Origin of the sequence: Metabacillus herbersteinensis, from assembly GCF_042433335.1 — a bacterium.
GTDB lineage: Bacteria > Bacillota > Bacilli > Bacillales > Bacillaceae > Metabacillus > Metabacillus herbersteinensis.
On the sequence record NZ_JBHLVO010000010.1, the window covers coordinates 1 to 115,343 of the forward strand.

Consider the following 115,343-nt stretch of genomic DNA (forward strand, 5'->3'; position numbering starts at 1 on the left):
TAAGATTTTGAGTTTAGAGTGGTTTCTATATTCAATCTTACTGAGGAGCTCTTTTTTTATCAAAGTCAATAATTAACTCTCTACAGGAATGCTAACGGCGCAGAATACTTGAATAAGAGGAATTTAAAGGAAGATGCTGAATTTAAAAAGAATGTTTTATTTTTGAGGGGGGGAATTATGATTTATAGTCAAACGGACAAAACAATAGAAACGAATAGATTACTTCTACGTTTATTTAAAGAAACTGATGCACCAGAGGTTACAAGGCTTTGTAACAATTACAATCTATATAAAAACACTTTATATTTACCGTATCCATATTCGCAAGTGGATGCATTATCTTGGATAAATAATCATCTTGATAACTTTAATGATAATAAGTATTTTGAATTTGCTATTACCGATAAGGTTATGGGAAAGATATACGGTGCAATAGCATTATCTAACCATCAAAAATTTAATAACGGTGAACTTGCTTATTGGGTTGGAGAAGATCATTGGGGAAATGGCTATGCTACGGAGGCGGCTAAAGCTATACTCGAATTTGCTTTTATTGAAAAGCAATACCATAAAGTATTTGCTCGTTATTTTCACTCAAATCCAGCTTCAGGAAGAGTTATAGAAAAAATAGGAATGAAAAAAGAAGGTGTTTTAAGAGGTCACGTTATGAAGGAAAACGAATATATAGACCTTGTTTATTATGGAATTCTAAAAGATGAAGCTAATTTATTCAACTAACGGGTGCGTTTCTTTAAGAAGGAATGTGATATTTATAATATATTATGGAGGAGATCAGTAAGATTACTTTCTAAATTGATTGTGAATTATTGCACTTAAACTAACGTGGCAGGTTAGTGGAAGAAGGAATGATATAATTTGGTATTAATATGTATAAATTGAGTATCAGTTCAAGGGGGCTACAAAATGATTCAAATAAATAAAAAGTCTGGTACTGTTATCATTGTTATACACGAAATTTATGGAATTAACCAACATATGAAGAGTTTTTGTGAATTACTATCAAAACAGAGTTTTGATGTCATTTGTCCAAATTTTTTAGAATCAGAGACACCTTTTGATTATTCTCAAGAGGAAGATGCTTACAATAATTTTATGGAGAACATAGGATTCACTCACGTTATACATAAAATAAAAGATATATTATTAGATGTTAAAGATGAATACCAAAAAATATTTATCATTGGGTTCAGTGTAGGGGCAACTGTTGCTTGGTTATGTAGTGAGGAAGAATGTGTCGATGGAATAGTTGGATACTATGGTTCACGTATTCGGGATTATGTAGAATTAATACCACAATGTCCTACAATGCTATTCTTTCCGAAAGAAGAACAATCATTTAATGTGGACGAGTTAATTTTAACTTTAGATAAAAAGAATATCGAATTACATAAATTTAACGGAACGCACGGATTCAGTGACCCCTACTCTCCAAAATATAATGTAAAATCTGCACAAAAAGCATTTAGCGAATTGGTGAATTTTATTGTGAAACATTAATTAAATTAACTAAGGTGTTATTAAGCTACCGGGTGCTTTACTTTAATAAAGAGTAAAACATTTTTTCTTATTCAAGTATTCAACTTTAAAGACGCAGTTTAGTTCAATAAGATATCCTTAAAACCATTCGCCCTGGGACACCTTTTGAAGATGCGGAGTTCTTTTATTTTATCTTTCAAATTCTTGAGAATCGGAGATTTCGTAATAATACTCGATAGCAGCTCGGGTCTCATCTTCATTTTTGTATGGGCCAACACTCCAAACTTCTGCCGGTAACCATCACTGTTATTTCTGTAGTGATATGCACCAGGAGAATATTTCGAAACTTGTGTGCTTGATTTTATACTGTTAAGTAGTTTGAATTTGTAGTCTTTATCCAAAGTATACACGAGATAAATTTTCCTCACAATTCATACCCCCTTACAAAATAGAAAAAAAAGACCCCGCAGACCAAGCACTCCAAACAAAAGGATGGTTCTTCTCGCTAATTAAACTAGCCCTATTATTTAACCATATATAGACAAAATAAACATCAGGATTTTCCAATGGTTGGTTCATATGCCAGCTTCTTATTGAACTAAAGAAGCAGAATACTTGAAAAAGGAAATTCTAGCTTCTTAATAGAAGAATGTTTATTGTAAGCCGTATAAATAGTGATATTGAATATATCCCCTCAAGATATTGAGATTACAATTTTTGAAACACCAAAACATACTGGGGAATAAGGGGATTACCTGGGGATGAGTCACTGAATTATAAAGGTAATGTATAAAAGTACGAGGTGGTCAATTAGTGACGGCCTTTAAGCTTCTTCAGAAGCAGAATTGATTTATCAACGTTATATGAAATCCTGCATAAACGATAAAAAACACAAAAAGCGATTCCCTTGATATAGAAGGGTTTCGCTTTTTTCATACTTCTTAAAATTATTATCTTATAAACTAAAATCAGTGGAGTGTACCAAATGAATTTTTCCATTATGAAGTATTTAGTCCAGTATCCTTTCTAGAGGAAGCAGAATAGAAATGTTATCAAAGTAAGCCTGTATCCAATTCGGATTTTTCAGAATTAAAAACGCTCTGAGAAAAATAAAGAATGTTTGAGAGTAAAAGAGACGACATTTTTATGAGGGGCATTTGGGGGAAGGTACAAGATTTTTAAATTATCTCGTTTTATTGATATTTTAGCATCGTGGTTATTTGATACCTTTAGTATCAGATGATGTATGGATGAAAATTATATACTTCAAACGAAACTTTAAACAATGAATCGATAATGATCCAAGTTTAGTAGAGCGTTGGCATAATTCCCGGATGTATTAACCATTCCCAAAACAGAAACTAATATCATTCTAAGACCACTGCTAATAAATTTGATACCGCTTTCATAAATCCACTAGAAACTGTGTTAAAGTAGAATAAATGGAAGTAATGTTTTCCAACATTCCAGGGTAGAGGAATTGGCGAGAAATCTAAAAATAGTGAGAAAATACGTGTTACTATATGATTTAGTTTATTAAATAATGATTTTCCTTGCTTCTAAGAAGAAAAATCTAGGAGTAGTTTCTATGTTGGATCTAATCTATCAAATGATTTGGCGAATGTGCATGATTGTTACGATTGCTTTCTTGATTACACGACTCAATGTTTTTCGCCAAATGATTAACCAGCGATTAAGCTGGAGTGGTAAATTGATTATGGTTTTTGTTTTCGGTATATTCGGAATAATCGGAAATTACACGGGTGTTGTTATCCATCCTGATGTTTCTAAAATACCATTAGGTTATTCTGAACATAGTATTGAATCATTTACAGCCATTGCTGATACCCGCAATATTGGTGTTATAATAGGCGGTATCCTTGGCGGCCCAGCAGTAGGTATTGGGGCTGGAATGATCGCAGGCGGACATCGTTTTCTTTTAGGCGGGTTTATTAGTACGGCAACTCTCATTCTAACAGTATTAGGGGGATTCATTGCTGGTTGGATCAATTGGAAAATTACTTATAAGGAAAGAATTCAGCCAACCCTTATTCTCATGATAGGTGTCCTCATCTTATTAATCCAAATTATTTTAGTTCCTGTATTTACTGAATCCCATAAAGTTGCTTTCCAATTAATCAAGTTTTCAGGATTACCAATCATCATTGTAAATGGAATTGGAATTTGGATCTGTGCGTTAATCTTTTATAGTGTTATACGTGAGGAAGAAAAAACAAAAGCGATACAGACTCAGAAGGCTTTATTTATTGCAAATAAAACATTGCCATTTTTTCGTCAAGGCTTAAATGAATACTCTTGCGAAAAGGTTGCGCGAATATTATGTACATACACAAATGCAGATTATGTAGCTATTACTGATATTACTGACGTTTTGGCTCATATAGGAAATAGGAAGATCTATGACCACCTCCTGCAGGTAAATGACCAAGATGCAACGAAACAAGTACTTCAAACAGGAGAAATACTTACTTTAAAGTCCATGAGTGAGTTGAGTATTAATAATTCCCAGTGTCCAATAAAAGCAATCATTATTGTCCCATTGCTTGTTCAGGAGAAGCCTGTGGGCACCTTGAAGTTGTATTATACAAGTCCTTATAAACTTAATGATGCAGAACAAGAGCTAGCGGAAGGGTTAAAGGTGTTATTTTCCACACAGTTAGCAATAGGGGAGATTGAAAGTCATAAGGCTTTACTGCAGAATGCAAAAATAAAAGCATTACAAGCGCAAATCCACCCTCATTTTCTTTTTAATTCTATTAATGTCATTGTCGCTCTTTGTAAAAGAGATCCTCTCTTTGCTAGGAAACTTCTCATTCAATTAAGTACCTTTCTTCGTAATAATACGAGTGCGACAACACAGACCTTAATACCTATTGAGAAAGAAATGGAAAGTGTAATGGCGTATTTCTCCTTAGAACAAGCCCGTTTTCCCGAGCGATATACCCTTAAAACGACTATACATCCTAGTATGGAAACGGCAATGATTCCCCCCTTTACCATACAACCTCTTGTTGAAAACGCAATCGTTCATGGATTTTCAGAACGATCTAAAAATGAAACAATTGAAATTACTATATTAAACGAAGGAGATTTCCTCAAAATTTCAATTGAAGATAATGGGATAGGAATTCCAAGAGAAAGGCTGCGGCTCTTAGGTAGCAAGGCAATTGGATCAAATAAAGGGACTGGGATCGCGATACAAAATATAAGGGAGAGGCTATCATTAGTGTTTGGCACTGAGGCTATTTTCTCTATAAAAAGTCAGGTGAATAAAGGAACAATCATATCAATTATGGCTCCGCTTCAATATGAAAGGATGGAGGAGTATCGTGATAAAAGCTTACTTGGTTGAAGATGAGTTATTTGCTAGAGAGTACCTTAAAGACTCACTTCTTGAAAGCAAAAAAGTAGAGATAGCAGGGGAAGCGGATGATATAGAAAAAGCTATTTGGGAAATTCAACAATTACAGCCCGAAGTTGTTTTTTTAGACATTCATTTGGCAAAAGGAAATGGGATTGAATTAGCTAAACAACTTCATTCATTAAAAAAACCGCCTTTCGTTGTTTTTGTAACCGCTTTTGATGAGTATGCTTTAACAGCTTTCGAACTCGATGCAGTAGATTATATTTTAAAACCATTTGATGAAAAAAGAATTGAACACACATTAGAAAAAATAATAAAGTGGAAGCAATTAAAGACAAATGATGACCGACCACAGCCTGTAAAAGAAATAAAGCCGGACAAAAGTGTTAATAAGCTAGCAGTAGTCAAAGATGAACGAATCATTTTTTTAGATATCCATAACATTATTTATATTGGAACAGAAAATCGGCAAGTATTTGTGAAAACAGTAAATGATAAGTACGTAATTGATACTCTTCTATATGAAATAGAACAAAAATTGGATAGTTATTCCTTTTTAAGAGTGCATCGTGGGTACATCATCAACCTTGAATATGTTAATGAAATAGAACAATGGTTTAATGGTACCTATAATTTAATTTTTTCTGATGGTTCTAAAGCACCGGTTAGCCGATCCTATATAAAAACAGTTCGCCAATGCTTAGGTTTTTAATCCATTATTTCGTTTTTTGCTGTGAAAATTGAAGAGGCTTATCTATAAAAAACTGACGTAAACTTACGTCAGTTTTTTTGCGTCTGTACACATTTTAGATTCTACCAATAAAACATGAAATACAAAGCAAGAAGAATTTCTGGATATAAGTGATGCTTTTCGTTCCTATATGAAAGCATTTTACTACTAAATAAATACAATTCGTTTTTAATTTAACAAAATGTACAAGGGATTATATATCATTTAACTTACGGAATAGTAGAAATAGTCTGAAAATGGTAAAGAAGGGGCTGATAGGGTCAGAATTATTTATTATCCCTAATATGAAAGCGCTTTATTTATAGGTGCAAATTATGTGAAAAACACGAGGAGGTATTTAAATGAATGATCAATTGCAAGAACAGCCAAAGAAAAAATGGAAGGTTCGTTATTCAGTTTTATTAGTATTATGGTTATGCTGGTTATTTTCATTCCTGGATCGAATGGTTATCACTATTGCCTTACCTTTTATCGGGGAAGATCTTAACTTAAATACAACAGCTCAAGGATTATTATTAAGTATGTTCTTTGCTGGTTACGCCTTGTTTCAGATTCCGGGCGGGATGTTATCAGATAAATTTGGTTTCCGTCGTGTAGTGAGTGTTGCTATTATTTGGTGGTCTATTTTTACATCTTTAACGGGGTTTATTTTCTCTTATCCTCTTTTGTTATTGCTTCGTTTTGTCTTCGGTTTAGGTGAAGCTTGCTTACCGGGTGGATCATACAAAGCAATTGCTACCTACTTCCCTAGTAAGCAACGGGGAACAGCTACTGGAATTCAGTCAACAGTTAATACGTTAGGACCGGCTCTTGCGGCTATTACTGCAGCAGCAATTATTGGAGTTTTTGGATGGCGTGTTGTCTTTATTGTAATGGGGATTCCAGGACTAGCAATCGGAATTTATATTTGGTTAAAGTTTAAAGATAATCCAAAGGATCACCCTAAAATGACCAAAGAGGAACTTGCAGAGTTAGATGAAGATGTAGAGGAAAAGGCTTCTAAAAAGAAGAAATCTGATGTATCTTTCAAAGAACTCTTAAAAAAACCAATTTTATGGCAAATGGCGCTTATTTGGTTCTTCTTTGATATTACGTTTTGGGGCTTCACGTCTTGGCTTCCTTCTTATCTGATCAACGAAAAAGGTCTTTCTCTTATGGACACAGGTATCTTTAGTGCATTACCATATTTAGTGGGTACAGTTGCAATCGTTCTTGGAGGGTATATATCAGATAAAGTAAAAGTAAATAGAAAATGGGTGTTTATACCTAACGCACTAGCTGGTGGTGTCGCATTATATTTCATGTTACAAGCTTCCTCATTAACAATGGTTATCGTTTGCCAATGTCTTGCAGCATTCTTTATGTTCATGGCCCAAGGAGGATTCTGGGCGCTTGTTGTTGATTCTCTTCCAGCAAAAATTATGGCATCCGGTTCAGCGACGGTTAACTGTTTTGGATCTATTGCAGGTTTCATTTCTCCTTTCTTAATGGGATACATGATCCAAACTAGTGGATCATACAATTCATCTTTTATCATGATGATTTTGGCACTTGTTGTAGCAGCTTTAATTGCATTGTCTATTAGTGGAAAGTCAAAAGAAGAAACAGTAACTTTATCGTCAGAACTTGGAGCTGAAGCTCAATAATGTAAGAACACAATACCTTATCAAAAATCTGATGCATTTTAAAACGGGTCTTATTATTAATAAGTATTAGATCCATTGCTTCTTTCTCAATGAACCATTAGAAAGTAGGAGGATAATATGATAAAGACATGTCAGCTTGACCTTGAAAAAGAACTTGTAAGACTGTTAGATTGGTTGGGGGGATTTGGCAAGGATTCTGAAGGAGGAACTACTCGATTTCTTTATTCGCCTGAATGGACAGAGGCACAACAAGGGCTTGAAAACTTAATGAAAGAAGAAGGTTTTCGGGTACAGTATGATGAAGTGGGAAATCTATTTGGACGATTAGAAGGAACTACATATCAGAATGAAACCGTATTGACAGGCTCTCATGTTGATACAGTTAAAAATGGTGGATCCTATGATGGTCAATTAGGGATTGTAGCCGGTTTTCTTGCTCTGAAATATTTGAAAGAGACTTACGGACAACCATTACGTAATCTAGAAGTAGTTTCAATGGCTGAAGAAGAAGGTAGCCGTTTTCCTTATACATTCTGGGGATCTAAAAATATTACAGGAACAGCTAAACGCTCAGAAGTTGAAAACATAACAGATATTAATGGTATTTCTTTTGTTGAAGCAATGAAAGAGGCAGGTTTTGGTTTCCGAGATGAGTCTAGAGAAATTCGTAAAGATGTGAGAGCCTTTATCGAGCTACATGCAGAGCAGGGAGGAGTATTAGAAATCGAACAAACTCCTATCGGCATTGTTCAGTATATCGTTGGGCAACGTCGTTTTACAATTGAAGTTAGTGGTGAAGCCAACCATGCAGGCACAACGCCGATGGGTTATCGTAAAGATGCAATGATTGCAGCGAGTCGAATGATTACTGCCATTAATGATATTGCAGTGAAATATGGTGATCCCCTAGTTGCTACAGTTGGTAAAGTAGAAGTAAAACCAAACATTGTTAATGTTGTTCCAGGAAAAGTGATTTTTACAATCGACTGTCGTCATACTCATAATAACGAATTGGTAAAGGCTACTGAGGAAATACAAGAGACTATAAAAAAAATTGCGGAACAAACTGGAGTGAATCTTGATATCGATCTTTGGATGGATGCTGTTCCTGTTCCAATGGATGAACGACTAGTTAAAATGTTTCAAGGACAATGTGAGAAAAACGACTTAAGCTATAAATTGATGCATAGTGGCGCAGGGCATGATGCGCAAATTATGGCTGAGCTTGCTCCAACCGCGATGTTATTTGTTCCGAGTCACAAGGGGATCAGTCACTCTCCTATAGAATTTACTGAACCAAAAGACTTAGCAGAAGGTGTGAAAGCTTTAATCGGCGTATTATTCGAATTAGGATATAAGGAAGAACTATAATATACCCTTTCAATTAAATACCAACTGAGGGCTTAAACGAAGAAAACTGCAGACGTACTTGTCTGCAGTTTTCCTATTTTAGCAATAAAATTTCAAGGCTTCTCCAGCATTGCCATAAAGTTTGAGATAGGTTGTTATTTGATTTTCCTTCCTAATTTTACTAATTCAAGGTGTCAGTCGTCAGAGCTCCGACGGTAATTTCAAAGGATAATATGTAGTTGGCTTCAGGGATACTGTATAGGACATTCTTAGGCAAGACGGTAACAGCAATGTTTAATAGAATCCGTAGCCCACTCAAGCATATTGCAGTCATCGATTACGATTGGAAGGATAACCTTCATGCAATTTGTAACTATTGCGACAAAGCAATACTAAAGATACCATTTATAACAGGATTGGGAAAATAACCTATTCCTTTACCAACAGAAGTTTTAACTGTTTTTCACCTAGATCCTTTCCTGTAACGGAAGAAATCTCAAACCAAGTTCCGGTTGTTGTAATTAAAATAATAAAATAAAAGAAAGCCATCGTAAAGAAAGAGCGTGTTTTGAAAATTGATCAAAATACGCTTTTAATATATTTAATTGAAGCATTCTTTTATAAAAAAGTTTGATTATTTTTGTGACCATTATTCCATTAAAGCCCGATTGTGGAACAACCCATCAATTTAAACGACTTTATTGTTACATCTATAAGGTGTTATTCAGCAATTGCACCAAAAATTAAACAACTTTATTGTCATTACACAGTAATTTGTCTAAAGGACTTTTTATGGTAAAAATAACATAGTGATATTCCGGAAAAAGGCCATTTTCTTGAATAAGAGAAGGGTTTCGTGTATTTGGCCAGATTGTGGCACAACACCTTTAATGAAAATTGGATATCTATGTTACAGTTTAGAAGAGATTGTGAAGGATTGTACTTAAACTAATGTGGTAGAAGAGTTGAATAAGGAAGTGGATATAATGGGACAATATTGGAAAAGTAAAGGACAAATTTCACTTAAAGTTTCTACAAATTATTCACTTAATAAAATATTTTAAATAATTTTTAGGAGGATAATATGGAACTATCTTTATTATTAGAGTATGGCTGGGTTTTAATTATGTTGATTCTTTTAGAGGGTTTATTATCTGCTGATAATGCTTTAGTTTTAGCTATAATAGCAAAGCATTTACCAGAAGAACAGCAAAAAAAAGCTATTAATATTGGTTTGCTATTAGCTTTTATATTTAGAATTGGTGCAATTTTTATTATTTCGTTCCTTTTCCACGTTTGGCAAGTTCAAGCTATTGGGGCTGCTTATTTAATTTTCATCGCTTTAAAACATTTACTAAAAAGGCACGACGAAGAAAAAGAGAAAATAGGGAAAAGCTATCGTATGACTGTTGCTCAAATTGCATTAGCAGATATCGCATTCGCTGTTGATTCTATTTTAGCAGCAGTAGCTCTTGTCATTGACTTGCCTGATACGCCTATGGGTGATATTGGTGGTATGGATGGGGCTAAATTTATTGTTATTATAATAGGTGCAATTGCAGGTTTAATTGTTATTCGATATGCAGCAGGATTCTTCGTTAAGTTATTGACAAAACGCCCTAGTCTTGAAAAAGCCGCAATGTTATTAGTTGGTTGGGTTGGGGTTAAGTTATTAATGCATACTCTTGCTCATCCTTCAGTGCACATTGTTTCTCATGATTTTGTCGAAGGAGTAATTTGGAAGTCAATCTTTTGGTCAGTTATGCTTCTTATTGCTTTAGGTGGTTGGTTTTTATCTAAAGAGAAACCAGAAGAAACTAATGAAGAAAAATAATTATAAAAAATCCCTACGATATTTTTAGTCCTAATAATTAATTGGAGATTTATTCAAAGGTTGACCTTATAATACGAAAGGGCGCTTATCCAGAACAAGGATAGCGTCTTTATTAATGTAATAGAGTATTGTGTTAATCGCTTGATTTTGAAACAATTTGAATTAAGCAATTGAGCAGGTTAGTTGAACAAACAGGATTTTTTTTACGGTTTATAGAAAGTCATTTTAGGGAGGGATATTTAGATGTCAAACCATAAAAACGAAGAAATGTTAACAGGAGGGAATGTCTCTAACGTTTATCGTTCGGGAGATACTGTGCGACGAGAATTAAAACCAGATAGTCCCAAAATTCATAAGCTATTAAAGCATTTGGAGAACAAAGGTTTCAGTTATGCACCAGAGTTTTTAGGTATTGATGAAAAAGGAAGAGAGATATTATCATTTATTGAAGGAGAATCTGGTATTTATCCTTTAAAAGAATACATGTGGTCTGATGATGTCTTAATAGAAATAGCGAAAATGCTCCGTCTTTATCATGATTCTGTGAGTGATTTTTTAGTTGATGATAGCTGGCAATCGATAGATAACACCCCTCAACAATTTGAGGTACTATGCCATAATGATTTTGCAATATACAACATTATTTTTAATCATGAAAGACCAATAGGAATTATTGATTTTGATGTTGCTGGACCTGGTCCAAGACTTTGGGACATAGCTTATACTCTTTATACTTGCGTCCCCTTAAGTAGATTTTATCTTTCGGAATCAGGTGAGAAAGTTTATTATAATTCATTACAGCATGCTAACCTTATAAAGCAAAGAGTTAGATTGTTTTTTGAATCTTACGGTGAGGGAATAGAAGAAGACTATTTGGGAATGGTATTGCTACGATTAGAAGGGTTATGTAAAACAATTACAAGAAAAGCCAGTGAAGGTGACATTGCTTTTCAAAAGATGATAGATGAAGGGCATCTTGAACATTATCAAAATGATATTAAATTCATTCGTGAACATGGAAAAGAGTGGATTTAAGGGTAGGTTCTTGTTGAACTAACGGAACCTTCATTACTAACAATAAGTATACGTAAATTAATGAAAGGTAATTACCTGATAATATTAATTAGGATGTGATATTTAATGTTGAGATGTGCCTGGTGTATGAAAAAATTTAATGATGATAAACCAGTATTTGGATTAAGTGTTAAGTTTGCTGAATGCGTAGGTTTCTCGAATATTGAAGGTACGATCACTCAAATAAAGCTACAGACTCGTAATACTAGTGTTCCTATGAATGTAACAGCTAGTGACTCAGAAGCAAAGAAGCAAGGAACTGATGGTATATTTGCTATATGTAGTGAGAGATGTGGAGAGAAAATGAAAGATACCGTTACAAAGGAATTAACAATGTTCAAAGAGTTTAAAGATATTTCTCTAAATTAAAAGAAACTAAAAATGAGAATAACTCAACAATGGAGCCAAGAAGATAGTGCTTTTTTGACTGTCCGAACTCCCTAAGGTTATAAATGTTTTTAATAACTTCTTCCCGTACCCTGGCCCCTTAAGAGATTCATCTACCCATAAGAAATCAATATTTAATTTATACCAAAAAATTGTTCCTGTTATGCCACCTAAAACCTTCTCACCTTCATCTCTAAGTATAAAACATATATTTTAAGTATAAGCAAGCGCGAACCACTGATTTATTTCATACAGACTGTCATGTGTGTTTAAGTAAGTGGAAACAGAAATCAGGATTAAAATGATGTGGTGTTTTAACAATGTGATTAAATGTTTCTCACCACACTTTTTCACTCCCTGTTTCTATATGATAAATATTCTAAAAATCTCTTGGACGCAAGGGGAAGTGATTTTTGCTCTCTCGTAGCAATACCAATATTTCTAAAAGCAGGAACTTCAAGCTCTTTCGCTATAATTTTGTGAGGAATACGCTGTAAAATCAATTCTGGTAATATACTGATTCCTAGCCCGTTTTCCACCATAGACATAATTGCATAGTCATCCCATGTTGTAAAATGAACTTGCGGTGAAATATGGTGCATCTCAAAAATTTCAGAGACTTCTGCTTTTGCTCCCTTTTCCAATAGCATAAACGGACTGTTCAATAAGTCGTTGATTGGAAACTTTTCGCAATTAGCAAGCGGATGATTTTGCGGAATCACTACCAGCAAACGGTCTTGCTCCATAAAGATAGTTTCAAATTCTGCTTTTGACGGTAGCCGCACAAATCCGAAGTCAACACGTCCATTTGAAATCCAGCTTTCAATTTCTGTATAATCACCAAGCAGAAGTTCAAAATCTATCTTTGGGTAATCCTTCTTAAAAATTCTAATAATGTTAGGGAGCCAATGGGTTGCTACGCTGGAAAATGTCCCAATACGAATCATCCCAGACTGCATATCGTGTAAGTCTTCGATATAAGTCATTAAAATTTCATGCTCATTACAGATTCGCTTTAATTGGGGCAGTAACTTTAAGCCATCCGAGGTTAAACTAATACCGGCACGTCCTCTTTCAAAAAGGGAAACCCCCCATTCTGTTTCTAAATCGTTAATCATACGGCTGATCCCAGACTGTGTATAGTCCAAGCTTTGAGCAGCTTTTGTAAAGCTACCCAATTCTACTACTTTGACAAACGCCATATATTTTTGGATATTCATACTCTTTTCCTTTCCCATCTGTTTTCGTCATACTTATCATGAGAAACATTCGTTTTTGTAATACATGTGAACATGATATGTTATTACTATCAAAAATTCAAGTTAGGAAAGGAAAAGGTATATAAAGATGTTTTTTGTGAGTGATATTATGGAAAAATCACCAGATAGCTATAAGTCTCCGCTACAAGAAATGGTCTACGAATCATTGACAAAGTTACAGATTTCATTTGAACGAGTAAATACAGATGAAGCAATTTCAATGGAGGACTGTATCGAGATCAATCAAAAATTGGATATGAAAATGGTAAAAACGCTGTTCCTCTGCAATAGTAAAAAGACAGAGTTTTATTTATTTATAACTACCGCAGATAAGCCATTCAAATCAAGGGATTTCAGCAATGCACTCGGCATTTCACGCGTATCCTTTGCTCCTGCGGAACTGATGGAAAGTATTCTGGGCGTAAAAATCGGTGCTGCTACTGTATTTGGCGTTTTAATGGACAAAGACAATCTTGTGCAAGTTGTTTTTGATAAGGACGTACTTTTGGAAGAATGGTATGGATGTAGCGATGGGACTACAACCGGATATATGAAGGTCAAAACAAAGGAGATCGTCAATAACTTCCTAACCTATACAAAGCACATTCCAACTGTGATTGAATTGTAAAATTCAGAAAAAGAATGGTGATTAAAGTGAAAAGTGCATATTTCAAATATATAGCCGCATTGCTCCTGTTTGGCTCCAACGGAATTGTTGCAAGTTATATTTTATTGAACAGCTATGAAATCGTTTTTTTGCGTACTTTGATAGGTATCATTTTTCTGATTTTAGTATTTGCACTATCTAAGCAGAAATTACAGTTTTGGAAAAACAAATCACACTTTTTGTATTTAGTAATTTCCGGCGTGGCAATGGGTACAAGCTGGATGTTTTTATTTGAAGCTTACTCACAAATAGGTGTAAGCATTGCCAGCCTTGCTTATTATTGCGGTCCTGTTATCGTCATGGTCCTTTCTCCCGTTATATTCAGGGAAAAGATGACAAGTGCCAAACTACTTGGATTTCTTGCTGTAATAATTGGAATGCTTTGCGTAAACGGGCAAGCTTTGTCACAGGATGGAAATTCTTGGGGATTGATATGTGGAATATTATCTGCAATCACATATGCCATTATGGTGGTTTTCAATAAAAAGGCAAAAAGCATAACAGGACTTGAAAATGCCATGTGCCAGTTATTTACTAGCTTTATAACGGTTACAATTTTTATCGGTTTAAAGCAAGGATTTTCAGTCAACATTATGCAAGGAAATCTGATACCCATACTGCTATTAGGCGTTGTATGTACTGGAATCGGTTGCTATCTTTATTTTTCTTCCATTGGTGGTTTGCCCGTTCAGACAGTGTCAATCCTCGGATATTTGGAGCCGCTGTCTGCATTGATTTTTTCAGCTGCCATTTTAGGAGAAAAGTTAAGTCTTGTGCAAATAGCCGGGGCTTTGTTGATTTTAGGAGGTGCAGCATTTGGAGAATTGTTTCGGTCTAAGAAAAACGAGCTAAGGGAAGAAAAAGGCAAAGTGGTATTGTGATGAGCAGCATGGGGAATGTTTCAAATGGTCATAGACGTTTGATGTCATTTGTCGGTTCCTGTCAATAAGCGGTAATAAGTAAGTAGTAATAGAAGCCCCTCTAAGTGAGGGGCTACTTCTTTATTTTAATACGATATGCTATATATCCATTCCCTTTGGCCGAAAAAACATTATTTAGATGTTGAAGAATTAGTTATTGAAACTGCAAATGCTATTATACGGCATAAATGATCATATCAAAGGCTATAAAAAAATTATTCAACCCTGATGGTATCACTATTTGCAAAGCGGTGGTGAATTCAATAACTTTAGGCATTATCCGCCAGATTGTTGAGGAACGTTTTCAGGAAATATGATATGCATAATTAAATAAAGAAAAAAATATTATGAGAGATCAAATATGTGATTATTAATCAAATAAAAGGTCAAGATATTTTAATATGGTATTTCCATACAAGTGAAATATGTGGTACCGTTACGAATGTATGTTCTGTGTATTGGATACATATGTTAAAAAATTGCAAAGAATAGGGTGTGTATTATGATATTAGGGGTTCAACCTTATTTAAGAATGAATGGTAATGGGAAAGAAGCTGTAAAGTTTTATGAAAATGCATTGGAGGCAGAAGTTCTGGGAGTTCAAACTTATGGAGAAATGCCTGAACACCCAGAATTCACTCTTCCTGTTGAAGCAAAAGACCGTGTAATGCATGCGAATTTAAGAGTTGGTAATACGTTTCTTATGCTATCTGATACATTCCCAGGTCAGCCATATCAACTTGGAACACAAGTTGATGTAGCTATCACCCTAAATGATGTGGAAAAATCAAACGAAGTATTTGAAAAACTACAGGAAGGTGGAGAAGCAGTCATGCCACTTCAAGAAACTTCCTGGAGTCCATCATATGGACAAGTAAAAGATAAATTCGGCATAACTTGGCAGATTTCAACCCTAGTAGAAGAAGACAATAGTTAATTACTTGAAAGCACCATTTTACTTAAGGCTAAATGGTGCTTTTTTATGATCAATTAGGGTCCTTTCCTCTTTAAATTGTTTTTTCTAAGACTTTGCAAGATTGCCAATATGCTTGAAAATGTGGAAAATATGATTCGCGATTCTCCAGAACGAACTAAATACGCTATGAATAATTTTATATACACAGTGGGGAATTCATATTTGCCGCTCCATGATAAGGGGGGCGAGACCCGCCCAGTAGAAGTCAAACGGGACAAGAAAAAAAGCAGCTTCCTACTCGCTACCGAAAGTATTCAAAAGGAAGTAGATAAAGGGCAGCTTGGTTTCAAACGCAAAAATGTAAGATGTTAAACCATTGCCTAGCATCGCGAACTATCTTCAATTATCGGGCGCTTTAATGGGGTAACGAAAAAAGCCCAAATTCTTAATATTAATACTAAGAAATTGGGCTTTTTAATATTGGAATTTCTTTTCCTTTGAATTTGCAACAATTATGGTCGTGTAAATACATTGATTAAAATGAGAAACTGTGGTAAATTTATATAGATACACACCGTTAATGGATATATGTATAAATTATCCCCATTTTAATTATACATCATAAAATCCTTTTCAGTCAACCCCTATTTTTATTTTTTTAAAGGAGTGTTTGATATGAACATGGAACTTCGCCAGGAGCAAGAACGAGTGGACAGCGTAATGGAAACAATTACAGAACAAAGGTTAATCAGATGAACAATTTTTGTCATATGATTCGTCTTGGTATTGAGCGATAAATGGGAGGGAAAGAAATGAAACCATATGTACTAGAGTTTCGGGAGATCGATAAAACGAGACAAATGGTGGTCGGTGGCAAAGGGATGAATTTGGGTGAATGTTCGAGGATTGAAGGAATACTTGTACCAGAGGGATTTTGTGTTACCACTGAGGCATATAAAAGAGTCATTGGGAAAAATGAGGAGCTTCATCAATTACTGGATCAACTAGCAGTTCAAAAAGTGGACGAACGAGAAAGAATTAGTGAAATTAGCAGGAAGATTCGTGAGCTGATTGAGGGGATCGAGATCGAGAAGGGGATCGAAGAAGATATCGATCGATGTCTCTTAAGTTTTGGTTTCGAGCATGCATATGCTGTTCGTTCAAGTGCTACAGCCGAGGATCTTCCATTTGCCTCCTTTGCTGGTCAACAGGATACCTATCTAAACATCAAAGGAAAAGATGCAATTTTACAACATATTAGTAAGTGCTGGGCTTCACTATTTACTGATCGTGCTGTGATTTATCGAATACAAAACGGATTTGACCATCGTAAGGTTTATCTGTCTGTTGTTATTCAAAGGATGATTTTTCCACAAGCTTCCGGAATACTATTTACAGCTGACCCAGTTACTTCAAACCGCAAGGTGTTGTCGATCGATGCTAGCTTTGGACTGGGTGAGGCACTTGTCTCTGGCATAGTGTCTGCGGACAATTATAAAGTGCAGGAAGGTAGGATTGTGGAGAAGACGATTTCTAGCAAAAAGTTGGCTATATATGCACGAAAAGAAGGCGGGACGGAGAAAAAGGAAATTGAGCTGCGTCAGCAGAATCTATCGACCTTGTCAGATAAGCAAGTGTTAGAGCTAGAACAGATCGGTAGAAAGCTTGAAGCGTATTTTGGATGTCCGCAAGATATTGAATGGTGTCTTGTTGACAATAAAATTTACATCGTTCAAAGCCGTCCCATCACTACTTTATACCCGATCCCTGAAGCGAATGATCAAGAAAATCACGTTTACGTATCTGTAGGTCATCAACAAATGATGACCGATCCCATGAAACCACTGGGATTGTCTTTTTTCCTGTTAACGACTCTTGCACCTATGCGTAAAGCTGGTGGAAGGTTGTTTGTTGATATCACACATAATCTGGCTTCACCTGTTAGCAGAGAAATTTTATTAGATACCCTGGGACAGTCCGATCCGCTCATAAAAGACGCACTTATGACCATAATAAAGCGAGGAGATTTTATAAAATCGTTACCAAATGATAAAAAAGAACTGAGTCCCAGTAAAAGCAATAAAGGTATGTCGTCTGTTGGTTTTCAAGCACAAATCGAAAACGATCCGACAATCGTTTCTGATTTGATTAAGAGTTGTCAAACATCGATAGAAGAGTTAAAACAAAACATCCAAACGAAATCAGGATCAGATTTATTTGATTTTATTCTAGAAGATATCCAGCAATTAAAGAAGATTTTATTTGACCCACAAAGTTTGGGTGTGATTATGGCTGCTATGGATGCTTCATCATGGATCAATGAAAAAATGAACAAGTGGTTAGGTGAAAAAAACGTAGCAGATACGCTTTCTCAATCTGTACCAAACAATATTACTTCGGAAATGGGTCTGGCGCTATTGGATGTCGCAGATGTGATTCGTCCTTATCCAGAAGTAATTGATTATTTACAACATGTAAAAGATAATAATTTTTTGGATGAACTGGTTAAGTTTGATGGTGGACAGGAAACCCAAGACGCTATCTATGATTATCTCAGCAAATACGGAATGCGATGTACCGGAGAAATCGATATTACTAAAACTCGTTGGAGCGAAAAACCAACTACACTTGTCCCTGTGATTCTTAGTAATATCAAAAACTTTGAGCCTAATGCTAGCAATCGGAAATTTGAGCAAGGGCGACAGGGAGCTTTGAAAAAAGAACAAGAGTTATTAGATCGAATGAAGCAATTACCGGATGGTGAACAAAAAGCCAAAGAAACAAAACGAATGATCGACCTAATCCGGAATTTCAGCGGGTTTAGGGAATATCCAAAATACGGCATGGTTAATCGCTACTTCGTTTATAAGCAGGCTTTACTGAAAGAAGCCGAACAACTCGTACAAGCCAACGTTATTCATGAAAAAGAAGATATATACTATCTCACTTTTGAAGAACTTCACGAAGTCGTACGCAAAAATAAACTAGATTACCAGATCATCAGCAAACGAAAAGACGAGTACAAATTATATGAAAAACTAACTCCACCACGTGTTATCACGTCTGATGGTGAAATCATTGTAGGTGAGTACAAACGAGAAAATCTCCCAGCCGAAGCTATTGTAGGTCTACCTGTTTCTTCCGGAGTTATAGAGGGACGAGCACGTGTCATCTTAAACATGGAAGATGCTGATCTAGAAGATGGAGATATATTAGTCACCTCCTTTACTGACCCTAGCTGGACACCATTGTTTGTATCCATAAAAGGCCTAGTCACCGAAGTTGGTGGACTGATGACCCATGGAGCAGTTATCGCACGTGAATATGGCTTACCAGCAGTTGTTGGGGTGGAAAATGCTACCAAACTGATAAGAGACGGGCAACGAATTCGCGTGCATGGAACAGAAGGGTATATCGAAATACTATAATTCAACACGATGAAAATTGAGTGAATGCCCCAATTTTCATCGTGTTTTTTGTTTTAAATAAAGTAGTTTCTAACGCTACTCAAAGCGATTGCAATTTCTTTGATACCGGCCTCAATTTTATGCTCTTCTACATTCGAAACATTTAACTTTAAAATTCTTTCACGATAAAATCCATCTAAATAATTTCGGTCAATTGTATCTAGTAAAATATGCTGCTGTGCTAAATGATGAATAAGTGAGTTCATATCGACCTGTTTTGGCAAAACGATATGGCTGTGCATGCTAATTGCTGAAGGTGTTTCATACATTGGCAAATGTGTTTTAAGGGATTGCTGCAGGATTTTTGCACGAGTAGTATAAGCCTCACTTACTTGCACTCGATAGCGTTCAAACATGCCACTTTTCAAATAAAGCTCTAAGGCAGCTTGTGAAATCATCGAGCTATCAATATCCGTGGTATTTTTATATTGTTGAAAATTGTTTTTTAACGCATTAGGCAATATTGCGAGTCCAATTCGTAAGCCAGGAAACATAATTTTAGAAAAACTTTTTAAATAAATAACACGTTCGTGTACATCATTTGCAAATAGCGGATCCAGTTTCGTATTTTGTTCAAAGTCCGCTAAATAATCATCTTCTACGATATACACAGCATATTCATTGGCTAGTTGGAGAATGGATTCCTTTTCTTTTTTACTATAAGAAGTACCTAAAGGGTTATGGAATCGTGGCATTGAATAAAAAAACTTAATATCACCTTGACGAAAAATTTGTTCTAATTCATCTAAATCAATGCCATCAGTTGTACGTTTAATGCCAACAGCTTGTAGTTGATACGTTTTTAAAAAGTCCATGTATAAGTGATAGCCTGGTTGTTCTACAAGAATGGTTTTGCGATTATTTGGAAACGGCATAATGCTCAATAAAGATAATGCTTGCTGGACACCTGGAGTAACGAAAATATTATCTGCATGCGTAAATACTTGATACGTTTCTAACAACTTTTGAGCCTCTGTAATTAATGATGGCAAACCGCTTGGCGTACCATATCGAAATAAGTCTTCTTGATATGTATCGATTGCTTTATTGATGCAATGTAGAAAGTCTTTGTAAGGAAAAGCGTGCCACGTTGGTGATGAAGTCGAAAAGTCTATGAAATCAGTAGGTGATGGTTTATGTGGCATTTGATGGTCCACGACATAATAGCCACTTTTAGGAATTGCATAAATCAGGTGTTGATCTTCAAGTCTTTTTAAAGCAGTTAGTATTGTACTTTTACTACACGAAAAGTGTTGTGATAAATTTCGAATAGAGGGCAGTTTTGCACCAGAGTGTAGGCCGCCTGTTTGAATTTGATTCATGAGTCCCTCGCATATAGATTCATATTTGAGCATGTTAAACCTCCTTTTAGATCTGTATCGGTACAGAAGCGTATTTTTTATATCGTGCAAAATGTTATCTTTTAATACAATAGCTTTACCGGCCGGATAGAAAATAGAAGGGGTAGATTATATGGCAGATAAGAGAAAGGCGTATATCGCGGCGATTATCTATGCATTCATTATTGGGCTTTCGTTTATGTTTGTCAAAATGACCTTAACTGTTGCGAGCCCACTGGATATACTCGCACATCGATTTACGATTGCGTTGATCGGCGCCACCATTTTAGTGCGAATTAATAAAGACAAATTAAAGTTCGATTGGAAAGATCTACTTCAGATCCTGCCATTAGCGATATTTTACCCTATGTTATTTTTTGCTTTACAAGTGTTTGGATTAGCTCATACATCCTCTTCGGAAGCAGGAATTATTCATGCAACTGTCCCTATTTTTACTTTAGTGTTTGCGAGGGAATTGTTGAAGGAGAGGGCGACAGGTGGACAGCTAGTATTCATTAGTTTATCTGTGATTGGTGTGATCTACATTCTTTTTATGAATGGTGTAGGAGCAGAAATGACTAATTTGATTGGTAATGGATTAATTTTACTATCAGCTGTAGCCGCTGCGCTTTATAACATTTTTGCAAGAAAGCTAACACAGCAATATTCATTATTGACATTAACTTATGTGATGACATTAATTGGCTTTATTGTGTTTAACGTAATTGCGATTGGAAATCATGTGATGAACGGTACAATCAAGCAATTTTCCCAACCTCTTATGCACACTGATTTTGTCATATCCATTTTATATTTAGGTATTTTATCATCACTCGTTACATCGTATCTTTCTAATTTTGTCTTATCAAAAATAGAGGCGTCTAAAATGAGTGTTTTCAGTAATTTTGCTACGCTTATTACGATTTTAGCGGGGGTAGTTTTTTTGCAGGAAGAATTTCATCTATACCATCTAGTTGGAGCAATTGTCATTATTATAGGAGTCGTTGGTACAAATTATTTTGGTGAAGGGGGCAGACACAAGAGCCGTGAAACATGATGAATAAAAGTCCCCTTTGCAAGAAAAGGCGTATATCATCGAAGACAAGGCAAATCGATAACCCTATCAGGGGTAGCCGGTGAAAAGGCTGGCAAATCCGCGCTTTTAGACGCAGCTAGTACCATGCCCTTATAGGGTAAAAGGTTACGTAACTTTTATGATTACAACTAATTTTTAGGAGGAATTGCAAATGAAAATAGGAATTATTGGAGCAAGTGGAAAAGCAGGAAACTACATTTTAAAAGAAGCTATTGAACGGGGGCATGATGTAATAGCTATTGTAAGAAATACCTCGATTTTAACGATTCAAAATGTAAAAGTTGTAGAGAAAGATATCTATGATCTTTCATCAGAGGACCTTAAGTCTTACGAAGTCGTCGTTAATGCTTTCGGTGCGCCTCTAGGTGAAGAAGAACCTCACGTTACAGCTGGACATTCGTTAATTGAAGCTTTAAAAGGGATTACTACAAGGGCCATTATCGTCGGAGGGGCAGGCAGCCTTTATGTTGATGAGGATAAATCCACTCAGCTTTTCGATACTCCTGATCTCTCGGATGTGGTTAAACGAACCGCAAAAGGACAAGGGCGAAATCTTAAAGAGTTACAAAAATCACAAGGTATAACTTGGACATATCTTAGTCCTTCGGCTACTTTCGATCCTGAAGGTCCAAGAACAGGTACCTATCAAATAGGGAAAGATAACTTGCTTGTGAATTCTAAAGGCAATAGTTATATTAGTTATGCAGATTGTGCGATAGCTGTGTTAGATGAAATTGAAAATCCGCAACATATAAACGAACGATTCACTGTTGTTTCTGAATCAAAATAATGATATAAGATTTGAGTCAATAATAAAAGACTCAACCATAATAAACGCTTGAATTGGGGTATGTGTAACAATGGTACCGAAGACCGGAAATGAAGTTTCCTTATATTAGCACTTAGTGTTCTTAATGTCTCTTTATATTTATCTGATGACCTTCCACGAAAGGGCCATCAAGGACAGTATGCGAAAGCGCGATAGGTATGATAGAGAGTTTATTTGCTGCTGAAAGAACTGCTAGACCAATTGTCCCCATAGAGGGGGATCAGGTCATGCCTATAAAACACTTATCAATGACTACATGTACTCAATGATAAAAGGTGTATTCTATCAATTTTTGGAAAGATTTTCCGGGCTTATACTGTATATAAGGGCCAGACTATGGAGTAACTCCTTGTGAAAAACATAAAGTTAGATTGATTTAACAGTTATTTAGTTATATACAAAATTCTGATTCTAGAAACACAATTTTTACTTTATCGAACACAATCATCCAAGATTTTCTTGATAGCATTTAATAAAATAATCTATCGCCTGATTGGAAAGAGTTGTTGGACTCTTATGAGTTAGTTTATATACTACATAATCTGGTGGTCTATCTACTAATTCAAAGATTTTATATTTAGAAGAAACACCTTCAGCAATAAACTTTGGAACAATGGCCCATTTCTCTTTATTTTCTAATAGTTTTAATAATATATTTGAATTATCCATATTTACTCTAGAAATAGATAGTGGATCCCACCAATAAGCATGCCAAGAAATATATTCTTCTCCCCAAGGCAAAAATACTTCATTTTGTGTATCTAAATCCTTTGGATGAATTATTGTAGAGATGCTGTCAATATTTTCAGAACTTTTTATGACAACCATTGGTGACTGAAAAAATTTATCTACTATAACATTTGAATGAGCTCTGTTTTTTAGTGAAAAACCAATATCTATATGTCTTTTCTCAACCTCAGAATATATTTCACCTGAGTGTAGAGTTTTAATTTGCAATTTGATATTTGAATTATTACTCAATTGAAAATAAGTATTTTGAAATAAAAAGCTGTTTAAGCTATCTACTGACCCAACAATTAAAGACAACAGTAATCCTTGAGTTCTAAGAAATTGGACTTCATTTTCTAAACGTAACCATTCCTCTGAAATTTTATAAAATTCTTCTCCTATAGGAGTAAGTATAACTTCTTTTCTACCTTTACCCCTCTCAAATAACTGAAGATCAACCTCTTCTTCAAGGGATTTTATCCGATGACTCACGGTTGTTTGAGCAAGATGTAATTCCAATGCAGCATCACTAAATGTTTTATTACGCGAGACAGAAAGAAATGTTTTAATTTTTTCAAAATCCAAAATCTTACTCCTCCCTTAAATAGCAAAATTGTTAATATTAATTATTATAAATCAACGTTTTACTTTCTCCTAATTAATATTTAAAGTAAAGGAGTTAAGATTAGTAAAAGACAATACAATTATTGCAAATGTATCGAGAGGAGGTATTGTTGATGAGGTAGCTTTAGCTGACGATTTAAATGTAAGCGTTCTCGTCACTGCTGTTGAACTTGGAAATCGGAACCCGTAGATTTAGATAACCCGTTATTAAAGTTAGACAGTGTTTTAGCTACTCCTCATATTGCAGGAGGGAATAGAGATGTACTAGAGAAGGTTCTTAACAAGGCTTTTATTAACATAAAAAAGTTGAAATAGTGAACCCGTCGATGGGCTTGTATCAATAATGAAAGTATAAAATATAAAAATGAGAGAAGAGGGTTATTAATGTCAAATATAGGAATGAGAATTTATTCGGAAATTAATCGTCCATCTGAAGAACTAATCCAAAGGTTTAAAAACTTTCCCTCCTCTGTTGTAGCAGATAATATGAACAGAATGTCTTGCCTCCATCCACGTATTAAACCTATCAATGGACAGGGAGTACTAGGTCCAGCATTTACAGTTAAAACACGCCCTGGTGATAACCTATTACTACATAAAGCGTTAGATATGGCTAATAAAGGTGATATCATTGTTGTAGACGGTCAGGGTGAGCTAACCAATGCTTTAATGGGGGAATTAATGGCTATGTGGGCAAAAAAACACGAAATAGGAGGATTTGTAATAGACGGAGCTATCAGGGACTTATCTTCATTGAAAAAGATAGAAATTCCTATATACGCTGCAGGAGTATCGCCACGAGGTCCTTATAAAGACGGACCAGGAGAAATAAACGTTCCAATATCTTGTGGAGGAGTAAGCATTAAACCAGGTGATATTATTTTAGGGGATGAAGACGGAGTAGTGGTTATAGATCCAAAGGATTCCGAAATATTAATAGAGAAAGCTCAGAAAAAATTAGATTCTGAGAGAAATGATATGATAGCAATTGAAAATTTGCAATGGAATCGTAGTTGGTTAAATCAAATTTTAAAAGAAAAAAATACGAATATTTATTGATTTATGAATAAATAAATAAATGCGTATATAATTTTTGTAATATTTAAAATAAATAAAAAGGGGGAATTTTAAATGAACAAGAAAACTTATTTTAAAAATATGAGTATAGGTATTCTTTTAATAATTGCACTTATTATTAGTGGTTGCTCTAATAATACTGCCTCTGGCGACAATAATGGCGAACAAAACTCAGGGTCATACCCAGATGGCCCCATTGAAGTAATTGTATCCTATTCTGCAGGCGGGAGTTCAGATATTGGGGCTCGAACGCTAATGCAATACGTTGAAAAAGAACTTGGTGTTCCTGTAGTTGTTGTAAATAAGCCAGGTGCTGGTGGATGGGTTGGATGGGAAGAGTTATTGAATTCTAAAACGGATGGGAATACTATCGCACTAATTAACACTCCTAATCTTATGACTGGATATATGGATCCAAGTGTTGATAGAAACGAAAGTTTAGATAGTTTCTCACTTATAGCAAATCATATTACAGATCCGGGCGTTATAGCTGTAAGAAAAGATGAAGAAAGATTTAACACTGTAGAAGAATTAATTGAATATGCAAAGGAGAATGTTCTAACCACAACCTCAACTGGAGTTGTTGGGGATGATCATATTGCTTCATTGAAACTAAATAAAAATTTTGGAACCAAGTTTAACGCAGTCCATAATGGTGGTGCAGGAGAGAGTGTTACAGCAGTATTAGGTGGCCACGTCGACGTATTACTAGCAAATGTAGGGGATGTTACTACACTCTATAATGATAAAGAGATTAAAGTATTAGGGATCATGGATGAAACAAGATCACCACTTCTACCTGATGTACCAACTTTAGAAGAAAAAGGTTTTGAAAATGCGGTTTCATGGTCATCTAGAGGATATGCAGCACCTAAAGGGGTAGATGAAGAAAAGTTAAAAGTATTAACAGATGCTTTTGAGAAAGCAATTAAAAATGAAGAACAAATAAAAACGATGGAAAAAGCCGGATTGCAGGTAAATTATTTAAATGAAAAAGAGTATGAAGAAGCTCTAATCAACGAGGAAAATGGAATTGAAAATATTAAAGAACTTTTGAACTGGTAATTAAAAATACTCAATCTAAAATAAAAGTTTAGATTGAGTATTTTGTATATTAATGAAAGTAGAATGTCGAGGTGTATGTAGTGAAAAATTTTGGTGCTCTTATTAGTATATTGTTTTTAATCTTTAGTGTAATTATTTTTATTCAAGCTAGCTCTTTAGAATATTCCAGTGAATACGGACCAGGACCAGGTTTTTTACCATCATGGACAAGTGGAATAATGATTATTTTATCAATTGTTTACTTTTTCATATCCTTAAAAAAAGAATTAATTTATCTAAAGGGCATTTTACCCAATAGAGAGGGATTATTTAATGTACTGATTAGTATTGGAGCATTAACCTTATATATAATCGTTACACCATATCTAGGTTTCACTATTAGTAGTGCTCTAATGTTATTTTCATTGTTTTCCCTAGGTTACAAATGGTATTGGAGTCTTGGAATGTCAGCTTGTTTATCTCTGCTAGTATTTTGGGTTTTTGGTAATTTATTGGGTATACCGTTACCACTTAACGAATATGGATGGTAGGTGATTTATTTGGAATCGTTCGAATTTTTAATGTTCGGTTTTAGTGAAGCATTAACAGTTACAAATTTAATCTTTTGTTTATTAGGGGTCACTTTTGGCATGTTTATAGGAGTTTTACCTGGTTTAGGACCTACTGCAGGTACAGCTTTACTATTACCATTAACCTTTGGGTTAGAGCCAGTAACAGCCATTATTATGCTTGCAGGTATTTATTATGGATCAATGTACGGGGGAACTATTACTTCCGTATTAATTAATACACCTGGAGAGGCAGCTTCTCTAATTACCTGTTTGGATGGACATCCCATGGCTAAACAAGGCAGGGCAGGAGCTGCTTTAGGCATAGCTGCTATCGGGTCATTTATAGGTGGTATTGTTTCAATTATTGGATTAGTTCTTATAGGACCAGCATTAGCAAAAGTCGCTTTAAAGTTTGGGCCACCAGAATTTTTTGCTTTAGTTGTCATGGGATTAATTTTATTGTTGGGGCTGATGGGAACTTCTTTGGTAAAAGGACTTCTAGCAGCTTTACTTGGCTTAACTCTAGCTTTTATAGGTCTGGACCCAAGCACAGGGGTTGTTCGTTTTACATTCGGACAAACTGATTTGGTTAGTGGTATTGATTTTATATGTGTTGCAATGGGATTGTTTGGTCTAGCAGAACTGTTTACGAATGCAGAACAGAGTTTTAAGGGGAAACCCGAGAAACCGATGAAGGTACAAGGTATGTTCCCTAAAAAACATGAATGGAAACCAGCTATGAATTCTATTGGCAGAGGAAGTATATTAGGCTTTTTTATGGGGCTTATACCTGGAACCAATTCAGTTATCCCGACTATTTTGAGTTACTCTATGGAAAAGAAGATAGCCAAAGATCCATCGCGTTTTGGAAATGGTGCAATTGAAGGTGTTGCAGGACCAGAAACAGCAAATAATTCCTATAGCGGTGGTGCTTTAATTCCTTTGTTCACATTAGGAATTCCAAGTTCGCCAACTGTAGCAGTGTTACTAGGAGCATTTATAATGCATGGCCTAACTCCTGGACCAATGTTATTTGAAAAAAATCCAGATTTAGTATGGACTATCATCGCAAGTATGTTTATAGGAAATGTTATTTTATTAATACTGAATCTACCGTTAGCTAATGTATGGGCTAAAATTACACTAGTACCATTTAAGTTACTTTTTCCAATTATAATGATGATTGTTATAGTCGGAACTTATAGTTTAAATAATAGTCTATTTGATGTTAGTTTAATGTTGATTTTCGGAATAATAGGATATCTATTGAAAAAAGTAAATTTTCCACTAGCGCCTGTTATTCTAGCATTTGTTCTGGGATCTTTGTTTGAAAAGACACTCATTCAATCATTAACAATTTTTGAAGGAGACTTTCTAGGATTTTTTGGACGTCCTATTTCTGGAACAATTCTTACAATAGCTTTAATTGCTTTAGTGATAAGTATCATATCTACAATTCGTAACAAACGTATCGTTACTGGAGATGTAGAGATGTGAAATATAAAGAATAAAAGTTTTAGGAAGAGAGATGAGTTGCATTGGATAAAAATTTGAATATTGGAATTATTGGATATGGAGAAGTAGGAAGGATTTTCATTGAAGGTCTATTAAATACAAACAATACTTTGTTTGTATATGATATTTTATTGGCTAATCAAGAAAATAAAAATCCAAAGATGAGTGAAGATCCCAATATACATTTTAAACCTACGATAGATAGTTTAGCATCAACGTGTGATCTTATATTTTCTCTTGTGAATAGTGGATCTGCTTTTAATGTTGCTGAAGCCATATCCAAATGCATAAAAAAGAATGCTATATTAATTGACCTAACCACTAGTACTCCACAGGTAAAGAAGAAGAGTGAAGAATTAATTACTATTCAAGGGGCAAGATATATAGATGCTGCAATTATGGGAACTGTAGTAACCGAAAAATTTAATGTTCCAATCATAATTGGTGGAGATGATTCTGGAGAAATTACTATCTACCTTAAAGAGCTAGGCTTTAACTGTGTAAATTTAGATTTGCCGAATGGATCTGCAGCCAGTATAAAATTACTACGTAGTGTTTTTATGAAAGGTTTAGAAGCTCTAATACTAGAAACAATGATAGTTTCAAAACATCATGATGTATTAGAAGAAGTAATGAATAGTATTTCAACAACAATGGAAAACAATAAATTTAGTACTTTTAGTAAAGCATTATTTGATACACATCATATTCATAAAGTTCGACGTTTTAAAGAAGTGACGGATAGCTGTAAGGTTATCGAAGAAGCTAAGATAACACCTTACGTAACAGAAGGTGTGAAAAAGTTTTTCTCTAACTCCATACAACTTGAATTAGAAGGAGATTTAATTAAAAGAGGATCTATTGACGAAATACTTTCTGTTTATGAAAAAAATAGTCTATTAGAAGTCTAATAGATAGATATATAAATACTATTCGTCTTTTTAAATTTCTTTAATCCAATTATTATAACTTTATTTCTAAACTTTTATGAGGTGATTCCTATCAAAACTTTTATTTTTGACCCTATAGATTCAAAAGCTCTGAAATATGCTCGAGAGAAATTAGACGTAGTGGATTGGACAAATAAAGAAATTAAAAACTACGCTAATGCAGAAGCTGTAATTATACGAACTTTTCAAATGACAAAAGAAACGATAGATAAAATGCCACATCTAAAAATAATTGCAAAGCATGGCATAGGTCTGGATAATATTGACTTGAAGTATGCAAAAAGTAAAGGCATTAAAGTGACAAACACACCTCAGGCGAATATCAATTCAGTTGCTGAATTAGTTATTTCTCTAACATTAAACTGTGCAAGGAAAGTCAATTTTTCTCACAATATTGTTAAAGCAGGAGTTGGAAAAAACTCTCCATTTGAATTAACGGGTTTTGAATTACAAAATAAAACTGTTGGATTAATTGGACTTGGACAAATAGGTACCCTAGTTGGAAAGAAACTAAAAGCAGCTTTTAATATGACAGTACTTGTATATGATCCCTACACAACCGAAACAATCTGTAAAACAGAGGGATTTATAAAGTGTGAACATTTAGATGATGTACTAAAAGAAAGTCACGTAGTTAGTGTGTCTGTGCCTTTGACAAAAGATACGGAAAACTTGATTTCCGCACGTGAGCTTTCTATTATGAATAAAAATGCGATCTTAATTAATACATCTAGAGGAAAAGTAATCAATGAAAAGGATCTTTATAATGCGTTACAGCAGAATAAGTTATTCGGTGCAGCATTAGATGTATTTGCTGAAGAGCCAATTTCAAAAGATCACTCATTATTGTCTTGTAATAATTTTATTGGAACCCCTCATAATGGAGCAAATACAAAAGAAGCGCTTATTCGTATGGGAACGGAATCTGTAGACGAAATAGTAACATTAATGAACAATAAATAAGTTTTTTTGAGGTTACACTACCATAAGAAAGGGAAATTAATAGATTGAGTTCGTCCGCGGATTATGAAATAATTGGTATTAAGCAAAAGGGTAGGATTGATTAATGAGTAAGAAGATCATAATCAAATGTAGCTAAAAAAGATACCTCTTAAAAAGAAGGCTACATTATAAAAATTGGACAAACTGAAACGTGAAAGAATCTGTTGACAGAGAAAAAGAAGCTAATCACCTACTATATATAGGTGGTTAGCTTCTTTTATTATCTATATGCCGATGAAATTTTTCACTATTTTAAAAAGCGTTATTTTTTCAGCAGCCTCCTAAAATCAGAACGGATGGTGAGATACGTTTTGCTGATCATGTATATTTTCATTCTTAGCCGAGAGCAGCTTAGATTAGTAATCAATCTCCTCATAATCCTTAGGCTGTGGTGTAGGTTGTTGCATTCCGACATGATTTTTAACAGTATCCGTCTTTCCTTTAATCGTTTTTTTCTGATTCGTAGTTTCTTTCTTATTATTCATTCTTAATCTGCTCCTTCGAAAGTGTTTTTTAGTTCTTGCCTTTGTTTAATTAATGATAGAGTTAATCTAAATCAACCATCTTCAAGGGCTTCAGTGCAGGGCCCTCAATTACATCTCCTTTAACAGAGAATCTTGAGCCATGACAAGGGCAATCCCATGTGCGATCACCACAATTCCATTCAACTTCACATCCTAAATGCGTACACGTTGTATCGACAACATGAAGTGTACCCACATCATCTCGATACGCTCCGGCACGCTTTCCATTTACAACAACAACTGCACCTTCATCCTTACTGATATCATCGATTTGTTTATCTGCTATATCTACTTTTCCTTCAATTAAATGTCCGGCTACGTCTGCGTTGGTCATAATAAACTTCTTAATACTAGGATCCGCATAGAATCTTGAAGGACTATAAAGCTCTTTGTAGGGATTATCTTTATTTAAAATTGTGTCTCTTAAGATTAGTGCAGAGGCTGTTCCGTTTGTCATTCCCCATTTTCTGAAGCCTGTTGCAACAAGGATATTTGGCTTACTATCCGTGATAGCACCAACATACGGAACTTTATCAAGGGTTATTAAATCCTGTGCAGACCAGCGATAAGGGATCGACTCAACCCCTAAGACTTCTTCGCTAAATTGTTCGAGTGCTTTGTAATGTTTACTAGTTGAGGAGCCTTGTCCAGTTTTGTGACCATCACCGCTTACTAAAATCAATTTTTCTCCATTAAAAGGTGTAAATCGTAAAGAACGAGTTGGAGTATCCGCACTATAATACATGCCACCAGGAAACGGGTTCTTTGGTTTAACAGCTAAAATATACGATCTTTTCGCATACATTCTTGTAAAATAAAAGCCATTTCCATCGTAAAAAGGAAAATGAGAGCAGGCGACAACAGTATTACATGTTACCCGTTGGCCATCCTTGGTTACTACTCTGGGCTTTGGTCCTTTGTCGATATCGACAGCAGTTGTACTTTCGAAGATTTGCCCGCCACCATTTGTAATTTCTTGAGCGAGCTTTGTTAAATATTTTAAAGGGTGATATTGCGCTTGATTCTTCATAACGGCGGCACCTTTAATTTTTATATCAAAAGGTATGGAATCAACAAATTCACTCGTAATCCCTAACTTTTGGTAGGCTTCATATTCCTTCTCGACTTTTTTAGCATATTCATCAGATACTGCATATATATAGGCATCCTCTTCACTCATATCACAATCGATGCCCAGCTTTTGACTGTGATTCTTAATAAACTCCTTCGCTTCACTGTTCGCCTCATAGTAAAGCTTTGCCTTGTCTTTTCCCATATGATTAATCAGCTCGTCGTAGATAAGGCCGTGTTGAGCGGTAATTTTTGCCGTGGTATGGCCTGTTGTTCCATTTAGAATGCGGTCAGCTTCAAGGAGAGCAACCTTAACTCCTTCTTTTACAAGTAAGTAAGCAGTTGTAAGCCCTGTGATCCCTCCGCCAACAATACAAACATCAACCTCAGTGTCGTGTGATAGCTTCGAGTAAGTTGGAAGCTCAATCTGATCTCTCCAATAAGGCTCAGGGGCATGTGGCATCTTACGCTGTTCGGTCAAAAAAATCCCTCCAGTTTCACATGTATATGTATACTTCATATATTTTTCCAAAACCACCGAAATCATGTATGGAATTTTTCGCCTAAGCCTGTTTTTTCGGTGCTATTCTGCACGGGTCTTACTGCATCTACGTCTCAAGTCTTAGTTCAAAATAAAGCTAGAGCTCGTTATGAGCTTTTTAAAATGTAGGTAAGATAGAAACATAGAAAGACGAAAGGAGGAAACAAACGATGAAAAAGTTTGGGTTATTAGTATTAGGTGGGGTGGCGCTAATTGTTCTCTTTGCAAACTTGGCACCGATGATTGCACTTGGAATTAGCCTCGTAATTATGTACTACTCGTACAAAGGCTTTGTTAAAACAGATTCAACATTTCAAAAGGTTGTCTTGGCGGTCATCGGAGTAATTGCTCTGTTTGCATCAGCATCTAACATTCCAGCAGTCTTCGGCTTTGTCGCTGCATACATCTTGTATGTTATTTATAAAAAATGGAACAACAGCAAAAAGGAAGTCATCAAAGAAGATAACGATCCATTTACAAATTTCGAAAAAGAATGGTCTGAATTAAAACGAAATTACTAAAAAAAGCGGAAGCGCCTTGAACAGCCCCGACAAGCATAAGGCGATTATAAATAGAAGGCGTTCTTTGCCTTCAATTTATAATTGACTTATGACCTCGAGGGGCTAGGCGCTGGAGCTGGATTCAGAAACGGATACTGAGTTTAAATTTATAAAAATTATGATGTTAAAATAAAGGAGAGAATAACATGGCAAACTTATTTACAAGAATTAAAAACACAGTTGCAGCTGATTTCCACGAGGTAATAGATCAAAAGGAACAAAAAAATCCAATTGCAGTTTTGAATCAATACTTAAGACAATGTGAACAAGAAACGGAAAAGGTACGTAAACTGGTTGAAAGACAATATCTGTTAAAAGAAGAGTTCAATCGTGAATATAATCAAGCAAAAACTCTTGCAGATAAGCGCAAATATCAAGCAGAAGTAGCATCAAAAGCAGGTGAATCAGAGCTCTATGAATTTGCAATGCAAGAGCAGGTCCACTATGAAGAGCGCGTCGTGAAATTATCCGAATCTCGTGAGCAAGCCATTCGTCAGTTAGAAGAATTAGAACGCAAATACGAGGAAATGAAGCATAAGTTAAAAGATATGCATATCAAGCGAATGGAATTAATGGGCCGTGAAAACATTGCCCGTGCAAACCACCGTATGAATCAGGTATTAGACAACAACACGTACTCAACAAAATCTTTCTCAAGATTTGAAGAAATGGAAACGTATCTTGATCGTCTAGAGCATCAAGTAAACTCACATTATCACCGCAACACGATCGATGCGCGCATTGCACAATTAGAAAAAGAAGCGAAAAAAGAAGATACTATTTCTTCCTAAAAACGTGGTATTCTAGAAGTGAGAACTAGGGTACGAGACTAAAAGCAATCGGCGACTAAGCCGATTGCTATTCAATAACTTCAAAAATTAATCTAAATTAACTTATAAATGAGGTTTATCCGACCACCCATATCTTTACACCCCAGAAAGGAGGCAGCCCATATGTTTAAAAAAATGAAAGCAGACTATACAAGTTGGATTCTTTTAATCGGAATTCTATTATTGCTCCTAGAAATTTCATTTTTTAACGGAGGGTTGATTTTTTCATTACTACTTTCCATAGGGTGTATCTACTTTGGTCGAAAATGGATGCCTCGCCTCCGCGGAAAAATTTTATTTTGGTTTGGTTGGATTAGTCTTCTAATTACCATCTTAAATATGATGACATTTCGCTATTTTATTCTAGCGATTCTTCTATATTTACTTCTGCAATTTTTCCAATCTAAGAAAAACCCTGAGCTAATCAAGCCAGTTATATACGAATCAGAAATCCATGTAAGTCCGGAATCAGAGCCACTCTTAAAACGTCAAAGATTATTTGGAAATCAGTGGTTTGGTACTCAGAAGACACCTGAACATGTGTATGAATGGAATGACGTGAACATCCAAGGTGGAATTGGAGATACCATCATTGATTTAAGCTATACCGTTTTGCCAAAAGGGGAATCTGTTATTTCCATTCGCCAGTTTATTGGTAACTTGCAAATTCTTGTTCCATATGAAGTCGAAGTAAGTGTAAGCCATTCAGTTATTGCTGGAGCTGCTACAATTTTTGAACAACAAGAACCAAGGGTGATTAATGAGGCTTTGTCCCTTCAAACAGCTGGATATGAAACGGCTGAACAAAAAGTGAAAATCATCACCTCGCTTATTACCGGGAATTTAGAGGTGAAGCGAGTATGAGTATTATTCAACGACAAATCCTATCTGGGGCACTTTTTGCACTTTTTCTCCTTTTATCATTTGGGGCTTTGTTTTTTATTTCCTTTCCGTTAGAAAATTGGTCTTCTTTATGGCGGGAAAATGTCATGGAGTTACCTTTTATCTATTTTGTACCTAGTTTGTGCATCTTTGTTGGTGCCCTTTTTGGGTTATTTTCTGGATTTTATTGGAGAAAGCAACTAGTCGCATTGGAGGGAACCTTACAGCAATTAGAGCAAGGCCGATCCTTTACACCACAGCAAACAACTCTCCCAGAACTTCAAGCGATATGGACACGAATTGAAAAGATACATAAACAAATAACAGAGCAAACAAAGCTATCTCAAAAACTCGCGAAAGAAAAAGCTGAGGATCAAGAAAAACGCATGCAAGAAATCGTTTCACAAGAGCGAAACCGGTTTGCGCGAGAGCTACACGACTCGGTTAGTCAACAGCTGTTTGCAGCCTCAATGATGATGTCAGCCATTACCGAAACACGACCTCTTTCAGATGACCGTGAAACGAAGCAATTAAAAATGGTAGAGGAAACCATTCATCAATCACAGCTTGAAATGAGAGCACTACTCCTTCATTTGCGACCTGTTGCACTCAAAGGGAAAACGCTACAAGAAGGAATGCAGGAGCTACTCGTCGAATTATCACAAAAAGTACCCATGGACATAAAGTGGAAAATTGAACCGATCCCGCTAGATAAAGGTGTTGAGGATCATTTATTTCGAATTCTTCAAGAATCAGTATCAAATACTTTACGTCACGCCAAAGCGATATCATTGGATGTACTATTAATTAAGCGTGATGACCTCGTCATTTTACGTGTTGTTGATGACGGAGTCGGCTTTGACGTTGAACAATCAAAAGCAGGTTCATACGGACTTCAAAATATGCACGAACGAGCAGTCGAAATTGGTGGTACGTTAAAAATGATTAGTCTTAAAAATAAAGGGACACGCCTAGAGGTAAAGGTTCCTGTGATTGGTATAGAGGGTGAAGAGGATGATTAAAGTAGTATTTATTGATGATCATGAAATGGTACGGATTGGAGTTTCATCATACTTATCAGCTCAGCCAGATATTGAAGTAATTGGTGAGGCTGATGATGGAGGGAAGGGAGTGGAGCTCGCACTCGGGCTTCGTCCTGACATTATTCTAATGGACTTAGTCATGAAGGAAATGGATGGAATTGAAGCGACAAAGCTAATTATGGAAAGCTGGCCAGAAGCAAAAATCATTATCGTGACAAGCTTTCTTGACGATGAGAAGGTATATCCTGCTCTCGAGGCCGGCGCCACAAGCTATCTGCTTAAGACATCTAAAGCGAGTGAAATCGCCAATGCAGTTCGATCAACCTTCCATGGCCAATCGATACTAGAGCCGGAAGTTACTGGGAAAATGATGATGAAAATGCGTCAAAAAGAGGTCCGTCATCCTCACGAACAGCTCACCCCAAGAGAAATGGAAATTCTCCTTCTTATGACTGAAGGAAAAACGAACCAAGAAATTGCTGATCACCTTTTTATCGCACTTAAAACTGCTAAAACACATGTGAGTAATATATTAAGTAAGCTAGAGGTACAGGATAGGACTCAAGCGGTGATATATGCGTTTAAGCATTCGTTGGTGGAGTGAAATACAAAAGGCAGTGGACTTATTATAAGCTCTACTGCTTTTTTTTATTTGCGTTAGAATTTCTATGTTGTCCTTTCTTTTGTGTAATATCATTGGGGCAGAATTGATGATAAGTTATCTGAAGCTAAAGCGGAAGTAATTGTTGCTAATAATATAAAGATTTACATAATCTAATTAGTTACTTAATAATTGGTTGATATAGTAAACGTAATCTTTCTTAATTATTGGAGGTCGAAATTATGGAGAAGAAGACTATTGTAAAAAGTAATCCGATTATTGCTGCTGTACGTGATGTCTCTTTAATTGAGAAGGCTGCACTTTCTCCTGTTGAGACGATCTTTTTGATGACTGGTGATATTTTTACGATTGAGCATTGTGTAGAAATGAGTAGAAAACATAGCAAGTCTATTTTCTTACATATTGATTTAATAAAAGGGATAGCTAATGATCGAGAAGGAATAAAATACTTGTCGAAAAAGGTAAAGCCAGATGGAATTGTTTCCACAAGAAATCAATTAATTCAAGCTGCTAAAAAAGAGGGGTTATTAGCAGTTCAGCATCTATTTATGATTGATACACATGCGTATGAAAATGGAGTTAAAAATATTTCAGATATAAAACCCGATGCAATTGAAATAATGCCAGGATTAATGCCAAGGGTCATTCGTGAGTTTTACGATAAAATTGATTGCCCTATTATCACAGCAGGATTAATTAAACATGCACATGAAGTTAGAGAGGTTGTGGAGGCTGGAGCCCATGGGGTAGCCATCGGTGAACCTGAGTTATGGAATCTAAAACTATAAGTACTATTATGAATATGACAAATAGTAGGTAGAATATACTAATTAATGAAATAATAATTAATAAATCATTAACTAATTAACAATACTTTTTTAATATAAGAGTCTTAGAATTAAGTTATAAGTTTCGGATGCAAGAAGTTAAAAATTGTATATTGCTAACTGCCAAGGGTGGAGTTAATGGAGAAAACCCAGGTATAGCTACTAGTTCTACAAAAATACATCATTGCTATTTAGGCATATGTTTTTGGGGACTGGCTATACTTGGGTTTTTTGTTGTTCTTTTCTAATCAACAAATTTAGGGGGTGGGGATAATTACCAAAAACCAACCAGAGGAAATGAAAGGGAGTTTAGTAACAAAGCTATTTTTATTGAAACTAATGTGTTCTGTTTACTTATCTCTCATCTTACTAAGCTTACTTTCTTATCCTACCTCGGCTTATATGAGTGACATTGAAACAAAAAGTGTTTTACTTACAATCGGTAAATGGGAGAAGGGATCTAATACCGCTATCCAAGGAACAGAGATTTTTGAACATGATGTATCAAAATCAAACAAGGAGCATTCCGAGATTGTTGAGGAGAAAAGGAGTGAGAGTGAGCAACATGCTTACTCTGATCGAGAACTTAATGCATTTAGGGAGGTGAAAAAATTATTAAACAATGAAATCCCTTTCTCAGATGCAATAAACGATGTTGCATTGATGTTTTCAAAAAGTGAATTGCAAGAATTAATTCGAGTAGAAGTCAAATGTGCAATTGAAGAGGAAAGAGAAGCTTTTTTCAATCTGATAGAAGCTAGGTTTGCTAGATAGCAATTTCATGCTTAGGCAGAGATTGGAAGTATGACATCTGGTCATGAGCGTTTAATATCCAACTCATCATATTTACTTTCCAAACACTATTTTAATGCAGGGGTTGGAAATAGCGATTCTTATCATGAGAACTTAATATATGATAATTTTCTGAAATTTCTAACGAGGCCCTTCTCCACTACAAATTTTAGATGAAAGGTTTGAGCAACTGTGAATAAGATGATTTCATACTTTGCACTGTTTCTATGCTGTTTTATGATGATGCTTACCCCTTTTAAGGCTAGTGCCCACACAGATAATAGTGAAGGGTATTCAAAGATTACAATAGATCTAGAAAATAAAGAGCTGCATGTAGAACTTTCTATTGATTATTTTGAAATGGGGAGGTTGATTGATTATGGAGTGGATCCAGGTGCTCCTGCTGCGCAGCTTAGTAAGGCATTAGAAGAGAAACGTGGTGCTTTATCAGATTATCTTCTTTCACATTTCGAAATTTTGTTGGATGGAGAAAGGGTAGACGGAGAGCTCATCTCTACAGAAGTAGAAAAGAGACTGGATCGAGATTACGCAAAGATTTTGTTAGCTTTTCCGATAGCTGATTTAGATTCGGCGATTCAAATTCATTACAATATCTTCTTTGAGGATAATGACCCGATGCATCGAAACATTATGACATATGAGCTTGGAGAGAAAAAAGGGCAGTTTGCTTTCCAAGCAGTTGAGAGGGATCTTCAGATTGGGGAGGAGACTCTTGTTAGTCAAATCACCCGGTTCATCGAAGTTGGTTTTCACCATATTATGATAGGTACCGATCATATTTTGTTTGTCATTGCACTTGTTTTGGGAACTCGTAAATTTTCAGATGTATTAAAAGTTATTACAGTCTTTACCATTGCACATAGTATCACAATTGGACTTACAGCTATGAGATTTCTCAATCTGCCACCAGAGATCATTGAGCCGCTCATTGCATTAAGTATTGCGTTTGTAGCGGTTGAAAGTATCCTTGGATTTTCATCAAAATTCAGGTTTGCCGTTGTGTTTATTTTCGGGCTTATCCATGGAGTTGGATTTGCTGGTGCTTTGCAGCTAAATAATGAAATAACATGGCAATCTTTATTGTCTATCCTCTCATTTAATGTAGGAGTTGAAGTGGGACAAGCTCTAATTATTGTGTTTTTGTTTCCTCTGCTTCTTTATATTCGAAAATACAAATGGTCTTTTTACATTCATGGTGCGACAACGACGTGGATATTTGGAATGGGATTATTTTGGTACTTTGAGCGCTTTTTAGGCTAACCCCTGAGCATAAAAAGAAGGTGATGCTGCCATCTAGGTAGGTCTTTAATAGTACCGTGAACTCAACAATTGGAGGAGAGACGATGAAATTTTTAGAAGGTAATGGGAAAATAACTAAGGAAAAACTTAAGGTAATTACCGCAGTTATCATGTGTGGACTAGCTGTAGCTGCTGTAACCAAGCCGGTTATTGCTGACAACACGAATGTAACCGTCGAGGGTGTCGTGTTTGTTGATAAAAATGAAAATGGAACCCGTGATAGTAACGAACAAGGGATTCCAAATGTTTCCGTATCAGATGGCAAGACTGTTACAATTTCAGACGAAGAAGGAAATTATACATTAACTACAAGTACGGATAGACGACAAACGGATATTGTTTTCGTAACGGTTCCTAGCGGATATAGCGTACCAACAGATGAGAACAAAACACCTCAGTTTTATAAACTGTTAGGCAACCTCAAAGCGGGTGAAACAAGCGAACAAAATTTCGGTTTGATACATACTCCGGAAAATAAAAATCCGAACTTTAGCTTTGTCAATGTAGCTGATGTTCACGTACAAGCTGGGACGACTAATAACCGTGAACGGTTTACAGATCAGCTTTCGCAAATCAACGACTCAACAGGAGATCCAGCTTTTATCGCTGTAAGTGGTGATTTGACAAACAGAGCGACGGATGCAGAATACCTGGATTATACTGCGAGTACAGCTACATCTACTCTTCCAGTCTATCCAGCGATGGGTAACCATGATTTTGCACCTGGCTCCGACTACAAAACAAGAGTTGATCGTTATCGAAACTATTTAGGTCCAGAGTGGTATTCATTTGATTATGGAAATCGACATTTTGTAACATTGGAGAACACGTTGGGCTTTTCAGAAACAGAACAATTAGAGTGGTTGAAGCAGGATCTTGCCCAAAATGCAAAAGACAAGGAAGTGGTCGTATTTGTTCATAAGCCCTTGAATACACCACAAACACCATCAGCAGACAGTACAAAGCAGTTTATAGATCTTCTTGGTCAATATAATACACGCCTTGTGATGGTAGGACACACGCATGTAAATGATGTAGCACAAGACACCATTCCTGGTGCAGATCATGTAACATCTGTTTCAAGTGCTTACACAATTGATCAATCACCAAATGGATTTAGAATGGTTACGTTCCAAGGTGATGAACAAGATCCAAAATTTAAAATGTACGATGTGAAAAAGAGTGCTTCTATTGTCCATCCGGCAAACAATAGTGAAGTAGCTCAAGATGAAATGAATATTTTGGTAAATGCTTATAACACTTCAAGTAATGTTAAAAAGGTAGAATACCGTGTGGATGGTGGTCCATGGAAAAAGCTTAAACAAAGCAGTGGTATGAGTTGGTATGGCACATGGGATGCCCGTAAAGCTAAGTTAAGAAAGCATCATATGGAAGTTAGGGTGACGGATGATGCTGAAAATGTTTGGGCAAGAATTTCACAATTTTCAATAGTAGATAATGATAAAAAAATTACACCGAAGAGCGGAACGGACTGGACGATGTTCCACGGCGATGCTCAGCATACAGGTTATGCAAAGGATACACTTGAAGCAGGTCTGAATCTTGGCTGGACTTACCGTACACCAGGAACAATTCTTACTTCTTCACCAGCGATTGTAGATGGCATTGTTTATATTGGAACACGTGATGAAGACAGCAATGAACACCATGCCATTCATGCGGTGAACCAAAAAACTGGCAAAAAGCTGTGGCAGGTAAAGGCAGATGCTCAAGTGCAATCCTCTCCTGCAGTTGCCGATGGAATCGTATATGCATCGTCAATCCGAGGTACTTTATATGCAATGGATGCAAAAACAGGGAAAATAATTTGGGAGAAGTCAGTCGGTAAAGATGAAGTGCAGCGTGCATGGATGTACTACTCCCCAACAATTGACAACGGAGTCGTGTATCAGGCATATAGCACTGGCAGTGGTGGTGCGATGATGGCACTTGATGCTAATACGGGAGAAGAATTATGGAATGCACCTTTAGCAGGTGGTTGGATTGTTGAATCAACACCAGTTGTTCAAGATGGCAAAGTATATGTTGGTGCAGACGGAGGTTGGTTAATCGCCATTGATGCCTCAACTGGTAAGGAAATATGGAGACAAAAACCTGCGGGAGGCTGGATGCATTCGATGCCGTCCATCTCAGAAGGTCGTGTATATATGGGATATCAAGGTGGATTGTTAGTTGCCCTTGATGCAGCAACAGGTAAAGAACTATGGCGCTACAAGAGCTCAGACTCATCTTATATTCACGGAGGCGCAACTGGGTCGTCTGCTGCAGTCGCTGATGGATTTGTCTATATGGGATTCCCAGATGGAAATGTGGTAGCCCTAGATGCAGCAACAGGTTCATTAAAGTGGAAGTTCCGTACACAAGGCGGAATCATTTCTTCAGCAGCAGTTAGTGGTGAAGTAGTATTTATTGGATCGAATGATGGAAATCTCTATGCATTTGATCGTTTGACAGGACAGCCTTTATGGCAGCATGAAATTGGTGCTTGGGTGGCATCATCTCCAGCCATTTCTGGAAATACCTTAGTGGTTGGTGCACTTGATGGCAACCTGTATGCTTTCACTCCTGGAGGGAAAACGGTTCAAAAGTGGCCTCGAGCTACTGGAAAAGTAAGTGATGCTACTACAGGAAAACCTGTTAGTGGAGCTACGATCGTTGCAACAAACGGTGCTGGTGAAACTCAAACGACAGTGGCCGATGCTGAAGGCGAGTATGTTCTTGGTCTACAGCCGGGAAAATATACTCTTACAGCTAAACGTAGAGGGTTCTTGAATGGAACTTCAGCTTCTGCTGAAATGGTAACTGGTCAAGTTGAGACGATTGATTTGCAATTAAATGAGATTACCGAGCCAGTTGCTGGTAAGTCCCAGGAAGCACCTGATTTTAATTCAGGGAGCCCGCGTTTGGACATTCCGAATGGTGAAGAATATCACTATATTATGAATGATCTAATTCAAGCTACTATTTCTTCGAAGATTGGTGCTAACAACGGTGCGGGAACGTTCCAGCCTGGATGGGTATCAGATATCGCTTTACTAGATAACAATGCCACAGAGACGCTAGATTGGAGTGAGTGGGTCCTTTCCGAAACAATGAATGACCCGAAACTGCCTTGGAATCGTGAGGGACAATGGTTAGCGTTACCAAAAATTAACGTTGATGGTGATACAATAAATGCATCGGGACAAGCTCAAATTGATCCTGATATAAAAACCAAGGTTACTTACAAAGCTTTGCCTAATGCACCAATAGCAAAGATTACTTTAGAGCTTGACAATACAGGAACTGAAGATTTTAAGGGGTATTTTCAGTATTTACTTGATCCTGACAGTGCTGATGACACTGCTTTTGTTCCAGGAATAGCAGCTGCAAACCCTGGATTCATGACATCAGGATGGGCAGGCAATTACATCTATGATGGACCTAAAACAGCGACATCTAGCCCGGCCCATGGAATTGCTTGGATAAACGACCAGCCGACAGGATTAAGTGCTTTTGGTTATATTTTCGGGGTATCTTTTGATGCAAGTGTAGCAGCAGGTGAGAAGAAATCAATTAGCTGGTACCACATCACTGATTATCCTGCTAATGGAAGTAACCCAGCAGCAACAATTGCCAATTGGGCAGCAAATCTTGGTACTTTAGATCCTGAAGCAGCAGAGCAATCTCGTATTCAGGGAAGTGTCACTGATTCTAGTACAAATAAGCCAGTTGAAGAAGTTTTAGTAGAGGCTCTAAATGCAGAAAATAAAGTAGTAGCATCTTCAACTACTAATAATGAAGGAAAGTATCTGTTTGCCTTGCAGGAGCCTGGAAGTTATTCCGTTCGTGCAAGTCGCCTTTCTTATGAAAATGCGACAGTCACTACTGAAGTTAGTGAAGGAGAATCAAAGTCTGTAGATGTTTCTCTAATGCCAGTAACAGTTAACGCTGGTACTGGAAAGGTTTTATCAGGCCCTGTCTCTGAAGGAACTGTGCAGGACATTATAATGGAGAACAGCAAATTAGCTATGACGATTGCTGCAGTTACCCAGGACGCACAGCTTCCTGGAGTGACGAAAGGAAAGCCAATTGATATTTCAGCTAAAGGATTTCAAGATCAAGTTGACTGGTTTAATCTTCCTTATATTTCTACAGCTCAACCATTGGGACCAGATGCACGGAGGCAATTAACTGTAAAAAGTGAAGAATTAAAAGTAATGGAATCATCTTCGGAACGTGCTGTGGTAAGTGCAATCGGTACATCCACAGAAGATCCAGAAATCAAAGTTGATACTACTTATACGATTTTACCGAATCAAGAGTGGATAACAGCTGAAACGGTGTTTTCCAATACTGGTCAGGATTCCAAATCTGTTTGGATAGGTGACGCTTTGGATTATGATGGTGCAGGACAAAAAAGCGGTGTTTCCGGACACGATACGATTACGCTAGCCTATTCTGATCCGCAGGAGTTCACGCCCACTGAACCATGGATCGGAATGTCTGGTACAGACAGACAAACAATTGGTCTCGTTTATTCAGGAAATACTTCCGGGTTAACAGCTTATGGTAATGGAAACTGGATTATGAGCCGACAGAATGTAGAACTAGCTGCAGGTGGAAGTCATACGATGGAGCGGAAAATCGTAGCCACACCGTCTGGTTCAGAGGATCCATTTTCGGTGCTTAGTTCCATTTCTAAGTAATATCTTATATCTAGTTAATATAAATATCCAGGTTGAGTAGCAAACGCTCAGCCTGGATTTCTAATAATTATTTCAATTACAAATACATAGTAGATAGTTTACAAGATCACCAAGAATTTTTTTGTATAACGAGCTATGGTGAAGCCACTTTTAAGAGACTGTTCTTCACAATATATCCATCATAATATTTTCATATTACCGAAGCATTAGGGACTTTGTGTAAATTACACTTAATAAAATAGTAACCTTCAAAAAATGCAACTAATAACAAACATTTACAAACCCTTTACTTTGGGCAAATACTATATTAACAAACTATTGATATTATTATTTCAACAAGCAATCTTAATAATTTAATTACATACAATTAATTACTCTGGGTGGAGTTATTGGAGAAAACCCAAGTATAGTTTTTAGACCTATTTCGGGACAACGCTTTTTGAAGTGTGTTTGTCATGTAGGTCAAGCTATACTTGGGTTTTTTCTATTTTTAAAGGAGGATACTTATTGGACGAAGACTAGCTTAGCGAAGTATCTATTACTTAACAAAATAAGTTTATAAAAAGAGAGGCTTTATTTATTAATAGAATGAAATCTACTAATCGCATCAAGACTTGGTTAAGTAAAGGCAGTGAATGATAAAAATGACAATGAATATGGCGAACTGCACCACATTTATTTTCGATTTGGATGGATCTGTATATTCAGGTAGTCGGATGTACCCGGGAGTGCAGGAATTACTACGATTATTGGATCTTAAGCAAAAACAAATTTATTTTTTAAGCAATAACTCAACTGATACTGCTGAAACCATTCGAGAGAAGCTTAGAGGAATGGGCCTAGCTGTTCAGCGTTCTTCTATACTAGTAGCCACTGAATTGGTAGGAGACTATTTGCTAGAAAAGTACGGTATCGTTCGAGTGAAAACATTTGGTACCCCTGCACTACAACATTCTATTAAATCTGCAGGTCACATTATTTTATCGGTGGGTAGTAAAAACCCTTGTGATGTAGTCGTGGTGGGACGAGATCCATCCTTCACATATGAAAAGCTACATGATTGTGCAAGAAGCCTAACAGAAGGTGTCAAACTAGTTGCAGTTAATCCAGATCTTTATCATCCGGGAGAAGATGGAAGTAGGGTACCAGAAACTGGGGCACTTATCTCAGCGATCCAGGCAGTATCAGGTGCTACCGAGTTAGAATCTGTGGGGAAGCCCTATTATTATTCGTTTAAAAAGATTATGGAACAATCATCGGTTAAACCTCAGTCTTGCATCATGATTGGGGATAACCCTTATACAGATATTCAGGGAGGATACTTAGCTGGAATGCATACCGTTTGGATTTCACATGGACAACCATTTCCTCTAGATCTTGGGTTCAAGCCTGATATTACAATACCGTCCATTGGTGAATTAGTTCATTATTTATTAATAGAGGAGGTAATGCATCTGGAAGGCAATTTTTAAGTTACATCATTAACTGTATAAGGAAAATTATAAAGATAAACCATATATGCACTAATGCCTTGTTGAATTTTAGTTCTAGGAGGAGTGCAGAAAGTGGACAAGGTAAAGCAAACGAAATCCGGTAAGAATCAACATTGGAAGATCAAATGAGAATCCATGATGATTATAAATAATTTATATATTAAAAGGAGGAAAAACAAGTGAAAAAGTCACTTTTAGTTTTAATGGTTTTAATCGTTGCAATGATTTCGGCAGCATGTTCAGCAGGCAGTGAATCAACAGCAAGTGGGTCAGAAGCTGGTGGTAAAGCAGGCAGTAAAGAAACTTTAACGATTGCCTGGTATCCAAATGAATCTGGGGCAGACTTAAAAGATGCTCGTGATCATATTGGGAAAATAATTGAAGATGCAACTGGAAAAAAGGTTGAACATAAAACTACGACTGATTATATTATCGCCATTGAGACATTAGCAAGTGGTAATGCTGATATAGCGTTTATGGGCGCTCAAGGTTATATCGAAGCTAACGCGAAAAACGAAAAAGTGCAGCCATTAGTCGTGTCAAGTGGAGTATCTGGTACATTAGACGATGCCGTTTATCATAGCTGGTTATCTGTTAAAAATGGCAATGAAGAACCTTACAAAGATGGTGAAGGCTTCTCAATTGACAATATAGCTGGCAAAGATTTTTCATTTGTTTCAAATAGTTCTACTTCAGGATTTAAAGTTCCTTCTGAAGGAATCGTATCTCATTTTAGTCAGAAAGATGAGTATAAAGATTTAACAGCTGACGATTTACTAGAAGGCGGAAAATTTTTCAATGAAGTACTATACGGAGGCTCTCACCAAGGTTCTGCTGTTAATTTACTTACGGGCAAGGCTGATGTAGCTGCATTTTGTGATTTTTGTGTAGCCAACTATGTTGAATTAGCTGATGGCGAAGAAAATACACCTGGAGCTACTTACAAAGTGAAAGATGATGCTGCTGAGCCGTTTAATACAATTCCTGGAGAAGAGTTTAAGATAATCTCTGTAACACCAGTTCTAAACGCTCCATTTGCTGTAAATACAGAAAATGTTAGCGAAGAAGATCACAAAGCATTGGTCGAAGCTTTTACGTCTGATGAAGTAGCAAATAACGAAAAAATATTCGTTCCAGAAGACTCAGAGTTATCAGGATTATTTTCAAAAACAGATAAAGAGCGTTTTCTTGAAGTAGAAGATAAATGGTTTGATCCGATTAGAGAGTTATCTAAGTAATAATTAAGTAAAAAAAGGAGAGTTCGTTTCCGTAATTGGTCCATCAGGAGCAGGGGAGCCAACTCTCCTTCACTGCATTAATCGGATGATTCATGCAAGCAACGGTGAAATCATCTTAGGTAACGAAATGTATTAGATTTGAAAAATTGAGATCTACGGAAATTGAGAAAAACTTTGATACAATATAAAAAAGCTGAAAGAAACGAAACTCTTTCAGCTAAAATTAATGTTCTATTCTTTTAAACTAAACCTTCTCCGCCCATTCCTCAATATCCCAAACCTTCGTCACCCAATCTTCATAAAAATCAGGCTCATGGCATACGAGGACAATTGTTCCTTTATAGGCCTTAATTGCACGTTTCAGCTCTTCTTTTGCTGTGATATCAAGATGATTCGTTGGCTCATCGAATAATAGCCAGTTGCTTTCATTCATTAGAAGTTTGCATAAGCGAACCTTTGCTTGTTCTCCACCACTTAGCTGACTTAAAGGTCTTGAAATGTGTTCATTCTTTAAGCCACAACGTGCGAGCAAGGCACGTACTTGGTGCTGATCAAGGCTAGGAAAGGCATTCCATACGTCATCAATCGGCGTAATGTCTGCAGCTTTTACTTCCTGTTCAAAATAACAAGGGAAAAGGAAGTCTCCACGGTTAACATCTCCAGCTAATGGATCAATTTTGCCTAAGATCGTTTTTAACAACGTTGATTTTCCGACACCATTACACCCAACAATCGCAATTTTATCTCCACGTTCGATGGTCATTGTTAGCTTCGGTAAAAGGGGCTCGTTATAGCCAATTTCTAAGTCTTTGGCTTCAAAAACAAAGCGGCTACTTCCACGAGATTCCTTAAATTCAAACGTTGGTTTCATGGCCGTTTCAGGACGATCAATTCGCTCAATACGATCCAGCTGCTTTTGACGACTTTTTGCACGACCAGTTGTAGAGTAGCGGGCTTTATTTTTTGAGATGAAATCTTCTTGTTTTTTAATAAAGTCACGCTGCTTTTCATAGGCTTGTAGATGCTGATTTTTATTCAACTCAGCCAATTCTAGAAACTTCTCATACGTTGCAGTGTAGCGTGATAGCTTAGAAAATTCCAAGTGAAAAATAACATTCGAAACACTATTCATAAACTCAGTATCATGAGAGATTAAAATAAACGCATAGGGATATTCTTTAAGGTAATTGCTTAACCAGCGAATATGCTCCACATCTAAGTAGTTCGTTGGCTCATCCAGTAAAAGAACCTCAGGCTGCTCGAGTAAAAGCTTTGCGAGCAATACCTTCGTTCGCTGTCCACCACTTAATGCCGAAACATCACGATCAAGCCCGATCGCATCAAGTCCAAGACCACGTGCAGTTTCATCAATTTTCATATCTAAAAGGTAAAAGCCACCTGCATCAAGACGATCTTGAATTTCAGCCATTTGTTCGAGTAGTTCTTCTAGCTCTTCAGGTGTGGCAGTTCCCATCTTTTCTGTAACTACATTAAGCTCTTTCTCTTGTTCGAAAAGAGGTAAAAATGCATCACTTAAAATATCGCGAATACTTTTTCCTTTTGATAGAATCGTATGTTGATCAAGATAGCCGTAACGGACTCCTGGTGTCCATTCAACCCGACCTTCGTCATGAATCAATTCACCAGTAATAATATTCATTATCGTTGATTTTCCGACACCATTTGCCCCGACTAAACCAACATGCTCCCCATCCAACAAACGCAAGGAAACATCCTTAAATAGGGTGCGATCCCCAAATGTATGACTTAATTTATCAATTGTAAGTAAACTCATTTCTATAAAACCCTCCGCTTAAACTCAAAGTATCTTTGCCAATCATACTATGATCTGAGGGTTTTCGCTACAGCTAGATTACTGGTAATGATATGTTTTGAATAGGTAGGAGTCATGAGCATTGTATGAAATTTTTAGAAGTCTAAAGAACCAAGTTAATTAAATAAGGTGTAATTACGAAGTTGGTTATTATTTGAAATTTTGATACGCATTTTTAAATAAACAATGTGTAAGGAGGCTCAATTTTTATAAACTCGTGTTCAACCTTCGTTGGAGCTAAATCGTTCTTCAAATCTGAGGGCATCTTCAAAGATATCGGTAAGATTAATTGAAATGCATGCAAAAAGAGGAGAAGTTAAAATCTCGCCAAAACTATATATTTTATAGAATTCGTATAGGTTTTCTTTAAGGATGAATTGTTCAAATGTGTGATGATGTGAATCAACAATCCAATATTCTTTTACACCAAAACGCTCATAAATTAGTTTTTTTCGCTGTCGGTCATTTTTTGAAGTACTTGGAGATAGAATTTCAACCACAAGGTCAGGTGCTCCCTCAATGCGTTTTTGCTTAATAATATTCAGGTTTTCGTTTGATATAAAAATGAGATCTGGTATCAAACAGTTATCTTTGTCAAAATATACGTCTACAGGTGCAGGGAGAATAACGCCATTTGGTTTACAAGAATTTCTAATTGCATCATGAATATTTACTAAAACAATTTGATGAATAATGACTGGCGAAGGCTGCATTTCATAACGAACACCTTCAATCATCTCATTATATCCTTCATCAATAGGAACGGATCGATATGACTGATTGCTCTCTTTAGCAAGCTGTTTCTTCTTTTCACTCATGCAAAGCCACTCCTTTTTTCGAACCACTTACAATCTATTTTAACCCGATTTTATATACCTATCAAATATCTAAAAACCTTTTTTCACGTTAATAACTTAGATTTAAAAAAATTTATCTTTATAATAGAAGGAAGTACTTAAAAGTTAGACCCCGAAAGGATGTTATCATGAGTAAAATTGTCGTTTTAGCTGAAAAACCTTCTGTTGGAAGAGATTTAGCTAGAGTCTTAAATTGTCATAAAAAAGGAAACGGTTATATAGAAGGAGATCGCTACATTGTGACATGGGCACTCGGCCACTTAGTCACCCTTGCTGACCCAGAAAGCTATGGAGAAAAATATAAATCATGGCGGATGGAAGATTTGCCTATGCTTCCTGAACCGTTGAAGCTCGTCGTAATTAAAAAAACAAGCAAACAATTCTATGCGGTGAAGGAACAATTAACGAGAAAAGATGTTTCGGAAATTGTGATTGCAACAGATGCGGGGCGTGAGGGCGAGCTTGTAGCGAGATGGATTATTGAAAAAGCACAAGTGAGAAAACCAATTAAACGCTTATGGATTTCGTCTGTAACAGATAAAGCAATTAACGAGGGATTCCGAAAACTAAAAAATGGAAGAGACTATGAAAACCTTTACGCTTCAGCAGTCGCAAGATCAGAAGCAGATTGGATTGTCGGACTTAATGCAACGAGAGCACTTACAACAAAATACAACGCACAGCTTTCAACAGGACGCGTTCAAACTCCGACTCTAGCAATTATTGCAAAGCGAGAAGAGGAGATCAGGAGTTTTCAGCCGAGGGAGTACTTTGGAATTAAAGCAGTTACGGATAAAGGGTTAAATCTAATCTGGCAGGATCAAAAGAGTAATGAGACGAAAAGCTTCGACAAAAATAACATCGAGTCAATAGTTAAAAAGTTGAAAAACCAACAGGCTACAGTAGTCGATGTAAATAAAACAGCAAAAAAATCCTACTCACCTGCTCTTTATGACTTAACAGAGCTACAAAGAGATGCCAACAAGCGCTTTGGTTTCTCAGCAAAAGAAACACTAACAATCATGCAAAAACTCTATGAACAACATAAAGTACTAACCTATCCAAGAACAGATTCTAGATATATTACTTCAGATATCGTAGAAACACTGAAGGACCGGGTTCAAGCATGTAGAACAAAGGATAACGCTTCAGTAGTCGGAAAAATACTGCGAAACCCAATTAAGGGAAATAAATCGTATGTCGATGATCAAAAGGTATCCGATCACCATGCGATCATCCCTACTGAAGAAAGTGTTCCATTAAGTGCAATGACTGATAAGGAAAGAAAAATATATGCCTTAGTTGTCGATCGTTTTCTAGCAGTTCTTATGCCTCCATTTGAATACGAGCAAACAACCGTTAAAGCAAAAATTAAAGATGAAACCTTCATTGCAAAAGGAAAAGTTATCAAGGCTCAAGGCTGGAAAGAAGTATATGATGGAGCAAGTGACGAGGATGAGACCGGCGACATATTAGATCAACGCCTTCCGCAGTTAAACAAGGGAGATTCCTTTAAAGTTGTTTCACTTCTTCAAACAAAAGGTGAAACAAAGCCACCAGCTCCGTTCAATGAGGCGAGCCTCCTCTCCGCAATGGAAAATCCGTCAAAATATATGGCGGGTGAAGATCAATCGCTCATTAAAACAATTGGTGAAACAGGCGGATTAGGAACGGTAGCAACAAGAGCAGACATTATAGAAAAGCTGTTTAGTAGCTTTATTATTGAAAAAAAGGGTAAGGACATCACCGTTACGTCCAAAGGTAAGCAGCTACTTACCCTTGTTCCGAAAGATTTAAAGTCTCCAGTCTTAACGGCTGAATGGGAGCAAAAGCTTACTCAAATAGCAAAGGGCTCACTACCAAAACAAGTCTTTTTGGAAGACATGAAACAGTACGCCAAAACTGTTGTTTCAGAAATTAAAAACAGTGATAAAAAGTTCAAACATGACAATGTGACAGGGAAAAAGTGTCCTGAGTGCAGCAAGCTTTTGCTCGAAGTAAACGGTAAAAAAGGAAAAATGCTCGTTTGTCAGGACAGAGAATGTGGGTACCGAAAAGGCGTCTCAAAAGTGACGAACGCAAGATGCCCGAACTGCCACAAAAAGCTCGAACTACGCGGTGAAGGAGAAGGTCAAATCTTTGTCTGCAAATGTGGCCATCGAGAAAAGCTATCTACCTTTACTGAAAAAAGAAAGAAATCTCAAAACGGTAAAGTCTCTAAAAAAGAAGTGTCGAGTTATCTAAAAAAGCAAGAAGACGACTTCGTAAACCCAGCACTAGCAGAGGCATTAGCTAAGCTGAAATTAAAAGAATAAGAGCGGTACCCGCCTGTTTCCTAGCACGAAAGAGTGCCTGGAAACAGGTACCATAGGAGATAAAGTATGAAAAGAAACATCACGCTACAGGAGTGTGGAAGAGAAAATGAGAAAGCCTACAAATCAAACTGTCATGCACAGTTATCCTCCGAATGGTTGCATTAGTCACTATTTCATATGAGGCACAATGGTCTTCCAAACTTCGATAAACTGAACATTCCGTTATACCTTGGACGATCGCAATATATCAATCTTAACGAAAAGAGTAAGATCCATTCTTTATTAATAGATTAACTAAGAACCTGCTACTTAGCGGGTTTTTTTGTCATTTTATTATAAAAACTATCATAAAGGAACTAGTGCAAAATAATCATTTTTCGGTACTCGAAATTGTTTTTAGTGGTTAATAACTTATTATCCTACAAAAATTTACATGATAATAGACCTAATAAAGACGAAAAGTCTCCCTGTTTTTATTCGTTTCTACATATTTCCCTATTTGTAAACGCTATATATTACAGTGTTTTTAGAATATTCAACATGTTATGATAACTTCAGTTGAGTAAAATACTGAGGGGGAAATGATTTGAAGAAAAAGCTACTTTCCGTACTGTCTTCTGGGGTAATTGCTTTATCGTTATTAGCTCCAGTTAGCACAGGAACAACTACTGCAAAGGCTGCAACAAATAATCCAAATTGGGACGTAGAACGTTACGGAGATCAGGTGGACATCGATAGCTATTTGGACAAGCTATCTGAAGATGAAGCCTACTTAAAAAATGCTGAGAAGAAGTTAATTGAACAATCAAAGGATATAAATTTTAATGAAAGCGCTTCATCTTTAGATGCATCTAACGAATCCAAGTTTACATTTGACGGTGGAACAAAATCATTTCTCGATCGAGACTTAACATTTAAAGAATTCACACTTCGAAGTGTGGGAGACAATGTTGAGATATGGGTAGCGAATGATCTTTCTTTTGAAGAGGGTGACCCAAGACCTGCACAAGTAGTAACACAGAATCAGGTTGATAAATTACGTGATGAATTTGACTCGAATATCTACCCAGTGGCTACTGATTTCTTTGGCACACCAGACTCACTAAACGGAGAGAATGCAGTTCTTGAGGATATAGGTGCAGTGCCTGAAGGGTATTATACTGACAATGATAAAGTGATTATGCTAGTAGACAACGTGAAAGATGATAACTATTATGACCCTGAATATCCTTTTTTTGTAGCTGGTTTCTTCTGGTCTACGTTAGAAATGTATACAGATCGTAACATTATCACAATTGATACTAACAATTGGGAAGAACGTCTTGAATCTACCTTCTTTGCTACGACGATTCATGAGCTTCAGCATTTAATTCATTCTGATAATGATGGTGACGAAGAAACGTGGATTAACGAAGGAATGTCAACTTTCTCTGAATTTCTTGGCGGATATGGTCACTCAGAAGGTTCCATTAACTTCTACCTAGACCATCCTGAAAACTCTCTTGTGAACTGGGATGAACACAATAGTGCACAAACAGGACCAGAAACAATAGCTGATTATGGACAAGTCTACTTATTTACTCTGTATATGAACGATAAATTTGGCCAAGATTTTATTCGTGACTTAGCACTTAATGAAATAAACGGAATTGATGGAATTAATGAGACATTAAAAGCACACGGTGAAGAACTCAATTTTACCGAGTTATATCAACAATTTATTACAGCTCTATCCATTGATAGCGATAGTCCAGGAAAAGGTATTTACAAGTTTGATAGCATTGATTTAAGAGAATTACCAGTTGACGCGGATGGGACGAAGCGTGGAGTAACAGTAAACTATGAGAAAGCAAAAGACTTTGAAAAAGAAGGCGTTCCAGCATGGGGCGGAGATTATAAAGTCATTGATACAGATAAAAAAATTGAAGGAATTAAATTTGACGGAGTACAATTCTTAGCAAACCCTTGGCAATCAGTCTCAGACCCACTTGGCTCTGATAACCAAGTACTATGGGGGAATGCTGGTGATGAAGCAGATAACGCTTTAATTTTCGAAGCAGATTTAAGCAATGTAGAATCAGCCACTTTAAATTTTGATAACTTTATTGACATCGAAGAACAATGGGATTATGGTGTTGTCCAAGTTTCAACGGATGCAGGAAAGACATGGACGAGTCTAGCAAATGAAAATACTCGCTCTGATGTTGTTGAAGAAGGATACCCAACAATCAAAGAGAATGTTCCAGGGTTCACAGGTCATTATGAGGACTGGCAAAAAGAAAGCTTTGATTTAACTGCATACAAAGGTCAAAAAGTTCATATATCTTTCCGTTATTTAACTGATTGGGGATACAACGATAAGGGATGGTTTATTGATAACATTGAAATTCCTGAAATCGGCTACTCAAATGACGGAAATTCTACAGAAAGCTTCCTATCAATTGATCAATTAATCGGACGCTATGTTGAATATGCGGTGACCTTTATTAATAAAAAAACAGTTGGAAAAGGTAAAGGTGCAAAAACTAAATATGATGTCGTAAGTGTAGAGCCTTTCAACCTTGATGAACAAGACTCTCTTAAACTACGACAATTATTTAAAGATGGTAAAAATCACATGATTACATGGTACGCAGCACCATCTAGCAACAAAAGCCCAGTTGATTTCTCCTATGAAATTCAAACGAAAAAAGATAAGCCGAAACCTGGCAAAGGACCAAAGCAATAAGGTAAATCAGCCGCTAACGTATAATGCGTTAGCGGTTTTTATTGTTTATAATGAATTCAAAGATACTAAGTAAAGGGAACTTCCAGGCAATGTCTATCGATCTTAGAGTAAATTCCATTATAAATAGGAGTTGACTTCACAACAAAAGATAGAGTATATCTTAAATAATGATTTAATGTAAATGAGACCTTTGATTAGAAAGGTAAGCAAGGGTGGTTAACATGGAAAACAGTAAAGAACTTTCGCGAAAAAAATTACTAGGGATTGCAGGATTAGGCTGGATGTTCGACGCAATGGACGTTGGGATTTTAGCATTCGTTATCGCAGCACTTCAGGTCGAGTGGAATCTAACATCTTCACAAATGGGCTGGATTGGAAGCGTTAACTCAATTGGAATGGCTGTTGGTGCATTAGTTTTTGGTCTACTTGCTGATAAAATTGGTCGAAAAAATGTCTTTATTATTACATTATTACTTTTTTCAATAGGCAGTGGTATTTCTGCTTTTGCCACAACGCTGTCTTTTTTCTTACTTCTGCGGTTTTTTATCGGAATGGGACTTGGTGGAGAGTTACCTGTTGCATCAACACTTGTTGCTGAAAGTGTGCCTGCAAAAGAACGAGGAAAGATCGTTGTTTTATTAGAAAGCTTTTGGGCGGGAGGCTGGCTACTAGCCGCATTAATCTCCTATTTTGTTATCCCTAACTTTGGCTGGCAAGCTGCATTATTGCTAAGTACATTACCTGCATTTTACGCCCTTTATTTACGCTTGAAATTACCAGATTCACCGCGTTTTCAAGCAGTTAAGGGTAAAGATAATCAGTCATTTCTACAAAAAATGACACGCGTTTGGGCTCGTCCATATACAAAACAAACGACGATGCTTTGGATTCTATGGTTCTGTGTCGTTTTCTCCTACTATGGAATATTTTTGTGGCTACCAAGTGTGATGGTCATGAAGGGCTTTAGTTTGATTAAAAGCTTTGAGTATGTGTTGATTATGACACTCGCTCAACTACCTGGCTACTTTAGTGCGGCATATTTAATCGAACGAATGGGAAGAAAATTTGTTTTGATTACCTACTTAATTGGAACGGCCTTAAGCGCTTATTTCTTCGGAAATGCTGAAAGCCTATCGCTTCTCCTTACATCCGGAATTTTCTTGTCATTTTTCAACCTTGGAGCGTGGGGCGCGTTATATGCTTACACACCAGAGCATTATCCTACAGAAATCAGAGGGACTGGATCAGGAATGGCTGCATCATTTGGTCGAATTGGCGGAATTCTAGGTCCATTAACAGTTGGATATCTCGTTGCGCAAAATGTAGATATCGGTACAATCTTCTTTATTTTCTGCGTGGCAATTTTAATCGGTGCATTAGCGGTATTTACACTAGGGGAAGAAACGAAGCAAAGAGAATTAGTATAGAAAGGAAGAACTCCATATTGGGGTTCTGGCGTTATTGAATTCTTAAAAGATGCGAATGGAGAAATTTATACGTACGATATCAATACAAACACAAATTACAATCGTGATGCTAAAAGCGGCTGCAAACAAGTTTGGGATGTTAGAAATCAAGCTATTAAAAGAAGACTTAATAGTGCTCGAGCAAAACCAAGCTACAACTGTATAAACAAATAACGCATGGATTCCTAATGGATCCATGCGTTTATTGTTCCTGTAGAATCTTGTGGATCTTTGTCGAAGCGTCGATAGACCGTCCATTTTCGCTGATAGAATTAAAAAATTCGCTTATAGAACTAATAAAAGAGGAAAGTTTTCAATGAATTTACAAATCAACTTTGATAAATTCATAAAACAAGCTCATTCCAATGAAAAAAGGACCCAAATTGGTCCTTTTTGCTCAACTCAGCATTTATCAAAAAAGTAGATGTGCAATCCCAACAATAACCGGAAGAGTAATCAACGTTCTTTGTAAGAAAATCAATACTAAATCTAAGAATGATACCGGTATCTTAGATCCGAGTAATAATCCCCCAACCTCTGACAAATAAATCAACTGTGTTACCGAAACAGATGCGACGATAAAGCGGGTCATTTCACTTTCGATTCCACTTCCAATAATTGAAGGCAGAAACATATCTGCAAAACCTACAATGAGCGTTTGTGATGCTTTATCTGCTTCTGGAACTTGCATAAGCTCTAATAATGGAATGAATGGCATTCCTAAATATTTAAAAACAGGAGTAAATTCAGCGACAATGAGGGCTAGTGTTCCAATGGCCATTACGATCGGTGCAACACCCATCCACATGTCGAGAATGTTTTTACCACCATCCTTGAAGAATTCTGCAACCCCTGTGTTTGTTTTTGCTTTTTCGATTGCTTGTTTAAATCCCCATGTAAAAGGTGTGTATCCTTCTGGAATGAGTTCTCGTTTGTCTTTACCATTATCGATATAGTATGTGTCAGGTTTCCTTGATAGTGGTGGGATCCGTGGGCAAATAATTGCCGCAACCAATCCAGATAAAGTGACTGTTAAGTAAAATGGGACAAACATGTGTCCTAGGTTAACTTGTGAAATGACCACAAGACTAAATGTAATCGAAACAACGGAAAAAGTCGTACCGATTACAGCGGCTTCACGCTTTGTGTAATAGCCTTCTTCATATTGCTTGCTTGTTAATAAAATCCCTATCGTTCCGTCACCTAACCAAGAAGCTAAGCAGTCAATTGAGGATCGTCCTGGCAATTTAAAAATAGGGCGCATGATCTTAGTTAACAATGCCCCGAATAATTCTAATAAACCAAAGTTTAATAACAAAGGTAAAAACAGTCCTGCAAATAAAAACACAGAAAATAAAATTGGGAGAAGGTCATTTAATAGTAACCCGCCCGTGAATTCTGAGTGAACCATCTCAGGTCCAATTTGAAATAAGGTCATAACAGCAAAAATCATTCCTAAGAATCGTGCAATTACCCATACAGGTGAAACGTCAAATAACGTTTTTAAGAAGGGATTTCTCATAATAAATGCCGGTCTCGCAAACTTTGCAACAAGTGTTCCAAGTAAAGTGATTGAAATAATGGCAGTCATAATTGAGGGAAGACTTATTAATAGTAATTTTTGAACCATTCCAGATAGAATAGCAATTGGTATCGTGATTTCATCGTTGAATGAAATGGGAAGCATAAATAAGATAATTCCTAATAATGATGGCAAGACAAACGTTAAAATATTGCCAGTTGAAGCTCGTTCTTCAGTCCTTGCTAATTTACTCAAAAAATAATACCCCTTTCGACATGTACATAATTATGTAACAATAGTAATTTTAATGCATTTAAGAAAGAAATCCAACTCCTAAAGTTTTATTTACCCTATTTTTAAATTTTTAATAGTCTTGTATAAAAAATTTAATTATTTTAAAAATTATGAGAAAATATAGATACCTCAGTGAAATAATTAAACTAGTTCGTTTATCAATAGGTCCCCATGTTTCATAACTAATTGAGGTTCCACTTATGAGATAATATAATAATGGCAAATGTTACTAAAAAAGTAAAAAGGCGGGAAAGAAAATGAACACAACAATAAAAACTCTGCTAAATCACAAATCAATTAGAAAATTTGAAGATCGTTCTCTCACGAATGACCAGATCAAACAAATCGTACAGTGCGCACAAGCCGCATCAACTTCAAGCTTTATTCAGGCTTATTCAATTATTGGAGTGAAAAATAAACAAACAAAGGAAAAGCTTGCATCACTAGCAGGTAATCAAGCTTATGTTGCCAATAACGGACACTTCTTAATCTTTTGTGCCGATTTGTATCGGCATCAATTAATTGGAGAGCAACACGAAGTTGATATTGCAACATCTTTAGATAGTACTGAAAAGTTTATGGTGAGTCTAATCGATGCCTCACTAGCAGCCCAAAATGCAGTGATTGCTGCCGAGTCAATGGGTCTGGGTGCAGTCTATATTGGAGGACTGAGAAATCAGCTTCAAGAGGTTTCGGCTCTTCTTAAAACACCAAAACGCGTGATTCCGTTATTTGGGGTAGCAATTGGATATCCGGCACAGAATCCAGATAAAAAACCAAGATTACCTATCGAACATGTTTATCATGAGGAAGAGTATGAACAAGATCTTGATACATATAAACAACAATTAACAGACTATGATGAACAAATTTCTAGCTATTATTCAGAGCGGACAAAGGGTGCTCGAAATGATACATGGACAGAGCAAATGGCTACAATGCTAACAAAACCAACGAGAATGTATATGAAAGAGTTTGTTCACCAAAAAGGATTTAATAACAAATAAATTTTTCCGGGAAATAGTCAGACAATAGACGTTAATACGGGGGTTCGGAGTGAAGAAACTTGGGGGAATTGTTTTACAATTTATTTTTGCTTGTACTGGTATTATCTTAATTGGTGCTCTTCCATCCATTTTTTTAATAGAAAAGGGGCAGTGGATTAATTTTTTAATATTCTTTGAGACAATTGGCACCATTCTACATGCCCTTGTTAATTTTAAAGAAAAGACATTTATGATTAGGGGAGAAGTTTATTAGGTATATCCAGACATTCTTGAGGCTGTTGTCTATTCTTTTATTTTGCTGTTCGCAGCTTTAGTCATTGCTTATCTTGTTTCAGTTGTACTTACTTTAATGACTATGCTATTGCCTCAAAAATTCCGTGAAAGAATTAAGTTTGCGATTTTTTTACTAGAGTCTTTACCAGATATTTTAGTGATTATTTTATTGCAGCTACTCATCATTATGATCTATAAAAAAACGGATATTCTTTTGATGAAGGTTGTTGCAGTTGGAGATGAGAGGGCTTACTTATTGCCAATTATCTGCCTCGCTCTCCTACCAACCATACAGTTATATCGCCTTTGCCTACATCTGTTTGAAGAGGAGTTCACGAAAGACTATGTTCTTCTCACTAGAGCTAAAGGCTTAAAGCACTCGTTTATTTTAGTTGTACATATCCTTAGAAATACTGTGATCAGTATGTTCCTTGATTCAAAGAAAACAATATGGTATATGCTATCAGCCTTGGTCGTGGTTGGAACGCTCAAGGCTAATGCTAATTACGATAGCGATTGTCCTCTTCTTACTACTAGTTGGCTTCCCGCTAATTCTGAATGATCAATACCTGATAGTCAGTTTATTATTTATGATTTGTACGTTTTTACCGTTTCTGATTCGTTTTGAACGGAGAAAGGTTGCAGGGCGAGAATTAGTGATGTTGGCTATCCTTGCTTCAATTGCAGCTGTTAGCCGAGTTCCGTTTGCCTCACTTCCTAGTGTTCAACCTACGACTTTTGTGATTATCGTAACAGGTATTGCCTTTGGTGCGGAAAGTGGTTTTGTTGTAGGGGCATTAGCTGCACTTGTTTCAAACCTTTTTCTAGGACAGGGCCCTTGGACACCTTGGCAAATGTATGCATGGGGAATGATTGGACTATGTGCAGGTTTTTTACGTAATACATGGATGATGAAAATGACGATTGGTAGGTGTGTTTTTGGGTTTATCACTGGTATTTTGTTCGGATGGGTGATGAACTTATGGTATATTGTTGGAGTTTTTCAGGAAATAACTCTTGTTGAAATTCTTGCCTATTATGGAGCAAGCGTATACTTTGATTTAGCCCATGCGATATCGAACGTGTTTTTCCTCATTCTCTTTGGAAGTAGTTGGGTCAAAATATTGCAAAGGTTTAGAAGAAAATATGGATTGTTGGAAGTGTAAAGCTTTGGCAGAGTGTTTTTTTATATGATGTTAATAAGTACAAAAGCCTATATTAAAACCTGTGCACAACCTGTGAATAGTAAAATCTTAATTAATATATATGGTGGCGAACATACATACCCACACAAAATGTGGATAGATTTTGTGGATATGTTGATAACTTTTGTGGATAACTTGTTTTTAAGTGAATATTCGGATGTATTTATCAAAAATCCCGATCGCTTTGTTGATAACTTTTTTAAAAACGTAAATTTTGAGTAATTCCTGAATTTGTTTGTTAGTTAGAGGATTCCTACGTAAGACCTAATGATTATTGAGGCGAAAGAAAAACTTATGTTTAAAGATATGTCTATAAAGACGTATAATAAAAACAAAATAAAAAGGAAATGAAAAAGTGAGGAACGCAGATGAAACATGGAATTATTAGTTTAGGTGAAGCTTTAATCGATTTTATCCCACTAGACGAGACGAATTTAACTTACCAGAAAAGTCCTGGAGGTGCTCCAGCCAATGTTGCAGTTGGAACTGCACGTCTTGGTGCAAAATCAACCTTTTTAGGGAAAGTCGGAAATGACGTTTTGGGAAAATTTTTGAAGGAAACGTTAGAAAGCTACAATGTGAACACAGAACACATGCCTTTATCAGATGAAGCCAGAACAGGAGCGGTGTTTGTAACACTTGCAGAAAATGGAGAACGCAGCTTTGATTTCTACATAAACCCTAGTGCAGATCGATTTTTACAGGAAGACGATATAGAAGAAGCTCTTTTTACAGAAAATAAAATTCTTCACTTTGGATCAATCTCACTTATTAGTGAACCAGCTCGCAGTGCCACAAAAAAGGCTGTGCAGCTTGCGAAGGAAAATGGAATGCTTGTTTCTTATGACCCCAACTTAAGATTAGGATTATGGGAATCGAGGGAACAAGCAAAAGAAGTGATCCTCTTGATGCTTAATCAAGCCGATATTGTAAAAATTTCAGAAGAAGAACTGGAGTTTTTAACAGGGAAACACGATCTCGACGAAGGCTTGGAGGCACTGCGTTCTTATCAAGTGCCTGTGTTATTTGTTACTTTGGGGAGCGAAGGTAGCTGGGCAATAACGCAAAATGAAAAGATAAATGTGCCAGCAATGAAAGTTTCAGCTATTGATACGACTGGGGCAGGAGATGCATTTGTGTCAGGAATTCTTTATTCTTTTGAGCAATATGAAGGAGATTTTAGTCAGGTTACAATTCAAGAGCTAGGTGAAATGGCAACCTTCGCAAGTATTTCTGGAGGCCTTGCTGCTTCCACAAAAGGAGCAATGACAGCATTGCCGACAAAGAGTGAAGTAGCAGCAATATTGAATCAGACTACTAGTTATTAAAAAATAGAAAAGGGGAGCGAACATGTTCAATCGTGTTGCTCCTTTTTTATCGTATTTCTTTATAAAACTAACATATCCTAAGGGTATTATTTCAAGTGAGGACGTGTTAGTGATGGGGAAAGTTTACGAGTGTATTGTCATTGGTGCTGGAATTGCGGGTCTACAAGCAGCTATTCAACTTGGTCGATATCAACACGAGGTTTTGATCATTGACTCAGAAGCAGGACGATCCACCTTATGTCGAAACTATCATAATCTGTTGGGGTGGCCAGATGGAGTCAGCGGACAAACTCTAAGAGATCTTGGGAAAAAACAAGCTGAAAGCTATGGCGTTCCGTTCGTTACCGATAAAGTTGAAAATGCAATAACAGATAAAAACATCTTTCTTCTTAAAACGACTAATGGACAAACCTATCAGGCAAAGCGGGTACTGCTAGCGACGGGAATCAGCGATCGAATACCTGAAATACCTAACCTCAAACCATGTCTGGGCTTAACTATATTTGTGTGCCCCGATTGTGATGGCTATGAGGTCAAAAACAAGAAAGTACTTGTGTTGGGAGCGGGCTCGGCAGGTGCAAGCCTGGCCTTAACACTCACCTATTGGACGAAGGACATTACATATATAAACCATGAAGCCGAAGATATTGAAGATAAGTTGCAAAAAAAGTTAAGTAAAAAGGGAATTAAATATGTAAGGGAAAAAATAAACGAGGTACTAACAGAGAAAGAATCATCCTTTAAAGGAGTATTGTTAGAGAGTGGTCAAACGATTAAGGCTGATCGGGCATTTATTGCATTTGGTGGAAACAAAGTTCATTCAGAACTGGCAAAACAGCTAGGAGTGGAACGATTAGAAAATAAGCACCTTCTCGTTGATCCGAGAACAAAGGAAACAAATGTCCCAAACGTTTGGGCAGCAGGTGATATTGTTGCACACTCAGAACAGGTCTCAATTGCAATGGGGGATGGCTGTCAAGCAGCAATTTGGATTCACAAAAGCATTATGAGCGGTAATGAATAAGAAAAATAGTGTGTTAGCACATACGCTAACACACTATTTTCTTATTTTTCACTTAGTCTCATTCCTGCATGATTTGTCGGTCCAACGTATTCATTTAATCGGAACGAATGACGAATGGCAGCAGTGATGAATTTTTTAGCAGCATATACAGCATCTTTCACTGTAGATCCTTTTGCCAGTTCAGCAGTAATTGCTGCGGAATAGGTGCATCCTGCGCCATGGGTGAAGGATGTTTCAATACGTTCCCCTTCGAGAATCTCTATTGTCTCTCCATCATAGAGTACATCTACAGCTTTTTCATGTTGAAGTTTGCCTCCGCCTGTAATGAGAACATAACTTGGTCCTAATGTATGAATCTCAATAGCAGCCTGCTTCATTTGTTCTATGGTCGTAATGGAGCCAAGTCCACTTAGCTGTCCTGCCTCAAATAAGTTTGGTGTAATAATTGTTGCAACAGGAGCAAGTACTTCTCGAAGTGCAACCGCATGGTCAGGATACAAAACCTCATCAGCGCCTTTACAAACCATAACCGGATCAATCACTACATTTGTTAACTCATGTTCTCGAATTGCATCAGCAGCAAGGTGAATGATATCAACAGTAGGGAGCATACCTGTCTTCATTGCATCTACGCCGATGCCTCCGATAATCGTTGCAAGCTGTGCTTGAATCGTTTCCACATCTATGGGGAAAACTTGATGGTTCCAATGATTGCTAGGGTCCATGGCAACAATTGTAGTTAGAGCAGTCATTCCATAGACTCCGTGCTCTTGAAATGTTTTTAAATCTGCCTGAATCCCAGCGCCACCGCTACTATCAGATCCGGCAATAGTTAATGCCTTTTTCATCTGCATCTCCTGCAAAACCTCCATCCTGCTATTTACCTTAGTGTTCATTATAACAATCTAAAAAAAATCTACAAATAAGTGGCGAGTCAACTTAAAGTTAAAATTGACTCGCCACTTTTAAGTTAAATATGGGTGGATTATTGTCCGAGAACTTGTTATAAGACCAAACTCGATAATATAATGGCCCAGTTCAATAATAAATTTCAAAAAGGAGTTAAATATTCTACTCAGCAAAAAAGTAGTGATAAATGAGCAAAAAAGTATTAAGAATAGATGGAAGCCCATTTATCCATCAAGCTCACACACGTTTTTAGGAGTTTTCCAGTGGTCGTAAAAAAGAATTCTAGATTCAATCCTAACTCTTATGCAATTCAACTTTTTTTCATAAACAGTGAGTTCTTTTTCCTCAATAACGGGCTTTTCTTTTTGAATAGGAGTTTCCTCTTTTACAGGTGGTTTCTGTGTTTCTTGCTGTTTAGGCTCTTCATTTTTTTCTGGTTGGGTTGTTGTGGGAACGGTTTGAGTGGAGTATCCATTTGCGGCTGCGATTGCTTCGAAGGAGTGGTGTGAATGAAGGATGATTACCGATGTATTCACTTGAATACGATTGAAAAGCCAGTGTATTTCTTCATCATACATGCGAATACAGCCTGCACTTGCATACGTACCAATTGAATTTGGATTATTGTTGCCATGAATCGCATATGTTGTTCCATACGTACCACGGGCATTTAAACCGATCCAACGGTCACCAAGTGGATTGCGTTCGTCGCCACCAGGAATGTTCTCTTTGTAGTAAGGTCTGTTCTTAATTTTGTTAACGATTGGAAAGGTGCCTTCTGGTGTATAAGAATTGTCTCGGCCTGTCGCAACCTGAAACACTTTTATTAACTTTCCCCCTTCAAAAAGAGCAAGCTCGTTTGTGCTTTTATTAATAATAATCAGCTGACCTTCAGTATTTGCCTGAGTAGGTGAGGCAAAACTCAAAGACATAAGAATAGCAACGAACCAAAAAAACAACCATTTTCTCATTAGATGACTTCCCCTTTTAATATCCTTGTTAAATATATTTGTAAATGAGACGATGGCGTCGTAGAAAAAGTTGCAAATAATATATAGGTAAAAGCACAATTTAACTTTTAAAATTTAAAAAATAAAGACCTCTAAAATGGTTTTTTCGTTTTATATTTAAAGCATTTTGTGCGAAAATAAAAGAAATTCTAGAAATGACATGGGTGAGCTAAATGAAGGTCGAACAGCTTTATGATGAAATTTATGAAAAGATTGCTCGGGATCATGCGGAGGTAACAAAACACTTGGCTTCCAGTAAAGCAAGTACTTCTCTTACTGAGCAGGAGAAAGAAAAGCTTGAACGAATGGAATTTGCCCTTCAAAGTGCACGTGATATTTTAGAAAATATGATGACCCCTGGCTCTAGCATTACGATTATGCACTCAAAAGGATCTCTTACAATTGAGATCAATGAATAAAAGAGCTGACATAGCGTCAGCTCTTTACTTAGGAAAGTATATCCTTATTGCTAATCTCTTTGCCTCTCTTTCTTACTTGACCAGGCGACATTCCTGTAAGCTTCCGAAAAACTTTGTTTAAGTAATTAGCATTCTTGTAGCCAACTAATTCAGCTATTTCATCTACAGAATATTTAGTGTGAAGAAGCAGTTCACTTGCCTTGATCACACGAATTTTTGTTAAGTACTGAATGGGTGTTAAAGTGGTTGTTTTTTTGAATAATCGTGTAAAGTGATACCTCGATAAACCGGAAGCCTCTGCCATTTGTTCTGGCCCGACCTCTGTCTGATAATAGTTGGTTGCAACTAAAACAGCGCTAATCACACTTTCTGGCCATTCCTCCATTAATTTATCCATTGAAGAAATAGAATGATACAATTCCATCGTAAATTGATAGGCAAGACTAGAACCCTGATAGGCATTGGTAATGTTTTTATTTTGTGCTTTATCATACATTTTTTTAATTAACTGAATTGGAGTCGAGTCTGGATGAAAGCGAATGACCTGGTTCGTGGTTTGCTTCACATACTCCCAGCACTGCTCAACCTCGTTTCCATAGAGTGTTAAAAAAATAAACTCCCATTTTTCACTGCCTTTAGGTAAATAATAGCGATAATTACTATGACTCTTAACGATAAATGCTTGTCCCGGTTGAACTCTGTGACGAATGCCGTCCAATTCAATTTCTCCTTGTCCTGACAAGGTATATTGAAAAATACATTTCCCAACGTCCTTCCGCTGCGTACCGCTCCAACTGTAGATCGGATTAGTTTGTTCGTCCCAACCGACAGACCAAATTTGCGCAACTTCATTCACATGCTGTTCAGTAAACCGAAAAGCAAAAGCCCCATGTTGTTGACTTGAGCGCATATAATCACCCTTCCAAAACACTTTAATAATAAGCAAAAAAGGTTAGTATTTTTCATGAGATTGCTGATAATGTAAACTCATTAATAGTCTGAATTTGTATATATTTTCTGATGAGTCGTCAAGAAGTGGAGAAATTGACAGAGCAAAAAAGTACTCATTATTACATATTATTTTACCATTGAATAAATCGAGATGGGCTACTAAAATAAAAGTATAAATGTACCCGCTTACAAAATGAAGAGCAATTTTGATCTACTATGCTTTAGCAATCAATGAAAGAAATCAACATAAATTAACGATATAATAGAGGGTGGAGAGAAATGAAAGATCAATTACTTACTCAATTTAATGAAGTATTTAAAACAAACAACAAAGCTAGAACGTTTTTTGCTCCAGGCCGTGTAAATTTAATCGGTGAGCACACAGATTATAATGGTGGGCATGTGTTTCCGTGTGCTTTAACTGTTGGAACTTACGCAGTTGCAAGTGTCAGAGAAGACCGAAGCATCAGAATGTATTCAATGAACTTCCCTACTATTGGCGTAATTGAGTTTTCAATCGATGATGCACTTGTTCTTGAAAAGTCCCATGATTGGGCAAATTACCCAAAGGGTGTTATGCATGAGTTTTCAGAGCGTGGCTTGAAATGGGAGCATGGATTTGACGTTTTATATTATGGGAATATCCCAAACGGTGCAGGCCTCTCATCCTCAGCGTCAATTGAGCTCGTGACAGCAGTGATGATTCAAGGACTTTTTGATACTAGTCTCTCGATGATTGAGCTTGTTAAAATGAGTCAGCATGCTGAAAATAATTTTATTGGTGTCAGCTGTGGAATTATGGATCAGTTTGCAATTGGAATGGGAAAAGAAGAGCAAGCAGTTTTACTGAATTGCCAAACTCTTGACTATCAATATAGTCCAATTAAACTAAACGACGCTTCACTTGTAATCTCGAATACAAACAAAAGAAGAACCTTAGCTGATTCAAAATACAATGAACGACGCTCAGAATGTGAACGTGCACTAGCAAATCTACAAACTGAATTGGAAATTGAATCTCTAGGTGACCTAACACCTGAAGCTTTTGAAGAACACAAACATTTAATTAAAAATGAAACTGATCAAAAACGTGCCAAGCATGCTGTATACGAAAATGACCGAACATTAAGAGCTGTTGACCGCTTACATGCAGGAGACCTTGAAAGCTTTGGAACCCTCATGGCTGAATCACATATTTCGTTGAGAGATGATTATCAGGTCTCAGGAAAAGAGTTAGATACACTTGTTGAAGCAGCATGGGGACAAGAAGGTGTAATTGGTTCAAGAATGACAGGTGCTGGCTTCGGAGGTTGTACAGTAAGCATTGTTGCGAATGATAAAATAGAAGAGTTTATTGACAGAGTCGGGAAATCCTATCAAAACGAAACAAAGTTAACAGCTGATTTTTATGTAGTAAATGTTGGCGATGGAGCTAGAGAATTATTGAACAACCAATAACAGGAGGCAAAAACGATGGCAATTTTAGTTTGTGGTGGAGCAGGATATATTGGTAGTCACACAGTGTCAGAGCTTTTAGACCGTGGAGAGCAAGTGATTGTTGTTGACAATCTTCAAAAAGGGCATCTACCTGCTGTTTTAGAAGGAGCCAAATTATATAAAGGTGATCTTCGGGACGAGTCATTTTTAAAAGGAGTTTTTCAAGAAAATAACATTGATGCAGTGGTTCACTTTGCGGCTGATTCTTTAGTAGGTGAAAGCGTTGGAAGCCCTCTTCAGTATTATGACAATAATGTTTATGGAGCGATGTGCTTACTTAAAGTGATGCAGGAATTCGAAGTGAAAAAGATCGTTTTCTCTTCAACAGCAGCTACCTATGGAGAGGCTAAAAATATTCCGATCTTAGAGTCCGATCCAACTGAGCCAACAAACCCTTACGGAGAAACTAAGCTTGCTGTTGAAAAAATGTTGAAATGGTCTGAAGAAGCTTATGGAATTAAGCATGTAGTCCTCAGATACTTCAATGTAGCAGGTGCACATATGGAAGGGAAACTCGGTGAAGATCATCAGCCTGAGACGCATCTCATTCCAATTATTCTTCAAGTTGCACTTGGACAGCGCGAGAAAATTATGATTTTTGGTGATGATTACGATACAGAGGACGGAACATGCATCCGTGATTATATCCATGTGACCGATTTAGCGGATGCTCATATTTTGGCAATTGAAAAGCTTCGCAACGACAATCAAAGTGGAACATATAACTTAGGAAACGGCAAAGGGTTCTCAGTGAAAGAGGTCATTGACTCTGCTCGCAAAGTAACGGGACACCCTATTCCAGCAGAGGTTGCACCTCGTCGTGCCGGAGATCCTGCTAGATTAATTGCATCCTCTGAGAAAGCAATCCAACAACTCGGCTGGAAACCACGCTATGCAGAGCTTGAAATGATGATTGAAAGTGCATGGAATTGGTTCCAAGCACATCCAAACGGCTACCGAAATTAAGAGAACCTGAGAGGATGAAGAAGATGTCCATCCAAATCTACGAGCAAATAGAGCGTCTTATAAACTACGGGTTACAGAAAAAATTAATCACAGCTTGGGATACTGATCTAACGCGCAACAAACTCTTAGAAGTGTTGGAGCTTGATGAATTTGAAGCAGCAGTGATTCAAGAAGAGCATCTCAATTCACCTGTTGAAATTCTCGAAACCATTTTAGATTGGTCAGCTGAAAACGGGCGACTAACTGATACGACCGTCACATATCGTGATCTACTTGATACAAAGATCATGGCATGCTTTGTTCCTTCACAAACTGAAATCATTCGTCAATTCGAACACACATCTAAGATGGAAGGGTCTGTTCAAGCAACGAAGGACTTTTATCAGTACTCACAGGATGTCCATTATATTCGAACAGATCGAATTGCAAAAAATAAACACTGGCTCTCTCCTACACCATATGGAGACTTTGAAATAACAATTAACTTATCAAAGCCAGAGATTGATCCAAAGGCGATTGAAGCAGCAAAATACTTGAAGCAAAGCTCTTATCCTAAATGCTTATTGTGTAAAGAAAATGTTGGGTTCAGAGGAAGAGTGAATCATCCTGCTCGACAAAGTCATCGCATCATCCCGGTTACTTTGTCTGAAGAACAATGGTTTCTCCAATTTTCGCCTTATGTTTATTACAATGAACACGCAATTGTTTTTTCAGGTGAGCACAAACCAATGAAAATCTCAAAACAAACATTTGAAAAGCTACTGCAATTTGTTGAGCAGTATCCACATTACTTTTTAGGTTCAAACGCAGATCTGCCAATTGTAGGGGGTTCGATCTTAAGTCATGATCATTTCCAAGGTGGGCATCACGATTTTCCAATGGCACTAGCTGAACTGGACAAGGAATTCGTTATAGCTTCATACCCAGAGGTGAGCGTCGGAATTGTAAAGTGGCCAATGTCGGTTCTCCGCTTGCAAGGCACGAATCAAGAAGACCTTGCGAACCTAGCGAATGATATTTTGCTAGCTTGGAAAAATTACAGTGATGAGAGTGTTGATGTACTTGCCTTTACTGAAGACACGCCTCATAACACGATTACACCGATTGCACGCAGAAAAGGCGAGCTTTATGAGCTTGACCTCGTTCTTCGGAACAACCGAACGAGTGACGAACATCCATTAGGTATTTTCCACCCGCACCAAGAGGTCCATCATATTAAAAAAGAAAATATCGGACTCATTGAAGTGATGGGGCTAGCTGTACTTCCCGGTAGACTGATTGAAGAATTAACAGAGTTATCTAAAGTTCTAATGAAGGATAACAGTGAGACGTTAATAAAAAATAACACACTGATCGAAAAGCATCTAGAGTGGGCACTTTCTGTGAAAAACCAACATCCTCACCTAAATGAAACAAATAGCTATGAAATTCTTCAAGAAGAAGTTGGAAAGGTTTTTGCAATCATTTTAGAGCATGCTGGAGTATTTAAAAGAGACGAACAAGGACAAGAAGCATTTTCACGCTTTATAGCTCATATTTAGAAATAAATTATGAAGAAGAAGAAGTAGTTTGGGAGACTTCTACTTCTAACTGTTTTTGTCGAACGATGCCGATTGGTCGATAGAGTGGCGCTTTTCGCTGATAGAACTATAGAATTCGTTGATAGAACGGCAAAAGACGTTGATAGGATTGCAAAAATTGTAGATAAAAGCATAAAAAGGGTTGCCGCATTACGGGCAACCCTTTATCTATCTTCATTTAGGGGGGAAGATAGAATTAATTAATAATCTTTAGCAACAATGACCACTTTACCATAATCAAGCTCTTCTTCTAACCTTGCAGCTTCACCTTGCGTAACACCAAGTGATTCCATTTTTGAACGAAGCTCATCTCCACGTGAACGTAAGCTATTTGCCATTTTATCAAAAATGCCTTCTTCCTTTAATCCAACATTTTTCGTATGTGTTCCTTCAGTTAAGTGGTCCGATCGGTTAGAGTCATGTGCAAACAAGTAAATATCGTCTCGTTTAACACCTTGGTTTTCAAGATTCTCAATTGTTTCAGTAGCTTGTACACCATTTTCTACAACGAATGTTTTCATGTTTCTTCATCTCCTCTTTACCGTGATGTTTTTTATATACCCGTGAGTTCTAAGATGAAACATTTTAATAAAATTACAGCTTTTTAAAGAACCATGGATATGGTTTAATTTTAGTAGTTGATTTACGAAAGGAGGAAATAAAAGATGAAAATATCAATAGTAATTGTTACATATAATCGACTACATGCCTTAGCAGAACTACTAGAATCAATATCAAGGCAAACCTTAAAGCCTTTTGAAATCGTGATCGTTAATGATGCAGGAGAATCTGTTCAAGAATTAATTGAGCTTTATCATGAGCTACCGATTCAACTTATTGAATTAAAGGAAAATGTCAAACATGTTCGTGCCCGTAATATTGCTGTTAGCAAGACAAGCGGAGATGCGATCATGCTTGCGGATGATGATGATTACTTCACTACAGGTCACATAGAACGAATGGCTGCTGCACTAAGGGAGTACGATTTCGTTTATTCAGACGTGGAGATTGTTAGTTTCAATACAACAGATCACACCAGAATTCCGACATCCCGTCGCCTTTTTGCATACAACGATGATCTAGAGGAAATGAGACGATTTTCAACCTATGTTCCTTCGGGCAGTTTATATAAAAAAGAAATTCACGAACAAATCGGCATGTTTGATCCTGACATACATAACTACTGGGATTGGGATTTCTTCTTACGAGTAGCGAAGAGTTTTAAAATAAAGCGAGTTCCCGTTGCGAGTGTGATCTATGCATTCTCAAATACTGGCAACCATCAATCCTCACAACTAAATGAAAAAAGACAACACTACTTAAATAAACTGTCTGCAAAACATCAACTAGGAGAGCTCTCAACAAAAAACTTCTTTGTTTTGCTAGAAGAGCCTGAAATGAAAAATCGCGAGGCAGAAAGTGAAGTTGTATGGGATGGAAAACCGATGCATTCAAGGCTAGTAAAGCGCACTTTCTCATAATGAGGGAGTGTTTTCTTATTTGACAAAGAAGGAGGAACTAAATTATTATATGTTTAAACACTTAAACGTATAAACAAAAGGGGAAATGATATGACTCAACAAAAAACGGTTTTAATTACAGGTGCTTCAGGTGGAATTGGCCGTGAACTTGCTTTTCAATTTGCAAAAGATGGCTATCAGCTTGTTTTAGTAGCTCGAAGTGAAAAAAGATTGCAACAGCTTGCTGAAGAATTAACACCGGCACCTGTCGCGATAAAGGTAAAAGACATAAGTAGCCCTGAAGGCGTATATGAACTAGTGAATGACTTAAAGGCAGAAAACATTAAAGTTGATGTCCTCGTCAATAACGCTGGATTTGGATTGTACGGTGAATTTACAGAAACTTCAATTGATGAAGAACTAAATATGATTGACTTAAACATAAAAACACTAACGCTTCTTACCAAGCTACTCATCCCATCTATGATGAAAAATAAAACCGGTCATATTCTTAACGTTGCCTCGATTGCCGCATTCCAGCCTGGTCCATTAATGGCAGTTTATTATGCAACAAAGGCCTATGTGTTATCATTTAGTGAGGCGTTAGAAAACGAACTGCAAGGTACTGGAGTAGGTGTTTCTGTTTTATGTCCAGGACCAACTGAAACAGGCTTTAGTGATCGAGCAAACCTTGAACAGTCAAAGCTCTTTAAAGACAATGTGATGGATGCGGCGAGTGTGGCAAAAATTGCATATGAAGGCATGAAGCAGAAGAAGTCATTAATCATTCCAGGTATGAAAAATAGATTATTAACAATAGTAGTTAGACTCTTACCTCGTAAAACCGTTACTAAAGTTGTTCGAAACGCACAAGAACGCAGCTAAAGAAAGGAGTGTGGGGAGATGGGACAAGAAGCCATTGCAACATTTCGCGCATGTATCCCGTTATTCCATGCACTTGGTGACCCGGCTAGACAGGACATCGTGTTGCTCCTAGCTGAGGTTGAAAAGTTAACCGTTAATGAAATAACCGATAAATCAACGCTCTCAAGGCCTGCTATCTCGCATCACCTGAAAATTCTAAAAGATCAAGGACTCGTTTCGATCGAGCAACGAGGAACAAAACGTTACTATTCTTTGTCATTTGAACATTCCATTTCAATTTTAAAAAAACTGATCGAACTGGTAGAAGAGACCTGTCTTGATTAATGGAGGTGTGCGCTATCGATGATCTTATAAAAAATGACTGGTATGAGGTCCTTGGAGAAGAATTTCAAAAGCCTTACTTTTTAAAGCTACAGGAATTTTTACAGAAAGAATTTGAAACAGCTACCATTTTCCCAAGTCAAAATACAATTTTTCAGGCTTTGAACACAACAGCTTACAATGATGTGAAAGTCGTCATTTTAGGACAAGATCCATACCATGGCGAGGGGCAAGCGCACGGTTTAAGTTTTTCAGTGCAACCTGGTGTGAAGCATCCACCTTCACTTCGCAATCTTTTCCTAGAACTAGATGAAGATCAAGGCTGTGCAATTCCCAAGGATGGCACATTGTCGAAATGGGCAGAGCAAGGGGTCTTGCTTTTGAATACCGTTTTAACCGTGAGAAAAGGTGAAGCGAATTCCCATAAAGGGAGAGGCTGGGAATTGTTCACGGATAAAATGATAAGTTCATTGAATGACAGAAAGGATCCGCTAGTGTTTGTTCTATGGGGAAAGCATGCGCAACAAAAGAAATCGCTAATCGATAAGGATCGGCATTTAGTGATTGAATCCGCTCATCCTAGCCCTTTTTCAGCACGACGCGGTTTTTTCGGAAGTAAGCCATTTTCAAAGGCGAATCAATTCTTGAAAGAACAACAGCATGATGAAATTGATTGGTGCTTGTAGAAAGCGTCCTTTTTGGGGGCTTTTTTTAATTAAATAAATGAGGGTTCGAGCATTGTCACCCAACGTAATCCTAAGAAATTCTACCAACCAACTTACAGCTTAAAAATTGTTATAATAGAGAGATAATCGGAGAAGGTAGTGGCTAACATGGTTAAGGAAAAACCAATAAACTGCGTAAAATGTAAGCATTTCTATATTACATGGGATCCAAAGTTTCCTAATGGCTGTAAAGCTTACAACTTCAAGTCAGCAGCAAGGCCATCAGTCAGCGTGAAAAGCGCGTCCGGGATGACTTGTTTACACTATATTCAGAAGTAGACAAAGTTAGTATTTACATTTATTCGATGTGTATACTGGCTATACATAGATCCACTTGACAGGAGGTTTATATATGAACATTCACGTTTCAAAACTACTCGCAAAAATGGAACAAGAATTGCAAAAAGCAAAAATGAGTCCTCAAGATAAAGACGTTCGCGAGCATGTAATCGTTATTCAATCGCTATGTGAAATTATTTTAGATGAAAAAACATCCTCTAAACTCTCATCTCAATCCACTGAAGACTTTAGTCACCAAGAGCTACAAAAGATGATGGGGATGTCTTCTAATAAAGTTTCAAATCCTACATCATCTTCTCGAGTGGAAGATGAAGATGCAAATAGTGATTCTTTATTTGACTTTTAGTAAATGTAGTATCGCCAACCATTGTTCACCATCATATTATGTACCATACACGGACACAATGTAGGTAAACATTAGTTGGAGGTAAAAATTATGTTCAATAATAGCAGCTCTTTCTTGTTTGGAAAATATGCCCTAGATGGCTTAGATATGTCACTCGACACAAAGCAGTCAACAGATCGCTATGACGTTTATGTGAATCAAGATTATGTCGGACAAAAATTGATATTAACATCACAAGAAGAAGTTCACGACATTGATGACTTTTTGGAGAACGAAGGGTTTAAAAACTTTGAATCGACTTTAGATGGCGACCATTACTATGTAAAAGCAACCCAAAACGAGCGAGCAGTAGCGGATACGTTAAAAGTATATTTACAAAATCGATAAGGCCTTTTGGTCTTATTTTTTTGATCATTTTTTGAGCAATAAAAATCACTATTAAAGTACAGATGAACAGATCATGACAATTCATCTCTACAGCTTGAAAAAAGAATGGAGTAGGGTAAGATGAAGTGAGGAATACATATCTTAAACTTGATTGGAGACGTGTGTGGGATGAAGTTTTTTATCATATTGGCTGCCATTAACGCCTTTTTAGCTGTTGCCCTAGGTGCATTTGGTGCTCACGGACTTGAAGGAAAGGTTTCTGAAAAATACTTAAAAACCTGGCAAACAGGGGTTACCTATCAGATGTTTCATGCAGGTGGATTATTTGTAGTTGCTTTATTATTTGACAAGATTTCACAAACAGGTATGCTAACAGCGGCTGGATGGTTAATGTTTATTGGAATTTTACTATTTTCGGGTAGTCTTTATGTTTTAAGTGTGACAGGTATAAGCGTCCTAGGAGCAATAACACCGATTGGTGGTCTTGCGTTTTTAGCGAGCTGGGTGTTAGTTGGATTAGTAGCAATTATATATCTATAAAAAAAGCCTACAAAATGTAGGCTTTTTTTAAATTATCTAGGCGAATAAGACGCTGGATTGTATGGATATGAGTATTCAATTTCTTCGTCAAACGTAATGTAATCTAAGTATACCATGAGCAAGACGTAGCGTTTTTGAGTTTGGGGTTCGCTTAAGATAATATGATCACGACCAGCTGCTTCAATTACACCTTTGAAAGTTTTATTATTATTCCCTTCAAATGTCATATAAACCGTTGCTGTTTTGCCTCGATTTAAACGAATAATGTTCTCAATATAAGATTCTTCGAGAGGTAACATTCCTGTTCCATTTTGAGATGGAGCCTGCTGTGTTGGCATTTGTTGTCCTTGTTGATACTGACCTTGAAAAGGATAAGTAGAATATTGCGGAAATGGTTGCCCTTGCATTTGTCCTTGCCCTTGCATTCCAGGACCAGATTGGGCGCCTTGAACTCCTTGCATTCCTTGCATATCATAGCCATATGGTTGCTGCGCTTGATATTGTGGTTTTTTAGGTGCCATTGTAAGCCTCCTCTAAGATGGTAGTATGGTGAAAATTAATAAACCTTTGGACAATCTTCCTGTGAAGGAGAATAGTAACAATGTGTATTTTCCTGAATTCAATTGGTTAAACCATTGATTGGATATACATCAATCTTCGCTCATTCAAATGTATGAGTTTTTTATTATGGTTATGACTAGTTAAGGTTAGAAAAGAGAATAAAATCGCTTTAACTCTTCAAAAAAATGGATGTTCATTTCACTTGAATAGATACTAAAAGTACTGTATATTTAAATCCGAGTAATTTTATATGATAAGAGGTGGACAGATTGGCACAAATACAAACAGAATGGAATCAAAAGTCGACAACACTTGTTACACCGCTCAGTCCGATACAAAAACCATTGGTTCTGATTGGAATTCTTGCATCCGTTCTTTTATTAATAGCAATTGTTAGTGTTACAAACTGGACTCAAGGGATATTGTTTATTATTGGACTATCTCTTGGAGTTACATTGCTGCATGCCCGGTTTGGATTTACCTCGGCATTTCGTCGGTTAATGTCAGTCGGAAATGTTCAAGGTTTGCAAGCTCATATGGTCATGCTTGCAATTGCTTCGACATTGTTTGCAATCATATTAAGTTCAGGATTTAGTTTTACAGGAGTCACACCAGCAGGCTATGTTTCACCCGTTGGTGTCAGCGTGTTATTTGGATCGTTTATCTTTGGAATAGGAATGCAGCTTGGAAGTGGCTGTGCTTCAGGGACATTGTATTCGGTAGGTGGGGGGTCTTCTTCTATGATTTTGACACTCCTTGCCTTTATTGCAGGCTCAGTAATTGGAGCTTATCATTTTACATTTTGGATGGAAGATACACCGACATTTCCACCAATTTCTCTTGCTGAATCAACAGATCTGGGTTATTTTGGTGCTTGGCTCGTCCAAATGGTGGCTTTTGCACTGATTTATTTTGTTACAGTTCAGATTGCTAAGAAGAAAAATCCTCCAATGATGAAGCCACTTCCAACAACTAAGGGCTGGAAAAAGATCATTCGAGGTTCATGGCCATTGTTTGCAGCTGCAATCATTTTGGCACTTCTAAATGCATTAACCTTAACAGTCCGTGGCACACCATGGGGAATCACATCTGCCTTTGCACTTCGGGGTGGAAAAGCACTAATGTCTATTGGTGTCGATGTTTCTAGTTGGGGATATTTTTCAGGTGCAAACGGAGCTGCACTGAAGCAAACTGTTTTAGCAGACTCTACAACTGTCATGAACTTTGGAATTATATTAGGTGCTTTTGTATCAGCAGCTTCTCAAGGTACATTTAAACCGAAAAAAATAAAGCCAGGAATTGCAGGTGCTTCAATTATTGGTGGCCTATTAATGGGTTATGGAGCTCGTCTTGCATTTGGATGTAACATTGGGGCTTATTTTGGAGGAATCGCATCATTTAGTTTACACGGCTGGGTTTGGATGGTAATGGCGATGTTAGGGACCTTTTTAGCATTGTTTATCCGCCCAATCTTTGGATTGAAAAATCCAAAACCTACAGATTCAATTTGTTAAGCATAACCAATAAAAAAGCCGTGCAAATTTGCACGGCTTTTACTTATTTCACACATGTAAAAAAGAATAAACCTTATCAGGATTTAAAAGGTTACCAACGAAGAAAGAACCGAACTCACCAAAGCGAGCACTTACTTCATCAAAACGCATTTCATAGACAAGCTTTTTAAATTGAAGCACGTCGTCTGCAAAAAGCGTAACGCCCCATTCATAATCATCAAAACCGACAGAACCGGTAATGATTTGTTTTACTTTTCCTGCATATTGACGGCCAATCATCCCATGGCTGCGCATCATGGTTTTGCGATCTTCCATTGGAAGCATATACCAGTTATCCGCGCCTTGGCGGCGCTTGTCCATTGGATAGAAGCAAACATGTTTTGCTTTTGGTAATGAAGGGTAAAGTCTTGCTAATACTTGTGGGTTTTGGTATGGATCTTCTCCACCTGGCAAGTAGTTGCTTAGCTCAACAACTGAAACATATGAAAATGCAGGAATCGTGTATTCAGCTAGCTTTGTTTTGTTAAATTCGAGCTCAATTTCGCTCAGCTCTTCCATCGTAGGGCGTAAAATCATCATCATAAAATCAGCTTTTTGACCGACAACTGTATATAAAGCATGGCTTCCTTGTTTTTCTCGATCCTTAACATCCCATTTTTCGAGAAGTCCTTGGAATTCATGGATGGCTGCTTGGCGTTCATCACTCGTAAGCATTTTCCAAACCGTCCAATCAATTGTGCGGAAATCATGTAAGCAATACCAACCATCGAGCGTTTGTGCAGCTTCACTCATTCGTCATCACTCCTAATTAAGTCTTCGTTATGTACACATTTACTATATCATAGTTTGTCCAGAGAGTTCGTGACTAAAACTTGAACAAAAAATAGTGGTTAGTGCGGAAATAATAAAGTGAGAATTTCATTTATTTTGAAAAAAAAGACTTTTTAGTGAAAGCGTTATATTCAAGACACCAGGTTTGAAATCAGGTTTGACTGGAGTATGCTAGGTATGGAATGAGTTTTTCTTTCAATAGAAGGAGGTTTTTTTAATGTCAGATTTATTTTCAACTTTAAAAGAAAAAGTGACCGGACAAAACATACGAATTGTGTTTCCTGAAGGATTGGATGAGCGTATTTTATCGGCAGTTAATCGCTTAGCTGGTGAAGGTGTCCTACAACCCATTTTAATCGGAAACGAACAAGAAGTGAGAAACAAAGCACAGGAATTAAACCTAACACTTGAGGGTGTTGAGATTCAAGACCCACATAATTTTCCAGGGATTGACGAACTCGTTGCTTCATTTGTTGAGCGTCGTAAAGGGAAAGCAACAGAAGAGCAAGCGCGTAAAATCCTGTTGGATGAAAATTACTTTGGAACAATGCTTGTGTATCTTGGGAAAGCACATGGTTTAGTAAGTGGTGCAGCACATTCAACTGCTGACACAGTACGCCCAGCGTTGCAAATCATCAAAACAAAAGAAGGCGTAAGAAAGACTTCTGGTGTTTTCATCATGGTCCGTGAAGATGAGAAGTATGTGTTTGCAGACTGTGCCATTAATATTTCACCGGATAGCCAAGATCTAGCTGAAATTGCAATTGAAAGTGCTAAAACAGCTAAGATGTTTGGAATTGAACCACGTGTTGCGATGCTAAGTTTTTCAACAAAGGGTTCTGCAAAATCTCCTGAAACGGAGAAAGTTAGTCAAGCAGTAGAAATTGCAAAGAGCATGGACTCAAATCTTGTCCTTGACGGAGAGTTCCAATTTGATGCAGCATTCGTGCCATCTGTTGCAGTAAATAAGGCTCCGGATTCAGTGATTAAAGGAGATGCAAATATTTTCATTTTCCCAAGTTTGGAAGCTGGTAATATTGGCTACAAAATCGCCCAACGCCTAGGAAACTTTGAAGCAGTTGGACCGATCTTACAAGGCTTAAACATGCCTGTAAATGATTTATCACGTGGCTGTAATGCAGAGGATGTTTATAAGCTTGCATTGATTACGGCAGGACAAGCGAAATAGAATAGTGGATAGACCTGCAGAAAGTGGCAGGTCTGTTTTTTTAAAAAGTGCGGAGACTGATAAATTGTTGCTAGACTGATAAATTAGCACTTTTGACTGATAAAACTCGTATTAGAACGATAAATTGTTCACCTACACTGATAAGTAATTCGCTTAGACTGATAAGCTGTAGTTGGCAGTAAAATAACTAAAAATAATTAGTAAAAACTGCAGGAACAGGTGAGTTAATTGTCGAAATTAAAATAAAAATCTGTAGAGGAGTGTAATGATGATCGTAAAGAAAAGAGAAGTACCACTTTATAATGAAGTTCTAGAAGCATTAATGAGGAGACTGCTACACGAGCACCCGAGCAGAAAAATAATCTCAGAGAGTCTTGCAAGAAGATTGGCAGGTTTTAAAGGAGAGCAAGCAATTGATTATCCTCTTAGTTTTCTTCCTCAAATGGATTACCTCATTATTCATGATCTTAGACTTTTTGTTCAAGGGCATTACTTTCAAATTGATACGCTTATACTAAATCAACGTTTTTTTGTCATACTTGAAGTGAAGAACTTTACCGGTACTTTATTTTTTGATTCTGAATTTAATCAACTTATACGTATATTAAACGGGAAAGAGGAAGCCTTTCCAGATCCAATTTTGCAATTAAAGCGCCAACACTACCAATTGACATCATGGTTCAAACACCAGAGTTTCAAGACTCCACCTATCCACTCCTTTGTCGTAATTAGCGCTCCGCGTACTCTTCTGAAAACAAGTCCCTAGAACAAAATTATTACCGAAAAAGTCATTCATAGTGCAAACCTTCCTTATAAAATAAAGGAATTGGAAGATAAATACGAAAAGAATATTCTCACAAAAAACCGATTAGATAAACTATCAAAGCAATTAATTAACTCCAACACACCCTCTTCAATTAACCTACTTCAAAAGTATAAAGTCTCGAAATCTCACATTTTAAAAGGTGTTCACTGTTCAAATTGTTCTCATATTCCAATGCAAAGAAAAAGAGGAAAATGGAATTGTCCGATATGTGAGCAACAATCTACGGATGCTCATATAGCTACATTAAAAGATTATGCTCTTCTAATTGAACCAATCATTACAAACCAAAAGGCGAGAGTTTTCTTGCAAATTGAGTCGCCTACCGTTTCAAATCGAATCCTTACTTCTGAAGGTTTTCCAGCTAGCGGAGGAAATAAAGACCGGAAATATCACCTTATTTTTAATAAATGAGTACTGTAAAGTCTCAGGTTCTTTCATGCTATAATAGAAGCACTGAAAATTGCCTGAGGAGAAGAAATTATGGACTCATCAAATACTTTAATCAACCAAGAAAAATGGCGAATCATTGATCAATCAAGTCTAGGAGTGGGTTTTGATGCCCGCCATTCATTCGCAACTGACGATACCCTTTGCACAACGGTTGGAAGTGGAGAAGAGGATGCTACGATGAGGTCTTGGGTTCATCATGATACCATTGTGCTCGGAATTCAGGATACAAAGCTTCCTTTTTTAAAAGAGGGTGTCGAATTTCTACAACGTCAAGGCTATCGTGTAATTGTTCGGAATTCGGGTGGACTTGCTGTTGTCCTTGATCAAGATGTGTTAAATATTTCATTAATTTTCCCTGATACTGAAAAGGGGATTGATATAGATCGTGGATATGATGCCATGCTTGATTTGGTTACAACGATGCTTGCAGATTTTAAGGTTAAAATTGAAGCAGGTGAAGTTGTTGGTTCATATTGTCCAGGAAGCTATGATTTAAGCGTGGATGGAAAGAAGTTTGCTGGAATTTCCCAAAGAAGATTGCGAGGGGGAATTGCCGTTCAGATTTACCTTTGCGTTTCTGGAAATGGGGCAAAGAGAGCTGAACTAATTCGGAATTTTTACGAGCTAGCGTTGAAAAATGAATCCACTAAATTTATCTTTCCAAAAATCATTCCAAACACGATGGCCTCGCTTAGTGAACTTTTAAATATAGAGGTCACTTTGCAAGACATCATGATGAAACTGTTAACAACGTTAAAAAACAACAGTCATAAAATCTACTCATCGACGTTTTCAATTGAAGAGCAGGAGCTTTTTGAAAAGAATTTGATTAGAATGTATGAGCGAAATGAAAAGGTTTTTGGGTTATAAAACCGTAATTAAAAAAGGTGTGAAATTACTAGTCAATACTAGAACTTCGCACCTTTTTATATTCCGGTCCATACGTTGATAAACGGGCGCTTGTGCTTTTTTACCCTTGGGAATGGTTTTCATTCATGTCTAGTAATCTCTCCATAATTCTCCGTTTTCGATAGAGCATAATTCCGGCCTCTGCTAAGTCCTGAATCATGGAGCGGTTTGTTAGTGCGCCAAAAATCATTCCTGCGATCGGGATCATTTGAAGTAGCTTTTTCCAGCCAAACTGATCGCGGTATGTGTATACAACTTCACGCCAGCCTTGGAGCTGTGACATCATTTCTTTTGAATTTCGGTTTTCTTTATCATAAAAGGAAGAAAGTTCGTTTAAGATCGCCTGTTTACCTACCACATCTGCAGAAGAATACTGTAGACACTTTACGATGAAAATCCGTTCTTCCTTTTCTTTTGGATTGTAGCCGTAGGTAATTGAAATTTCTTGTAACGTTTTAAGTGACAAACCTAGTAATACAGGAATATCAATCGCTAAAGTGAATATTCCCCCAATGCCTGTTGTCGCGCCCTGTAATGTCGCGAATTGTCTTCTACCTTTTTTTAGGTCATCGCCAACTTGATCCATTACTTTTATAGGAAGTGACGCTATCTCTTCTGTGGAACTAATGGAATGATGTTTTTGAATTTTATTTAATACAAGCTTTTCTTGTGTTAAATAGTGACCACCTGTTTGAATGAATTGACCTAATTCATCTAAAAGAAGGCCGATTTTCTTCTGAATAAACTCCGGTGTAAATCGATCAAGGATTTTAAAAGGAAGACGGCCTAGTTTCTCCCAAAACCAAAGCTCCTTTTGATCATTTTCCCATTTTTCAATGGAAGTTAATTCGGATTCTAACCACTGTTTTGTTTCCATTTATTTCTCCATTCTTCTTTAGCTTTGCAAGTAAGTTACGGACGAGTGGGATGAAAAGTTTCATTAATTTTACCTCTAAATCTATTATTTATCAGAGATTTTACAATTTAAAGTTCTTTTTCCTAAATTTATATAGAGATTATGCACAGTTTTTCCTTTTTGACTGTGTTTCAATAGTGATTCTAGCATTTTTCATCATAAAAAAACGTGCATCAACTTCGCACGTTTTCACAAAAATTATTCAGCCAACTTTTCTAAATTTCCATTACGATCCATTTTAAAAGATGTTGCTGGGCGTTCCTCTTCATCAAATAATACTAGTTTTCTTGCACGATTCATGATTTTCATTAATGTTTCATAGTCTTCTTGAACTGTCACAGTGTCTTGTTCTAAACGTGATACTTTCTTTTGTAATTCAGAATTCATTGCATGTAATTCTTGGTTTTCACGTTTTAGGCGACTGTTTTCACTCATTAAAATAGTGGAATGCTCGTTATTCGTTTTATAAGAGTGCAAGAATGAAATAACTTGATCCATTGAAAGTCTTGGTTGCATAAATGGTCTTTCCTGATGTGTAGGTGCTTGTGCTGGCGCTTGTGTGAACACAGGTGCTTGAACAGGCGCAGTGTGAACAGTAGTGGTGCCGCTCTCATCAACTTCTTCTTCGTTGTATTCCTCTGGTTTATAATTCTCTAAAGCTTTCATCATAGCAAGTTCTTCTTCTTCATCAGTCATCATATGCATTGGTGATTCTGGTGCATACAGTAGTTGTTTTTTAACTGGCTGCCCGTTTCCTAAAGCTCTCATTCTCTGTTTTCGTTGCTTTTTTGCTAGTTGAAGGGCTTTTTCGTAATTATGTCGGACAACAGCATTCCAGCGGAAACCACATGCGGCAGACGTACGATTCAATTTATCTCCAACTTCTTCAAATGCATTTAACTGTGTACTTCCTTCGCGAACATGTCTTAATACTGTTTCAGCTAATAATAAATCATCTTCTTCAGACCAAGCGTCTTGTCTTAATTTCATATTTTCAACTCCTTCTATAAATAAACAATCATTCTTTGGATGCTTGTTATTATCATGACCAGGTTGTGCTTTTTTTATACAAAAATGTTAAGAGGATAGTAGATTTTTTTCATAGTATATAAAAGTAATATCTGACATTATGCAATTTTTAGTAATGCTAACGTAACTTGCATTGAGTCTCTTTTAAAGGTAAAATACCAAAAGCGTGATTGTTCCTAAGAAAGGGTTGTAGATTGATGGCAAACGAATTTAGAGTGTGCGATGATTGCCAGGCTACGAACGTTAAAACGTTAATGCCACGATTAAAAAGTCTTGATCCCGATGCAAAAATAGATGTGGGATGTCAATCTTATTGTGGCCCAGGTAGAAAAAAGTCGTTCGCATTTGTAAATAATCGTCCGGTCTCAGCACCGAATGAAGACGAATTAATAGAAAAATTACATCTTAAAATTAAAAAATAAAATCACCTTTGTTGCAATTTACAACGGTGATTTTTTCATTTTAAAAGTGATTGTAGTATGATTATTTTTATAAAATTAATTGAAAAATATCGGTGTATTTGTCGATTCATAGTCGATATAATAGAAACATGTCTGATTAAAAAAGAGGGTAGACGATGGCAAACGGAAAATTGTCTGAAGAGAAGGTTTTTAAGGACCCCGTGCACAGGTACATTCATGTTCGCGATAAGCTTATTTGGGAATTAATTGGAACATCTGAGTTTCAAAGATTAAGACGTATTCGTCAGCTGGGAACAACGTATTTGACGTTTCATGGGGCAGAGCATAGCCGATTTAACCATTCTTTAGGAGTTTATGAGATTGTTCGTCGTATTGTTGATGATATCTTTAAGGGACGCCCTGAATGGAATGATGAGGAGCGGTTATTATGTCTTTGTGCTGCACTACTTCACGACTTAGGACACGGTCCTTTTTCCCATTCCTTTGAAAAAGTCTTTCATCTTGATCATGAAGATTTTACACAAGCCATTATTGTTGGAAATACTGAAGTTAATAAAGTGTTAAGAACAATGGGAGACGATTTTCCGAAGAAGGTTGCAGAAGTCATCGATAAAACCTATCAAAACAAACAAGTAATTAGTTTAATCTCCAGTCAAATTGATGCAGATCGCATGGATTATTTGCAACGCGACGCTTATTATACAGGGGTAAGCTACGGCCATTTTGATATGGAGAGAATACTTAGAGTCATGAGACCTCGAGAGGATCAAGTTGTCATAAAAAATAGTGGAATGCACGCTGTAGAAGATTACATTATGAGCCGGTATCAAATGTATTGGCAAGTATATTTTCACCCTGTGACTCGTAGTGCAGAGGTAATACTGACAAAAATTCTACATCGAGCAAAGCACTTACATCATGAATTTTATACTTTCAAACAAGACCCAATCCATTTTTACTCCATTTTTGAAGATGAAGTTACTTTAGAAGATTACTTACGACTAGATGAGTCGATTATCAATTACTATTTTCAAGCGTGGCAGGATGAGGAAGATCCAATCCTAAAAGATTTATGTCGACGGTTTAATAACCGCAATTTGTTTAAATATGTGGAATTTAATCCTAATGTGCAAATGATGACATTAATAGAGTTAACATCACTCTTTAAGAAAGCCGGAATAGATCCTGACTATTATTTAGTGGTTGATTCGTCTTCAGACCTTCCCTATGATTTTTACCGTCCAGGCGAGGAAGAAGAACGACTGCCGATTCATTTATTAATGGCAAATGGAGACCTAAGAGAGCTTTCAAGAGAATCAGAAATTGTTGACGCAATCTCTGGTAAAAGAAGAACTGACCATAAGCTTTATTTCCCGTTAGATTTAATAGAAGATTTTTCAACAAAAAGAACTGCGAAGAAAAGAATACTCGAGTTGCTAAAGATATAGAGAAGCTTTTAGAGAAATAGGGTTAGGAGATGATGGGGCATTGATGAAAGAACATGCTAAGTTGATGAAAGTCTTTTCAACCTCTGGAGAAATCATCGGACGTAAAAAGCTTCAAAAAATGATTTATATTGCAAAAAAAGTTGACTTTCCTTTTTATGAAAAATATAATTTTCACTTTTTTGGACCTTATTCAGAAGAATTAACACTTCGTGTGGAAGAGCTTTGTAACTTAGGATTTTTAAATGAAGTACGTGAGAAAAAAGAAGGTTATTTTCAATACCGTTATTCATTAACAGATGCAGGTGAACAGTTTTTAGGACATTATGACTTGGACATGCCACCACTCCAGAGCTGTATGGAAGACCTAAATGATCAGAATGCTCGTTTTTTGGAGCTAGTGTCTACAGTGCTTTATTTTGAAGGACTTGATAAAGAAGAAGTAAAAGAAAAAGTGTTTACGTTAAAAAGCAAACAGAAGTATACAGAAACTGAAATCTCTGAGGCTTATTCATATGTTGAAAAGCTACGTGATCTTGTTGATCAAAAGCGGAAGCGCCTTGGTCAGCCCCGACAAGCATAAGGCGCTCAGAAATAGAAGGCGCTCTTTGCCTTCAATTTCTGAGTGACTTATGACCTCGAGGCAGTCAAGAACGCGACGTCCTGTCGCATTGACTGCACTAGCACGTCCTGTGCGTCGGGGCTAGGCGCTGTAGCTGGATGCAGAAACGCCCACTTATTCATTAAAGTATATAAATTCTGATAGTCAAGAAAAACTCGCCTAACTTATGCGGGTTTTTTTCATACTTTTACACTCCTTGTACACAATAAAAGATGTAAAACATTTACAAGGAGGATACATAAACATGGAATCACACGACAATCAAGGATTTTCACATGATGAATTTAAGCTAAACAAAAGTGGTTTTGATCCTAAAATGCCAGGCCATGAATCCGATCATATGGGGAAAATGATACTTAGGCAAGAACCACGAACAGCCCGCACAGAAGGGTCTGGAATTAGCTTACCTTATGACACTCGTCTTGAAATGGGGTTGCAGCTTGATGAGCACATGTGTGCGTTGAACGTTGCACTTCATCAGTATACGAAGCATCACTGGCTAACTGAAGGTGCTGAATCGTTTGGAAGCTTGCATCATATTTTGGAGGAGCATATTGAAAAAACAATGGAGCACATTGATAAAGTTGGAGAACGAGTGGCGCGTTTGGGCGTCGTACCAACAGCACACCCAGTGACACAACATGAAATCTCGTACATTAAGCATGAAGTAGAAGGCCGCTACACAATGAGAGATTTTCTTCGCAATGATTTAGAGCATGAGATTAAAATCCAAGGCATGATGAGAAAAACAATTGCAAAAGCACATCAATTAAATGACTATGGAACTGTACAAGTGCTTGAAGAAGTGTTGCTTAAACGTGAGGATTTTGGCTATCATATTTGGAGCTTGCTAGAGGATGATACATTGGTACGCGGAATGACACACCTTGTAGATGGTGAAAACGATATAGCTTCAAATCGAAAGCTGAATGATAACCTGCCACACTAAAAAGAGAAGAGGAACCCGACATTTGTGCGGATTCCTCTATTTTTTAATATCAGAATTTGTATAATTTTAGACTTAGTATGAGTTTCTGAATCCAGCTCCAGCGCCTAGCCCCGACGCACAGGACGTGCTAGTGCAGTCGAAGCGACAGGACGTCGCGTTCTCGACTGCCTCGAGGTCATAAGTCAATTCTAAATTGAAGGCAAAGAACGCCTTCTATTTAGAATCGTCTTATGCTATGCCTAAGGCTGAACAAGGCGCTTGCGCTTTTTTTTTACTGATCACTTAACCGCTTGCCACCAATTGCATAATGGTTTTTACTCATTTCCTCAATAAACACTGCGATTTTTTCTGCAGGTGCTCCTGTTGTTTCTGATACAGCAGCAGTTACTTTCTCCACAAGCGCTCTTTTTTGTTCTTCTGAACGTCCTTCTAGCATTTTAACGGTAACGTAAGGCATGGTAGGATCTCCTTTTAATGTGATTTTCATTTACAGTATACTTTACTCTTCCTTAATTTGCATAACGTGATAAGCTAAAGAAAGAGATTACCTTTAAAAGGAGAATTTTGTTATGGAGAATTTGGCAGGCTTTTTGGCTTTTCCACTTGAACTTATTCCATTTGTCGTTATTTCACTACTTATTGCTTTTACTGTGCATGAATTTGCCCATGCCTATGTTGCTTATAAGTTTGGTGACCCAACGGCAAAAAATCAAGGAAGACTAACTCTGTCTCCACTTGCACATCTAGATCCATTAGGAACGATCCTGATTTTCATTGCGGGGTTTGGTTGGGCGAAGCCTGTACCAGTGAACCGGTTTTATTTTAAAAACCCAAGGCTTGCGGGAGTGCTTGTATCTGTTGCAGGGCCACTAAGTAATTTGGTTATTGCTTTTATAGGAACGGCAATTTGGTATATACTTTTAACAACAGGTTTGCTACCTGGTTTACCGGATAATGTTGTAACAAGCTTAGAACAATTCTTTAATATTCTGATCCGATTAAATATCATTTTATTTTTATTCAACTTGCTTCCTTTCCCTCCACTTGACGGTTATCGAATCATCGAAGATTTAATGCCAGCGAACATACGAGCAAGGATGACGCAATATGAAAGCTATGGAATTATTCTCTTTATCATTCTGGTCATTACCCCACTTGATCAATATACAATTCAGCCACTGTTCTTTTATGGAACAGACATTGTCATGAATGTGTTTAACACTTTATTAAGCCCCTTGATATAAAATAGGGAACGAACAGTTAAGGAGGTCTTTTACATGGATCAAGACAAAAAGAAAAAAAGCATTGGCTTTAATATTATTAAAAATGATCCTACTGACGGTCATGGTGGATTTGGAGTAGGTGCACTAAGTCTTGAAAATATTTCACCCGTTTTCGTAGATGTAGAAGATGGAGAGGCATTTGTTGATATCGGGGCATTGCATGCGAGAAGTGTTGTCGAGAAAGGGATTAAGTTTCTTCCAAACAAAGAAGATGTACCAAATGGAAAAGCATTCTGGTTAGTATGGGTTACAATTGATCGCAAGCAGGAAGGCCCTTATTATGCAGGTGTTACAGCTTGTGAAATGACCGTTGACCGGGAAATTCGCCGCGGGTATAAGTCCTTGCCTGAGCATGTAAACAAAATGGATAAGTCGATGAAGCGAAAAATCATGGTTGATTTTATGGATGATCGTTCAAAAGAAATTTTAACAACATTCTTAAAAAAGCACGATGAAGGCATGTGGGAACGGTCAAGTGAAGAATTAAAAAATGGCCTCGCTATATCTTAAATTAGATGAAAGTATAATTTTCTTATTGAGTTAGCGTTTCGGCATCCAGCTGTGACGCCTAGCCCCTCGAGGTCATAAGAAAATTATAAATTGAAGGGAAAAGCACCTTCTATTTATAATTTTCTTATGCTTGTCGGGGCTGAACAAGGCGTCTCCGCTTTTGGTCAAATTTGTCGAATTCATGACAGTTTTGTGAACATCTGAGGTATTTCTTGAGCTTATGAGATAAAATGAGTAGACTTGAACTATAGTTTTTATAAAACTAGGACACGAAAAACCCCGAGCAGATTTATGTTCGGGGTTTTTCATTGGAATTTTTATTCTGAAAAAAATCACTTTAATCCCACCATTTAAACAGCTTATTCATCCAACCATCATCACTTTTTACATCTTTATTAGGCTGTTTTTCATCATGTTCTCCATCATCCAAGTGAACCGTACAATAATGAGTCGGCTCTGTCCCTGCGACATAATAAGTGAGGCGGCGTACAGGACAATCTTCTGTTGCGAGCTTTCCAGTTTCAGGATTAATATAAACGCCTACAACATCGTTCGGAGGGCGAAATGCCTTTACAGGTTGGTCCTCTAAAGCTTTTTCCATAAATGTTGCCCATATTTTTTTTGCATATGCTTTTTCTTGGACAAGATCAATTGTTTTGTCTTTGTCATAACCAGTCCACACACCTGTTACAAGCTGTGGTGTAAGTCCAATCATCCAGCTATCGGTTGAGGTCGTTCCTGACTTTCCTGCATAATCCCGTGTTAAGCTGCCCGCGATGCTTTGACCAGTAACAGATGCATAATCGTTTAGTCTTTTATCAAACATTCCGGTCATCAGGTGTGTTGCAACAAATGCATTTTCTTGCTCTAGAATTTGCTTAGGTTCTAACGAGTGTTCGTAAAGAACGTTCCCGCTTGCGTCCTCGACCTTTGTGATAAAAGTAGGCTCGATTTTTTTACCTCCGTTACCTAGAATGCCATACGCATTGACCATATCAAGTAACCTTACGGGTGAAGTTCCAAGAGCAAGGGAAGGAACTAAGTCTAATTTTGATTCTACTCCGAAAAGTTTTGACGTCTTAAGAAGCTCCTCCATTCCTAGAAAAAGATGAGTTTTAACAGCGTAAATATTATCTGATAATGCGATTGCCTGTAATAATGTAATGAGATCATTCGCATAATAGTCATTAAAATTACTTGGTTTATAGGTGGATTTTCCATCATTATAGGTAAACGAAGTTGGCTCACTTCTCATTTCCGTTGAAGGGGTAAATCCTTTTGTTAGGGCTGCATAGTAAAGCAATGGCTTCATCGTTGAACCAGGCTGTCGTTTTGCTTGTGTAACGCGGTTGAACTGACTTTTTTCGTAGTCACGACCACCAACAAGTGCTTTCACTTCACCTGTTTGAGGATGTATGGCAACAATACCAGCTTGTATGTCTGATTCTTTTTCAATCGTGCTTTCCATAATGTTTTCTGCTTTTTTCTGCATGTCAGGATCAAGAGTTGTATAAATCCGTAAGCCCTTCGTGGTGATTTCATGCTCGTCCATTTTTAATTGATTGGCAAGAATTTTCATGACTGTATCATGGAAGTATGGAGCAATTCCTGTTTGAACTGCTTCTTTTTTCGTTTTATAAATCAGCTTGGTCACCACAGCTTCTTGAAGTTGTTCTTTAGTGATGTATTTTTCGCTCAACATCGTATTTAGGATGACTTCTTGTCGTTTTTTTGCTCGTTCTTCATGAACAAATGGAGAATAGATCGTTGGCCCTTTTGGAATTCCTGTTAACAGTGAAGCCTCAGCCAAAGTTAGCTCACTCGATGTTTTACCGAAATAGTAATTTGAGGCTGCTTCAATACCGTAAACACCATGACCATAGTAAATCGTGTTTAAATAGCCTTCTAAAATATCATCTTTACTATAATTCATTTCTAAACGTATTGTATAAAGTGCTTCTAACGCCTTACGCTTCCAGGTTTTTTCATGCTCTAAAAATAAATTGCGGGCATACTGTTGAGTAATTGTACTTGCACCTTGCACCTTTGCCATCGCTTTTAAATCGGCTAAAGCTGCACCGGCAATTCGTTTGTAATCGAATCCATGATGTTCATAAAAATTCCGATCCTCAATTGCCAGTGTAGCTTGAAGAACTTCATCCGAAATATCCTCTAGCTTCACCCAATAGCGCCTTTGTCCATTATGAGTTTCGCCAATCTTACTTCCATCGCTTGCATAAAGAATCGTTGATTGTGAAACGGTTAAAGAGGGGGCACCTTGTGTTTTTGCAAAAAGAAGGATGCTAAATAGGATCGTTGAAAAAAAGATAAGTAAAAGAACACTTATAAAGATAATGGCTCGAACGGTCTTAATCGTTATTCGAATTCGTTTCGGGGTTATGACATCCAACTAAAATCACCTCATTTCAGGTACGGTCAGTAAGTTGTTAATCAGTATGAGATGTTTTTGTATTTTTTAAACGTAAGTCTATGAAAAAATGAATTTTTTTCTTGCAATTTTGCTAGATTCATCTATACTTTTTCTGAGGTTTCGAAACTTGTGGATATTTGTCGGATTTTAAAAAGTTGATTCGGGTACTATAATAACAAAAGCGCAAACGCCTTGGTCAGCCCTCGAGGGGCTAGGCGTTGGAGCTGGATGTCGAAGTGCATCCCTAATTTTTTATTAGTGAAAGGAAGATAATAATGGGCGGACTTTGGTATACAGAGAAACAAACAAAGAACTTCGGAATTACAATGAAAATCAAGCAGACTTTACATACAGAACAAACAGACTTTCAGAAACTAGAAATGGTTGAAACAGAAGAATTCGGCAACATGCTTTATTTAGATGGCATGGTGATGACTTCTCAAGTTGATGAATTTGTTTATCATGAAATGGTGGCGCACGTGCCGCTATTCACACATCCAAACCCTGAAAACGTTCTTGTTGTAGGCGGAGGAGATGGCGGTGTAATTCGCGAAGTTCTCAAGCATCCAAGTGTAAAAAAGGCAACACTCGTTGAAATTGACGGTAAAGTGATCGAGTACTCAAAAAAATACTTGCCTGAAATTGCAGGAAAGCTTGAAGATCCTCGTGTAGAAGTAAAAGTAGGGGACGGCTTCATGCACATCGCTGAAAGTGAGAACATCTATGATGTCATCATGGTTGACTCAACTGAACCAGTTGGACCGGCGGTAAACCTTTTCTCAAAAGGATTTTATGCTGGAATCTCAAAGGCGTTAAAAGAAGACGGAATCTTCGTAGCTCAAACAGACAATCCGTGGTTCACACCTGAACTTATTACAACTGTTCAACGTGATGTAAGAGAAATTTTCCCAATTACACGCCTTTACACAGCAAACATTCCAACTTATCCAAGCGGATTATGGACATTTACGATTGGTTCAAAAAAATACGATCCACTAGAAGTTAATGATGATCATTTCCATGAAATCGAATCTAAATATTACACAAAAGACCTTCATAAAGCAGCATTTGCTTTACCGAAGTTTGTAAGTGATTTGATTAAATAAGAAAAAATGACGGAAGTGAGGGTGACGCTCTCACTTTTTTGAATGGAGGAATAGTAATGAAATTTGATGAAGCTTATTCTGGCAATGTATTTATCAAAAGTCACCCAAGCTTTGAAGAAAGTCAAGCGGTGATTTATGGAATGCCAATGGATTGGACAGTTAGCTATCGACCAGGGTCACGTTTTGGCCCATCAAGAATCCGTGAAGTTTCAATTGGCTTGGAAGAATATAGCCCTTACTTAGATCGTGAATTAGAAGAAGTGAAATATTTTGATGCAGGGGATATTCCACTTCCATTTGGCAATCCGCAAAAAAGTATTGAAATGATTGAAGAATATATCGACGAGCTTTTAGCCAAAGATAAATTTCCACTAGGAATGGGTGGAGAACATTTAGTTTCTTGGCCTGTTATGAAATCTATGTACAAAAAGTATCCAGATTTAGCGATTATTCACATGGATGCACATACAGATTTACGTGATGACTATGAAGGTGAACCGCTATCCCATTCAACTCCTATTAAAAAAGTAGCTAATTTAATTGGGCCACAAAATGTTTTCTCATTCGGAATTCGCTCTGGATTAAAAGAAGAATTCCAATGGGCAAAAGAAGTCGGTATGCACATTTCAAAATTTGAAGTACTGGAGCCATTGAAAGAAGTTTTACCGAAGCTAGCAGGCAGACCTGTATACGTGACAATTGATATCGACGTCTTAGACCCTGCGCACGCACCAGGAACAGGAACGGTCGATGCAGGGGGAATTACTTCTAAAGAGCTTCTAGCCTCGATCCACGAAATAGCACGATCACAAGTAAACGTTGTTGGCGCAGACTTAGTAGAAGTTGCACCAATCTATGACCACTCAGAACAAACTGCGAATACAGCGAGCAAGCTAATTCGTGAGATGATCTTGGGCTGGGTTCAAAAATAAAAAAGTGAATGGGGCTTGCTCCCGTTCACTTTTTATTTTTTAAATGAAAGTTGCTTCAGCTGAACCGGACAGACCGCTTTTTTAGTTTCGTAGATAAAATAAGTATTTTCGCAGATAGAACACTACTTTTCGAAGATAAAGCAGCTAATTTCGAAGATAGGACATCATTATTTGAAAATGAACTTCAATTTTTACAGTGAAAAGTGCTATATACGTTTGAATTACAACAATATTTTCGAAAATAGCTAGTTTTTTATACGGGTTTCCGAAAATAGCCTGTTAGCTTGCGCATTTGCAATTCAATCTTTATACTATTAAAGTTATAGATGAACTTGAAAAGGAAGTGTTTACAATGGCAACAAGCACACCTATTCACATCAAAGTGATCTCAGAAATTCAGCAACTAAACGATCCTGACAAAGAAAAAATTGAATTTCAAACTGTCGGTGAATATTACATAAAAGAAAACAAAACGTATATAAGATATGATGAAGAACATGAACTTGGATTTGTAAAAACAACTCTAAAGATGAGTGAAAATGAAGTGATGGTCATGCGTTCTGGCGCTGTGACAATGAAGCAACGTTTTTCAGAGAACCAGCTAACCGCAACAGATTACACGACTCCTTTTGGAAAACTACAACTAGTTACTCACACGAAATCAATTAAAGTTGAAAAGGATCAGCAGAAATTACAAGGCTTCATCCGGGTGATATACGAACTAGAAATTGGCGAAAATGAAAAGCATTTACATACATTATTTATTGCATTTAAGGAGGATATAAAATGAATATCGTCGAGCAAGTAAAAGAACGACTTAAAGATGAAATTAAAGCAGCAGCAGTGAAGGCAGGACTCGCAGAAGAAACTCAGCTACCAGATGTTCTTCTTGAGCTTCCAAAGGACAAAACAAATGGTGACTATTCTACAAATATGGCGATGCAACTTGCGCGAATTGCCAAGAAGGCACCTCGCATGATCGCTGAAGAACTTGTTGCTAATTTTGATAAAGGTAAAGCATCGATTGAAAAAATTGACATCGCTGGACCTGGATTTATCAATTTTTATATGAACAATCAGTACTTAACGGACCTAATTCCTACGATATTAGAAGCGGGAGACACATATGGCCAAACGAATGTTGGCAACAATGAAAAAATTCAAGTTGAATTCGTGTCAGCTAATCCAACAGGAACGCTACATTTAGGTCATGCTCGTGGAGCAGCAGTCGGAGATTCGTTATGCAATGTACTAGAGAAGGCTGGGTACGATGTTTCACGTGAGTACTACATTAATGACGCTGGAAATCAAATCAATAACCTAGCTCTTTCAATTGAAGCGCGCTACTTACAAGCACTTGGTCAAGACGCCGCAATGCCTGAGGATGGCTATCAAGGTGCAGATATTATTCAGGTTGGAAAAAAATTAGTTGAAGAATTTGGTGACCGTTTTGCCACTGAAAGCAGTGAGGACCGCCTTGGTTTCTTCCGCGAGTATGGCTTGAAATTTGAAATGGATAAATTGAAAGCAGATTTAGAAGAATTCCGTGTTCCTTTTGATGTCTGGTACTCAGAAACTTCTCTCTATCATAATGGAAAAATTGATGAAGCGTTAAACGTTCTTCGTGAAAAAGGTCATATTTTTGAAGAAGACGGTGCAACTTGGTTCCGTTCGACAACCTATGGAGACGACAAGGATCGCGTACTTATTAAAAATGATGGTTCTTACACTTACTTAACGCCAGATATCGCCTATCACAAGCATAAGCTAGACCGTGGCTTCACTAAGCTCATTAATATTTGGGGTGCTGACCATCACGGCTATATACCGCGTATGAAAGCGGCAATTGAGTCGTTAGGATATGGTAAAGAAACCCTTGAGGTTGAAATCATCCAGCTTGTTCACCTATACAAAGACGGTGAAAAAATGAAAATGAGTAAGCGTACAGGAAAAGCAGTAACATTGCGTGACCTGATGGAAGAGGTCGGACTTGATGCTGTTCGCTACTTCTTTGCAATGCGCAGCAGTGACACACACATGGACTTTGATATGGATCTAGCTGTTTCGAAATCGAATGAAAATCCTGTATACTACGCGCAATATGCACATGCCCGAATCTGGAGCATGCTTCGTCAGGGAGAAGAACAAGGCTTGTCATTTGAAAAAGATCTTAAACTAGACGAAGTATCATCTGAAAAAGAAATCGACTTACTAAAAAAACTAGGTGAATTCCCACAAGCTGTAACAGAAGCAGCTCAAAAAAGAATTCCACACCGAATTACAAACTACATCTATGAACTAGCATCAGCACTTCACAGCTTCTACAACGCTGAAAAAGTGCTAGACGAAACAAATATCGAAAAAAGCCGAGCACGACTCGGTCTTATGAAAGCAACACAAACTACATTAAAAAACGCACTTCAGCTCGTCGGTGTTTCAGCGCCGGAGAAGATGTAAAATGGATTGAACCCAGACGGAATTTTGTTGTCTGGGTTTTTTGTTTGTATGGAATTAGTTGATAGGATAGAGGTGGCAACATCTAGCTAGAACGTATTTCGTCGTTTTTTGTCGATTGGCTTATAGAAAGCTGAATTTGGCTTATAGAAGGCGAGAATTGGTTTATAGAAGAAAAATTGTTGTTTATGTTCTCATATTATGGAAAATTACCACTCAATCATCGCTCCGCCAACCCGTTTAACACCTCGAATCCTCGCAACATCTTCGACAAGCTGTAAAACGGCTTTATCTTTTTGCTTCGCTTCAATCATGAAGTCAACATCCACATTCAATTCCTTCAGTGTTGTTATTAATGGAACAAGAAATTCCAAGTCTACATAATCTGAATGACTTCGATATTCTTTTTCAGACTTAGGTGAAGAAATATGGATTTTAGGAATTACTTTTAACCTAGCCCAAGTTGAAAAAACCTTTGGCAAAAGATTTTCAACTTCCTCATGATCGTCATGATTTGCCATAAAGTGATGATAATCAAACATGAGGGGAATGTCTTCCTTTTCGCATATAACCAAAGTCTCAGATGTTGTATATGTTTTGTCGTCATTTTCTAGCGTCATTCGTTGCTTAATATGAAGTGGAAGTAATTTTAAATTTTCATGAAACCTTTCTGTTGCTGTAACCTTGTTGCCGTAGGCTCCGCCAACATGAATGTTAATAACCGCTTGATCTGCAATGTCCATTGCTTCCAATAAATCATAATGATAGGCCATGTCTCCTACCGCATTTTCGGTAATATGCTTTTTATCACTCGTAAAAAGTGTGAATTGATTCGGATGAAAACTAGTTCGAAGGTGATGTTTTTTAACAAGATCACCAATTTCAGATAGCAGATCTTTAAATGGCGTTCGGTAATCCCACTTTACTTCAGGGTGTGTGGCAAGAGGTACAATTGATGAAGAAAAACGATATAAGTAAATTTCGTGAGCGAGATTATAATAAATCATTCTTAATGTGTGTTCCAGATTTTGCTTTGTTACATGAAGGAGGTTATCTTTTCGTTCGTTTTCCTCAAGTTTTTTCCAACGAGTAAATGTTAAGGTTTTTGCCGGAGAACAATCCCATAACGACAAAGCGTGTGATACATATCCAAACCGAATTATCATGATGAACTCCTTTACAGAGGGTTACAAAAAATGGGAAACCAGAGTTGCAAACGTTTCCTTGCCTCGATGTAAAATTGACCTCTTTCGATAAAACTCATATGTGAGCTTCTCTGATCGATGGAAATCTTCATAAATTTGCTTTTTAACGTTCTGTATAAAATCTTTGTCATAAATCATACAGTTCATTTCATCATTCAAATACAAACTGCGTTTATCAAAGTTTGCTGTTCCAATGTCACAGGTATGATCGTCTATAACAATTACTTTGGCATGATAAAAACCATAGTAAAACCTGAAAACCTCACAGCCAGCTAAAATGAGAGGTCCGTAATATGGAAAGGCAGCCTCACGAACGAGCGGATGGTCTGCTTTCATAGGAACCATTATTTTAACTTGAACACCACGCTTAAGTGCTTTTAAGAGCTCCTTTTTAATCTCTGTTCCAGGGATAAAATAAGGAGTGCAAATAATAATTTCCCTTTTGGCCTCACGGATAAACGAAAGAAAGTACTTATGCAAAAATTCACCATAAGTCGATAAAAACTGTTGTGAACTTGTCCCAAGCTCTTGGACGGGAAAGTAGGAAGCGACATGACGAAGGTCTTCTCCTGACGAATCGAACCAATCCTTTAAAAATTGAGTTTGCATATCCTGAACGCCTTCACCTGTAATTTGCAAATGGTAATCTCTCCAGTACCCAAATTTCGGATCCAGACCTAAGTATTCTTTTCCGATATTAAAGCCGCCAATAAAACCTATTTTTCCATCGATAACCGTAATTTTCCGGTGATTCCTTGCTTGTAGTGTATAAAAAAAATAAGGCCATCTAGGTTTATTTGTATAGCCAATCTTTGCACCTTTTCGTTTTAATAGCTTTAGTGCATTTTTATCTAGATTTTTACTACCAACATAATCAAGCAAAAGTTTTACTTCTAAGCCCTGTTTTGCTTTCTCCCCTAGCAAGGATAAAAATTCGTGACTAATTTCATCATTTTTCACAATAAAAAATAACACATGAACAGAATGTTTACTATTTTTAATGCTTTTAAATAAATCTTCATACAAATTTTGACCGTCTATATAAAGTTTCAAATTACTTTTCCTAAGAGGGAACAGTTGATATTTAGATTTCTGGAGATGATCTTTTCTACCAAGTCGATAATCTATTCGCAGCCAAACCACGAGAGTGAAAACAACAATGCCAATGATTAACATACTATTCAACAGCTTTCCTCCTAACTTACAAAGATGTTCGATATAAACTTTATGTATCATATAAGTTGCTCTAACAAGCGTTAATTTATGTGTTAAAAGAAATTGAAGGAAATGTGTTGACTGAATGCTCATTCATTATTATCATAAAGATATAGAGTTAAAGTCAGAAAATTAGATGCATTGGGAATTTTCTCGGGATGGGGAAATGAAAGAAGTAGTTACTATTTGGATTCTTTTTTAAAAAGTAACTTTGTTCTAAGAAATCATCGCAGAGACTGGGGGAAGAATGATGAATGCGTTGTTATGGATCAATCTTATTGCGTTCTTACTTGTAACCGCTTACGCAGTTCATTTATTTGTGTACTTAATTCGTACGAGGATTGCGTACATTAAGCTAGGAAAAAAAGTAGAGTTTGAGAACAATTTAAAAGAAAGACTTCATAAAGTTTGGGTGAATGTATTCGGACAGAAAAAGCTCCTAAAGGATAAGAAGAGTGGCATCATCCATGTCATGTTCTTCTATGGCTTCATTCTCGTCCAATTAGGTGCGATCGATTTTATAATCAAGGGGATTAGCCCTGATTCGCATCTACCATTAGGACCGTTGTATCCAGCATTTACATTAATTCAAGAATTTGTAACATTGATGATTTTAGTAGCAGTTGTTTGGGCATTTCATCGCCGTTATGTTGAAAAGCTTATTCGTTTAAAACGAGGCTTTAAATCTGGATTAGTTTTAATTTTCATCGGTGGGTTAATGTTATCCGTTTTAGTAGGGAACGGAATGAACCTAATTTGGCATAATCATGACTTAACATGGACTGAGCCAATTGCATCATCGCTTGCCTTCTTATTGAGCTTTGTGGGTGAAACAGGCGCCATCGTTATTTTTTATATGTCTTGGTGGGCTCACTTGTTATTCTTACTTTCGTTTTTAGTATATGTACCACAATCAAAGCATGCCCATTTACTTGCAGGACCAGCTAACGTATTCTTTGGTCGCTTATCAAACCCTGGAAAGCTTGAGAAGATCGATTTTGAAGATGAAACACAGGAAACATTTGGTGTAGGCAAAATCGAGGACTTCAAGCAATCACAGTTAATTGATATGTATGCCTGTGTCGAATGTGGTCGCTGTACAAATATGTGTCCAGCAACTGGAACAGGTAAAATGCTGTCTCCAATGGACTTAATCTTAAAACTTCGTGATCATTTAACAGACAAGGGTGCAGCAGTTACATCAATGCAACCCTGGGTACCTGCAATTGCATTTCAAAATACAAATGGAAACCAGCTTGCAATGATGGCTGCGGGTTCAGGCTCACAGGAAGTTGCAGCAACACTTGAATACAATCCAAGCTTAATTGGAGACGTCATTACAGAAGAAGAAATCTGGGCTTGTACAACTTGTCGTAACTGTGAAGATCAATGTCCGGTAATGAATGAGCATGTTGATAAAATTATTGACCTACGCCGTTACCTTGTTTTAACAGAAGGTAAGATGGACCCAGACGCTCAGCGTGCGATGACAAACATCGAACGCCAAGGAAACCCATGGGGATTAAACCGTAAAGAGCGTGAGACATGGCGTGAGGCGCGCGAGGATGTCGTCGTACCAACCGTGAAAGAAGTGAAAAAAGCAGGCGAAGATTTTGAATACTTATTCTGGGTTGGCTCAATGGGATCGTATGATAACAGAAGTCAAAAAATCGCTCTGTCATTTGCAAAGCTTTTAAATGAAGCAGGTGTTTCCTTCGCCATTCTCGGTAATAAGGAAAAGAACTCTGGAGATACGCCTCGCCGACTAGGAAATGAGTTTTTATTCCAAGAGTTAGCGACGAAGAACATCGAAGAGTTTGAAAAAAATGAAGTGAAGAAAATTGTCACAATTGATCCGCATGCGTACAATATCTTTAAAAATGAGTATCCAGATTTCGGCTTAGAAGCAGAAGTTTATCATCATACAGAGCTGTTAGCAGAGCTTGTGAAAAATGGTCGATTAACCCCGAAATTTGAGGTTAATGAAACAATCACGTTCCATGATTCCTGCTATTTAGGAAGATACAATGAAGTCTATGATGCACCTCGAGACATCTTAAAAGCAATTCCAGGTGTTAGTCTTGTCGAAATGGAACGTAATCGTGAAACAGGAATGTGCTGTGGTGCAGGTGGGGGATTAATGTGGATGGAAGAAGACACGGGAAGCCGTATAAACGTGTCCAGAACGGAGCAGGCACTTGCAGTAAATCCATCTGTCATTAGCTCGGGCTGTCCATATTGCTTAACAATGCTTAGCGATGGAACAAAAGCGAAAGAAGTCGAAGAACAAGTTGCAACATATGATGTAGCAGAGCTTCTAGAGAAAGCAATTTTCGGTAAAAAGAAGGAGCTAGCATCATAAAGCTAGAATAAAAGAATATAGATAAAAAAGCGCGGGGCGCCTTGTTCAGACTTAGGCATAGCATAAGACGATTCTAAATAGAAGGCGTTTTTTGCCTTCAATTTAGAATTGACTTATGACCTCGAGGGTCTAGGCGCTGGCAGTCAAGAACGCGACGTCAATCGCCATGACTGCACTAGCACGTCCTGTGCGTCGGAGCTGGACTTGCGAAACGCATTTTGAGTTTTATATTCATATAAATTCTGGTGCTATTAAAAAAAGGGTTCTAAAGAAGGTGTACCATTGTTACACCTTCTTTAAAGGTTTTAAACTGAGCGAGCGTTCAGTCGATAATTTTAAACAGTAGTTAAGTGTAAAAAAAGATATGTTTTTCGCATGATTTTGTAAGCGCTTGCTATTACTAGGCGATTCTGATTTAGGAGGAGAAAAAATGACTAAAACCGTTATTTTAAGTGGAGTTCGTACCCCTTTTGGAAAATTAGGAGGAGCATTAAGTACCTTTACAGCATCACAACTAGGTGGAATTGCAATTAAGGAAGCACTGATCAAAGCAAATGTGGACAGCGGACAGATTGATGAAATTCTTATGGGGAATGTTCTCCAGGGTGGTCAAGGACAAATTCCATCAAGGCAAGCTTCGAGACATGCTGATGTCCCATGGAGTGTAAAAACAGAAACAATCAACAAAGTTTGTGCTTCAGGACTTCGTACTGTTACTCTTGCAGATCAAATTATTCGAGCGGGTGACGAAGAAGTGATCGTTGCTGGTGGAATGGAATCAATGAGCAACGCGCCATATATCCTTCCGAAAGCACGATGGGGTCTTCGAATGGGCGATAGCAGTGTCCAAGATCTCATGGTTCATGATGGCCTCACATGTAGCTTTACAGGTGCACATATGGGAACGTACGGAAATCGGGTGGCAAAGGAACTTCAAATAACACGAGAAGATCAGGATATGTGGGCACTAAGAAGCCATAAACGAGCAGTTGAAGCAATCGAACAAGGCAAATTTTCAGAGGAAATTGTACCCGTTTCCGTTCCGCAAAGAAAAGGTGATCCGATTGTGGTAGAACATGACGAAGCACCTCGTAAAGATACGTCAATCGAAAGACTTTCTAAATTAGGATCTGTTTTTAATCAAGATGGATCAATTACGGCTGGAAACGCACCAGGTGTAAATGACGGTGCCGCTGCACTTGTCCTAATGAGTGAGGACCGAGCGTTAAAAGAAGGCCGCAAACCACTAGCGACAATTCTAGGGTCTGCTGCCATTGCTTTAGAAGCGAAGGATTTTCCGAAAACGCCGGGGCTTGTTATTCAAGAACTCCTAAAGAAAACTCAGAAAACAGTCGAAGATATCGACTTGTTTGAAATCAATGAGGCTTTTGCTGCTGTTGCATTAGCAAGTAATCAACTAGCAGGCTTAGATCCGGAAAAAGTAAACGTAAATGGAGGTGCCGTTGCATTAGGACATCCAATCGGTGCAAGTGGTTCACGGATTATCATTACGTTAATACATGAATTAAAGCGTCGTGGTGGTGGGATTGGAATTGCCTCAATATGCAGTGGTGGCGGTCAAGGCGATGCAATAATAATTCAAGTTCACTAGATTGATAGATTGATAAATTTGCAGGTCCAATGCAGTTGACGATACAAGGAGGATGTTTATGAACGTTCAAAAAGTAATGGTAGTTGGTGCAGGTCAAATGGGCTCAGGGATTGCTCAGGTTTGTGCGATGGCGGGATTTGAGGTAATTCTTCACGATATGAAAACAGAATTTATTGAGCGAGGAATTAACAATATTAATAAAAACCTTCAAAGACAGGTCGACAAAGAGCGCATGTCTAGTGCCGAAAAGGAAGATGTGTTAAATAGAATCTCACAATCGGTCGACCTTCAAAATGCAGAAAAAGTTGACCTAGTCATTGAAGCCGCTGTCGAGAATATGGAGATAAAAAAAGCTCTTTTTGCACAGCTTGATGAAATTACTCCACAGCATACAATCTTAGCAACAAATACATCGTCACTACCAATTACCGAAATCGCAGCAGCAACAAAGCGACCAGAAAAAGTAATTGGTATGCATTTTATGAACCCGGTCCCAGTCATGAAATTAGTTGAAATTATCCGTGGTCTTGCTACGGCTGATGAAGTGTATGAAACGATTGAGAACATGACCAATAAACTAAGCAAGGTTCCTGTTGAAGTAAATGATTTTCCAGGATTTGTTTCAAACCGCATCTTAATGCCAATGATTAACGAGGCAATTTTCACCGTTTACGAAGGGGTTGCAACACCTGAAGCGATCGACGACGTGATGAAGCTCGGAATGAATCATCCTATGGGACCACTTACATTAGCGGATTTTATCGGACTCGATACTTGTTTGTACATTATGGAAACCTTACATGAGGGCTTTGGTGATGACAAATATAGACCGTGTCCACTGTTAAGAAAATATGTAAAAGCTGGCTGGCTGGGTCGCAAATCAGGAAGAGGCTTCTACACATATGAAACGTAATAAATTGTAAGTCGACAACAAGAGGTAGTCACAACTAGCTTTCATAAAAAATAAGCAAGTTATGACTGAACAGAGGGGAGAAAACAATGAATCTACGTTTTACAGAAGAGCAAGAAATGATGAGAAAGATGGTTCGTGACTTTGCTCAATCAGAAATTGCACCGGTGGTTGAGAGAATGGAACAAGGTGAATTTCCTAGGGATATTTTAAAAAAGATGGGTGAACTTGGGTTAATGGGGATACCAATTCCTGAAGAGTATGGTGGTTCGGGGATGGACTATATATCCTATATCATCGCGATTCATGAAATTTCGAAAGTAAGCGCAACAGTAGGGGTTATTTTATCTGTTCACACATCAGTGGGGACGAATCCAATTCTAAACTTCGGCACAGAAGAACAAAAGAATAAGTATGTAAAAAAGCTAGCAACAGGAGAGTTTCTAGGTGCATTTGCACTAACAGAGCCAAGCTCGGGATCGGATGCGGCAAGCTTAAAAACGAAAGCAGTAAAACAGGGTGAGTATTACGTTCTAAATGGCTCAAAGGTTTTTATCACAAATGGTGGTGAAGCGGATACCTACATTGTTTTTGCTTCTACAAATCCTAGTAAAGGTAGCCGTGGAATCTCAGCATTTATCGTTGAAAAGGACACACCAGGCTTAATCATCGGAAAAGATGAGCACAAAATGGGCCTATATGGTTCAAGAACCGTTCAACTTTCATTCGAAGATGCAAAGGTACCTGCCCGAAATTTTTTAGGTGAAGAAGGACATGGTTTTAAGATTGCAATGGCAAACTTGGACTTTGGAAGAATTGGCATTGCCGCTCAATCACTAGGTATAGCACAGGCAGCGCTTGAGCATTCAATCGAATATGCAAAAGAACGACACCAGTTTGGCAAATCAATTGCTAGCCAGCAAGGAATTGCGTTTAAGTTAGCAGATATGGCAACAAATGTAGAAGCAGCAGAGCTGTTAACTTACCGTGCTGCCTTCCTAAAAGAAAGTGGCATGAAATGTAAACAAGAAGCATCCATGGCAAAGTATTTTGCATCCAAAACTGCTATGGAAGTCTCAACAGAGGCTATCCAAGTGTTCGGCGGATATGGATATACAAAGGATTACCCAGTCGAACGCTTTTTCAGAGATGCAAAAGTGTGTGAAATCTACGAAGGAACAAGCGAGATTCAGAGGATTGTAATTAGTAAAGAGTTACTTAAATAGATAGCTTGTGTTGGGTTCGAATTTTCCTGAAAGTTGTCATGTGGCCGATATATGAGCCAAACTGACCGATAAAGTCACCCAACTTGAGCGATATCACGATCGATATGCCCAAAATGGAAATAACTCCACAATTATAGCAATCTATAACGAAAAAAGGGGAATGAAAAATGAATTTCAAACTATCAGAAGAACATGAAATGCTACGTAAAATGGTCCGCGATTTTGCAAGAAAAGAAGTAGAACCAACAGCTGCTGATCGTGATGAAGAAGAGCGTTTCGACATGAATATCTTTAATAAAATGGCTGAACTAGGTTTAACAGGAATTCCATGGCCAGAAGAGTATGGTGGGATTGGAAGTGACTATCTAGCGTATGTTATCGCTGTTGAAGAGCTTTCGAGAGTTTGCGCATCCACAGGCGTTACATTATCTGCTCACACGTCACTAGCGGGATGGCCTGTATACAAATTCGGTACAGAAGAGCAAAAACAAAAATACTTAAAGCCGATGGCACTAGGTGAAAAGATCGGTGGCTACGGCCTAACAGAGCCTGGCTCAGGATCTGATGCAGGTGGAATGAGAACGAATGCGCGCTTAGAAGGTGATCATTATATCTTAAATGGCTCAAAAATCTTCATCACAAATGGTGGAATAGCCGACTTTTATATTGTTTTCGCAGTAACGGACCCTACTAATAGCAAAAGCACAAGTGCATTCATCGTAGAAAAAGACTTTCCAGGCTTTTCAGTAGGTAAGAAAGAACGCAAGCTCGGCATACGCTCTTCACCTACAACTGAGATCATCTTTGAACAGTGTATCGTACCAAAAGAAAACTTGTTAGGCCAAGTTGGCGAGGGCTTTAAAGTAGCGATGATGACACTTGATGGTGGACGCAACGGAATTGCCGCACAAGCCGTTGGAATTGCTCAAGGTGCACTAGACGCAGCTGTTGCCTACGCAAAAGAGCGCGAACAATTTGGTAAACCGATCGCCGCGCAGCAGGGAATTAGCTTTAAGCTAGCTGATATGGCGACAAGCATTGAAGCTGCTCGTCTGTTAACCTATCAAGCAGCTTGGTTAGAGTCACAAGGCTTACCATATGGAAAAGAATCTGCAATGTCTAAATTATTTGCTGGAGATACAGCAATGAAAGTAACAACCGAAGCCGTTCAAGTCTTTGGTGGGTACGGTTATACGAAGGATTATCCAGTAGAACGCTTTATGCGTGATGCAAAAATCACACAAATCTATGAAGGTACTCAAGAAATTCAACGACTTGTCATTTCTCGTATGCTGACAAAATAAGAGAATCATAGGAGTACGTTTCGGAATCCAGCTCCAGCGCCTAGCCCCGACGCATAGGACGTGCTAGTGCAGTTACAGCGACAGGACGTCGCGGTTGTAACTGCCTCGAGGTCATAAGTCAATTCTAAATTGAAGGCAAAGAACGCCTTCCACCCTAGAATCGTCTTATGCTATGCCTAAGGCTGAACAAGGCGCTTGTGCTTTTTATTTAAGAATGGTGGGGAAAGAATGAGCAAGCGTGATGTTCCTGCGTCTGTAAAGGACGAAAAGTTGATTCAAAAACGCCGCGACCAAATGATTAAGGGAGCTGTTATTCTCTTTAAAGAGAAGGGGTTTCATCGAACGACAACGAGAGAAATTGCACGCGCTGCAGGATTTAGCATCGGAACCCTTTATGAGTATATACGTAAAAAAGAGGATGTTCTTTATCTAGTATGTGATACGATCTATGACCAGGTACGGATTCGACTAGAGCAAGATATTGATACAAAGCAAGGTTCAATCGAGAGCTTAAAGCTCGCCATTGCGAATTATTTTAAAGTGATGGATGACATGCAAGATGAAGTGCTTGTTATGTATCAAGAAGCAAAATCACTTTCAAAAGATGCTTTGCCATATGTACTCAAAAAAGAAATAGAAATGGTCGGTATGTTCGAAAAAGTAATAGAAGGCTGCGTTAGAAAAGGGGAATTAAATTTAACGGAGCAGGAAAGAAAACTTATTGCCCACAATATCTTTGTACAAGGTCAGATGTGGGGATTTAGAAGATGGGCTCTTCAAAAAATGTATAGCATTGATGAATACGTTGAGCTTCAAACAAAAGTGATTTTACAAGGTGTAGGAGAGAAATAACGGTTAAGCAAAAGTTGGAGTTCTAGGATTACTAGACTTCCAGCTACTACTTTAAGGGGTGGTAAAATGGCAACAACTGAAATCTATAAACCAACACATGCCGTTCGTTTTGTAACAGCATCGAGTCTATTTGATGGTCACGACGCATCAATCAATATTATGCGCCGTATTCTCCAAGCAAGTGGTGCTGAAGTCATCCATTTAGGACATAATCGTTCCGTTGAAGAAATCGTGAACGCGGCTATTCAAGAGGATGCGCAAGGAATTGCGATTTCATCTTATCAGGGCGGACATGTTGAATTTTTTAAGTACATGTATGATTTATTAAAAGAACGAGGTGCCACGCACATCCGTCTCTATGGTGGTGGAGGTGGAGTGATTATTCCTCGTGAAATAAAAGAGCTACATGAATACGGAATTGCACGTATTTTTTCACCTGAGGATGGAAGAAAACTAGGTCTACAGGGCATGATCAACAGAATGGTTCAAGAATGTGACTTCGCGACTGTAACAAACCTAGATACTGAGATTGAACGATTAAAAGAAGGCGACGTTCGCTCAATTGCCAAGCTAATTTCAATGGCTGAAGCAAGAGTCAGTCATAAAGATCAGTCTGCTGCAACAGTTGAACATGTTCTCTCCGAGGTGAAACAATTAAAATCTGATGCGCTTGTAGTAGGGATTACAGGTACAGGTGGAGCAGGAAAAAGCTCGTTAACAGATGAGCTAATCCGTCGCTTTCTAAACGAAGTACCTGAAATGAAAGTAGCAATTCTTTCCGTTGACCCAACAAAGCAAAAAACGGGTGGCGCACTTCTTGGTGATAGAATCCGGATGAATGCCATTTTTTCTCCAAGGGTATACATGAGAAGCCTGGCAACTCGTCAATCTCGCTCAGAATTGTCACTTGCCATTCAAGATGCTATCGCTGTCGTCAAGGGTGCAGGGTATGACCTTGTGATCATCGAAACAAGCGGAATTGGTCAAGGAGATGCTGGTATTACCGAGATTTGTGATCTTTCCTTATATGTGATGACAAGCGAATTCGGTGCGCCTTCGCAGCTTGAGAAAATCGACATGATTGACTACGCTAACTTAATTGTCATTAATAAATTTGAGCGCAAGGGCTCTGAAGATGCAAAACGTCAGGTGCAAAAGCAATACCAACGTAGTCATCTTTTATTTGATCAGCCGGTCGAAGAGATGCCAGTATTCGGAACAATTGCAAGTCAATTTAATGACCCAGGTACGAACACCTTGTTTGTTGAGCTATTAAAGCTTATTAATAAAAAAACAAACTTAAACTGGCAATCATCTCTACCTGTTGTTAAAGATGTCGAAAAGCAAAATGTAATTATTCCTTCTGAAAGAAGATACTACTTACGTGAGATCACAGAAACCGTTCGGAATTATCACAAACACGCAGAAGCTCAAGCACAGATTGCCTCAAAACGTTATCAACTTCTTGGTGCAATTGAGACGTTAAAGGGTAATGAAGCAAATGAGGAAGTGTTGAGTTCATTAGAAGTTGCAAAAAATCACTTGGAAGAAAAATTAACCGACACCTCAAAAAAATTGCTTGAAGCTTGGACTGACTTAAGAGAAAAGTATACTGGGGATCAGTTCATCACAAAAGTCCGTGACAGAGAAATTGTTACACAACTAAAAACAACTTCACTATCAGGTCTGTCAATTCCAAAGGTTTCGCTTCCTAAGTATAAAGATGCTGGCGATCTCCTTGCATGGTTGTATAAAGAGAATCTACCAGGTTCATACCCTTATACAGCGGGAGTTTTTCCATTCAAACGTGAAGGTGAAGATCCGAAACGTCAATTTGCCGGAGAAGGAACTCCTGAACGAACAAATCGCCGTTTTCATTATTTATCAAAAGATGATACGGCAAAGCGCCTAAGCACAGCATTTGATTCTGTCACGCTATACGGAGAAGATCCAGCTTACCGCCCAGATATTTATGGGAAAATTGGAGAAAGTGGTGTAAGCATCTGTACGCTCGATGATATGAAAAAATTGTACAATGGCTTTGATCTTTGTGCACCATCAACATCGGTTTCAATGACAATCAATGGTCCTGCACCGATTATCCTTGCGATGTTTATGAATACTGCCATTACACAACAGGTGGAATTTAAAGAAACTGAACTTGGTAGACAGCTAACAGACACAGAATATGAACATGTAAAAGCAATGACATTGCAAACAGTACGTGGTACCGTTCAAGCGGATATTTTAAAAGAAGATCAAGGACAAAATACGTGTATTTTCTCAACAGAATTTGCACTCCGCCTAATGGGAGACATTCAACAGTACTTTATCGATCAAAAGGTTCGTAACTATTATTCCGTGTCAATCTCTGGCTACCATATTGCAGAAGCGGGAGCAAATCCAATTTCCCAGCTCGCCTTTACACTTTCGAATGGCTTTACGTATGTAGAATATTATTTAAGTCGTGGAATGAACATAGATGATTTTGCACCAAACCTGTCTTTCTTCTTTAGCAATGGTTTAGATCCGGAGTACACAGTAATCGGTCGCGTAGCAAGACGGATTTGGGCAACTGTCATGAGAGAAAAGTATGGCGCTAATGACCGTAGTCAAAAGCTCAAGTACCATGTACAAACATCCGGTCGTTCACTGCATGCGCAAGAAATTGACTTCAATGACATCCGGACGACTTTGCAAGCATTAATGGCACTGCACGACAATTGCAATTCGTTACACACCAATGCGTATGATGAAGCGATCACAACGCCGACAGAAGAATCCGTTCGCCGCGCAATGGCGATTCAAATGATTATCACGAAAGAACACGGTCTTACAAAAAATGAAAACCCTCTCCAAGGTTCATTTATTATTGATGATTTAACGGATCTAGTAGAAGAAGCAGTTCTTCAAGAATTCGACCGCATAAATGAGCGCGGTGGAGTACTAGGAGCCATGGAAACCCAATATCAACGTGGGAAAATCCAAGATGAATCGATGCATTATGAAATGAAAAAACATACCGGGGAGCTACCGATCATTGGTGTGAACACGTATCTTAATCCAAATCCTCCTTCAGAAGAGGATGTTGACAATATGGAAATCGCGCGTGCTTCTAAGGACGAAAAAGAAACACAAATTAACAACCTTAAAGCATTCCAAGCACGAAACAGTGGTACATGCGATGAAGCGTTGAATCGTTTAAAACAAGCGGCAATTCACGACGGAAATATTTTTGCAGAACTAATGAACACGGTAAACGTAGCGAGCTTAGGACAAATCACACATGCTCTCTATGAAGTAGGCGGGCAATACCGCCGCAATATGTAAGCCAGATGCTAAAAAGACTAGGATAAAATGCTAGATATATTAATTAAATGAACATGTTTTTAACTGAGAAACCTAAAAACACAAAAGTGCGAGTGTACTTTTGTGTTTTTTTAAAGACAAAGGTGGCATAAACTGCTAGAATTTGTTTATAATGAATGATATGTTTGCCGTTCTATGGGCTTACATAACGTTAGAATAAGCTTAAATGGTTAATACATAGATGATAGACCTAGAAAGGGAGTGCTTGAACTTGGGTTTAAAGCAGTACTCAAAAGAGCAGATCAAAGAATTGGCAATGGTGGAAGTAGCATATGAAATTTTTACAGAAAAAAAGAAACCGATTATTTTTAAAGATTTAGTTAACGACATTTCAAAAATACTCGGATTATCTAAAGAACAAGTAGCTAATAAAATTTCACAGTTCTATACAGATGTAAATATAGACGGTCGTTTCATATGTGTTGGAGAAAACACGTGGGGCCTTCGTATCTGGTACCCGTATGACCAAATCGAAGAAGAAGTTGTTCCTGTTGCAAAACCTAAAAAGAAAAAATCGAAAAAGGTTGTTGAAGAGGACCTAGATTTAAATGGCTTTGATGATGTTGAAGAAGACGATTTAGACTATGATGATCATGACGATTTAGACGATGACGACGATGATCTAACCGATGACTTAGATGATGACGACGATGATGATGATCTAGATGACGATGACATTGAAGATCTAGATGATGATCTGCTAGACGACGATGATGAAGAGGAAGACGAAGAAAAATAAGAACGAAAACATTTTCTTTCGTTTTTCTAAAAAAATCAGTCTTGACTTTCATAACGCAAGTAGGTAGAATCTTATTTGGGCTCTTAAAAGAGAAATTTGTTTAATATAATATATGCTCCCTTTCAGCGTTAATTGGAAGGGAGCTTTCTTATTTTTAGGGAAAACTAACGTTAAGATCGTTAACTGCTGTAAAAGTATAGAGTTTTTTATGTAGGTAGAATTCTTCTGAAGTAAATTCTAGTGCATATTGTTCTAATTTCTGAAGTCCCTCATCATGTTTTTTTATTTTTTGTGCAAATTAAGTTCACATACATCGTTAGGATTGCGTGTTCAAGTTATCAATCGATGACTTTTTGAACAACAGCTAAGAGGGGGAAGAAGATGACAAAGTATATTTTTGTAACAGGTGGAGTTGTATCATCATTAGGTAAGGGTATTGTGGCAGCTTCTCTTGGACGTTTATTGAAAAACCGCGGGATGAGTGTAACGATTCAAAAATTTGATCCTTACATAAATGTGGATCCAGGGACGATGAGTCCATATCAGCATGGTGAGGTATATGTAACAGGTGATGGAGCGGAAACAGATCTTGATCTTGGCCATTATGAGCGTTTTATTGATATTAATTTAACACAGTTCAATAACGTCACAACAGGTAAAATATACTCGACTGTTTTGAAAAAGGAACGTCGTGGGGATTACTTAGGTGGAACAGTTCAGGTTATTCCACATATCACAAATGAAATTAAAGAACGTGTCTATCGTGCGGGCAAAGAAACGAATGCAGATGTCGTGATCACTGAAATTGGTGGAACGGTTGGAGATATCGAATCACTTCCTTTCTTAGAAGCAATCCGTCAAATTAAGAGCGATATTGGCCGAGATAACGTCATGTACATCCACTGTACATTGATTCCATATATTAAAGCTGCAGGAGAAATGAAAACGAAACCGACGCAACATAGTGTCAAAGAATTACGTAGTCTAGGAATTCAACCAAATGTAATTGTTGTTCGTACCGAAATGCCAATTTCTCAAGATATGAAAGATAAAATTGCGCTTTTCTGTGATATTGATACAAATGCTGTCATTGAATGTCGAGATGCAGATACACTATATTCTGTGCCTTTAGCATTACAAGACCAAAACCTTGATTCAATTGTTTGCAGTCATCTAAAACTGCAGTGTAATGATGCGGACATGACGGAATGGAAAGAACTCGTTCAAAAAGTAACAAATTTATCAAAAACGACAACGATTGCACTTGTAGGGAAGTATGTTGAGCTTCAAGATGCCTATATCTCTGTTGTTGAAGCTCTCCGACATGCAGGTTATGCCTATGATTCAGAAATTGAAGTCAAATGGGTGAACGCTGAGGAAGTAACAAAAGAGAATGTGAGCGATTTACTAGCAGGAGCAGATGGTATTCTTGTTCCTGGAGGCTTTGGTGACCGAGGTGTTGAAGGGAAAATTGTCGCAACAACTTTTGCTCGCGAAAATAAAGTCCCATTCTTTGGTATTTGCCTAGGAATGCAAGTGGCATCAATTGAATTTGCACGTAATGTTTTAGATCTAAAAGGTGCGAACTCAGCAGAAATTGACCCAAGTACACAATACCCAATTATTGATTTACTACCAGAACAAAAAGATATTGAAGACCTTGGCGGAACGTTACGCTTAGGTATTTATCCTTGTAAGCTAGAAGAATCGTCTCGAGCATATGAAGCTTACCAAGATGAAGTCGTTTACGAACGTCATCGTCATCGCTATGAATTCAACAACGAATACAGACAAGCAATGGAGAATGCAGGATTTATCTTCTCTGGTACAAGCCCTGATGGTCGTTTAGTAGAAGTCATTGAGCTTAAAGACCACCCATGGTTCGTGGCATCACAATTCCACCCGGAATTCACATCAAGACCAACAAGACCACAACCATTATTCAGAGACTTTGTTCAAGCATCATTAAAAGCGTCAAACAAGCTATAAAAATAACCCTGACGGAACCTTTATCCGTCAGGGTTTTCTTTTATCTGTTAATCATTCTCACTCAAAATCTCTTTCACCGTAAACCTCAACGCATAATAAACATACAACGCCACCATTAAAGCTGGATACCCATAACGTGACCCGTCATCATCCGGAATAAGGGGTTGACGTAATTTACTATCAATATGAAGATCTGTAATAGAATCGAGCCCGTTCTCCTCATTTTTCATAAGTGCTGAAACACCAATGGTTTGAATTCCTTTTTCTTGAAGTTTTTTAGCAAGTGTAATTGTTTCTTCGTCAATAGAAGTATAAGAAAAGAGTAGAATACGGTCTGCAGATGTAAGAGGGACCAAGTCACCATTCTCTTTAAACAATGGTTTAGCAGAGTCCAATCGTTCAGATCCTATTGTTGCTTCTACTACGACACCGTGTAACTCTCTATGCCCGTATATGTAAATGCTTCCTGCACCAACCACCGCTTGTGCGAGTAATCTTGCGCTATCCTCAATCTGTAATTCTTCTTGATCTAGTATCCTGTTAAAATGCCCCGTTACTTGTGTTGTGAAAATTTTCATCATGAATGTTCTCTACTCCTTTCAAGAACTGAGTTTATAAGGTATTATAACGAAAAGTAGACCATTCTAAAAGAATTGCTCATTGGAGAAAGTGTTTAGATTTAGTGGTTTAATTAATTACCTTTTATATTATGAGAAAATTGTCGAGAAATGTTCTCACTGAAAATGCAGGACATTTAGGAAAAGAAAAGAATACTTAGCTTATATCTTTAATTGAATGGAAATTTTACATAAGAGGTGTAGAGATGAAAGAGAAAATTTTAATTGTAGACGATCAGTATGGTATCCGTATTTTGTTAAATGAAGTATTTCAAAAAGAAGGATATCAAACCTTTCAAGCAGCCAGCGGTTTTCAAGCCCTTGAGATCCTTGAAAAGCATTCGCCTGATTTAGTATTGTTAGATATGAAAATTCCTGGAATGGACGGAATTGAAATTTTAAAAAGAATGAGAGTTGTTGATCAAGATATCCGCGTGATTATTATGACTGCATACGGTGAGCTGGATATGATTCAAGAGGCAAAGGATTTAGGAGCTCTAACTCATTTTGCAAAACCGTTTGACATTGATGAAATTCGCGGAGCAGTTAGAAAGTATTTACCAGTCCGAAATTAATTGGATTAAATATTGGTAGTAGCCTCCCTAAAAGTGATGTCGAATTGTTGCTCATTTTCCTATATGTTGGTATGCTAGACTGTAGAAAAGCAAGTTTGTATGATCACTTCTTCTACATATGAGAGAATCGTTCTGGTCATGCTAGGTATGATACGCTTTTTCTTAGCTTCAGCAAATTAGGATACATAGGGAGGACTTTTCGACATGCCTTTAGTTTCAATGACGGAAATGCTTATTAAAGCAAAAGACGAAGGATATGCAGTTGGTCAATTTAACTTAAACAACCTTGAGTTCACACAAGCAATTTTACAAGCTGCAGAAGAAGAGAAATCACCAGTTATTCTAGGTGTCTCTGAAGGTGCTGCTCGTTATATGGGTGGATTTAAAACGGTTGTAAGTATCGTCAAAGGTTTAATGGAAGATTACAACACGACTGTTCCTGTTGCGATTCACTTAGACCATGGTTCAAGCTATGACAAATGTAAAGCTGCAATCGATGCAGGGTTCACATCTGTTATGATTGATGCATCACATCATCCATTTGAAGAAAACATTGAAACAACATCAAAAGTTGTTGAATATGCACATTCAAAAGGTGTTTCAGTTGAGGCTGAATTAGGTGTAGTAGGTGGACAAGAAGACGATGTTGTTGCAGAAGGCGTTATTTATGCTGATCCTAAAGAATGTGACGAGCTAGTCAAACGCACAGGTATCGATTGCTTAGCACCGGCTTTAGGTTCTGTTCATGGTCCTTATAAAGGTGAACCAAACCTTGGATTTAAGGAAATGGAAGAAATCGGCAAGCTTACAAATATGCCATTAGTTCTTCATGGTGGTACTGGAATTCCAACAAAGGATATTCAAAAGTCTGTTTCTTTCGGAACAGCCAAAATTAACGTAAACACAGAAAGTCAAATTTCTTCTGCTAAAGCTGTTCGTGAAGCACTAGCGGCTAACCCTGAAGAATACGATCCACGTAAATATTTAGGACCTGCTCGTGAAGCAATTAAAACAACAGTTATTGGTAAAATGCGCGAATTCGGATCTTCTAACAAAGCATAAAGATGATGGGGGCGTTTGTGCTGCCTCCTTTATTGCTCAACCTAGTTTGAGTAATAAAGGGGCGCAAATCAAATAAGTTAGCCCCTTTCTATTTAAAAACTAAAGTAAGCGTCTACAAGTCGAATTTTTCTGAACTATGAGGAGGTCCTTATGTTATTTTTTATTGATACCGCAAACATTGACGAAATTAAAGAAGCACAGAGTTTAGGTGTTTTGTCAGGTGTAACAACAAATCCTAGTTTAGTAGCCAAAGAGGGTGTGTCATTTCACGACCGTCTACGTGAAATCACCAGTATCGTACCAGGATCAGTTAGTGCTGAAGTCATTTCATTAAAAGCGGATGAAATGATCGAAGAAGGAAAAGAACTTGCAAGCATTGCACCGAATATTACCGTAAAAGTTCCAATGACTCCCGATGGATTAAAGGCAGTTAAAGCATTAAGTGATTTAGGAATTAAAACGAACGTGACACTTATTTTTAGTGCAAACCAAGCACTACTAGCTGCACGAGCAGGAGCAACATATGTGTCTCCGTTCTTAGGACGATTAGATGACATTGGTCATAATGGGCTTGATCTCGTCTCAACAATCGCCCAAATTTTCGATATTCACAGCATTGATACAGAAATAATTGCTGCTTCAATCCGTCACCCACAACATGTGACAGATGCCGCATTGAGAGGCGCTCATATTGCAACAGTGCCACTAAATGTTATTATGCAGCTCTTTAAACATCCACTCACAGACCAAGGGATTGAAAAGTTTCTTGCTGACTGGAATAATCGTTGATAGATAGATTGATATAAATCTAAATAAGTTGCGAGGGTGGCAAGCAAACTGCTTGCCATTTCGTACGCTTATTTTCTTTTGTTTTAAATTGTACACAACACATTATAAGTCTATCATTCCTACGAATCTCTTATTTTTTCTCGGGAGCATTGTTTCTAACCCAGGTAGATGGTTTAATTAAGATAGAATGTTTATAATAAATAATAAAATTATTTTTAAAATATAACTTCAGCTTGTATTCTTTCTGTTTTTATTGGAAAATATTTGTTGACAAGAGGTATTTTTTATTCGGAAACAGAATGCATGGAAGAGCAAGAATTTGCATGTCTTTCCGTCAGGTCAACTTCTTAAGAAGGGAGACTATTATGGAAAAGTTAAAAATAGCAGGTGGAGATCTTTTAAAAGGTACCGTTAATATAAGCGGTGCTAAAAATAGCGCTGTAGCTCTCATTCCTGCAACAATCTTAGCGCAATCACCCGTTACAATTGAAGGCCTACCTAACATCTCGGATGTACATATTTTAGGTGATCTTTTGGAGGAAATCGGTGGAAAAGTTGAATTTAAAAACAATGAAATGATGGTAGATCCATCTGCTATGATTTCAA

General features: G+C 37.4%; 104 protein-coding genes and 2 pseudogenes (1 of these 106 running past the window's edge). 84 read left to right on the forward strand and 22 right to left on the reverse strand.

Translation table 11 applies throughout. From position 1 onward, the window contains the following. Positions 1-177 precede the first annotated feature (177 nt). From ACFFIX_RS13005 to ACFFIX_RS13045, 9 genes are all read left to right on the forward strand, one after another. The gene (locus ACFFIX_RS13005) at positions 178-738 is read left to right on the forward strand and encodes a GNAT family N-acetyltransferase (protein WP_378934569.1); all 561 of its coding nucleotides are present in this window, start codon (positions 178-180) and stop codon (positions 736-738) included. A gap of 186 nt (positions 739-924) precedes the next feature. Further along, a complete protein-coding gene (locus ACFFIX_RS13010; RefSeq protein WP_378934571.1) occupies positions 925-1,518 on the forward strand; it encodes a dienelactone hydrolase family protein in 594 nt (197 codons plus the stop codon). Positions 1,519-3,085: 1,567 nt separating this feature from the next. Further along, positions 3,086-4,870 carry a LytS/YhcK type 5TM receptor domain-containing protein gene (locus ACFFIX_RS13015; protein WP_378934573.1) on the forward strand — a complete coding sequence of 595 codons (1,785 nt, stop codon included), beginning with the start codon at positions 3,086-3,088 and terminating at the stop codon, positions 4,868-4,870. Next, positions 4,848-5,594 (forward strand): LytR/AlgR family response regulator transcription factor, encoded by a 747-nt coding sequence (locus ACFFIX_RS13020; protein WP_378934575.1) that lies wholly within the window; start codon positions 4,848-4,850, stop codon positions 5,592-5,594. Before ACFFIX_RS13015 ends, ACFFIX_RS13020 begins: the two co-directional genes overlap by 23 nt. Positions 5,595-5,974: 380 nt before the next feature. Then, on the forward strand, positions 5,975-7,279 hold the full coding sequence (locus tag ACFFIX_RS13025) for an MFS transporter (protein ID WP_378934577.1): 1,305 nt from the start codon (positions 5,975-5,977) through the stop codon (positions 7,277-7,279). 117 nt (positions 7,280-7,396) lie between these two features. Then, positions 7,397-8,650, forward strand: a complete 1,254-nt coding sequence (gene allC / locus ACFFIX_RS13030; protein ID WP_378934579.1) for an allantoate deiminase — start codon at positions 7,397-7,399, stop codon at positions 8,648-8,650. Positions 8,651-9,713: 1,063 nt separating this feature from the next. Beyond that, entirely contained in the window at positions 9,714-10,463 is a 750-nt protein-coding gene (locus ACFFIX_RS13035) for a MeeY/MeeF family manganese export membrane protein (protein ID WP_378934581.1), read from the forward strand. A 243-nt stretch (positions 10,464-10,706) separates the two neighbouring features. Next, a complete protein-coding gene (locus tag ACFFIX_RS13040) occupies positions 10,707-11,498 on the forward strand; it encodes a phosphotransferase (RefSeq protein ID WP_378934583.1) in 792 nt (263 codons plus the stop codon). Between the two features lie 105 nt (positions 11,499-11,603). Further along, entirely contained in the window at positions 11,604-11,906 is a 303-nt protein-coding gene (locus tag ACFFIX_RS13045; RefSeq protein WP_378934585.1) for a hypothetical protein, read from the forward strand. Positions 11,907-11,912: 6 nt separating this feature from the next. Here the strand turns inward: ACFFIX_RS13045 and ACFFIX_RS13050 are convergent, their stop codons facing one another. After that, positions 11,913-12,134, reverse strand: a complete 222-nt coding sequence (locus ACFFIX_RS13050) for a GNAT family N-acetyltransferase (RefSeq protein WP_378934843.1) — start codon at positions 12,132-12,134, stop codon at positions 11,913-11,915. 140 nt (positions 12,135-12,274) lie between these two features. Then, positions 12,275-13,144, reverse strand: a complete 870-nt coding sequence (locus ACFFIX_RS13055) for a LysR family transcriptional regulator (protein WP_378934845.1) — start codon at positions 13,142-13,144, stop codon at positions 12,275-12,277. 148 nt (positions 13,145-13,292) lie between these two features. Between ACFFIX_RS13055 and ACFFIX_RS13060 the strand changes: the two genes are divergently transcribed. From ACFFIX_RS13060 to ppsA, 5 genes and pseudogenes are all read left to right on the forward strand, one after another. Next, the gene (locus tag ACFFIX_RS13060) at positions 13,293-13,811 is read left to right on the forward strand and encodes a prolyl-tRNA synthetase associated domain-containing protein (RefSeq protein WP_378934587.1); all 519 of its coding nucleotides are present in this window, start codon (positions 13,293-13,295) and stop codon (positions 13,809-13,811) included. A gap of 17 nt (positions 13,812-13,828) precedes the next feature. Then, complete coding sequence (locus ACFFIX_RS13065; RefSeq protein ID WP_378934589.1) at positions 13,829-14,731, forward strand: DMT family transporter; 903 nt, start codon at positions 13,829-13,831, stop codon at positions 14,729-14,731. Positions 14,732-15,272: 541 nt separating this feature from the next. Continuing rightward, on the forward strand, positions 15,273-15,707 hold the full coding sequence (locus tag ACFFIX_RS13070) for a VOC family protein (protein WP_378934591.1): 435 nt from the start codon (positions 15,273-15,275) through the stop codon (positions 15,705-15,707). Between the two features lie 96 nt (positions 15,708-15,803). Next, positions 15,804-16,058, forward strand: a pseudogene (locus ACFFIX_RS13075) (DNA alkylation repair protein); the annotation flags it as partial. 440 nt (positions 16,059-16,498) lie between these two features. Beyond that, positions 16,499-19,114 (forward strand): phosphoenolpyruvate synthase, encoded by a 2,616-nt coding sequence (gene ppsA / locus ACFFIX_RS13080; protein WP_378934593.1) that lies wholly within the window; start codon positions 16,499-16,501, stop codon positions 19,112-19,114. Positions 19,115-19,167: 53 nt separating this feature from the next. Here the strand turns inward: ppsA and ACFFIX_RS13085 are convergent, their stop codons facing one another. Continuing rightward, positions 19,168-20,508: an aminotransferase-like domain-containing protein gene (locus tag ACFFIX_RS13085; RefSeq protein WP_378934595.1), complete on the reverse strand. Its 1,341-nt coding sequence runs from the start codon at positions 20,506-20,508 to the stop codon at positions 19,168-19,170. Between the two features lie 118 nt (positions 20,509-20,626). Here ACFFIX_RS13085 and ACFFIX_RS13090 point away from each other — a divergent pair, with 118 nt between their 5' ends. Further along, the gene (locus ACFFIX_RS13090; RefSeq protein ID WP_378934597.1) at positions 20,627-21,550 is read left to right on the forward strand and encodes a DMT family transporter; all 924 of its coding nucleotides are present in this window, start codon (positions 20,627-20,629) and stop codon (positions 21,548-21,550) included. 190 nt (positions 21,551-21,740) lie between these two features. Next, entirely contained in the window at positions 21,741-22,379 is a 639-nt protein-coding gene (locus ACFFIX_RS13095; protein ID WP_378934599.1) for an NAD(P)-dependent oxidoreductase, read from the forward strand. 483 nt (positions 22,380-22,862) lie between these two features. Here the strand turns inward: ACFFIX_RS13095 and ACFFIX_RS13100 are convergent, their stop codons facing one another. Next, positions 22,863-23,732: a LysR family transcriptional regulator gene (locus ACFFIX_RS13100; protein ID WP_378934601.1), complete on the reverse strand. Its 870-nt coding sequence runs from the start codon at positions 23,730-23,732 to the stop codon at positions 22,863-22,865. A gap of 76 nt (positions 23,733-23,808) precedes the next feature. Between ACFFIX_RS13100 and ACFFIX_RS13105 the strand changes: the two genes are divergently transcribed. The 7 genes from ACFFIX_RS13105 (at position 23,809) to ACFFIX_RS13135 (ending at position 29,892) form a co-directional block, all read left to right on the forward strand. Then, positions 23,809-23,961: an NAD(P)-dependent oxidoreductase gene (locus ACFFIX_RS13105; RefSeq protein WP_378934847.1), complete on the forward strand. Its 153-nt coding sequence runs from the start codon at positions 23,809-23,811 to the stop codon at positions 23,959-23,961. A 194-nt stretch (positions 23,962-24,155) separates the two neighbouring features. Next, the gene (locus ACFFIX_RS13110) at positions 24,156-24,830 is read left to right on the forward strand and encodes an RraA family protein (RefSeq protein WP_378934603.1); all 675 of its coding nucleotides are present in this window, start codon (positions 24,156-24,158) and stop codon (positions 24,828-24,830) included. Positions 24,831-24,902: 72 nt separating this feature from the next. Then, positions 24,903-25,913: a tripartite tricarboxylate transporter substrate binding protein gene (locus tag ACFFIX_RS13115; protein ID WP_378934605.1), complete on the forward strand. Its 1,011-nt coding sequence runs from the start codon at positions 24,903-24,905 to the stop codon at positions 25,911-25,913. 80 nt (positions 25,914-25,993) lie between these two features. After that, on the forward strand, positions 25,994-26,443 hold the full coding sequence (locus ACFFIX_RS13120) for a tripartite tricarboxylate transporter TctB family protein (protein ID WP_378934607.1): 450 nt from the start codon (positions 25,994-25,996) through the stop codon (positions 26,441-26,443). Continuing rightward, the gene (locus tag ACFFIX_RS13125) at positions 26,444-27,961 is read left to right on the forward strand and encodes a tripartite tricarboxylate transporter permease (RefSeq protein WP_378934609.1); all 1,518 of its coding nucleotides are present in this window, start codon (positions 26,444-26,446) and stop codon (positions 27,959-27,961) included. Positions 27,962-28,014: 53 nt separating this feature from the next. Then, positions 28,015-28,890: an NAD(P)-binding domain-containing protein gene (locus tag ACFFIX_RS13130; protein WP_378934611.1), complete on the forward strand. Its 876-nt coding sequence runs from the start codon at positions 28,015-28,017 to the stop codon at positions 28,888-28,890. Between the two features lie 81 nt (positions 28,891-28,971). After that, positions 28,972-29,892, forward strand: coding sequence for a hydroxyacid dehydrogenase (locus tag ACFFIX_RS13135; RefSeq protein ID WP_378934613.1), 921 nt, complete (start codon positions 28,972-28,974; stop codon positions 29,890-29,892). Between the two features lie 395 nt (positions 29,893-30,287). Here ACFFIX_RS13135 and ACFFIX_RS13140 read toward each other — a convergent pair whose 3' ends face one another. Both ACFFIX_RS13140 and ACFFIX_RS13145 read right to left on the reverse strand, forming a co-directional pair. Further along, complete coding sequence (locus ACFFIX_RS13140) at positions 30,288-30,416, reverse strand: hypothetical protein (protein WP_378934615.1); 129 nt, start codon at positions 30,414-30,416, stop codon at positions 30,288-30,290. Positions 30,417-30,477: 61 nt separating this feature from the next. Continuing rightward, complete coding sequence (locus ACFFIX_RS13145) at positions 30,478-31,989, reverse strand: FAD-dependent oxidoreductase (RefSeq protein WP_378934849.1); 1,512 nt, start codon at positions 31,987-31,989, stop codon at positions 30,478-30,480. A 248-nt stretch (positions 31,990-32,237) separates the two neighbouring features. Between ACFFIX_RS13145 and ACFFIX_RS13150 the strand changes: the two genes are divergently transcribed. The 12 genes and pseudogenes from ACFFIX_RS13150 to ACFFIX_RS13205 form a co-directional block, all read left to right on the forward strand. Further along, a complete protein-coding gene (locus ACFFIX_RS13150; protein WP_378934617.1) occupies positions 32,238-32,588 on the forward strand; it encodes a lmo0954 family membrane protein in 351 nt (116 codons plus the stop codon). A gap of 185 nt (positions 32,589-32,773) precedes the next feature. Further along, positions 32,774-33,418 carry a PspA/IM30 family protein gene (locus ACFFIX_RS13155; protein WP_378934619.1) on the forward strand — a complete coding sequence of 215 codons (645 nt, stop codon included), beginning with the start codon at positions 32,774-32,776 and terminating at the stop codon, positions 33,416-33,418. A 162-nt stretch (positions 33,419-33,580) separates the two neighbouring features. After that, positions 33,581-34,321 (forward strand): cell wall-active antibiotics response protein LiaF, encoded by a 741-nt coding sequence (liaF, locus tag ACFFIX_RS13160; RefSeq protein WP_378934621.1) that lies wholly within the window; start codon positions 33,581-33,583, stop codon positions 34,319-34,321. Further along, on the forward strand, positions 34,318-35,361 hold the full coding sequence (locus ACFFIX_RS13165) for a sensor histidine kinase (RefSeq protein WP_378934623.1): 1,044 nt from the start codon (positions 34,318-34,320) through the stop codon (positions 35,359-35,361). Before liaF ends, ACFFIX_RS13165 begins: the two co-directional genes overlap by 4 nt. Further along, positions 35,354-35,986: a response regulator transcription factor gene (locus ACFFIX_RS13170; protein WP_378934625.1), complete on the forward strand. Its 633-nt coding sequence runs from the start codon at positions 35,354-35,356 to the stop codon at positions 35,984-35,986. The genes ACFFIX_RS13165 and ACFFIX_RS13170 overlap by 8 nt, the downstream gene beginning before the upstream one ends. A gap of 239 nt (positions 35,987-36,225) precedes the next feature. Continuing rightward, positions 36,226-36,792, forward strand: a complete 567-nt coding sequence (locus tag ACFFIX_RS13175) for a glycerol-3-phosphate responsive antiterminator (protein ID WP_378934627.1) — start codon at positions 36,226-36,228, stop codon at positions 36,790-36,792. Between the two features lie 336 nt (positions 36,793-37,128). Then, positions 37,129-37,605, forward strand: a complete 477-nt coding sequence (locus ACFFIX_RS13180; protein WP_378934629.1) for a hypothetical protein — start codon at positions 37,129-37,131, stop codon at positions 37,603-37,605. A 219-nt stretch (positions 37,606-37,824) separates the two neighbouring features. Next, positions 37,825-38,904: a HupE/UreJ family protein gene (locus ACFFIX_RS13185; RefSeq protein WP_378934631.1), complete on the forward strand. Its 1,080-nt coding sequence runs from the start codon at positions 37,825-37,827 to the stop codon at positions 38,902-38,904. 83 nt (positions 38,905-38,987) lie between these two features. Beyond that, positions 38,988-43,652 (forward strand): outer membrane protein assembly factor BamB family protein, encoded by a 4,665-nt coding sequence (locus tag ACFFIX_RS13190; protein WP_378934633.1) that lies wholly within the window; start codon positions 38,988-38,990, stop codon positions 43,650-43,652. Between the two features lie 644 nt (positions 43,653-44,296). Next, positions 44,297-45,124, forward strand: a complete 828-nt coding sequence (locus ACFFIX_RS13195; protein WP_378934635.1) for an HAD-IIA family hydrolase — start codon at positions 44,297-44,299, stop codon at positions 45,122-45,124. A gap of 200 nt (positions 45,125-45,324) precedes the next feature. Beyond that, on the forward strand, positions 45,325-46,383 hold the full coding sequence (locus ACFFIX_RS13200; protein WP_378934637.1) for a PhnD/SsuA/transferrin family substrate-binding protein: 1,059 nt from the start codon (positions 45,325-45,327) through the stop codon (positions 46,381-46,383). A gap of 7 nt (positions 46,384-46,390) precedes the next feature. Continuing rightward, positions 46,391-46,498 (forward strand): annotated as a pseudogene (locus ACFFIX_RS13205) (ATP-binding cassette domain-containing protein); the annotation flags it as partial. Between the two features lie 129 nt (positions 46,499-46,627). Here the strand turns inward: ACFFIX_RS13205 and ACFFIX_RS13210 are convergent. Then, positions 46,628-48,178, reverse strand: a complete 1,551-nt coding sequence (locus ACFFIX_RS13210; protein WP_378934639.1) for an ABC-F family ATP-binding cassette domain-containing protein — start codon at positions 48,176-48,178, stop codon at positions 46,628-46,630. A 260-nt stretch (positions 48,179-48,438) separates the two neighbouring features. Further along, positions 48,439-49,035: a Uma2 family endonuclease gene (locus tag ACFFIX_RS13215; RefSeq protein ID WP_378934641.1), complete on the reverse strand. Its 597-nt coding sequence runs from the start codon at positions 49,033-49,035 to the stop codon at positions 48,439-48,441. Positions 49,036-49,202: 167 nt separating this feature from the next. Between ACFFIX_RS13215 and ACFFIX_RS13220 the strand changes: the two genes are divergently transcribed. The 4 genes from ACFFIX_RS13220 (at position 49,203) to ACFFIX_RS13235 (ending at position 55,749) form a co-directional block, all read left to right on the forward strand. Then, positions 49,203-51,389, forward strand: a complete 2,187-nt coding sequence (locus tag ACFFIX_RS13220) for a DNA topoisomerase III (protein WP_378934642.1) — start codon at positions 49,203-49,205, stop codon at positions 51,387-51,389. A 586-nt stretch (positions 51,390-51,975) separates the two neighbouring features. After that, entirely contained in the window at positions 51,976-54,117 is a 2,142-nt protein-coding gene (locus ACFFIX_RS13225; protein ID WP_378934644.1) for a peptidase M6, read from the forward strand. Positions 54,118-54,338: 221 nt separating this feature from the next. Continuing rightward, entirely contained in the window at positions 54,339-55,544 is a 1,206-nt protein-coding gene (locus tag ACFFIX_RS13230) for a niacin permease NiaP (protein ID WP_378934646.1), read from the forward strand. A 55-nt stretch (positions 55,545-55,599) separates the two neighbouring features. Next, positions 55,600-55,749, forward strand: coding sequence for a hypothetical protein (locus ACFFIX_RS13235; RefSeq protein ID WP_378934872.1), 150 nt, complete (start codon positions 55,600-55,602; stop codon positions 55,747-55,749). Positions 55,750-55,995: 246 nt separating this feature from the next. On the opposite strand, the gene ACFFIX_RS13240 is transcribed toward ACFFIX_RS13235, so the two are convergent. Further along, positions 55,996-57,270: a YjiH family protein gene (locus ACFFIX_RS13240; protein ID WP_378934851.1), complete on the reverse strand. Its 1,275-nt coding sequence runs from the start codon at positions 57,268-57,270 to the stop codon at positions 55,996-55,998. Positions 57,271-57,656: 386 nt separating this feature from the next. On the opposite strand from ACFFIX_RS13240, the gene nfsA reads away from it, so the two are divergent. The 6 genes from nfsA to ACFFIX_RS13270 all read left to right on the forward strand — a co-directional run bounded on the left by nfsA (position 57,657) and on the right by ACFFIX_RS13270 (position 62,236). Then, positions 57,657-58,406 carry an oxygen-insensitive NADPH nitroreductase gene (gene nfsA, locus ACFFIX_RS13245; RefSeq protein ID WP_378934648.1) on the forward strand — a complete coding sequence of 250 codons (750 nt, stop codon included), beginning with the start codon at positions 57,657-57,659 and terminating at the stop codon, positions 58,404-58,406. A 49-nt stretch (positions 58,407-58,455) separates the two neighbouring features. After that, positions 58,456-58,659, forward strand: a complete 204-nt coding sequence (locus tag ACFFIX_RS13250; RefSeq protein ID WP_378934650.1) for a hypothetical protein — start codon at positions 58,456-58,458, stop codon at positions 58,657-58,659. 42 nt (positions 58,660-58,701) lie between these two features. Then, positions 58,702-59,241, forward strand: coding sequence for an ABC transporter permease subunit (locus ACFFIX_RS13255; protein WP_378934652.1), 540 nt, complete (start codon positions 58,702-58,704; stop codon positions 59,239-59,241). Next, the gene (locus ACFFIX_RS13260) at positions 59,177-59,845 is read left to right on the forward strand and encodes an ECF transporter S component (protein ID WP_378934654.1); all 669 of its coding nucleotides are present in this window, start codon (positions 59,177-59,179) and stop codon (positions 59,843-59,845) included. Before ACFFIX_RS13255 ends, ACFFIX_RS13260 begins: the two co-directional genes overlap by 65 nt. Before the next feature lie 407 nt (positions 59,846-60,252). Beyond that, the gene (locus tag ACFFIX_RS13265) at positions 60,253-61,212 is read left to right on the forward strand and encodes a carbohydrate kinase family protein (protein ID WP_378934656.1); all 960 of its coding nucleotides are present in this window, start codon (positions 60,253-60,255) and stop codon (positions 61,210-61,212) included. A gap of 112 nt (positions 61,213-61,324) precedes the next feature. Beyond that, positions 61,325-62,236: an NAD(P)/FAD-dependent oxidoreductase gene (locus ACFFIX_RS13270; RefSeq protein WP_378934853.1), complete on the forward strand. Its 912-nt coding sequence runs from the start codon at positions 61,325-61,327 to the stop codon at positions 62,234-62,236. Positions 62,237-62,277: 41 nt separating this feature from the next. Here the strand turns inward: ACFFIX_RS13270 and ACFFIX_RS13275 are convergent, their stop codons facing one another. Both ACFFIX_RS13275 and ACFFIX_RS13280 read right to left on the reverse strand, forming a co-directional pair. Continuing rightward, a complete protein-coding gene (locus tag ACFFIX_RS13275; protein ID WP_378934658.1) occupies positions 62,278-63,090 on the reverse strand; it encodes a bifunctional hydroxymethylpyrimidine kinase/phosphomethylpyrimidine kinase in 813 nt (270 codons plus the stop codon). A gap of 279 nt (positions 63,091-63,369) precedes the next feature. Next, positions 63,370-64,116: a L,D-transpeptidase gene (locus tag ACFFIX_RS13280; RefSeq protein ID WP_378934660.1), complete on the reverse strand. Its 747-nt coding sequence runs from the start codon at positions 64,114-64,116 to the stop codon at positions 63,370-63,372. A gap of 212 nt (positions 64,117-64,328) precedes the next feature. Here ACFFIX_RS13280 and ACFFIX_RS13285 point away from each other — a divergent pair, with 212 nt between their 5' ends. Next, positions 64,329-64,574 carry a hypothetical protein gene (locus ACFFIX_RS13285; RefSeq protein WP_378934662.1) on the forward strand — a complete coding sequence of 82 codons (246 nt, stop codon included), beginning with the start codon at positions 64,329-64,331 and terminating at the stop codon, positions 64,572-64,574. Positions 64,575-64,602: 28 nt separating this feature from the next. Here ACFFIX_RS13285 and ACFFIX_RS13290 read toward each other — a convergent pair whose 3' ends face one another. Further along, positions 64,603-65,484, reverse strand: coding sequence for an AraC family transcriptional regulator (locus ACFFIX_RS13290; RefSeq protein ID WP_378934664.1), 882 nt, complete (start codon positions 65,482-65,484; stop codon positions 64,603-64,605). A gap of 320 nt (positions 65,485-65,804) precedes the next feature. On the opposite strand from ACFFIX_RS13290, the gene ACFFIX_RS13295 reads away from it, so the two are divergent. From ACFFIX_RS13295 to galT, 3 genes are read left to right on the forward strand one after another with little or no spacing between them, the layout of a single operon-like run. Further along, the gene (locus ACFFIX_RS13295) at positions 65,805-66,983 is read left to right on the forward strand and encodes a galactokinase (RefSeq protein ID WP_378934666.1); all 1,179 of its coding nucleotides are present in this window, start codon (positions 65,805-65,807) and stop codon (positions 66,981-66,983) included. A gap of 15 nt (positions 66,984-66,998) precedes the next feature. Beyond that, complete coding sequence (gene galE, locus ACFFIX_RS13300) at positions 66,999-67,988, forward strand: UDP-glucose 4-epimerase GalE (protein WP_378934668.1); 990 nt, start codon at positions 66,999-67,001, stop codon at positions 67,986-67,988. 29 nt (positions 67,989-68,017) lie between these two features. Next, positions 68,018-69,529: a UDP-glucose--hexose-1-phosphate uridylyltransferase gene (gene galT / locus ACFFIX_RS13305; RefSeq protein ID WP_378934855.1), complete on the forward strand. Its 1,512-nt coding sequence runs from the start codon at positions 68,018-68,020 to the stop codon at positions 69,527-69,529. 239 nt (positions 69,530-69,768) lie between these two features. Here galT and ACFFIX_RS13310 read toward each other — a convergent pair whose 3' ends face one another. Continuing rightward, a complete protein-coding gene (locus ACFFIX_RS13310; protein ID WP_378934670.1) occupies positions 69,769-70,089 on the reverse strand; it encodes a YflT domain-containing protein in 321 nt (106 codons plus the stop codon). 144 nt (positions 70,090-70,233) lie between these two features. On the opposite strand from ACFFIX_RS13310, the gene ACFFIX_RS13315 reads away from it, so the two are divergent. The 7 genes from ACFFIX_RS13315 (at position 70,234) to ACFFIX_RS13345 (ending at position 74,532) form a co-directional block, all read left to right on the forward strand. Continuing rightward, complete coding sequence (locus tag ACFFIX_RS13315; RefSeq protein WP_378934672.1) at positions 70,234-71,049, forward strand: glycosyltransferase family 2 protein; 816 nt, start codon at positions 70,234-70,236, stop codon at positions 71,047-71,049. Between the two features lie 90 nt (positions 71,050-71,139). Next, the gene (locus tag ACFFIX_RS13320; RefSeq protein ID WP_378934674.1) at positions 71,140-71,913 is read left to right on the forward strand and encodes an SDR family NAD(P)-dependent oxidoreductase; all 774 of its coding nucleotides are present in this window, start codon (positions 71,140-71,142) and stop codon (positions 71,911-71,913) included. Between the two features lie 18 nt (positions 71,914-71,931). Then, a complete protein-coding gene (locus tag ACFFIX_RS13325) occupies positions 71,932-72,237 on the forward strand; it encodes an ArsR/SmtB family transcription factor (protein WP_378934676.1) in 306 nt (101 codons plus the stop codon). Between the two features lie 14 nt (positions 72,238-72,251). Further along, positions 72,252-72,920, forward strand: coding sequence for a uracil-DNA glycosylase (locus ACFFIX_RS13330; protein ID WP_378934857.1), 669 nt, complete (start codon positions 72,252-72,254; stop codon positions 72,918-72,920). A 391-nt stretch (positions 72,921-73,311) separates the two neighbouring features. Further along, positions 73,312-73,605 (forward strand): YwdI family protein, encoded by a 294-nt coding sequence (locus tag ACFFIX_RS13335; protein ID WP_378934678.1) that lies wholly within the window; start codon positions 73,312-73,314, stop codon positions 73,603-73,605. 90 nt (positions 73,606-73,695) lie between these two features. Next, positions 73,696-73,992 carry a hypothetical protein gene (locus tag ACFFIX_RS13340; protein WP_378934680.1) on the forward strand — a complete coding sequence of 99 codons (297 nt, stop codon included), beginning with the start codon at positions 73,696-73,698 and terminating at the stop codon, positions 73,990-73,992. 168 nt (positions 73,993-74,160) lie between these two features. Continuing rightward, complete coding sequence (locus ACFFIX_RS13345) at positions 74,161-74,532, forward strand: DUF423 domain-containing protein (RefSeq protein WP_378934682.1); 372 nt, start codon at positions 74,161-74,163, stop codon at positions 74,530-74,532. Between the two features lie 32 nt (positions 74,533-74,564). Here the strand turns inward: ACFFIX_RS13345 and gerQ are convergent, their stop codons facing one another. Then, positions 74,565-75,053, reverse strand: coding sequence for a spore coat protein GerQ (gerQ, locus tag ACFFIX_RS13350; protein WP_378934684.1), 489 nt, complete (start codon positions 75,051-75,053; stop codon positions 74,565-74,567). A 309-nt stretch (positions 75,054-75,362) separates the two neighbouring features. On the opposite strand from gerQ, the gene ACFFIX_RS13355 reads away from it, so the two are divergent. Further along, positions 75,363-76,607 carry a YeeE/YedE family protein gene (locus ACFFIX_RS13355; protein WP_378934686.1) on the forward strand — a complete coding sequence of 415 codons (1,245 nt, stop codon included), beginning with the start codon at positions 75,363-75,365 and terminating at the stop codon, positions 76,605-76,607. Between the two features lie 48 nt (positions 76,608-76,655). Here the strand turns inward: ACFFIX_RS13355 and hemQ are convergent, their stop codons facing one another. Beyond that, positions 76,656-77,399 (reverse strand): hydrogen peroxide-dependent heme synthase, encoded by a 744-nt coding sequence (gene hemQ, locus ACFFIX_RS13360; protein ID WP_378934688.1) that lies wholly within the window; start codon positions 77,397-77,399, stop codon positions 76,656-76,658. Between the two features lie 256 nt (positions 77,400-77,655). Here hemQ and pta point away from each other — a divergent pair, with 256 nt between their 5' ends. The 4 genes from pta (at position 77,656) to lipL (ending at position 80,773) form a co-directional block, all read left to right on the forward strand. Further along, positions 77,656-78,627, forward strand: a complete 972-nt coding sequence (gene pta / locus ACFFIX_RS13365; protein WP_378934690.1) for a phosphate acetyltransferase — start codon at positions 77,656-77,658, stop codon at positions 78,625-78,627. Between the two features lie 268 nt (positions 78,628-78,895). After that, on the forward strand, positions 78,896-79,393 hold the full coding sequence (locus ACFFIX_RS13370) for a nuclease-related domain-containing protein (protein WP_378934692.1): 498 nt from the start codon (positions 78,896-78,898) through the stop codon (positions 79,391-79,393). A gap of 231 nt (positions 79,394-79,624) precedes the next feature. Beyond that, positions 79,625-79,864 (forward strand): hypothetical protein, encoded by a 240-nt coding sequence (locus ACFFIX_RS13375; protein WP_378934694.1) that lies wholly within the window; start codon positions 79,625-79,627, stop codon positions 79,862-79,864. Positions 79,865-79,930: 66 nt separating this feature from the next. After that, the gene (gene lipL / locus ACFFIX_RS13380; RefSeq protein WP_378934859.1) at positions 79,931-80,773 is read left to right on the forward strand and encodes an octanoyl-[GcvH]:protein N-octanoyltransferase; all 843 of its coding nucleotides are present in this window, start codon (positions 79,931-79,933) and stop codon (positions 80,771-80,773) included. A 100-nt stretch (positions 80,774-80,873) separates the two neighbouring features. Here the strand turns inward: lipL and ACFFIX_RS13385 are convergent, their stop codons facing one another. After that, entirely contained in the window at positions 80,874-81,689 is an 816-nt protein-coding gene (locus ACFFIX_RS13385; RefSeq protein WP_378934696.1) for an EcsC family protein, read from the reverse strand. Between the two features lie 237 nt (positions 81,690-81,926). Further along, a complete protein-coding gene (locus tag ACFFIX_RS13390) occupies positions 81,927-82,718 on the reverse strand; it encodes an RsfA family transcriptional regulator (RefSeq protein ID WP_378934698.1) in 792 nt (263 codons plus the stop codon). A gap of 236 nt (positions 82,719-82,954) precedes the next feature. On the opposite strand from ACFFIX_RS13390, the gene ACFFIX_RS13395 reads away from it, so the two are divergent. The 4 genes from ACFFIX_RS13395 (at position 82,955) to ACFFIX_RS13410 (ending at position 86,195) form a co-directional block, all read left to right on the forward strand. After that, positions 82,955-83,179, forward strand: a complete 225-nt coding sequence (locus ACFFIX_RS13395) for a YuzB family protein (protein ID WP_378934700.1) — start codon at positions 82,955-82,957, stop codon at positions 83,177-83,179. A 155-nt stretch (positions 83,180-83,334) separates the two neighbouring features. Next, on the forward strand, positions 83,335-84,627 hold the full coding sequence (locus tag ACFFIX_RS13400; RefSeq protein WP_378934702.1) for an HD domain-containing protein: 1,293 nt from the start codon (positions 83,335-83,337) through the stop codon (positions 84,625-84,627). Positions 84,628-84,667: 40 nt separating this feature from the next. Continuing rightward, on the forward strand, positions 84,668-85,207 hold the full coding sequence (locus ACFFIX_RS13405; protein WP_378934704.1) for a YwgA family protein: 540 nt from the start codon (positions 84,668-84,670) through the stop codon (positions 85,205-85,207). A 283-nt stretch (positions 85,208-85,490) separates the two neighbouring features. Beyond that, positions 85,491-86,195, forward strand: coding sequence for a ferritin-like domain-containing protein (locus ACFFIX_RS13410; RefSeq protein ID WP_378934706.1), 705 nt, complete (start codon positions 85,491-85,493; stop codon positions 86,193-86,195). A 271-nt stretch (positions 86,196-86,466) separates the two neighbouring features. On the opposite strand, the gene thmT is transcribed toward ACFFIX_RS13410, so the two are convergent. Next, positions 86,467-86,652, reverse strand: coding sequence for a 2-hydroxymuconate tautomerase (thmT, locus tag ACFFIX_RS13415; protein ID WP_378934861.1), 186 nt, complete (start codon positions 86,650-86,652; stop codon positions 86,467-86,469). A gap of 112 nt (positions 86,653-86,764) precedes the next feature. Between thmT and ACFFIX_RS13420 the strand changes: the two genes are divergently transcribed. Continuing rightward, the gene (locus tag ACFFIX_RS13420; protein ID WP_378934708.1) at positions 86,765-87,439 is read left to right on the forward strand and encodes a site-2 protease family protein; all 675 of its coding nucleotides are present in this window, start codon (positions 86,765-86,767) and stop codon (positions 87,437-87,439) included. 33 nt (positions 87,440-87,472) lie between these two features. Next, positions 87,473-87,988: a YwhD family protein gene (locus tag ACFFIX_RS13425; protein WP_378934709.1), complete on the forward strand. Its 516-nt coding sequence runs from the start codon at positions 87,473-87,475 to the stop codon at positions 87,986-87,988. Positions 87,989-88,325: 337 nt separating this feature from the next. Here ACFFIX_RS13425 and ACFFIX_RS13430 read toward each other — a convergent pair whose 3' ends face one another. Further along, entirely contained in the window at positions 88,326-90,398 is a 2,073-nt protein-coding gene (locus tag ACFFIX_RS13430; protein WP_378934710.1) for a transglycosylase domain-containing protein, read from the reverse strand. A gap of 296 nt (positions 90,399-90,694) precedes the next feature. Here ACFFIX_RS13430 and speE point away from each other — a divergent pair, with 296 nt between their 5' ends. The 4 genes from speE to argS all read left to right on the forward strand — a co-directional run bounded on the left by speE (position 90,695) and on the right by argS (position 94,914). Then, complete coding sequence (speE, locus tag ACFFIX_RS13435) at positions 90,695-91,525, forward strand: spermidine synthase (RefSeq protein ID WP_378934711.1); 831 nt, start codon at positions 90,695-90,697, stop codon at positions 91,523-91,525. 56 nt (positions 91,526-91,581) lie between these two features. Continuing rightward, a complete protein-coding gene (gene speB / locus ACFFIX_RS13440; protein WP_378934713.1) occupies positions 91,582-92,457 on the forward strand; it encodes an agmatinase in 876 nt (291 codons plus the stop codon). Between the two features lie 352 nt (positions 92,458-92,809). Beyond that, positions 92,810-93,247: a YwiB family protein gene (locus ACFFIX_RS13445; RefSeq protein WP_378934715.1), complete on the forward strand. Its 438-nt coding sequence runs from the start codon at positions 92,810-92,812 to the stop codon at positions 93,245-93,247. Next, a complete protein-coding gene (gene argS / locus ACFFIX_RS13450) occupies positions 93,244-94,914 on the forward strand; it encodes an arginine--tRNA ligase (RefSeq protein ID WP_378934717.1) in 1,671 nt (556 codons plus the stop codon). The genes ACFFIX_RS13445 and argS overlap by 4 nt, the downstream gene beginning before the upstream one ends. A 206-nt stretch (positions 94,915-95,120) precedes the next feature. Here the strand turns inward: argS and uvsE are convergent, their stop codons facing one another. Both uvsE and cls read right to left on the reverse strand, forming a co-directional pair. Next, entirely contained in the window at positions 95,121-96,077 is a 957-nt protein-coding gene (gene uvsE / locus ACFFIX_RS13455) for a UV DNA damage repair endonuclease UvsE (RefSeq protein WP_378934719.1), read from the reverse strand. A 21-nt stretch (positions 96,078-96,098) separates the two neighbouring features. Continuing rightward, positions 96,099-97,292, reverse strand: a complete 1,194-nt coding sequence (gene cls / locus ACFFIX_RS13460; protein ID WP_378934864.1) for a cardiolipin synthase — start codon at positions 97,290-97,292, stop codon at positions 96,099-96,101. Between the two features lie 289 nt (positions 97,293-97,581). On the opposite strand from cls, the gene ACFFIX_RS13465 reads away from it, so the two are divergent. The 9 genes from ACFFIX_RS13465 (at position 97,582) to pyrG (ending at position 111,694) form a co-directional block, all read left to right on the forward strand. Then, positions 97,582-99,693 (forward strand): (Fe-S)-binding protein, encoded by a 2,112-nt coding sequence (locus ACFFIX_RS13465; protein WP_378934721.1) that lies wholly within the window; start codon positions 97,582-97,584, stop codon positions 99,691-99,693. Positions 99,694-100,123: 430 nt separating this feature from the next. Further along, complete coding sequence (mmgA, locus tag ACFFIX_RS13470) at positions 100,124-101,305, forward strand: acetyl-CoA C-acetyltransferase (protein ID WP_378934723.1); 1,182 nt, start codon at positions 100,124-100,126, stop codon at positions 101,303-101,305. Between the two features lie 58 nt (positions 101,306-101,363). Further along, on the forward strand, positions 101,364-102,218 hold the full coding sequence (locus tag ACFFIX_RS13475) for a 3-hydroxybutyryl-CoA dehydrogenase (RefSeq protein ID WP_378934725.1): 855 nt from the start codon (positions 101,364-101,366) through the stop codon (positions 102,216-102,218). Between the two features lie 86 nt (positions 102,219-102,304). Continuing rightward, positions 102,305-103,441 carry an acyl-CoA dehydrogenase gene (locus ACFFIX_RS13480; RefSeq protein WP_378934727.1) on the forward strand — a complete coding sequence of 379 codons (1,137 nt, stop codon included), beginning with the start codon at positions 102,305-102,307 and terminating at the stop codon, positions 103,439-103,441. Positions 103,442-103,608: 167 nt separating this feature from the next. Further along, positions 103,609-104,745, forward strand: coding sequence for an acyl-CoA dehydrogenase (locus tag ACFFIX_RS13485; RefSeq protein WP_378934729.1), 1,137 nt, complete (start codon positions 103,609-103,611; stop codon positions 104,743-104,745). 228 nt (positions 104,746-104,973) lie between these two features. Beyond that, entirely contained in the window at positions 104,974-105,597 is a 624-nt protein-coding gene (locus ACFFIX_RS13490; RefSeq protein ID WP_378934731.1) for a TetR/AcrR family transcriptional regulator, read from the forward strand. 66 nt (positions 105,598-105,663) lie between these two features. After that, complete coding sequence (icmF, locus tag ACFFIX_RS13495; RefSeq protein WP_378934733.1) at positions 105,664-108,927, forward strand: fused isobutyryl-CoA mutase/GTPase IcmF; 3,264 nt, start codon at positions 105,664-105,666, stop codon at positions 108,925-108,927. 250 nt (positions 108,928-109,177) lie between these two features. Then, positions 109,178-109,705 (forward strand): DNA-directed RNA polymerase subunit delta, encoded by a 528-nt coding sequence (rpoE, locus tag ACFFIX_RS13500; RefSeq protein ID WP_378934735.1) that lies wholly within the window; start codon positions 109,178-109,180, stop codon positions 109,703-109,705. A gap of 381 nt (positions 109,706-110,086) precedes the next feature. Beyond that, positions 110,087-111,694: a CTP synthase gene (pyrG, locus tag ACFFIX_RS13505; protein ID WP_378934737.1), complete on the forward strand. Its 1,608-nt coding sequence runs from the start codon at positions 110,087-110,089 to the stop codon at positions 111,692-111,694. A 47-nt stretch (positions 111,695-111,741) separates the two neighbouring features. Here the strand turns inward: pyrG and ACFFIX_RS13510 are convergent, their stop codons facing one another. After that, positions 111,742-112,275 (reverse strand): DUF2529 domain-containing protein, encoded by a 534-nt coding sequence (locus ACFFIX_RS13510; protein WP_378934739.1) that lies wholly within the window; start codon positions 112,273-112,275, stop codon positions 111,742-111,744. A gap of 242 nt (positions 112,276-112,517) precedes the next feature. On the opposite strand from ACFFIX_RS13510, the gene ACFFIX_RS13515 reads away from it, so the two are divergent. The 4 genes from ACFFIX_RS13515 to murA form a co-directional block, all read left to right on the forward strand. Further along, on the forward strand, positions 112,518-112,886 hold the full coding sequence (locus ACFFIX_RS13515; protein ID WP_378934741.1) for a response regulator: 369 nt from the start codon (positions 112,518-112,520) through the stop codon (positions 112,884-112,886). Between the two features lie 204 nt (positions 112,887-113,090). Then, positions 113,091-113,948: a class II fructose-bisphosphate aldolase gene (locus ACFFIX_RS13520; RefSeq protein ID WP_378934743.1), complete on the forward strand. Its 858-nt coding sequence runs from the start codon at positions 113,091-113,093 to the stop codon at positions 113,946-113,948. 150 nt (positions 113,949-114,098) lie between these two features. After that, positions 114,099-114,737 (forward strand): fructose-6-phosphate aldolase, encoded by a 639-nt coding sequence (gene fsa, locus ACFFIX_RS13525; protein WP_378934745.1) that lies wholly within the window; start codon positions 114,099-114,101, stop codon positions 114,735-114,737. Between the two features lie 365 nt (positions 114,738-115,102). After that, positions 115,103-115,343, forward strand: partial view of a UDP-N-acetylglucosamine 1-carboxyvinyltransferase gene (gene murA / locus ACFFIX_RS13530; RefSeq protein WP_378934747.1) — the 5' end (the start) only. It continues 1,049 nt past the right edge of the window; only the first 241 of its 1,290 coding nucleotides appear in the window; its start codon is at positions 115,103-115,105; its stop codon lies beyond the right edge, outside the window.

What these genes read in the sequence shown, in the direction of transcription:
- ACFFIX_RS13005 (WP_378934569.1), top strand. Translation starts at nt 178, where the DNA reads ATGATTTATAGTCAAACGGACAAAACAATAGAAACGAATAGATTACTT.
- ACFFIX_RS13010 (WP_378934571.1), top strand. Translation starts at nt 925, where the DNA reads ATGATTCAAATAAATAAAAAGTCTGGTACTGTTATCATTGTTATACAC.
- ACFFIX_RS13015 (WP_378934573.1), top strand. Translation starts at nt 3,086, where the DNA reads ATGTTGGATCTAATCTATCAAATGATTTGGCGAATGTGCATGATTGTT.
- ACFFIX_RS13025 (WP_378934577.1), top strand. Translation starts at nt 5,975, where the DNA reads ATGAATGATCAATTGCAAGAACAGCCAAAGAAAAAATGGAAGGTTCGT.
- allC (WP_378934579.1), top strand. Translation starts at nt 7,397, where the DNA reads ATGATAAAGACATGTCAGCTTGACCTTGAAAAAGAACTTGTAAGACTG.
- ACFFIX_RS13035 (WP_378934581.1), top strand. Translation starts at nt 9,714, where the DNA reads ATGGAACTATCTTTATTATTAGAGTATGGCTGGGTTTTAATTATGTTG.
- ACFFIX_RS13040 (WP_378934583.1), top strand. Translation starts at nt 10,707, where the DNA reads ATGTCAAACCATAAAAACGAAGAAATGTTAACAGGAGGGAATGTCTCT.
- ACFFIX_RS13045 (WP_378934585.1), top strand. Translation starts at nt 11,604, where the DNA reads ATGTTGAGATGTGCCTGGTGTATGAAAAAATTTAATGATGATAAACCA.
- ACFFIX_RS13055 (WP_378934845.1), bottom strand. Translation starts at nt 13,144, where the DNA reads ATGAATATCCAAAAATATATGGCGTTTGTCAAAGTAGTAGAATTGGGT.
- ACFFIX_RS13060 (WP_378934587.1), top strand. Translation starts at nt 13,293, where the DNA reads ATGGAAAAATCACCAGATAGCTATAAGTCTCCGCTACAAGAAATGGTC.
- ACFFIX_RS13070 (WP_378934591.1), top strand. Translation starts at nt 15,273, where the DNA reads ATGATATTAGGGGTTCAACCTTATTTAAGAATGAATGGTAATGGGAAA.
- ppsA (WP_378934593.1), top strand. Translation starts at nt 16,499, where the DNA reads ATGAAACCATATGTACTAGAGTTTCGGGAGATCGATAAAACGAGACAA.
- ACFFIX_RS13085 (WP_378934595.1), bottom strand. Translation starts at nt 20,508, where the DNA reads ATGCTCAAATATGAATCTATATGCGAGGGACTCATGAATCAAATTCAA.
- ACFFIX_RS13090 (WP_378934597.1), top strand. Translation starts at nt 20,627, where the DNA reads ATGGCAGATAAGAGAAAGGCGTATATCGCGGCGATTATCTATGCATTC.
- ACFFIX_RS13095 (WP_378934599.1), top strand. Translation starts at nt 21,741, where the DNA reads ATGAAAATAGGAATTATTGGAGCAAGTGGAAAAGCAGGAAACTACATT.
- ACFFIX_RS13110 (WP_378934603.1), top strand. Translation starts at nt 24,156, where the DNA reads ATGTCAAATATAGGAATGAGAATTTATTCGGAAATTAATCGTCCATCT.
- ACFFIX_RS13115 (WP_378934605.1), top strand. Translation starts at nt 24,903, where the DNA reads ATGAACAAGAAAACTTATTTTAAAAATATGAGTATAGGTATTCTTTTA.
- ACFFIX_RS13140 (WP_378934615.1), bottom strand. Translation starts at nt 30,416, where the DNA reads ATGAATAATAAGAAAGAAACTACGAATCAGAAAAAAACGATTAAAGGA.
- ACFFIX_RS13145 (WP_378934849.1), bottom strand. Translation starts at nt 31,989, where the DNA reads ATGCCACATGCCCCTGAGCCTTATTGGAGAGATCAGATTGAGCTTCCA.
- ACFFIX_RS13150 (WP_378934617.1), top strand. Translation starts at nt 32,238, where the DNA reads ATGAAAAAGTTTGGGTTATTAGTATTAGGTGGGGTGGCGCTAATTGTT.
- ACFFIX_RS13155 (WP_378934619.1), top strand. Translation starts at nt 32,774, where the DNA reads ATGGCAAACTTATTTACAAGAATTAAAAACACAGTTGCAGCTGATTTC.
- liaF (WP_378934621.1), top strand. Translation starts at nt 33,581, where the DNA reads ATGTTTAAAAAAATGAAAGCAGACTATACAAGTTGGATTCTTTTAATC.
- ACFFIX_RS13165 (WP_378934623.1), top strand. Translation starts at nt 34,318, where the DNA reads ATGAGTATTATTCAACGACAAATCCTATCTGGGGCACTTTTTGCACTT.
- ACFFIX_RS13170 (WP_378934625.1), top strand. Translation starts at nt 35,354, where the DNA reads ATGATTAAAGTAGTATTTATTGATGATCATGAAATGGTACGGATTGGA.
- ACFFIX_RS13175 (WP_378934627.1), top strand. Translation starts at nt 36,226, where the DNA reads ATGGAGAAGAAGACTATTGTAAAAAGTAATCCGATTATTGCTGCTGTA.
- ACFFIX_RS13180 (WP_378934629.1), top strand. Translation starts at nt 37,129, where the DNA reads ATGAAAGGGAGTTTAGTAACAAAGCTATTTTTATTGAAACTAATGTGT.
- ACFFIX_RS13185 (WP_378934631.1), top strand. Translation starts at nt 37,825, where the DNA reads ATGATTTCATACTTTGCACTGTTTCTATGCTGTTTTATGATGATGCTT.
- ACFFIX_RS13190 (WP_378934633.1), top strand. Translation starts at nt 38,988, where the DNA reads ATGAAATTTTTAGAAGGTAATGGGAAAATAACTAAGGAAAAACTTAAG.
- ACFFIX_RS13195 (WP_378934635.1), top strand. Translation starts at nt 44,297, where the DNA reads ATGACAATGAATATGGCGAACTGCACCACATTTATTTTCGATTTGGAT.
- ACFFIX_RS13210 (WP_378934639.1), bottom strand. Translation starts at nt 48,178, where the DNA reads ATGAGTTTACTTACAATTGATAAATTAAGTCATACATTTGGGGATCGC.
- ACFFIX_RS13215 (WP_378934641.1), bottom strand. Translation starts at nt 49,035, where the DNA reads ATGAGTGAAAAGAAGAAACAGCTTGCTAAAGAGAGCAATCAGTCATAT.
- ACFFIX_RS13220 (WP_378934642.1), top strand. Translation starts at nt 49,203, where the DNA reads ATGAGTAAAATTGTCGTTTTAGCTGAAAAACCTTCTGTTGGAAGAGAT.
- ACFFIX_RS13230 (WP_378934646.1), top strand. Translation starts at nt 54,339, where the DNA reads ATGGAAAACAGTAAAGAACTTTCGCGAAAAAAATTACTAGGGATTGCA.
- ACFFIX_RS13235 (WP_378934872.1), top strand. Translation starts at nt 55,600, where the DNA reads ATGGAGAAATTTATACGTACGATATCAATACAAACACAAATTACAATC.
- ACFFIX_RS13240 (WP_378934851.1), bottom strand. Translation starts at nt 57,270, where the DNA reads ATGCTTCCCATTTCATTCAACGATGAAATCACGATACCAATTGCTATT.
- nfsA (WP_378934648.1), top strand. Translation starts at nt 57,657, where the DNA reads ATGAACACAACAATAAAAACTCTGCTAAATCACAAATCAATTAGAAAA.
- ACFFIX_RS13260 (WP_378934654.1), top strand. Translation starts at nt 59,177, where the DNA reads ATGCTAATTACGATAGCGATTGTCCTCTTCTTACTACTAGTTGGCTTC.
- ACFFIX_RS13265 (WP_378934656.1), top strand. Translation starts at nt 60,253, where the DNA reads ATGAAACATGGAATTATTAGTTTAGGTGAAGCTTTAATCGATTTTATC.
- ACFFIX_RS13270 (WP_378934853.1), top strand. Translation starts at nt 61,325, where the DNA reads ATGGGGAAAGTTTACGAGTGTATTGTCATTGGTGCTGGAATTGCGGGT.
- ACFFIX_RS13275 (WP_378934658.1), bottom strand. Translation starts at nt 63,090, where the DNA reads ATGCAGATGAAAAAGGCATTAACTATTGCCGGATCTGATAGTAGCGGT.
- ACFFIX_RS13280 (WP_378934660.1), bottom strand. Translation starts at nt 64,116, where the DNA reads ATGAGAAAATGGTTGTTTTTTTGGTTCGTTGCTATTCTTATGTCTTTG.
- ACFFIX_RS13285 (WP_378934662.1), top strand. Translation starts at nt 64,329, where the DNA reads ATGAAGGTCGAACAGCTTTATGATGAAATTTATGAAAAGATTGCTCGG.
- ACFFIX_RS13290 (WP_378934664.1), bottom strand. Translation starts at nt 65,484, where the DNA reads ATGCGCTCAAGTCAACAACATGGGGCTTTTGCTTTTCGGTTTACTGAA.
- ACFFIX_RS13295 (WP_378934666.1), top strand. Translation starts at nt 65,805, where the DNA reads ATGAAAGATCAATTACTTACTCAATTTAATGAAGTATTTAAAACAAAC.
- galE (WP_378934668.1), top strand. Translation starts at nt 66,999, where the DNA reads ATGGCAATTTTAGTTTGTGGTGGAGCAGGATATATTGGTAGTCACACA.
- ACFFIX_RS13310 (WP_378934670.1), bottom strand. Translation starts at nt 70,089, where the DNA reads ATGAAAACATTCGTTGTAGAAAATGGTGTACAAGCTACTGAAACAATT.
- ACFFIX_RS13315 (WP_378934672.1), top strand. Translation starts at nt 70,234, where the DNA reads ATGAAAATATCAATAGTAATTGTTACATATAATCGACTACATGCCTTA.
- ACFFIX_RS13320 (WP_378934674.1), top strand. Translation starts at nt 71,140, where the DNA reads ATGACTCAACAAAAAACGGTTTTAATTACAGGTGCTTCAGGTGGAATT.
- ACFFIX_RS13325 (WP_378934676.1), top strand. Translation starts at nt 71,932, where the DNA reads ATGGGACAAGAAGCCATTGCAACATTTCGCGCATGTATCCCGTTATTC.
- ACFFIX_RS13335 (WP_378934678.1), top strand. Translation starts at nt 73,312, where the DNA reads ATGAACATTCACGTTTCAAAACTACTCGCAAAAATGGAACAAGAATTG.
- ACFFIX_RS13340 (WP_378934680.1), top strand. Translation starts at nt 73,696, where the DNA reads ATGTTCAATAATAGCAGCTCTTTCTTGTTTGGAAAATATGCCCTAGAT.
- ACFFIX_RS13345 (WP_378934682.1), top strand. Translation starts at nt 74,161, where the DNA reads ATGAAGTTTTTTATCATATTGGCTGCCATTAACGCCTTTTTAGCTGTT.
- gerQ (WP_378934684.1), bottom strand. Translation starts at nt 75,053, where the DNA reads ATGGCACCTAAAAAACCACAATATCAAGCGCAGCAACCATATGGCTAT.
- hemQ (WP_378934688.1), bottom strand. Translation starts at nt 77,399, where the DNA reads ATGAGTGAAGCTGCACAAACGCTCGATGGTTGGTATTGCTTACATGAT.
- pta (WP_378934690.1), top strand. Translation starts at nt 77,656, where the DNA reads ATGTCAGATTTATTTTCAACTTTAAAAGAAAAAGTGACCGGACAAAAC.
- ACFFIX_RS13370 (WP_378934692.1), top strand. Translation starts at nt 78,896, where the DNA reads ATGATCGTAAAGAAAAGAGAAGTACCACTTTATAATGAAGTTCTAGAA.
- ACFFIX_RS13375 (WP_378934694.1), top strand. Translation starts at nt 79,625, where the DNA reads ATGCAAAGAAAAAGAGGAAAATGGAATTGTCCGATATGTGAGCAACAA.
- ACFFIX_RS13385 (WP_378934696.1), bottom strand. Translation starts at nt 81,689, where the DNA reads ATGGAAACAAAACAGTGGTTAGAATCCGAATTAACTTCCATTGAAAAA.
- ACFFIX_RS13390 (WP_378934698.1), bottom strand. Translation starts at nt 82,718, where the DNA reads ATGAAATTAAGACAAGACGCTTGGTCTGAAGAAGATGATTTATTATTA.
- ACFFIX_RS13395 (WP_378934700.1), top strand. Translation starts at nt 82,955, where the DNA reads ATGGCAAACGAATTTAGAGTGTGCGATGATTGCCAGGCTACGAACGTT.
- ACFFIX_RS13400 (WP_378934702.1), top strand. Translation starts at nt 83,335, where the DNA reads ATGGCAAACGGAAAATTGTCTGAAGAGAAGGTTTTTAAGGACCCCGTG.
- ACFFIX_RS13410 (WP_378934706.1), top strand. Translation starts at nt 85,491, where the DNA reads ATGGAATCACACGACAATCAAGGATTTTCACATGATGAATTTAAGCTA.
- thmT (WP_378934861.1), bottom strand. Translation starts at nt 86,652, where the DNA reads ATGCCTTACGTTACCGTTAAAATGCTAGAAGGACGTTCAGAAGAACAA.
- ACFFIX_RS13420 (WP_378934708.1), top strand. Translation starts at nt 86,765, where the DNA reads ATGGAGAATTTGGCAGGCTTTTTGGCTTTTCCACTTGAACTTATTCCA.
- ACFFIX_RS13425 (WP_378934709.1), top strand. Translation starts at nt 87,473, where the DNA reads ATGGATCAAGACAAAAAGAAAAAAAGCATTGGCTTTAATATTATTAAA.
- speE (WP_378934711.1), top strand. Translation starts at nt 90,695, where the DNA reads ATGGGCGGACTTTGGTATACAGAGAAACAAACAAAGAACTTCGGAATT.
- speB (WP_378934713.1), top strand. Translation starts at nt 91,582, where the DNA reads ATGAAATTTGATGAAGCTTATTCTGGCAATGTATTTATCAAAAGTCAC.
- ACFFIX_RS13445 (WP_378934715.1), top strand. Translation starts at nt 92,810, where the DNA reads ATGGCAACAAGCACACCTATTCACATCAAAGTGATCTCAGAAATTCAG.
- argS (WP_378934717.1), top strand. Translation starts at nt 93,244, where the DNA reads ATGAATATCGTCGAGCAAGTAAAAGAACGACTTAAAGATGAAATTAAA.
- uvsE (WP_378934719.1), bottom strand. Translation starts at nt 96,077, where the DNA reads ATGATAATTCGGTTTGGATATGTATCACACGCTTTGTCGTTATGGGAT.
- cls (WP_378934864.1), bottom strand. Translation starts at nt 97,292, where the DNA reads ATGTTAATCATTGGCATTGTTGTTTTCACTCTCGTGGTTTGGCTGCGA.
- ACFFIX_RS13465 (WP_378934721.1), top strand. Translation starts at nt 97,582, where the DNA reads ATGAATGCGTTGTTATGGATCAATCTTATTGCGTTCTTACTTGTAACC.
- mmgA (WP_378934723.1), top strand. Translation starts at nt 100,124, where the DNA reads ATGACTAAAACCGTTATTTTAAGTGGAGTTCGTACCCCTTTTGGAAAA.
- ACFFIX_RS13475 (WP_378934725.1), top strand. Translation starts at nt 101,364, where the DNA reads ATGAACGTTCAAAAAGTAATGGTAGTTGGTGCAGGTCAAATGGGCTCA.
- ACFFIX_RS13480 (WP_378934727.1), top strand. Translation starts at nt 102,305, where the DNA reads ATGAATCTACGTTTTACAGAAGAGCAAGAAATGATGAGAAAGATGGTT.
- ACFFIX_RS13485 (WP_378934729.1), top strand. Translation starts at nt 103,609, where the DNA reads ATGAATTTCAAACTATCAGAAGAACATGAAATGCTACGTAAAATGGTC.
- ACFFIX_RS13490 (WP_378934731.1), top strand. Translation starts at nt 104,974, where the DNA reads ATGAGCAAGCGTGATGTTCCTGCGTCTGTAAAGGACGAAAAGTTGATT.
- icmF (WP_378934733.1), top strand. Translation starts at nt 105,664, where the DNA reads ATGGCAACAACTGAAATCTATAAACCAACACATGCCGTTCGTTTTGTA.
- pyrG (WP_378934737.1), top strand. Translation starts at nt 110,087, where the DNA reads ATGACAAAGTATATTTTTGTAACAGGTGGAGTTGTATCATCATTAGGT.
- ACFFIX_RS13510 (WP_378934739.1), bottom strand. Translation starts at nt 112,275, where the DNA reads ATGATGAAAATTTTCACAACACAAGTAACGGGGCATTTTAACAGGATA.
- ACFFIX_RS13515 (WP_378934741.1), top strand. Translation starts at nt 112,518, where the DNA reads ATGAAAGAGAAAATTTTAATTGTAGACGATCAGTATGGTATCCGTATT.
- ACFFIX_RS13520 (WP_378934743.1), top strand. Translation starts at nt 113,091, where the DNA reads ATGCCTTTAGTTTCAATGACGGAAATGCTTATTAAAGCAAAAGACGAA.
- fsa (WP_378934745.1), top strand. Translation starts at nt 114,099, where the DNA reads ATGTTATTTTTTATTGATACCGCAAACATTGACGAAATTAAAGAAGCA.